The sequence below is a fragment of the Streptomyces sp. NPDC059906 genome (assembly GCF_042730645.1).
Lineage (GTDB): Bacteria > Actinomycetota > Actinomycetes > Streptomycetales > Streptomycetaceae > Streptomyces > Streptomyces rubrogriseus.
This window is the reverse complement of record NZ_JBHWKU010000007.1, coordinates 1-109,269: the sequence shown is the minus strand read 5'-3', so window position 1 is coordinate 109,269 and position 109,269 is coordinate 1. Positions and strand designations below refer to the sequence as shown.

General features: G+C 70.2%; 116 protein-coding genes, 1 rRNA gene and 4 pseudogenes. 52 read left to right on the top strand and 69 right to left on the bottom strand.

All coding sequences use genetic code 11. The features are described from left to right. Positions 1-85 precede the first annotated feature (85 nt). Positions 86-850, bottom strand: a complete 765-nt coding sequence (locus tag ACFV9J_RS13935) for a dienelactone hydrolase family protein (RefSeq protein ID WP_385353797.1) — start codon at positions 848-850, stop codon at positions 86-88. Between the two features lie 201 nt (positions 851-1,051). Continuing rightward, positions 1,052-1,243: a DUF6381 family protein gene (locus ACFV9J_RS13930; protein ID WP_385353795.1), complete on the bottom strand. Its 192-nt coding sequence runs from the start codon at positions 1,241-1,243 to the stop codon at positions 1,052-1,054. A gap of 145 nt (positions 1,244-1,388) precedes the next feature. Between ACFV9J_RS13930 and ACFV9J_RS13925 the strand changes: the two genes are divergently transcribed. Then, entirely contained in the window at positions 1,389-2,243 is an 855-nt protein-coding gene (locus ACFV9J_RS13925; protein ID WP_385353793.1) for an MOSC domain-containing protein, read from the top strand. A gap of 105 nt (positions 2,244-2,348) precedes the next feature. Here the strand turns inward: ACFV9J_RS13925 and ACFV9J_RS13920 are convergent, their stop codons facing one another. Next, positions 2,349-3,500, bottom strand: coding sequence for an FAD-dependent monooxygenase (locus tag ACFV9J_RS13920; RefSeq protein WP_385353791.1), 1,152 nt, complete (start codon positions 3,498-3,500; stop codon positions 2,349-2,351). A gap of 172 nt (positions 3,501-3,672) precedes the next feature. Here ACFV9J_RS13920 and ACFV9J_RS13915 point away from each other — a divergent pair, with 172 nt between their 5' ends. Beyond that, on the top strand, positions 3,673-4,008 hold the full coding sequence (locus ACFV9J_RS13915; RefSeq protein WP_385353789.1) for an ArsR/SmtB family transcription factor: 336 nt from the start codon (positions 3,673-3,675) through the stop codon (positions 4,006-4,008). A 179-nt stretch (positions 4,009-4,187) separates the two neighbouring features. After that, positions 4,188-4,540 (top strand): annotated as a pseudogene (locus ACFV9J_RS13910) (transposase family protein); the annotation flags it as partial. 821 nt (positions 4,541-5,361) lie between these two features. Here ACFV9J_RS13910 and ACFV9J_RS13905 read toward each other — a convergent pair. Further along, positions 5,362-6,963 carry a restriction endonuclease gene (locus ACFV9J_RS13905; RefSeq protein WP_385353787.1) on the bottom strand — a complete coding sequence of 534 codons (1,602 nt, stop codon included), beginning with the start codon at positions 6,961-6,963 and terminating at the stop codon, positions 5,362-5,364. Positions 6,964-7,137: 174 nt separating this feature from the next. Between ACFV9J_RS13905 and ACFV9J_RS13900 the strand changes: the two genes are divergently transcribed. Further along, complete coding sequence (locus ACFV9J_RS13900) at positions 7,138-7,512, top strand: hypothetical protein (protein ID WP_385353785.1); 375 nt, start codon at positions 7,138-7,140, stop codon at positions 7,510-7,512. Between the two features lie 31 nt (positions 7,513-7,543). Here the strand turns inward: ACFV9J_RS13900 and ACFV9J_RS13895 are convergent. Then, positions 7,544-7,890 (bottom strand): annotated as a pseudogene (locus ACFV9J_RS13895) (IS5/IS1182 family transposase); the annotation flags it as partial. A gap of 41 nt (positions 7,891-7,931) precedes the next feature. Next, positions 7,932-8,690: a GntR family transcriptional regulator gene (locus ACFV9J_RS13890; RefSeq protein ID WP_385353783.1), complete on the bottom strand. Its 759-nt coding sequence runs from the start codon at positions 8,688-8,690 to the stop codon at positions 7,932-7,934. Between the two features lie 320 nt (positions 8,691-9,010). On the opposite strand from ACFV9J_RS13890, the gene ACFV9J_RS13885 reads away from it, so the two are divergent. From ACFV9J_RS13885 to ACFV9J_RS13870, 4 genes and pseudogenes are all read left to right on the top strand, one after another. Further along, positions 9,011-9,454: an ATP-binding protein gene (locus ACFV9J_RS13885; protein WP_385353781.1), complete on the top strand. Its 444-nt coding sequence runs from the start codon at positions 9,011-9,013 to the stop codon at positions 9,452-9,454. 263 nt (positions 9,455-9,717) lie between these two features. Beyond that, positions 9,718-10,220: pseudogene (locus tag ACFV9J_RS13880) on the top strand (HAD domain-containing protein). Between the two features lie 720 nt (positions 10,221-10,940). Beyond that, the gene (locus ACFV9J_RS13875) at positions 10,941-11,333 is read left to right on the top strand and encodes a HEPN domain-containing protein (protein WP_385353779.1); all 393 of its coding nucleotides are present in this window, start codon (positions 10,941-10,943) and stop codon (positions 11,331-11,333) included. Next, positions 11,333-12,994 carry an ATP-binding protein gene (locus ACFV9J_RS13870; RefSeq protein ID WP_385353777.1) on the top strand — a complete coding sequence of 554 codons (1,662 nt, stop codon included), beginning with the start codon at positions 11,333-11,335 and terminating at the stop codon, positions 12,992-12,994. Before ACFV9J_RS13875 ends, ACFV9J_RS13870 begins: the two co-directional genes overlap by 1 nt. A 265-nt stretch (positions 12,995-13,259) precedes the next feature. Here the strand turns inward: ACFV9J_RS13870 and ACFV9J_RS13865 are convergent, their stop codons facing one another. Further along, complete coding sequence (locus ACFV9J_RS13865; protein WP_385353775.1) at positions 13,260-14,354, bottom strand: DUF1152 domain-containing protein; 1,095 nt, start codon at positions 14,352-14,354, stop codon at positions 13,260-13,262. Between the two features lie 80 nt (positions 14,355-14,434). On the opposite strand from ACFV9J_RS13865, the gene ACFV9J_RS13860 reads away from it, so the two are divergent. The 4 genes and pseudogenes from ACFV9J_RS13860 (at position 14,435) to ACFV9J_RS13845 (ending at position 17,739) form a co-directional block, all read left to right on the top strand. Further along, positions 14,435-15,175, top strand: coding sequence for a GntR family transcriptional regulator (locus tag ACFV9J_RS13860; protein ID WP_385353773.1), 741 nt, complete (start codon positions 14,435-14,437; stop codon positions 15,173-15,175). 277 nt (positions 15,176-15,452) lie between these two features. Further along, a complete protein-coding gene (locus tag ACFV9J_RS13855; RefSeq protein WP_382809445.1) occupies positions 15,453-15,890 on the top strand; it encodes an ATP-binding protein in 438 nt (145 codons plus the stop codon). A 166-nt stretch (positions 15,891-16,056) separates the two neighbouring features. Further along, a pseudogene (locus ACFV9J_RS13850) lies at positions 16,057-17,188 on the top strand (tyrosine-type recombinase/integrase); the annotation flags it as partial. 56 nt (positions 17,189-17,244) lie between these two features. Beyond that, complete coding sequence (locus ACFV9J_RS13845; protein ID WP_385353770.1) at positions 17,245-17,739, top strand: DUF5959 family protein; 495 nt, start codon at positions 17,245-17,247, stop codon at positions 17,737-17,739. Positions 17,740-17,839: 100 nt separating this feature from the next. On the opposite strand, the gene ACFV9J_RS13840 is transcribed toward ACFV9J_RS13845, so the two are convergent. Then, positions 17,840-18,601: a phosphoglyceromutase gene (locus tag ACFV9J_RS13840; protein ID WP_385353768.1), complete on the bottom strand. Its 762-nt coding sequence runs from the start codon at positions 18,599-18,601 to the stop codon at positions 17,840-17,842. A 171-nt stretch (positions 18,602-18,772) separates the two neighbouring features. Here ACFV9J_RS13840 and ACFV9J_RS13835 point away from each other — a divergent pair, with 171 nt between their 5' ends. Continuing rightward, a complete protein-coding gene (locus ACFV9J_RS13835; protein ID WP_385353765.1) occupies positions 18,773-20,062 on the top strand; it encodes an MDR family MFS transporter in 1,290 nt (429 codons plus the stop codon). Positions 20,063-20,096: 34 nt separating this feature from the next. Here ACFV9J_RS13835 and ACFV9J_RS13830 read toward each other — a convergent pair whose 3' ends face one another. Then, entirely contained in the window at positions 20,097-20,567 is a 471-nt protein-coding gene (locus tag ACFV9J_RS13830) for a DUF2000 family protein (RefSeq protein ID WP_385353763.1), read from the bottom strand. Between the two features lie 49 nt (positions 20,568-20,616). Between ACFV9J_RS13830 and ACFV9J_RS13825 the strand changes: the two genes are divergently transcribed. After that, a complete protein-coding gene (locus ACFV9J_RS13825; protein ID WP_385353761.1) occupies positions 20,617-21,438 on the top strand; it encodes an AraC family transcriptional regulator in 822 nt (273 codons plus the stop codon). Between the two features lie 21 nt (positions 21,439-21,459). On the opposite strand, the gene ACFV9J_RS13820 is transcribed toward ACFV9J_RS13825, so the two are convergent. Further along, the gene (locus ACFV9J_RS13820) at positions 21,460-21,987 is read right to left on the bottom strand and encodes a YbjN domain-containing protein (RefSeq protein ID WP_385353759.1); all 528 of its coding nucleotides are present in this window, start codon (positions 21,985-21,987) and stop codon (positions 21,460-21,462) included. Beyond that, a complete protein-coding gene (gene mshA / locus ACFV9J_RS13815) occupies positions 21,980-23,353 on the bottom strand; it encodes a D-inositol-3-phosphate glycosyltransferase (protein WP_385353757.1) in 1,374 nt (457 codons plus the stop codon). The genes ACFV9J_RS13820 and mshA overlap by 8 nt, the downstream gene beginning before the upstream one ends. Positions 23,354-23,560: 207 nt before the next feature. Here mshA and ACFV9J_RS13810 point away from each other — a divergent pair, with 207 nt between their 5' ends. From ACFV9J_RS13810 to ACFV9J_RS13800, 3 genes are all read left to right on the top strand, one after another. Continuing rightward, positions 23,561-24,376, top strand: coding sequence for a class I SAM-dependent methyltransferase (locus tag ACFV9J_RS13810; RefSeq protein ID WP_385353755.1), 816 nt, complete (start codon positions 23,561-23,563; stop codon positions 24,374-24,376). Between the two features lie 222 nt (positions 24,377-24,598). Beyond that, positions 24,599-25,708, top strand: a complete 1,110-nt coding sequence (locus ACFV9J_RS13805; protein ID WP_385353753.1) for an NlpC/P60 family protein — start codon at positions 24,599-24,601, stop codon at positions 25,706-25,708. Between the two features lie 270 nt (positions 25,709-25,978). Then, positions 25,979-27,505, top strand: a complete 1,527-nt coding sequence (locus ACFV9J_RS13800; protein WP_385353751.1) for a SpoIIE family protein phosphatase — start codon at positions 25,979-25,981, stop codon at positions 27,503-27,505. A 140-nt stretch (positions 27,506-27,645) separates the two neighbouring features. On the opposite strand, the gene ACFV9J_RS13795 is transcribed toward ACFV9J_RS13800, so the two are convergent. From ACFV9J_RS13795 to ACFV9J_RS13755, 9 genes are all read right to left on the bottom strand, one after another. After that, complete coding sequence (locus ACFV9J_RS13795) at positions 27,646-27,981, bottom strand: DUF2516 family protein (RefSeq protein ID WP_030868443.1); 336 nt, start codon at positions 27,979-27,981, stop codon at positions 27,646-27,648. Between the two features lie 113 nt (positions 27,982-28,094). After that, on the bottom strand, positions 28,095-28,736 hold the full coding sequence (locus ACFV9J_RS13790) for a hypothetical protein (RefSeq protein WP_385353749.1): 642 nt from the start codon (positions 28,734-28,736) through the stop codon (positions 28,095-28,097). A gap of 22 nt (positions 28,737-28,758) precedes the next feature. Next, on the bottom strand, positions 28,759-29,184 hold the full coding sequence (locus ACFV9J_RS13785; RefSeq protein WP_385353747.1) for a helix-turn-helix domain-containing protein: 426 nt from the start codon (positions 29,182-29,184) through the stop codon (positions 28,759-28,761). Between the two features lie 83 nt (positions 29,185-29,267). Further along, positions 29,268-30,059: an N-acyl homoserine lactonase family protein gene (locus tag ACFV9J_RS13780; RefSeq protein WP_385353745.1), complete on the bottom strand. Its 792-nt coding sequence runs from the start codon at positions 30,057-30,059 to the stop codon at positions 29,268-29,270. Between the two features lie 55 nt (positions 30,060-30,114). Continuing rightward, the gene (locus ACFV9J_RS13775; RefSeq protein ID WP_385353743.1) at positions 30,115-32,157 is read right to left on the bottom strand and encodes a HelD family protein; all 2,043 of its coding nucleotides are present in this window, start codon (positions 32,155-32,157) and stop codon (positions 30,115-30,117) included. Positions 32,158-32,198: 41 nt separating this feature from the next. Beyond that, positions 32,199-32,813, bottom strand: coding sequence for a TetR family transcriptional regulator (locus ACFV9J_RS13770; protein WP_385353741.1), 615 nt, complete (start codon positions 32,811-32,813; stop codon positions 32,199-32,201). Positions 32,814-32,830: 17 nt separating this feature from the next. After that, entirely contained in the window at positions 32,831-33,940 is a 1,110-nt protein-coding gene (locus tag ACFV9J_RS13765; RefSeq protein WP_385353739.1) for a phosphotransferase, read from the bottom strand. A gap of 157 nt (positions 33,941-34,097) precedes the next feature. Then, positions 34,098-34,874: an HAD family hydrolase gene (locus ACFV9J_RS13760; RefSeq protein WP_385353737.1), complete on the bottom strand. Its 777-nt coding sequence runs from the start codon at positions 34,872-34,874 to the stop codon at positions 34,098-34,100. Continuing rightward, positions 34,874-35,749, bottom strand: a complete 876-nt coding sequence (locus ACFV9J_RS13755; protein WP_356864757.1) for a winged helix-turn-helix domain-containing protein — start codon at positions 35,747-35,749, stop codon at positions 34,874-34,876. The genes ACFV9J_RS13760 and ACFV9J_RS13755 overlap by 1 nt, the downstream gene beginning before the upstream one ends. Before the next feature lie 140 nt (positions 35,750-35,889). Between ACFV9J_RS13755 and ACFV9J_RS13750 the strand changes: the two genes are divergently transcribed. After that, positions 35,890-36,078: a hypothetical protein gene (locus ACFV9J_RS13750; protein ID WP_104635634.1), complete on the top strand. Its 189-nt coding sequence runs from the start codon at positions 35,890-35,892 to the stop codon at positions 36,076-36,078. A gap of 9 nt (positions 36,079-36,087) precedes the next feature. Here the strand turns inward: ACFV9J_RS13750 and ACFV9J_RS13745 are convergent, their stop codons facing one another. Then, a complete protein-coding gene (locus tag ACFV9J_RS13745) occupies positions 36,088-36,999 on the bottom strand; it encodes a FadR/GntR family transcriptional regulator (RefSeq protein ID WP_385353734.1) in 912 nt (303 codons plus the stop codon). Between the two features lie 153 nt (positions 37,000-37,152). Here ACFV9J_RS13745 and ACFV9J_RS13740 point away from each other — a divergent pair, with 153 nt between their 5' ends. After that, complete coding sequence (locus tag ACFV9J_RS13740; RefSeq protein WP_003974784.1) at positions 37,153-37,338, top strand: hypothetical protein; 186 nt, start codon at positions 37,153-37,155, stop codon at positions 37,336-37,338. A gap of 196 nt (positions 37,339-37,534) precedes the next feature. Here ACFV9J_RS13740 and ACFV9J_RS13735 read toward each other — a convergent pair whose 3' ends face one another. From ACFV9J_RS13735 to ACFV9J_RS13725, 3 genes are all read right to left on the bottom strand, one after another. After that, entirely contained in the window at positions 37,535-38,791 is a 1,257-nt protein-coding gene (locus ACFV9J_RS13735) for a GNAT family N-acetyltransferase (protein ID WP_385353732.1), read from the bottom strand. A 59-nt stretch (positions 38,792-38,850) separates the two neighbouring features. Continuing rightward, positions 38,851-39,816, bottom strand: coding sequence for an asparaginase (locus ACFV9J_RS13730; protein ID WP_385353730.1), 966 nt, complete (start codon positions 39,814-39,816; stop codon positions 38,851-38,853). Positions 39,817-39,994: 178 nt separating this feature from the next. Then, positions 39,995-40,660: an aerial mycelium formation protein gene (locus ACFV9J_RS13725; RefSeq protein WP_385353728.1), complete on the bottom strand. Its 666-nt coding sequence runs from the start codon at positions 40,658-40,660 to the stop codon at positions 39,995-39,997. Between the two features lie 178 nt (positions 40,661-40,838). On the opposite strand from ACFV9J_RS13725, the gene dtd reads away from it, so the two are divergent. Next, on the top strand, positions 40,839-41,264 hold the full coding sequence (dtd, locus tag ACFV9J_RS13720) for a D-aminoacyl-tRNA deacylase (RefSeq protein WP_385353726.1): 426 nt from the start codon (positions 40,839-40,841) through the stop codon (positions 41,262-41,264). A gap of 26 nt (positions 41,265-41,290) precedes the next feature. On the opposite strand, the gene ACFV9J_RS13715 is transcribed toward dtd, so the two are convergent. Both ACFV9J_RS13715 and ACFV9J_RS13710 read right to left on the bottom strand, forming a co-directional pair. Continuing rightward, entirely contained in the window at positions 41,291-42,256 is a 966-nt protein-coding gene (locus ACFV9J_RS13715; RefSeq protein ID WP_385353724.1) for a YgfZ/GcvT domain-containing protein, read from the bottom strand. Between the two features lie 20 nt (positions 42,257-42,276). Beyond that, positions 42,277-42,714: a Fur family transcriptional regulator gene (locus ACFV9J_RS13710; RefSeq protein ID WP_385353722.1), complete on the bottom strand. Its 438-nt coding sequence runs from the start codon at positions 42,712-42,714 to the stop codon at positions 42,277-42,279. Positions 42,715-42,830: 116 nt separating this feature from the next. On the opposite strand from ACFV9J_RS13710, the gene ACFV9J_RS13705 reads away from it, so the two are divergent. Then, positions 42,831-43,181, top strand: a complete 351-nt coding sequence (locus ACFV9J_RS13705) for a DUF6247 family protein (protein ID WP_361012532.1) — start codon at positions 42,831-42,833, stop codon at positions 43,179-43,181. Then, entirely contained in the window at positions 43,178-43,441 is a 264-nt protein-coding gene (locus tag ACFV9J_RS13700; protein WP_385353719.1) for a hypothetical protein, read from the top strand. Before ACFV9J_RS13705 ends, ACFV9J_RS13700 begins: the two co-directional genes overlap by 4 nt. Before the next feature lie 18 nt (positions 43,442-43,459). Here the strand turns inward: ACFV9J_RS13700 and ACFV9J_RS13695 are convergent, their stop codons facing one another. The 3 genes from ACFV9J_RS13695 to ACFV9J_RS13685 all read right to left on the bottom strand — a co-directional run bounded on the left by ACFV9J_RS13695 (position 43,460) and on the right by ACFV9J_RS13685 (position 45,813). After that, positions 43,460-44,035, bottom strand: coding sequence for an FABP family protein (locus ACFV9J_RS13695; RefSeq protein WP_385353717.1), 576 nt, complete (start codon positions 44,033-44,035; stop codon positions 43,460-43,462). A gap of 168 nt (positions 44,036-44,203) precedes the next feature. Continuing rightward, positions 44,204-44,416, bottom strand: coding sequence for a DUF397 domain-containing protein (locus ACFV9J_RS13690; RefSeq protein ID WP_385353715.1), 213 nt, complete (start codon positions 44,414-44,416; stop codon positions 44,204-44,206). A gap of 95 nt (positions 44,417-44,511) precedes the next feature. Next, entirely contained in the window at positions 44,512-45,813 is a 1,302-nt protein-coding gene (locus ACFV9J_RS13685) for an RNA-guided endonuclease InsQ/TnpB family protein (RefSeq protein WP_385353713.1), read from the bottom strand. Positions 45,814-45,844: 31 nt separating this feature from the next. On the opposite strand from ACFV9J_RS13685, the gene ACFV9J_RS13680 reads away from it, so the two are divergent. Together ACFV9J_RS13680 and ACFV9J_RS13675 are read left to right on the top strand one after the other, a co-directional pair. Further along, entirely contained in the window at positions 45,845-46,123 is a 279-nt protein-coding gene (locus tag ACFV9J_RS13680; protein ID WP_385353711.1) for a hypothetical protein, read from the top strand. 28 nt (positions 46,124-46,151) lie between these two features. After that, positions 46,152-46,514: a DsrE family protein gene (locus tag ACFV9J_RS13675; protein WP_003974797.1), complete on the top strand. Its 363-nt coding sequence runs from the start codon at positions 46,152-46,154 to the stop codon at positions 46,512-46,514. A 10-nt stretch (positions 46,515-46,524) separates the two neighbouring features. On the opposite strand, the gene ACFV9J_RS13670 is transcribed toward ACFV9J_RS13675, so the two are convergent. From ACFV9J_RS13670 to ACFV9J_RS13650, 5 genes are all read right to left on the bottom strand, one after another. After that, the gene (locus tag ACFV9J_RS13670; protein WP_385353709.1) at positions 46,525-47,370 is read right to left on the bottom strand and encodes a hypothetical protein; all 846 of its coding nucleotides are present in this window, start codon (positions 47,368-47,370) and stop codon (positions 46,525-46,527) included. After that, positions 47,367-48,122 (bottom strand): hypothetical protein, encoded by a 756-nt coding sequence (locus ACFV9J_RS13665; RefSeq protein WP_385353707.1) that lies wholly within the window; start codon positions 48,120-48,122, stop codon positions 47,367-47,369. Before ACFV9J_RS13665 ends, ACFV9J_RS13670 begins: the two co-directional genes overlap by 4 nt. Continuing rightward, a complete protein-coding gene (locus ACFV9J_RS13660; RefSeq protein ID WP_385353705.1) occupies positions 48,119-48,928 on the bottom strand; it encodes a hypothetical protein in 810 nt (269 codons plus the stop codon). The genes ACFV9J_RS13665 and ACFV9J_RS13660 overlap by 4 nt, the downstream gene beginning before the upstream one ends. A gap of 112 nt (positions 48,929-49,040) precedes the next feature. Further along, positions 49,041-49,805: a glucose 1-dehydrogenase gene (locus ACFV9J_RS13655; RefSeq protein WP_385353703.1), complete on the bottom strand. Its 765-nt coding sequence runs from the start codon at positions 49,803-49,805 to the stop codon at positions 49,041-49,043. Positions 49,806-49,846: 41 nt separating this feature from the next. Further along, entirely contained in the window at positions 49,847-50,641 is a 795-nt protein-coding gene (locus tag ACFV9J_RS13650) for an SDR family NAD(P)-dependent oxidoreductase (RefSeq protein ID WP_385354092.1), read from the bottom strand. A gap of 102 nt (positions 50,642-50,743) precedes the next feature. Between ACFV9J_RS13650 and ACFV9J_RS13645 the strand changes: the two genes are divergently transcribed. Then, positions 50,744-51,376, top strand: a complete 633-nt coding sequence (locus tag ACFV9J_RS13645; protein ID WP_385353701.1) for a TetR family transcriptional regulator — start codon at positions 50,744-50,746, stop codon at positions 51,374-51,376. 12 nt (positions 51,377-51,388) lie between these two features. Here the strand turns inward: ACFV9J_RS13645 and ACFV9J_RS13640 are convergent, their stop codons facing one another. From ACFV9J_RS13640 to ACFV9J_RS13610, 7 genes are all read right to left on the bottom strand, one after another. Continuing rightward, complete coding sequence (locus ACFV9J_RS13640; protein WP_385353699.1) at positions 51,389-51,646, bottom strand: DUF3099 domain-containing protein; 258 nt, start codon at positions 51,644-51,646, stop codon at positions 51,389-51,391. 100 nt (positions 51,647-51,746) lie between these two features. Beyond that, a complete protein-coding gene (locus ACFV9J_RS13635; RefSeq protein ID WP_115743318.1) occupies positions 51,747-52,034 on the bottom strand; it encodes a DUF1416 domain-containing protein in 288 nt (95 codons plus the stop codon). Positions 52,035-52,067: 33 nt separating this feature from the next. Continuing rightward, positions 52,068-52,913 (bottom strand): sulfurtransferase, encoded by an 846-nt coding sequence (locus ACFV9J_RS13630; RefSeq protein WP_385353697.1) that lies wholly within the window; start codon positions 52,911-52,913, stop codon positions 52,068-52,070. Positions 52,914-53,358: 445 nt separating this feature from the next. Beyond that, positions 53,359-54,096, bottom strand: a complete 738-nt coding sequence (locus tag ACFV9J_RS13625) for a DUF2993 domain-containing protein (protein WP_385353695.1) — start codon at positions 54,094-54,096, stop codon at positions 53,359-53,361. A 155-nt stretch (positions 54,097-54,251) separates the two neighbouring features. After that, the gene (locus tag ACFV9J_RS13620; RefSeq protein ID WP_385353693.1) at positions 54,252-55,547 is read right to left on the bottom strand and encodes a hypothetical protein; all 1,296 of its coding nucleotides are present in this window, start codon (positions 55,545-55,547) and stop codon (positions 54,252-54,254) included. Between the two features lie 3 nt (positions 55,548-55,550). Continuing rightward, complete coding sequence (locus tag ACFV9J_RS13615) at positions 55,551-55,805, bottom strand: MoaD/ThiS family protein (RefSeq protein ID WP_003974810.1); 255 nt, start codon at positions 55,803-55,805, stop codon at positions 55,551-55,553. Positions 55,806-55,841: 36 nt separating this feature from the next. Next, positions 55,842-56,702, bottom strand: a complete 861-nt coding sequence (locus ACFV9J_RS13610; protein WP_385353690.1) for an alpha/beta hydrolase — start codon at positions 56,700-56,702, stop codon at positions 55,842-55,844. Positions 56,703-56,952: 250 nt separating this feature from the next. Here ACFV9J_RS13610 and ACFV9J_RS13605 point away from each other — a divergent pair, with 250 nt between their 5' ends. The 5 genes from ACFV9J_RS13605 to ACFV9J_RS13585 all read left to right on the top strand — a co-directional run bounded on the left by ACFV9J_RS13605 (position 56,953) and on the right by ACFV9J_RS13585 (position 62,329). Further along, positions 56,953-57,774, top strand: coding sequence for a response regulator transcription factor (locus ACFV9J_RS13605; protein WP_385353688.1), 822 nt, complete (start codon positions 56,953-56,955; stop codon positions 57,772-57,774). 42 nt (positions 57,775-57,816) lie between these two features. Then, entirely contained in the window at positions 57,817-58,839 is a 1,023-nt protein-coding gene (locus tag ACFV9J_RS13600) for a LacI family DNA-binding transcriptional regulator (protein WP_123625091.1), read from the top strand. A 101-nt stretch (positions 58,840-58,940) separates the two neighbouring features. Next, a complete protein-coding gene (locus ACFV9J_RS13595; RefSeq protein WP_385353685.1) occupies positions 58,941-59,990 on the top strand; it encodes a S1C family serine protease in 1,050 nt (349 codons plus the stop codon). A gap of 150 nt (positions 59,991-60,140) precedes the next feature. Further along, complete coding sequence (locus ACFV9J_RS13590) at positions 60,141-60,887, top strand: response regulator transcription factor (protein ID WP_385353683.1); 747 nt, start codon at positions 60,141-60,143, stop codon at positions 60,885-60,887. Continuing rightward, positions 60,884-62,329 carry a sensor histidine kinase gene (locus tag ACFV9J_RS13585; RefSeq protein WP_385353681.1) on the top strand — a complete coding sequence of 482 codons (1,446 nt, stop codon included), beginning with the start codon at positions 60,884-60,886 and terminating at the stop codon, positions 62,327-62,329. Before ACFV9J_RS13590 ends, ACFV9J_RS13585 begins: the two co-directional genes overlap by 4 nt. On the opposite strand, the gene ACFV9J_RS13580 is transcribed toward ACFV9J_RS13585, so the two are convergent. Further along, positions 62,304-62,705, bottom strand: a complete 402-nt coding sequence (locus tag ACFV9J_RS13580) for a RidA family protein (protein WP_382887131.1) — start codon at positions 62,703-62,705, stop codon at positions 62,304-62,306. The two genes, ACFV9J_RS13585 and ACFV9J_RS13580, sit on opposite strands and share 26 nt — an antisense overlap. Before the next feature lie 105 nt (positions 62,706-62,810). On the opposite strand from ACFV9J_RS13580, the gene ACFV9J_RS13575 reads away from it, so the two are divergent. Then, on the top strand, positions 62,811-63,194 hold the full coding sequence (locus ACFV9J_RS13575; RefSeq protein WP_385353679.1) for a winged helix-turn-helix transcriptional regulator: 384 nt from the start codon (positions 62,811-62,813) through the stop codon (positions 63,192-63,194). 6 nt (positions 63,195-63,200) lie between these two features. Here the strand turns inward: ACFV9J_RS13575 and ACFV9J_RS13570 are convergent, their stop codons facing one another. The 5 genes from ACFV9J_RS13570 to ACFV9J_RS13550 all read right to left on the bottom strand — a co-directional run bounded on the left by ACFV9J_RS13570 (position 63,201) and on the right by ACFV9J_RS13550 (position 65,883). Next, positions 63,201-63,599, bottom strand: a complete 399-nt coding sequence (locus ACFV9J_RS13570; protein ID WP_385353677.1) for a hypothetical protein — start codon at positions 63,597-63,599, stop codon at positions 63,201-63,203. Continuing rightward, positions 63,596-63,883: a hypothetical protein gene (locus ACFV9J_RS13565; RefSeq protein WP_385353675.1), complete on the bottom strand. Its 288-nt coding sequence runs from the start codon at positions 63,881-63,883 to the stop codon at positions 63,596-63,598. The genes ACFV9J_RS13570 and ACFV9J_RS13565 overlap by 4 nt, the downstream gene beginning before the upstream one ends. A gap of 88 nt (positions 63,884-63,971) precedes the next feature. Next, positions 63,972-64,745, bottom strand: coding sequence for a 2-phosphosulfolactate phosphatase (locus tag ACFV9J_RS13560; protein WP_385353672.1), 774 nt, complete (start codon positions 64,743-64,745; stop codon positions 63,972-63,974). A gap of 110 nt (positions 64,746-64,855) precedes the next feature. Then, the gene (locus ACFV9J_RS13555; protein WP_385353670.1) at positions 64,856-65,053 is read right to left on the bottom strand and encodes a DUF397 domain-containing protein; all 198 of its coding nucleotides are present in this window, start codon (positions 65,051-65,053) and stop codon (positions 64,856-64,858) included. Beyond that, a complete protein-coding gene (locus ACFV9J_RS13550) occupies positions 65,050-65,883 on the bottom strand; it encodes a helix-turn-helix domain-containing protein (RefSeq protein ID WP_385353668.1) in 834 nt (277 codons plus the stop codon). The genes ACFV9J_RS13555 and ACFV9J_RS13550 overlap by 4 nt, the downstream gene beginning before the upstream one ends. A 176-nt stretch (positions 65,884-66,059) precedes the next feature. Between ACFV9J_RS13550 and ACFV9J_RS13545 the strand changes: the two genes are divergently transcribed. After that, positions 66,060-66,272 carry a hypothetical protein gene (locus ACFV9J_RS13545; protein WP_385353666.1) on the top strand — a complete coding sequence of 71 codons (213 nt, stop codon included), beginning with the start codon at positions 66,060-66,062 and terminating at the stop codon, positions 66,270-66,272. Positions 66,273-66,442: 170 nt separating this feature from the next. Here ACFV9J_RS13545 and ACFV9J_RS13540 read toward each other — a convergent pair whose 3' ends face one another. Further along, a complete protein-coding gene (locus ACFV9J_RS13540; protein WP_385353664.1) occupies positions 66,443-68,317 on the bottom strand; it encodes a bifunctional metallophosphatase/5'-nucleotidase in 1,875 nt (624 codons plus the stop codon). A 208-nt stretch (positions 68,318-68,525) separates the two neighbouring features. On the opposite strand from ACFV9J_RS13540, the gene mshD reads away from it, so the two are divergent. Then, on the top strand, positions 68,526-69,455 hold the full coding sequence (gene mshD / locus ACFV9J_RS13535) for a mycothiol synthase (protein ID WP_385353662.1): 930 nt from the start codon (positions 68,526-68,528) through the stop codon (positions 69,453-69,455). Positions 69,456-69,498: 43 nt separating this feature from the next. On the opposite strand, the gene ACFV9J_RS13530 is transcribed toward mshD, so the two are convergent. From ACFV9J_RS13530 to ACFV9J_RS13510, 5 genes are read right to left on the bottom strand one after another with little or no spacing between them, the layout of a single operon-like run. Beyond that, the gene (locus tag ACFV9J_RS13530) at positions 69,499-70,155 is read right to left on the bottom strand and encodes an ABC transporter (protein WP_385353660.1); all 657 of its coding nucleotides are present in this window, start codon (positions 70,153-70,155) and stop codon (positions 69,499-69,501) included. Next, complete coding sequence (locus ACFV9J_RS13525) at positions 70,143-71,666, bottom strand: ABC transporter permease (RefSeq protein WP_385353658.1); 1,524 nt, start codon at positions 71,664-71,666, stop codon at positions 70,143-70,145. Before ACFV9J_RS13525 ends, ACFV9J_RS13530 begins: the two co-directional genes overlap by 13 nt. Beyond that, a complete protein-coding gene (locus ACFV9J_RS13520) occupies positions 71,663-72,523 on the bottom strand; it encodes an ABC transporter ATP-binding protein (protein WP_385353656.1) in 861 nt (286 codons plus the stop codon). The genes ACFV9J_RS13525 and ACFV9J_RS13520 overlap by 4 nt, the downstream gene beginning before the upstream one ends. 43 nt (positions 72,524-72,566) lie before the next feature. Next, positions 72,567-73,430: a zf-HC2 domain-containing protein gene (locus tag ACFV9J_RS13515; protein ID WP_385353654.1), complete on the bottom strand. Its 864-nt coding sequence runs from the start codon at positions 73,428-73,430 to the stop codon at positions 72,567-72,569. Next, positions 73,427-73,969 carry an RNA polymerase sigma factor gene (locus ACFV9J_RS13510; RefSeq protein ID WP_011029464.1) on the bottom strand — a complete coding sequence of 181 codons (543 nt, stop codon included), beginning with the start codon at positions 73,967-73,969 and terminating at the stop codon, positions 73,427-73,429. Before ACFV9J_RS13510 ends, ACFV9J_RS13515 begins: the two co-directional genes overlap by 4 nt. A 679-nt stretch (positions 73,970-74,648) precedes the next feature. Between ACFV9J_RS13510 and ACFV9J_RS13505 the strand changes: the two genes are divergently transcribed. The 7 genes from ACFV9J_RS13505 to pstB all read left to right on the top strand — a co-directional run bounded on the left by ACFV9J_RS13505 (position 74,649) and on the right by pstB (position 83,144). After that, entirely contained in the window at positions 74,649-76,907 is a 2,259-nt protein-coding gene (locus ACFV9J_RS13505; protein WP_385353651.1) for an RNA degradosome polyphosphate kinase, read from the top strand. Beyond that, positions 76,888-78,228, top strand: a complete 1,341-nt coding sequence (locus ACFV9J_RS13500; RefSeq protein WP_385353649.1) for a CHAD domain-containing protein — start codon at positions 76,888-76,890, stop codon at positions 78,226-78,228. The genes ACFV9J_RS13505 and ACFV9J_RS13500 overlap by 20 nt, the downstream gene beginning before the upstream one ends. A 60-nt stretch (positions 78,229-78,288) precedes the next feature. After that, positions 78,289-78,744, top strand: a complete 456-nt coding sequence (locus ACFV9J_RS13495; protein WP_385353647.1) for an NUDIX hydrolase — start codon at positions 78,289-78,291, stop codon at positions 78,742-78,744. A 198-nt stretch (positions 78,745-78,942) separates the two neighbouring features. Beyond that, complete coding sequence (pstS, locus tag ACFV9J_RS13490) at positions 78,943-80,070, top strand: phosphate ABC transporter substrate-binding protein PstS (RefSeq protein WP_385353645.1); 1,128 nt, start codon at positions 78,943-78,945, stop codon at positions 80,068-80,070. A gap of 170 nt (positions 80,071-80,240) precedes the next feature. Then, positions 80,241-81,251, top strand: coding sequence for a phosphate ABC transporter permease subunit PstC (gene pstC / locus ACFV9J_RS13485; RefSeq protein ID WP_385353643.1), 1,011 nt, complete (start codon positions 80,241-80,243; stop codon positions 81,249-81,251). Then, positions 81,248-82,312 (top strand): phosphate ABC transporter permease PstA, encoded by a 1,065-nt coding sequence (gene pstA / locus ACFV9J_RS13480; protein ID WP_385353641.1) that lies wholly within the window; start codon positions 81,248-81,250, stop codon positions 82,310-82,312. The genes pstC and pstA overlap by 4 nt, the downstream gene beginning before the upstream one ends. A 55-nt stretch (positions 82,313-82,367) precedes the next feature. Beyond that, the gene (gene pstB / locus ACFV9J_RS13475; RefSeq protein ID WP_328658193.1) at positions 82,368-83,144 is read left to right on the top strand and encodes a phosphate ABC transporter ATP-binding protein PstB; all 777 of its coding nucleotides are present in this window, start codon (positions 82,368-82,370) and stop codon (positions 83,142-83,144) included. A 128-nt stretch (positions 83,145-83,272) separates the two neighbouring features. On the opposite strand, the gene pitH is transcribed toward pstB, so the two are convergent. Together pitH and ACFV9J_RS13465 are read right to left on the bottom strand one after the other, a co-directional pair. Then, complete coding sequence (gene pitH, locus ACFV9J_RS13470) at positions 83,273-84,271, bottom strand: low-affinity phosphate transporter PitH (RefSeq protein WP_333753205.1); 999 nt, start codon at positions 84,269-84,271, stop codon at positions 83,273-83,275. A gap of 7 nt (positions 84,272-84,278) precedes the next feature. After that, positions 84,279-84,899, bottom strand: coding sequence for a DUF47 domain-containing protein (locus ACFV9J_RS13465; protein ID WP_003974832.1), 621 nt, complete (start codon positions 84,897-84,899; stop codon positions 84,279-84,281). Positions 84,900-85,106: 207 nt separating this feature from the next. Between ACFV9J_RS13465 and ACFV9J_RS13460 the strand changes: the two genes are divergently transcribed. After that, complete coding sequence (locus tag ACFV9J_RS13460; RefSeq protein ID WP_385353637.1) at positions 85,107-85,496, top strand: metal-sensitive transcriptional regulator; 390 nt, start codon at positions 85,107-85,109, stop codon at positions 85,494-85,496. Here the strand turns inward: ACFV9J_RS13460 and ACFV9J_RS13455 are convergent. Beyond that, complete coding sequence (locus ACFV9J_RS13455; protein WP_007451049.1) at positions 85,482-85,646, bottom strand: hypothetical protein; 165 nt, start codon at positions 85,644-85,646, stop codon at positions 85,482-85,484. The two genes, ACFV9J_RS13460 and ACFV9J_RS13455, sit on opposite strands and share 15 nt — an antisense overlap. 77 nt (positions 85,647-85,723) lie before the next feature. Beyond that, entirely contained in the window at positions 85,724-86,623 is a 900-nt protein-coding gene (locus tag ACFV9J_RS13450) for a hypothetical protein (protein ID WP_385354090.1), read from the bottom strand. Between the two features lie 614 nt (positions 86,624-87,237). Between ACFV9J_RS13450 and ACFV9J_RS13445 the strand changes: the two genes are divergently transcribed. Then, entirely contained in the window at positions 87,238-88,851 is a 1,614-nt protein-coding gene (locus ACFV9J_RS13445) for an FAD-binding oxidoreductase (RefSeq protein WP_385353635.1), read from the top strand. A gap of 3 nt (positions 88,852-88,854) precedes the next feature. Here the strand turns inward: ACFV9J_RS13445 and ACFV9J_RS13440 are convergent, their stop codons facing one another. From ACFV9J_RS13440 to ACFV9J_RS13395, 10 genes are all read right to left on the bottom strand, one after another. Further along, complete coding sequence (locus tag ACFV9J_RS13440) at positions 88,855-89,571, bottom strand: phosphatase PAP2 family protein (protein WP_385353633.1); 717 nt, start codon at positions 89,569-89,571, stop codon at positions 88,855-88,857. Positions 89,572-89,777: 206 nt separating this feature from the next. Beyond that, on the bottom strand, positions 89,778-90,800 hold the full coding sequence (gene tgdA, locus ACFV9J_RS13435) for a transglycosylase TgdA (protein ID WP_385353631.1): 1,023 nt from the start codon (positions 90,798-90,800) through the stop codon (positions 89,778-89,780). Positions 90,801-91,471: 671 nt separating this feature from the next. After that, positions 91,472-91,930 carry a hypothetical protein gene (locus ACFV9J_RS13430; RefSeq protein ID WP_385353629.1) on the bottom strand — a complete coding sequence of 153 codons (459 nt, stop codon included), beginning with the start codon at positions 91,928-91,930 and terminating at the stop codon, positions 91,472-91,474. A 92-nt stretch (positions 91,931-92,022) separates the two neighbouring features. After that, positions 92,023-92,277, bottom strand: a complete 255-nt coding sequence (locus ACFV9J_RS13425) for a hypothetical protein (protein ID WP_385353627.1) — start codon at positions 92,275-92,277, stop codon at positions 92,023-92,025. Positions 92,278-92,502: 225 nt separating this feature from the next. Then, the gene (locus ACFV9J_RS13420; protein ID WP_385354088.1) at positions 92,503-92,997 is read right to left on the bottom strand and encodes a hypothetical protein; all 495 of its coding nucleotides are present in this window, start codon (positions 92,995-92,997) and stop codon (positions 92,503-92,505) included. Positions 92,998-93,183: 186 nt separating this feature from the next. After that, entirely contained in the window at positions 93,184-93,729 is a 546-nt protein-coding gene (locus tag ACFV9J_RS13415) for a hypothetical protein (RefSeq protein WP_385353625.1), read from the bottom strand. Continuing rightward, the gene (locus ACFV9J_RS13410; protein ID WP_385353623.1) at positions 93,726-95,573 is read right to left on the bottom strand and encodes an alpha/beta hydrolase; all 1,848 of its coding nucleotides are present in this window, start codon (positions 95,571-95,573) and stop codon (positions 93,726-93,728) included. Before ACFV9J_RS13410 ends, ACFV9J_RS13415 begins: the two co-directional genes overlap by 4 nt. Positions 95,574-95,579: 6 nt before the next feature. Then, positions 95,580-96,047 (bottom strand): hypothetical protein, encoded by a 468-nt coding sequence (locus ACFV9J_RS13405; protein ID WP_385353621.1) that lies wholly within the window; start codon positions 96,045-96,047, stop codon positions 95,580-95,582. 194 nt (positions 96,048-96,241) lie between these two features. After that, the gene (locus ACFV9J_RS13400; protein WP_385353619.1) at positions 96,242-96,907 is read right to left on the bottom strand and encodes a Uma2 family endonuclease; all 666 of its coding nucleotides are present in this window, start codon (positions 96,905-96,907) and stop codon (positions 96,242-96,244) included. Positions 96,908-97,035: 128 nt separating this feature from the next. Continuing rightward, the gene (locus ACFV9J_RS13395; protein ID WP_385353617.1) at positions 97,036-97,482 is read right to left on the bottom strand and encodes an ATP-binding protein; all 447 of its coding nucleotides are present in this window, start codon (positions 97,480-97,482) and stop codon (positions 97,036-97,038) included. Between the two features lie 197 nt (positions 97,483-97,679). Between ACFV9J_RS13395 and ACFV9J_RS13390 the strand changes: the two genes are divergently transcribed. From ACFV9J_RS13390 to ACFV9J_RS13355, 8 genes are all read left to right on the top strand, one after another. After that, positions 97,680-98,525 carry a helix-turn-helix domain-containing protein gene (locus ACFV9J_RS13390; RefSeq protein ID WP_385353615.1) on the top strand — a complete coding sequence of 282 codons (846 nt, stop codon included), beginning with the start codon at positions 97,680-97,682 and terminating at the stop codon, positions 98,523-98,525. A gap of 11 nt (positions 98,526-98,536) precedes the next feature. Next, positions 98,537-98,884: a DUF397 domain-containing protein gene (locus ACFV9J_RS13385; RefSeq protein ID WP_385353613.1), complete on the top strand. Its 348-nt coding sequence runs from the start codon at positions 98,537-98,539 to the stop codon at positions 98,882-98,884. Positions 98,885-99,296: 412 nt separating this feature from the next. Beyond that, entirely contained in the window at positions 99,297-99,605 is a 309-nt protein-coding gene (locus ACFV9J_RS13380) for a membrane protein (protein WP_003974839.1), read from the top strand. Positions 99,606-99,772: 167 nt separating this feature from the next. After that, the gene (locus ACFV9J_RS13375) at positions 99,773-100,573 is read left to right on the top strand and encodes a hypothetical protein (protein ID WP_385353610.1); all 801 of its coding nucleotides are present in this window, start codon (positions 99,773-99,775) and stop codon (positions 100,571-100,573) included. Beyond that, positions 100,563-101,894 (top strand): hypothetical protein, encoded by a 1,332-nt coding sequence (locus ACFV9J_RS13370; RefSeq protein ID WP_385353608.1) that lies wholly within the window; start codon positions 100,563-100,565, stop codon positions 101,892-101,894. Before ACFV9J_RS13375 ends, ACFV9J_RS13370 begins: the two co-directional genes overlap by 11 nt. After that, positions 101,891-103,450 carry an SCO6880 family protein gene (locus ACFV9J_RS13365; protein ID WP_385353606.1) on the top strand — a complete coding sequence of 520 codons (1,560 nt, stop codon included), beginning with the start codon at positions 101,891-101,893 and terminating at the stop codon, positions 103,448-103,450. Before ACFV9J_RS13370 ends, ACFV9J_RS13365 begins: the two co-directional genes overlap by 4 nt. A gap of 12 nt (positions 103,451-103,462) precedes the next feature. Then, positions 103,463-104,878: an ATP-binding protein gene (locus tag ACFV9J_RS13360; protein WP_007388842.1), complete on the top strand. Its 1,416-nt coding sequence runs from the start codon at positions 103,463-103,465 to the stop codon at positions 104,876-104,878. Positions 104,879-104,927: 49 nt separating this feature from the next. Continuing rightward, the gene (locus ACFV9J_RS13355; RefSeq protein ID WP_385353603.1) at positions 104,928-106,463 is read left to right on the top strand and encodes a type IV secretory system conjugative DNA transfer family protein; all 1,536 of its coding nucleotides are present in this window, start codon (positions 104,928-104,930) and stop codon (positions 106,461-106,463) included. Between the two features lie 57 nt (positions 106,464-106,520). Here ACFV9J_RS13355 and ACFV9J_RS13350 read toward each other — a convergent pair whose 3' ends face one another. Beyond that, positions 106,521-107,081: a GNAT family N-acetyltransferase gene (locus ACFV9J_RS13350; protein WP_385353601.1), complete on the bottom strand. Its 561-nt coding sequence runs from the start codon at positions 107,079-107,081 to the stop codon at positions 106,521-106,523. A 94-nt stretch (positions 107,082-107,175) separates the two neighbouring features. Here ACFV9J_RS13350 and ACFV9J_RS13345 point away from each other — a divergent pair, with 94 nt between their 5' ends. Both ACFV9J_RS13345 and ACFV9J_RS13340 read left to right on the top strand, forming a co-directional pair. Next, positions 107,176-108,450, top strand: a complete 1,275-nt coding sequence (locus ACFV9J_RS13345; protein WP_385353599.1) for a sensor histidine kinase — start codon at positions 107,176-107,178, stop codon at positions 108,448-108,450. Next, the gene (locus ACFV9J_RS13340; RefSeq protein WP_385353597.1) at positions 108,447-109,115 is read left to right on the top strand and encodes a response regulator; all 669 of its coding nucleotides are present in this window, start codon (positions 108,447-108,449) and stop codon (positions 109,113-109,115) included. Before ACFV9J_RS13345 ends, ACFV9J_RS13340 begins: the two co-directional genes overlap by 4 nt. A 62-nt stretch (positions 109,116-109,177) precedes the next feature. Here the strand turns inward: ACFV9J_RS13340 and rrf are convergent. Beyond that, positions 109,178-109,269 (bottom strand): 5S ribosomal RNA (gene rrf, locus ACFV9J_RS13335); the annotation flags it as partial.

The window sequence follows — 109,269 nt, the reverse complement described above, 5'->3', positions numbered from 1 at the left end:
GACGCCGGCTACGTCGCACAACGCCGGCCCGCAGGGCCGGGCCGCGTACCAGGGGCCGAACCTGCCGGCACCGACCGCACAGCCGTCAACGACGCGAGCGACCGAGATCCCCACCACGATCCAGGGTGCGGCCGAGAAGAGGCAGCAGGCGATCCCAGTGAAGCCGCAGCGCGGCGGCGTCGAAGGCGTCGGTGTCGGACATGGTGAAGCCGTGGACGGTGCCGGGGTAGATTTCCGAGGTGTAGCCGACACCCGCCGCGCCCAGGGCCTGGTTCAGCTCGACGAGGGCCTCCGGCGTCAAGTCGCTCTCGGCGTGCCCGAAGTGGACCTCGGCGGTGAGCCTGGTGAGGCTGTCGGCCCCGTCGGCTCCCACGGGCGCGTGGAACGCGGCGAGGGCGGCCACCTGGTCCGGGTGCGCCACCGCGGTGCGCGTCGCAAGGAGGCCGCCGATGCAGTAGCCGGTCACCGCGACCGGTCCGGAACCGACCTCGGGCTGGGCGGCGAGGAACGTGAGATAGGCGTCGGCATCACGCAGGACCCGTTCCGCCGTATGCGCCTCGATCAAGGGCATCAGCTGGGCGAGGACCGCGCCCCGGGCCTCTTCTCCGATGTACTCGGGCAGCTCGATGACCGGCGCCGGGCCGTGCCGGTAGAAGAAGTTGGGCACGAGTACGTAGTACCCGTGCCCGGCCAGTTCCCGGGCCATCTCCCGCAGCGCGGGCCGGATCCCGAAGCCGTCCGCGTACATCAGCACCCCCGGGTGCCGCTCCCCACCGCCTGGGAAGGCGGCGAACGCGTCGGCCTGTCCGTCCGCGGTCGGAATCTGCTGCGACTTGGACCTGATGGGCATGAATTCTCCTGTCGTGGTTGATGTGTCGAGCTTGTGATCAACACGACGGAGGCGGAGCTCTCGCGGCAGCGCGGGATCCTCGGTCGGACAGCGGGCCCGCATCGGCCCGTACGGCACTCAGAAGAGCACCGGGTCACCAATCCGTGCGTGGCGCGAAGCCGTCCCGGTAGTCATGACTCCGCACAGTAGCCCACGGCTTCCTCACTCCGAGGGATAGATGTCCCCGCCCCGCTCCATGCTTTCCTCTTCGCTCTGGCTCTGCAGCCTTCGGGCCTTCTCCTGGAGCCTCTTCCGCTCGTCAGGGTCGCCGGCCCGTTCCGAGGCGGCCTTCAGCTCCTGTGCCTTGTCGCGCATCTGCTGGAGCCGGGCGCGAGCTTCTCCGCCTGCACTCATGTGATCCGTCCTCGCATCGTGAGCGGCAGTTGCGCCTACCAGCGAATCACACGCAGATACGCTCCGCATCCGGGGCATTACCCGTGCTGCTGCCGTCCGGCAACGACGCACGTTCTACTGTGGTCGCGGACCAAGGGGGCGACGCATGGCCAACGTCGTGGATCTGATCTGCTATCCCGTCAAGGGATGTGCGGGCACGTCGATGAGCGACGCGCTCCTGACGCCGGCGGGCCTCGCCCACGACCGCAGCTTCATGGTCATCAGCGAGGACGGAGTCTTCCGCACGCAACGCCGGCATCCCCGCCTCGCCCTGATCCGGCCCGCCGTCAGCACCGACGGCACTCGCCTCACGCTCGACGCGGCCGACGGTGCCGACGACACGGGTCGCTTCGGCAGGCTGCGCCTCGACGTGACGACCTCCGCACCGCGCCGCGACGTCGATCTGTTCGGCACCGCTTTCCAGGGGATCGACCAGGGTGACGAAGCCTCCGCCTGGCTGTCGGAGTTCCTCGGCACCCCCAGCCGCCTGGTCCGCGTACCGCCGGAGCACGACCGCATCACCGACGGCCTGACGCCTGGCCCGTCCGGCTACGCCGACAGCAGTGCGGTGCACCTCCTGACCCGCGCCTCCCTCGCCCTCCTCAACCAGCGGCTGGCCGAACGCGGCGCCCCGGCCCTGCCGATGAACCGCTTCCGCCCGAACATCGTCGTCGACAGCGACTCGGCAGCCGTACCGCACGCCGAGGATCGCGCCCGCCGCATCTCCATCGGCGGTGCCGAGTTGGGCTATGCCAAGCTCGCGGTGCGCTGTGCCGTCACCCTGGTCGAGCAGGAGGCCGGAGCAAGGCGGGGTCCGGAACCACTGCGCACACTCGCGAGCTACCGGCGGGCGGCAAGCGGGGGCGTGGTGTTCGGCGCGAAGTTCTCCGTGATCACGCCGGGGAAGCTGTCGGTCGGCGACGAGGTTGCCATCCAGGAGTGGGGCGAGGCCGAACGGTAGGAACTCCCAACGAAGTGATCTTCGAGGTGGTTTGCCGGCTGAGAGCTGCCGTGGAGCTGCGCGCCGGCCGGGGGCCGGTCGGTGGCCGGTCGGTGCGGACCCGGTCTACCGGTTCGCGGCTTCGCGAGAGGTGGTCCGGGTGGTCCGGGTCGTGCGACCGACCGCGCGGCCCACCGCGTTGCGCACCGCGAGGCCCGGCCGGGTGCGGGGCACCATGAGCCCGGAGAGCAGACCGACGCGTCGCTGCCGCGGGCCTACCTCACGGCGGAGCCGCGACTCGTAGGCGGCGAAGGCGCGGGCGTGGTCACCGGGATGGGCGGCGAGCTCTTCCGCGAGAGCGTACGCGCCCGCCATCGCCATGCTGGACCCGTCACCCAGCAGGGCCGTCGCCGCCGCCGCGTCCCCGAGCAGTACGACCCGTCCGCGGGACCACGAGGGCACCCGGACGGTGGTCAGGGGGTCGAAGAACGGAGCCGGGTGGTCGAGGAACGCCGCCACGAGTTCCGGTGCCCGCCACCGCACATCGGCGTAGGCGTCGGCCACGGTCTGCTTGTGCAGGGCGATGTTCTTGCGGTCGTGGGGCGCCGCCTGCGCAGCCCGGAAGGTGAAGATCGCGAGCGGGGTGGTCCGCGAGGGGTGGAGGACCAGCATCCGGTTCGGCACGGTCAGCATCGTCATCTCGCTCGGGTCCTCGACGGCGTCGGGTTCCAGCGGGACGGTCGCGCCGTACAGGCCCAGGTCGCTCGCGAACTGCCGCTCGGGGCCGAATACCAGGCGCCGTACGGTGGAGTGCATCCCGTCGGCACCGACGACCAGGTCGAAGCGCCGTGGCGCGGACCGCCGGAAGGTGACGTCCACCCCGCCTTCATCCTGGTCGAGAGCGGTGACCGTGTCGTCGAACAGGAACTCGGCCTCGGTCTGCGCCGACCGGTGGAGCACCTCGGACAGGTCGGCTCGGGTCACCTCGACCGTCGGCGCCTTGTCCGAGGTGAGCGGGAGTTGCAGGATTCGCCTGCCGCCGGGGTCGAGCAGGGTCAGCGACCGATTGCGGGTGGCGAGCTCGCGGAGCTGCGGGAGGACGCCCATGCGGTCGGCGACCGGGATCGCGGGCCCCTTCACGACGATCGCGCTACCACCGGAGCGCAGCTGGCGGGCGTGTTCGACGACCGTCGGCCGGTAGCCATTCCGGGAGAGCCAGTACGCGAGTGCGGGCCCTGCGATCCCGGCACCGACTATCAGCACCTCGGGCTTCTTCATGACGATGACCTCTCGGAGTGTCGATGACCAGGCCCCCGGCGAGTGCCGGGGGCCTGGTCTCAGGGCGCGGCGGCACGGGGCGGCGCAACCGGACCCAGGTACGATCAATTTCGTACCTCAGGGAAGCATGGCCTTCAGGTATGATGCAAGTCGTACCTGAAGGGGGTGCCGCGTGGCTGGGAGGAACCTGGTCGGCCCGGAGGTCGATGCGCTCGATCTGGGTGCGGTGTTTCGCGCCCTCGCCGACGAGCACCGTCGTTCCGTGATGACGGAGTTGGCCACCGACGGCAGCGACAGCGAGCGGGGCTGCAACTCGTTCGATCTTCCGATCTCGAAGCAGACCCAGACCCACCACTTCCGGGTCCTGCGCGAGGCAGGTCTCATCGACGAGATCGACTACGGCAACCGCAAGGGCGTCAGACTACGACGCGCGGACATCGAGAAGAGATTCCCCGGGCTCCTCGCGCTCCTGGGAGCAGGGCCCCCGGCCGATACCGCTCCTCGCTGAACACCGAAGAGGAGTCCGGTCCGACCCCGAGTCGCAAGCTCGACCACTCCTGCGCGCTCCCTCACGCCACCACCCACTGAGGTTTCCTCAACCCGCGTACGGAGCGGGGCCACTGGGGTGAGGGCAAGCTCCGGGCGTAGAGAAGCTCCTGGTAGACGGGCGCGTGTCGAGTCCAAGCCATCCTGGCCGCTCTGGCTCCAACCCTCGCCGAGGCGGTGAGGACAGCCTTCGGCAAGGCGTTCGTGATCCCGGACGCCACGCTGCTGCCGACCGACCCTTCTACGCCGGGAAACACAAGAAGCACGGCATGAACGTGCAGGTGATCGCCGACCCGGCGGGACGGTTGCTGTGGGCGCCGCCCGCGCTGCCGGGATCCGTCCACGACAGCAAGGCCGCGCGAACCCACGGCGTTATCGGTGCCCTGGCAGGGGCTGGGGTGGATTGCTGGGCCGACAAGGGCTACCGGGGCGCCGGCGGCGCCGTGCGAGTTCCCTACTGGGGGCGCTGGAAGACTCTCTCCCCGGGCAGTGAGCCGTCAACCGTCACTCGGGACACGACGCATGTCACGTTCTTGCTTGGCCCGGATGCGCTCGGCGATAGCAAACTCTGTTGCCCTGTCTGCCGCCTAACGGATTCGATCGCAGTCATGACCGATGGCGCCGCAGTCGACGTTGCCGACGAGCAGATCGTCAGCAATCAAATCATCCTGGGTATCCAGATGCTCCGAGACCATCTGAACTGCTCTCTCCATGAGGCCCTGGACGTCTTTGCCGCCAGATACGAGGTACTGAGGGCAGAGCGCCCGGGCGACTTCGTCTGCGGCCGTGACGAGTACGGGGTCGGCTTCTACTCGTGAGGCCGAGCCTGCCGCCGACAGGCTGATGATCACGAGCGTGACGTTGGAGAACCAGTAGGAATTTGCATCCTGCCTCTGCTGGCACACGCTTCCGGCCCTGAGGAAGGCTCGGTGCCTTGGCTCTCAGGAGATCCGTCGGGCCATGAGTGCTGGGATCGCGGCGATCATCTCCGTAGTGAGGGCCGACCAGTCGACCTCTGCGGCAGCGGGCGGAAGACGTCTGGTACCGGCTGATCGCCAACGGGGCGGCCGGGGCCCGAAGAGTGGCCGGGGAGAGCAAAAAGCCCCTGCCCAGCGGAGAACCCGCAGGCAAGGGGCTGATCGCGGGCACCTACTTCTTCTTGCCCCGGGTCTTGCCGGAGATCTTGGCGACCTGCATTTTCCCTGCTCAGGAGTGGTGGGCTCGTGCGCCTGGTGGTGGTCGTTGGTCGTCATTGGCCACTGTCGAACGGCCTCGGACGGCCCAGACACTCGGTCTGAGTGGGCAGTCCGAGGCTTCAGCGCGGGGGGCGCCTCTTCGGGGGGACCGGGCCCGGGATCACATCCTTGCCAAGGTGTTCCTTGATCAGGTACTTGAGTTCCGGCCCTTCGATGAGCTGGAGCCGGCCATGTTGGCGGGCAAAGTCGTGGCTGGCCCTGCCGAACCACGATGTGGTGATCAGAACTCCCTTGGCAGCACGCTTGTGCTCAACCACTCCGGCGAGCGCCTGGACGGACTCCACACCCACGAGCTTGCTGTAGCGCTTCGCCTGAATGATGCATTCACCATTGAAGACGGGGTCCTTGCTGACGGCCACTGCGTCGACGCCCTCGTCTTTGGACGCCTGGGTGTTCCAGGCCTCCATGCCGATCGCCTCGAACAGTTGGCGAATCAGATGCTCGAATTCGGTGGGCGTCAGCTTCACCAGTACGGGCCTGCTGTCCAGGCCGGCGACAACATCCATGCTGTCCATGAGCCGGTACTTCGACAGGTCGAACTCGACGATGGGGCGGATCGGTTCGAGATCGTAGGGGTTAGGCGACACCAGGGCGTTAAGGCCCCTGAGGCACTGCGCCGGATCGACCTGACTGAGACGGAGCTTCCCGAACTGCTCCCTGCTGGCGCTGAGCGTCACCAGACAGGGTGAGACCTCCTGACCGGTGGTCCGGTCGATGGTTTTCACATGGCCGTTCAGGATCACGCCATTGACGACCCGGTCCGGATCGCTCGTCAGGACTTCGTGCACTGTCCTCAGAGCGACTTGAGCCAGGACGGAGGCGTAGACCTCCTTGCGCTCCTTCTCCGGACGAGGCAGCACGATCGTCTCGTCCCGGTTCTTCACGTACCGGTAGCCCCGCGCACTAGGAACGATCGCCTCAGGCGGCAAGTGGATCTCAACGAGTACGTCACCAGTGGCAGGGCGAAAGGCGACCCGATGCTCGTGAGGGAAGCCCAGTGGATACTCGGACGCATCCAGAACAGCCCCCAGATGAGCCTCGACCGCCGCGGGCTCCCCGGCCCTGTACGCCTCGCGCTCCTCCTCCAACTTCCGGTTGAAGGCAGCCACCTCATCAAGGGCCTGCGCTTCGGCCTGGCGATGCTCGGCACGCTTCCGCTCCAGCGTTGCCAGCCGCTTCTCCTCGGCCCGCCTGTGGCGCTCCTGCGCCTCGCCGAACCGCCCACGTGCCTCGGCAACCTCAGCTTCATGGCGCTTCCTGCCAAGACCCAGGACAGCAGCCAGACCGCCGGGTTCTGGTGGGGCGAACTCCTCCCAGCGCGGTGAAGGCTCCGGACGAGACCAAGGACGCTCGTCTAACTTTGTTGACGTGTGAGTCCTCCGCCGGCGCTCGAAGGTCGTCGGCGGATCGTCCACCAAGGCGTCGCGCAGCAACTGCCCAAGCCGCTCGACCTCGTGCTCGACGCCGATCGTGCGCACCTGCGCCTGATCGGCCTGCTGCTCCTGATACGCAGCCTTCCGCTCACGTTCCTGCCGCTTGATGGCAATCTCAGCGGCCTTGCGTTCTCGTTCCGCTTGTCGTGCCCGTTGCTCCTGGGCTCGTCGTAAAGCTTGCTCTTGCCGCGGATAGTCGTTGCCTCGACTGCTGCCCCGTTGCGCCACCTGTTTGCCCCTCCCCTGGCCTACTCCGCCACAGGGCTGCATTCCCCTTCCACATCGCAGAATCACCCAGCCACACTGTCGAGGTGTCGTCGGCCAGAGGAACCTAGGCCGTGTCCGATGGGTCGCGTGAGCTGAGCAGAATGTGGCCTAGTGTTCGCTGGCCGGAGGGGCCCCATGTCGCGCGATATAGCCGAAGTAGAGGCGGGGATAAAGGGGATCAGGTTTCGTGCCTGGCACGGAGAGCACTACGTGACCCTGGCTGAGCTACTGGTTCGCCTCGGCAGCTTCGTCCTGGACCTGACCTGGCGCGTCGAGTTCGACGAGATCGTCGACCCTCGCTGTGCCGAGATGGAGAGAAGGTCCGCTGACATGGGGATGGACACGTTGACGCTGTTGTCGTTGAGGACCCCCTTCCTGCAGCTGATCGACGCCGAAGCACGTGGGTTCGCCGGGGATGAACTGATGGTGGTTCTGGCCGAGTTCGACCGCTCCTCGTGGGATGTCAGGGCTGTCGACGAGCGCGTACTCGGCGACCTGCGCCACCACTAGCCGGACGCCGAGGCACTCTGAACGGGACGTCTCACTGCGGACGGAGCCATGGCCGGATGGCAGCCACGGTGACCGTCCCGTGGAAGACATACGCCTGCTTGTCGAAGCGTGTCGCGACGGCTCGGAAGTTCTTGAGCCGGTTGATGGTCCGCTCGACTTAATTGCGGCGACGATAGAGCGTCGTGTCGAAACCCGGGGTGCATATCCCCACTGCCCGCGCGTGATCACGAACCGGAGTGGGCGGCGCCCGCCCTCTCCAGCAAGGTGGATCTTGCTTGTGAGGCCACCTCGCGAGCTTCCCAGTGCTTCGTCGGGGCGGTCGCGCGCCGGGCTCTTGCGCCGTCCCGGGTCTTCGTGGCGGGTGGAGGCGCCAGCCGCGGTCGTAACTCAGTCCGTGGCGTGGGGCGAGGCCGCCCGGCTTACGCGTCGAAGTCGTACTCCAGGATGTACGAGGCGGCGTCCAGCGTCATTTCGTTGATCTCGACGGGGCGGCCCTCGTCCGTGAACGCGGTGCGGCAGATGAGGATGACCGGGGTGCCCGCGGAGATGGCCAGCTGGGTCGCCTCGTTCTGCGACGGCATGCGGGAGCGGATCTCTTCGCGGAAGTGCACCGGGCCGAAGCCGAGTTCGGCGAGCCGCGCGTATGTCCCGCCCGGTCCGGTGTCTTCCCGGGTGATCGCGGACCCAGTGACCAGTGGCGTGGGCAGGTAGCTCGTCGCGAGCAGGACGGGCTTGCCGTCCAGGACGAAGCGTCGACGCCGCACGCACACCGTCTCCTCGTCGGCCAGGTTCAGGACCGCACCCACGCCGTCGGGTGCGGCTTCCTCGGACACCGTGACCTGGTCCACCTCAAGTGAGCGGTTCTCGATGTCGGTCGACCAGATGGACCGGCCGTTGCCCCACTGCTGGTGAGCCAGACGCTGGACTCCCCGACGCCGAAGCGGGCGGAACTCGCGGACGAACACACCGGCGCCCTTGCGGGCCTCGGCGACGCCTTCGTCCCTGAGGACGCTCAAGGCCTGGCGGGCCGTCATACGGGCCACGCCATGCGTGGCCATGAGGTCGTTCTCCCCCGGGAGTCGATCACCGGGACCGTACTCGCCCGACCGGATCGCCTCGCGCAGCGTGTCCGCGATCCGCTGGTACTTGGGCCGTCGGTCGCCTCCGGCGTTGGCCATCCCGTAGGCCTCCTCTCCTTCTCTAGACACCTTAGGCCACAGGTTGAGGACTCGCTCGCTGCGAGTAGCGCCGGGCCGTCCAAGAGCGGTGCCAGGAAGAGGACTTGACGTCTCTAGAGATGTTGGCCACAGTATCTGTCTAGAGATGTCGTCATGACTTTCTGAATGAGGGGTGCTGTATGCCGTCGTACGGGATCAGTCCTTCGGCTGCCGTGGTGCCAGTCGTGAAGGAGAAGGAGTCGATTCAGAAGCTCGTCGGTACGGACAGAGGGAAGCGGCATCACCCCCCTTGCGGCCTGAGCGGCGGGGAGTGAGTGGCGGTGGTCTACGCGATCGACCGCTGTCCGTCTGAGGAGTCGCCGCGCCTCGGCGCGATGACGCTGCACCCCGTCGCCGAATCCGTGCCCCGGGCCCGGCGCTGGTTCCGGAAGTTCCTCACTCCCTACCAGCCGATCTGCTCGGTCGACGACTGTGTCCTACTGCTCTCGGAGCTGGTGACCAACGCCGTCGTGCACGGCAAGTCGGACGCGCCCTGGCTCGTCCGGGTGGAGTGGTTCCGCCGGGGGACTTCGCTCCGGGTGGAGGTGCACAATGCAGGACTCCCGGAGAGCGTGCGGCTGAGGTGTCCCGACGCCGACGACGCGCACGGGCGTGGGCTCCTGCTCGTCGACTCCGTCGCCGACTCATGGCACTCCGGTCCCAGCCGCTTCGGCGGAACGGTGGTCGCCTTCACGATGACCGATGCCTGGCCACCGTCGTCCTGATGCGGCGAACGCACCAGTAAGCCCCCGCCCCCGCGATGCAGCCGCAGGGACGAGGGCTTTCTGACCTGGGCCTACTTCTTCTTGCCCTGGGTCTTGCCGGGGATCTTGGCGAGCTGGGTTTTTGCTGGTCAGGGGCCGTGGGCTCGTGTGCCTGGTGGTCGCCGTTCGTCATCATTGGCCACTGTCGAGCGGCCTCGGACGGCCCAGAGACGGCCCAGCGATGGGGGAGCCGTTCTCCTACTACACCGGGCTATCGTGCCGTCGTGACAAGCGCGACGGAGTGTCCCCTCCTTTTCCTCGATGTCGACGGTCCACTGATCCCGTTCGGGTCGTCGTCCGGTCGCCCCCAGGACAATGCCGCGGGCGCCTCGGGAAACCCGCTGTTGACGCGACTCGACCCTGGGCTCGGATCTCGCCTCACAGCCCTGGGATGCCATCTCGTGTGGGCCACGACCTGGATGGAGGAGGCGAACGAGGTCATCTCCCCATGCATCGGACGCCCAGGCTGCCCTTGGTGGAGTGGCCGGCCTCCCACGCCGACAAGGGCCCGCGTGGCCTGCACTGGAAGACCCGACACCTCGTCGAGTGGGCCAATGGCCGACCGTTCATCTGGGTCGACGACGAGATCAGTGCCATGGATCGTCTGTGGGTCGATGCCAGCCATTCCGGGCCGGCATTGCTTCATCGCGTCGACCCGGCCAAGGGCCTCACGGACGCCGACTTCACCGCGCTCGCCGACTGGCTCCGATACGTCATGCCGAGATGAGCACCGCTTTACGAGAGCGGCTGGGTGACCTGCGGGCTGAGCTGCGGATTCGTCGGCCGAGGCAGCGGGCGGCTACTCGACCGCGGGGCACCGGCGTTGACCGTGGCTGACCCCTGCATCTGGCACGGCAGTGGCACGAACCTCAGCCGACGACAGTGAGCCACGATGGCGGGTGCGCCGACCGGCCAGGCGCGCGTGTGTCTCGCTGCACCCCCACCGCCCTTAGCCATGCCATTGGGATGTTTCGTCGACCAGAGCAAGCGGCCACGGCCAGCCCGTGACGACGGTCGGAGCCCTCAGCTTTGGAAGTCGCGAACCTTTGTGGTCAGTCAGGGGTTCACTGTTACTGCCCACCGTTCCTCGCTGCACCTGGTAGGTGCGGTGGGCATACATGGAGGCCGCCCCTCTGCGCGCCGGACACAGCCCAGCTGCGCGGACTGGCGGCGATTTTCTGTTCCCGGCGCTAGTCGACAGGATTCGGAGTTTTGTATTCCGCTTTAGTGAGTCCAGTTGGAAAGCCGACAGCTTCGGGGGCGGGTAGCGCGCAGGGGCTCCATGGGATAGCCTGCAACGTTCACTTCCAAGAGGGGGGATCAGCAGCACATGCCAGTAGTCACGCCTGCCGATCTACTGTTGCTCCACATTTCAACTAGCAAAAGCGCTGCCATTTCCGCCATCCCCACGGGGAGGGGGAGATACCCTTTCCCAATCTCACAGCTGATGCAACAGGTCGTGGTGGACAGGTTACTGCTGGCAGGTGAACATTTGAGGGCGGGAGATCGACTCCTTTTCGACGCCCAATACAGATCAGCGATTAGTCGCCATTACTATGCAATGTATCATGCCGCAAGGGCGGTCGTGTTTGCCGAGAACAAGGGAGACGATTATGAACGGCATAACGTACTTCCTAGAAATCTTCCGCCGACTCTGCCGGATTCCGCAACTCGTGAAAGCGAGTTGACGGATGCTCGCCTACTGCGCAATCAGGCAGATTATGACGCGTACCCACTCAATGAGATCGAGTGGGAAGATGATGCACGAACGCTCGCTGTAACCGCAGCGAACTTTCTTCAGGCTTGTGAGTCTTTCGCCTCAACGAATGGGTACATCTGATGTCAAGCGTCAACCATGAGTCCTTGATTTCCGGCGTCCTCGAAGAGGCCGGTATTTCAATCATCCGAGTCGATGAGAGGTCTTTCCCTGGAGAAAGGTGGTTCGTCGTATGGGTCGATGAAGATTCTCTGGTAACCGCACAGAGCCTTGCGGGCTCAATCGAGCAGGCGTTGAATAGTGTATCCGAGGTGGCCAATCAGTCTCTGGTTGTGACTTTTAGGCCTCATCGAGCAGAAGAAAAAAAGACGGGCGAGGTGAACAGTAAAGGCCCCCTTTCGGGGCCGAAAATGGATCAACTCATTCAGTTGCTAGAGGCAAGGTCCCGTACCTCTGATGCACTTCCGAGTCTGAAGTACATGGAGGATCCTAGGGCCAGCCTCGCGGCTGTCGGTGCATCAAGGCACCACCTCGTGTACGGTCGACGGGGTGTCGGGAAAACAGCTCTTCTTCTGGAGGCGAAGCGAAGCGCAGAGAAAGACGGTCACGTTACCGCTTGGATTAACGCGCATACGCTGCGGCGCCTAGACGTTGCTAGCGCCTTCCTTGGAATTGCTGAGGTCACTCTCAACTCCTTGATTCAACATGCTGGATCGTCGCAAGGCGATTCTTATGTGCGACTCAAGGAAAGTAGCGTTCGACTGTCGCAATTGCGGGCAGAAAGGCCCGTGTCCGACGCGGTTCTCGGTGAGATGGTTGCCGAGTTGAATCGGTCTCTCCGCTCCGTTCTGCGGGAGGGGCTTGTTCGCCTCTATCTGTACATTGATGATTTCTATCTATTTCCGCAAGCTGCGCAACCTCACTTGTTGGACTGCGTCGCTGGAATGCTGCGCGACTGTGATGGATGGATCAAGGTAGCTAGCATCGAGCGCTTGACCCGGCCATTTGAGCCATCGTCGAGAATTGGCATTGAGGTTCCCCATGATGCTTCCAAAATCGATCTCGATGTTACACTCGAAGATCCGGGATCTACGCAGCGCTTTCTTGAGTCGGTGTTGGCTAACTACACCGCCACTGCGGGACTGGCCAAGCCATCCAGCATTGCGCAGAATGCTGCGCTCGGCAGGCTGGTTCTCGCTTCAGGCGGCGTGCCGCGTGACTATCTGAACCTGTTCGCTTCTTCCATCGTGGCTGCACGGTCACGACCGAAGGCGCGTGAAATTGGAAGGGAAGATGTCGCGGATGCCGCTGGACGTGCCGCCAGGAGTAAGAAGAGGGACCTGGAACAGGACGTTTCCATGGACAGTGCGGTTAGCTTGACGGCTGCCTTGGATACCTTGGCTGAAGAAGTGCGCGGAGCCGGATACACCTACTTTAGGGTGGACGTTGCGCAGAAGTCTCATCAATTCTATGAACTGCTGGGTCAGCTTGTGGATTTGCGCTTCGCGCATTTGATTCAATCCACGCTTTCCGATCAGCACAGGCCGGGAGTCAAGTATGAGGTGTATATTCTGGACCTCAGTGAGTACGCCGACGTGCGGCTGAAGCGGGGCCTCGCTATTCTTGACCTGAAGGACGGGAAGTGGAACTTCAGGGTGAGTGGGACAGCGGGAACTCAGAAGCAATTGCCCGGCACGCTTCTGCGTGACGAATTCCGGCGGGCCCCAGTGGTCGACTTGGAACGGCTTGCCGAGAAAGCGGCTGAACGAGCCGGGGGTTCCTGAGTTCCGCAGGTCGGCGTAGCGGCTCTGGCTGATGGCTTGCCCTGTCTGGGGCCGAGCATGATCAGGGGGCCCTACGCTGGATGCCAACTTGGGCAGGCTTCGGACCTGCCCCCACTCTGGCATCAGGCGCCTGATCGCCAGGAGTGCGGCCCGGGCGCCGGCCGGGCTGGAGCGGGACGAAGGCAGGAGCGCAGGCCCGGCCGGGGGCCGGGCCGCGCGCGGGGAGCGGAGCGAGCCCCCTTGAACCCGTGAAGAAGGTTGTAACTCAGGCTTCGTCTGCGATGCGCCACAGAGGCGCCTCGTACTGCTCCGGGCGACTGGCAATGAGGAGCTGCCGCAGCTCGTCGCGCTGTCCGCCTTTGAGGCCCAGGGCCTCGGTGATGCGTCGGAACGTCGTGTGGGTGACTCCGCGGGTACGTACTTCGGCCTCGAACTGGTCTAGTTGCCGACGGATCGTGGCCGGGTCCAGATTCTTCGGCTGCTGCTCGTCGAGCCAGAGGGCCTTGTTGCGCTCGTAGTCGATCTCGGAGTACCCGCACACTTCGCGGCTGTACGCCTCGGCCTCGTCCAGGTTGGTAGTGGACATGATCGCTCGGGCCAACCGGTTGCGGCTCAGAGCGTCGTCCATATCGACCTCATGCACTGCCCGGCTCTCGTCCGTGAGCCGTACAGGGATTCCCCCGTCTCGGATTTCGCATGTGCCGCGCACGCCTCGGGCCGTCGCCGCGAGCAGGCCCGTTGCTTCGGACGGGTGCCACTCAAGGACGGTGCTAACGGCGGTCGTGTCTTCCGCGGTGAGGGTGTGGACAACGGGGCCCAGCACGCTGGTCATAGCCTGCGGCGGGAGTTCGCCGTCCAGGCCCGGTCCTGCTACGAGGAGCCGCACAGGTTCGTTCAACTGGCAGCAAGCCGCCAGCGTCAGAGCGTCGGCCAGCGGGCTCTTCAGTGTCGGCTCGTCGCCCTGCGCGAGGATGTCTCCACCCACGTCCAGGAGATCGATTGATGTGGGCTGTACGTGGTCGACGAGTGATTTGAGTTGCCGGGTAAGGCCCGCGACCCCCTGGTGTGGGGCAAGCAGTGCGAAGGTAGGCGGGAGCTCCGCTGCCAGTCTGGGGAGGGTGGAGCCTGCGGGTGCGATCGGGCGGGCCTGCGCCGGCACTGACCAGACGTCTGGCGTGAGGCGTTCCAGGCCGGTGAAGTCGGCGGGGCGCCGCGGGCCCGGTAGGGGGTCGATCAGCAGGCGGTCCCAGGCGTAGGTGAGGATCACCGCCTGGTCCTCGTCGCCGTAGAGGGCGGCGTGAAGCATGGCGGCGGCGACTGCGTCGCCCCCTCCTCCTGCTGCGACGATCAACCGCGTCATGCGATCAGCCTACGGGTTCCCAGATTGGCCACTCAGCCTATAGTGGCCAAAGGCTATAGCCACTTGGACAAGGAGGGGACATGCCTCAGATCGAGGAGGCTCAACCCAAGTACCTTCAGATCGCTCACTTCATCCGTGACCAGATCCTTCGGGGTGACCTGCGGCCTGGGGACGAGGTGCCCTCTGAGCGGCAGCTCGCTGCGGACTGGAAGGTGTCCCGGCCTACGGCTGCGCGGTCGCTTGAGGCGCTGAGCCATCAGGGCCTGGTCGAGAAGCGGCAGGGCTCCGGCACGTACGTGCGCAGTCTCGAAGTGAATCGCCGTGCGAGGGAGTTGTACGGGCGGGCTCGGCAGACCGGGAAGATCTATACGCCCGGCGAGTATGCCGTGATCACGTCGGCCGGCTGGCTGGATGCCCCGGACCACGTTGCTGAGGCCCTGGGCTTGGTGAAGGATCGGCGGGCCGTGCACCGCCGGCGTGTCACGAACAACCAGGACGGCCCGATCACCCAGTCCACCTCGTGGTTCGCACCGGACGTCGGCCAGCGGGCGCCCAAGCTCACCGATCCTGGACGCATCCAGGAAGGGACGCTCATGTACGTCGAGCGCATGACGGGACGTCAAGGCAGCTACGCCGAGGACCGGATGTGCGCTCGGTCGGCCACGGAGGAGGAGGCTGCCGACCTGGGGCTGGAGCCCGAGTCCGCCGTCCTCATCGTTCACCACGTCGTCTTCGACCTTCAGGACCGGCCTCTGGAGTTCGCGGAAGCCACGTATCCGCCGCACCGCTGGGCGTTCGAGCAGGGATACCCGCTCACCTGACGGTGCGCCAGTTCCGTCGTATCGCTTGCGCTCTGCAAGTGGCCAATGCCACTATCCACAAAGTGGCTAAGGCCACTTGGATATGAAGGGGCACGACGTGACGAGTCGGCGGCCGAAGCAGGACGCGCGATTAGCTTGCCGGGGGTGTCGGGGGCGTGGATGGAAGCGCGTCGGTTCCCGAGCGGCGCTGACGCTCTCCGTGGCTGACGACCGCAACCGTGCCACGTCGAAGCGGCGCTGCCTCGACTGCGACGGCAGCGGCAAGGAGTGAGCACGCATGGCTTACACGATCGACCGACACCCCTGTGAGGACTCGCCGCGGCTTGGGGCGATGACCTTGCACCCGGAGCCTGAGTCCGTCTCCCGTGCGCGGCGCTGGTTCCGTAAGTTCATCGCTCCATACAACCCAGCCTGCTCGATCGACGACTGCGCACTGATGATCTCCGAACTGGTCACGAACGCCATCCGCTACGGCGCGTCGGAGGATCCGTGGGTGGTGCGGGTCGAGTGGTTCCGCCAGGGGGCCTCGCTCCGCGTCGAGGTTCACAACCCCGGCTTCCCGGCGAGCGTACGGCTGCGGCATCCGGACGCGAACGATGCCCACGGCCGAGGACTGCTCCTCGTCGACTCCATCGCGGATTCCTGGCACTCCGGCCCCAGTCACCTCGGCGGCACGGTCGTCTCGTTCGTGGTCGCTGATGCCTGGCCGGCGTGATGGGATAGCTCACCTCTTCTTCTGCCGGTGTGAGTGTCGCTAGGCCGGTTGACCAGTTGACTTGGCCAATCTCGACAGGCGGCGTTCATGGCGTATGAAGTGGAGCCACCGAAGTACCTGCGCCTTGCGCAGACGCTCCAGCGCCGCATCGAGGACGGCACTTATGCGCCACGGGTTCGGGTGCCGAGCGAGAACCAGCTCGTGCCCCGACCGTCAGAAGCGGCTCGCTGATCAGTGGCTGGCGCACGTCGAGGCGGACATGGCGCGCGGGCAGTACATCGACCCGCGCGCCGCCCGGATCACGTTCCAGCAGTACGCCGAGCGCTGGGTCGCCACGCAGGGCGCCGACCCGAACACCCAAGCCTCGATGGAATCGCAGCTACGGCTGCATGCCTTTCCCCACCTCAGCTCGCGCCCGCTCGGCTCCTTCCAGCCGGCGCACATCCGGGACTGGGTGCGGCAGTTGCAGGAGAACGGCATCCGCGGGTCGTACGCCCGGACGATCTACTCCAACGTGCGGGCGGCGCTCAGTGCGGCCGTGGACGACGGTCACCTTCCCCGCAACCCGTGTGCAGCTCGGTCCGTCCGTCCGCCGACCGTCGACAACAAGCGCATCGTGCCCTGGACGCCTGAGCGGGTCTGCGCCGTCCGGGCCGCCATGCCCGAGCGCTACCAAGCCATGGTCGACCTGGGCGGCGGCTGCGGGCTCAGCCAGGGCGAGATCTTGGGTGTGGCCGTCGACGCGATCGACTTCGAGTCGGACACCGCTCCACGTGGTCCAGCAACTGAAGCTGAGTCGCAGCAAGGCCGTGTTCGCGCCGCCGAAGGGCGGCAAGCTGCGGGACGTGCCGCTCCCCCGCCCGGTCGCTGATGCGCTCCGGGCCCATATGAAGCGCTTCCCGCCGGTCGAGATCACCTTGCCGTGGAAGGTGGCCGACGGGCCCCCGGTGACCAAGCGGCTCGTCTTCACCGAGCCGCGCGGCGGGCACGTCTGGCGGACGTCGCTCAACGAGGAGGCGTGGAAACCGGCGCTCGCTGCGGCCGGCGTCATCCCGGTACCCGAGCGGGGTCGGCCGTACGCGGAGTCACGCGAGAACGGCATGCACGCGCTGCGCCACTTCTACGCCTCGGTGCTCCTGGACGCGGGCGAGAACATCAAGGCCCTCGCCGAGTACCTGGGCCACTCGGACCCGGGCCTGACGCTCCGTGTGTACGCGCACCTCATGCCTTCCAGCCGAGAGCGGACCAGCAGAGCCGTGTCCGCCGTCTATTCGAGGCTTCTGCACCCCGAACCGTGAGATCCGCGGGCGGTCCGGCAGGATGCTCGGACTTGGTTACTTCGGGGAGGGAATCCATGGAGTCGACGGATGGCGTCATCAACCTGATTCACCTGGCCGACACACCCGGCACCAGCGGCCACAGTGTCTCCGTACGCGTCTTGGGTCGCTTTCAACCCGGAATCCTGACCGGCCACGACCTCCTCGACTGCGAGATCGTCATCGTGGCGGAATCCGTCAACGCCACTTTCTCTGTGACCCTCCTCCCTGAAGATCTGGAGGATTGGGAGGACGCCTTGGCAGCCCTGGGGGCCGGTCGGTTCGCAATGTGGCTCGAATCCGGGCGGACTCCTTCCATGAAGTTCAAGCCCGACGAGAGCGGCGGACTCTGGGTATCCGTGCATGACGAGCCGGCGTCAGGGGTCACTGTCACCGTCCCGCTGTTCGTGCTCTCGTCGGCATGGGTCGACGAGCAGCGGGACCTACTGACCCGGGTACGCGAGGCCTACCCGAGAGAGGTCGTCGAGACGTCGCCCGGCGCCTACGAGTGGCGGCGTGGCACCCGCTCCTGACGGAACCGCCGAGCAAGGGACGGCCCAGAGACGGCCCACGGACAACACAAAGCCCCCTACCAGCGAAGAAACCGCAGGCAGGGGGCTTGTTCGTGCGGGCTTACTTCTTCTTGCCCTGGTTCTTCACGGCCTCGATCGCGGCCGCGGCCGCGTCCGGGTCGAGGTACGTGCCGTGCGGGTTCAGGGGCTTGAACTCGGCGTTCAGTTCGTAGGACAGCGGGATGCCCGTCGGGATGTTCAGGCCCGCGATGTCCGCGTCGGAGACGCCGTCGAGGTGCTTGACGAGGGCGCGGAGGGAGTTGCCGTGGGCGGCGACCAGGACCGTGCGGCCGGTGAGGAGGTCGGGGACGATCGCGTCGAACCAGTACGGGAGCATCCGGCCGACGACGTCCTTGAGGCACTCCGTCTGCGGGCGCAGCTCCGGCGGGAGCATCGCGTAACGCGGGTCGGAGAACTGGGAGTACTCGGCGTCGCGGTCCAGCGCGGGCGGCGGGGTGTCGTAGGAGCGGCGCCACAGCATGAACTGCTCCTCGCCGAACTCCGCGAGGGTCTGCGCCTTGTCCTTGCCCTGGAGGGCGCCGTAGTGGCGCTCGTTCAGGCGCCAGTGGCGGTGGACCGGGATCCAGTGGCGGTCGGCGGCCTCCAGCGCCAGCTGGGCCGTGCGGATCGCGCGCTTCTGGACGGACGTGTGGACCACGTCGGGCAGCAGGCCGGCGTCCTTGAGCAGCTCGCCGCCGCGCGTCGCCTCCTTCTCGCCCTTCGGGGTGAGGTTGACGTCCACCCAGCCGGTGAACAGGTTCTTCTCGTTCCACTCGCTCTCGCCGTGGCGGAGGAGGATCAGCTTGTACGGTGCGTCGGCCATGCTCCCGAGCGTAATCCAAGGCCCTGATCCCCCGCGCGTGCGCCCGGTGGGCGGACGGTTGACGGGAAGTGTTAATTGAATGGCTTCCCAGAGTGAGGCGTTTGTAAGTTGTGCTCACTGCAGTAGCCGCTTACAGCCGCTTACAGCGATCTCAATCACCTCGGGGGACCCATGCCAGTCGCCGGACTCAGACGTGCCGCACGCGAGACCGTCTCCGGGCTCCCCCGCGAGTTCTGGTGGCTGTGGACCAGCACCCTGGTCAACCGCCTCGGGGCCTTCGTCGCCACCTTCATGGCGCTGTACCTGACCATCGACCGCGGCTACTCCGCCTCGTACGCCGGTCTGGTCGCCGCCCTGCACGGGCTCGGCGGGGTGGTGTCCTCGCTGGGCGCCGGGGTGATGACCGACCGGCTGGGGCGGCGGCCCACGCTGCTGGTCGCGCAGACCTCCACCGCGCTGTCGGTCGCGCTGCTCGGCTTCATGCGGGACCCGGTGGCCATCGCCGCCGTCGCCTTCCTGGTCGGCATGGCGAGCAACGCCTCCCGGCCGGCCGTGCAGGCGATGATGGCGGACATCGTGCGGCCCGAGGACCGTATCCGGGCGTTCTCGCTCAACTACTGGGCGATCAACCTCGGCTTCGCGATCTCCTCCATGGCGGCCGGGTTCATCGCCGAGTACAGCTATCTCGCCGGGTTCATGATCGAGGCCGGTATGACGCTGGTGTGCGCCGTGCTCGTCTTCGTGAAGCTGCCCGAGTCGCGGCCCAAGGAGCACGCCGACGACACGTCCGGCGGCGGGGACGCGGTGCCCGTCTCGCTCGGGACCGTGCTGCGCGACGGGCGGTACATGGGGGTCGTCGGGCTGTCCTTCCTCATCGCGCTGATCTTTCAGCAGGCCTACGTCGGGCTGCCCGTCGCCATGGGCGAGGCCGGGTTCACGCCCGCCGACTTCGGCATGGCGATCGCCGTCAACGGTGTGCTGATCGTCGTGCTTCAGATTCCCGTCACGCGGTTCATCCAGCACCGTGATCCGCGGCTGCTGCTCATCGGCTCGGCGTTGCTGGCCGGGTACGGGTTCGGGCTCACCGCCTTCGCCGGGTCGGTCGCGGTGTTCGCCCTCACCGTGTGCGTGTGGACGCTGGCCGAGGTCGTCAACGCGCCGACGCAGACCGGTCTCGTCGTCCGGCTGTCGCCCCTGCACGGGCGCGGGCGGTACCAGGGGATGTACTCCATGTCCTGGGCGGTCGCCGCCCTCGTCGCCCCGCTGATGTCCGGGTTCGTCATCGACCACTGGGGCGCCGAGTGGCTGTGGGGCATCTGCGCCGTCGTCGGCACGGTGGCGGCGGCCGGGTACTGGGGGCTCATGCGGAACCTGCCGGACGACGCCGACGAGGCACCGGTTGCCCAGGAGTCGTCCGTCGCCCCCGCAGCCCGGGTCGACGTGGACGCCGGCGCCGTCTGATCCGACGGCGGCGCCGTATGGTCCCGCCGCCCGCTCACGGGTGCATCCGCGCCCCCTTCAGCACCTTGTCCACCGCGTTCTTCGGGCCGTACACCGCGAGACCCACCAGGTCCAGGTCCGCCGACGCCACCGCCCGTACCGCCGCGCGGTTGTCGCGGTCGTTGCCCGTGGTGAAGAGGTCGGACGTGAAGAGGGCGCGGGGCAGGGCGCGGGACAGTACGCGCGCGTGGGCGGCCGTCAGCGTCTCCTTCGTGCCCTCGAAGACCAGCACCGGCTGGCGGAACATCGGCAGGTAGCCGACGGCGTCCGCGTCCTCGTAGGGCTCCCCGATCACCTCGGGGAACTGCCTGCCCAGGCCGCTGACCAGGAACGCCGTGACGTTGAGGCGCTGCCAGGTCTCCAGGTCCTCGCGCAGCAGTACGGCGATCTTGGTGTCGAAGCGGACGGGGGCCTCGGCCTCGGGAGCGCCGGGGACTGCTTCGGGGGCTGCTTCGTGCGTGCTCATACGGTGAGACTGCCGACCCGCACCCCGCCCGGTCTTGTACGTTTTTTGCATGGGCGGCCAGCGCAAGGACGAGCGGAAGGACCAGCGGAACGTCTCCGCCTGGCGGCCCCGCGTCCCCGGCGTCGTCGAGGTCTTCCACGCCCACTACACCGAGTACGCCTATCCGATGCACGTCCACGACGCCTGGACGCTGCTCATCGTCGACGACGGCGCCGTACGGTACGACCTGGACCGGCACGAGCACGGCACCCCGCACGACACGGTGTCGCTGCTGCCGCCGCACGTGCCGCACAACGGCTCCCCGGCGACCCCGGACGGCTTCCGCAAGCGCGTCCTGTACCTGGACGCCTCCCGGCTCGGCGACGAGCTGATCGGACCGGCGGTGGACGCGCCCGACCTGCGCGACCCGGTGCTGCGGCGGCGGGTCGGGCAGCTGCACGCGGCGCTCGCGCTGCCCGGGGACGAGCTGGAGGCGGAGAGCCGGCTGACCCTGATCGGCGACCGCCTGCGCGACCATCTGCGGCCCGGGACCGGCGCGTCCGGCGCCGGCCGGGACCCCGTGCTCGCCCGGCGGCTGCGGGAGCTGCTCGACGAGCGGGTCGTCGCGGGGATCGGGCTGGCGGAGGCGGCCGCGCTCGTGCCCGCGCATCCGGCGCACCTCGTACGGGCGTTCAGCGGCGCGTACGGCATCGCACCGCACCAGTACCTGATGTCCCGGCGGGTCGACCGGGCCCGGCGGCTGCTGCTGGCCGGACAGGCCCCGGCGGACGTGGCGGGCGCCACCGGGTTCTACGACCAGGCCCATCTGACCCGGCACTTCAAGCGGTTGGTGGGGGTCACGCCGGGGCGGTACCGCACCAGCGGGCGGTGACCTCCGGCAGCCCCGGCCGCATCACTCCCCGGCGTCCTGCCCGGTGTTCTCCGCGCGCTCGATCAGGTGCTGGAACGCCTCCAGGTTCCGCGTCGACTCGCCGCGCGCGGTGCGCCACTCGTACTCCTTGCGGATGGCGGAGGCGAAGCCCAGCTCCAGCAGGGTGTTGAAGGCGCCGTCGGCGGCCTCCAGGACCTGGCCGAGGAGGCGGTCGATCTCGTCGGGGGTGACGGCGGCCAGGGGGAGTTTCGCGGTGACGTAGACGTCGCCGAGGCGGTCGACGGCGTAACCGATGCCGTAGAGCTTGAGGTTGCGTTCCAGCAGCCAGCGGTGGACGGCCGGTTCGTTCTCGTCGGGGTGTCGGACGACGAAGGCGTTGAGGGAGAGGGAGTGCCGGCCGAGGAGGAGGGAGACCGTCGTCGACAGCTTGCGGGTGCCGGGGAGCTTGACGACGTAGGTGCCGGGCTCGGGGCTCTCCCACTCCAGCTCGGCGTCCTTCAGCGCCTCCTCAAGGACCTGCGCTGCCTTCTGCTGTGGTGCCTCAGCCATGGTGCGAGCGTACGCGACGGCGGTGCGACTGGATCGCGGCCGTGTAGACGTCGGCGGTGGTGGCGGCGGCGCTGTCCCAGCCGAAGGACTGGGCGTGCCGGGCGGCGGCGTCGCCCATGCGGGGCGTCAGCTCGGGGTTGTCGGCGAAATCGCGCAGCACGCGCGCGTAGGCGGCGGGATCGTGGCCGTCGACGAGGCGCCCGGTGTGTCCGTCGCGCACCGCGACCGGGAGGCCGCCCACCGCCGCGGCCAGCACCGGCGTACCGGCCGCCTGGGCCTCTATGGCGACGAGCCCGAAGGACTCGCTGTAGGACGGCATGACCAGCACGGACGCGGCCCGGAACCAGTCGGCGAGCTGTTCCTGGCCGACGGGCGGGCGGAAGCGTACGACGTCGGCGATGCCGAGCCGCGCGGCGAGTTTCTGCAGGCCCTCCGGCTTGGCGAGGCCGCTGCCGCTGGGGCCGCCGACGACGGGGACGACGATGCGGGAGCGCAGCTCGGGGCGTTCGTCGAGGAGGGCGGCGACGGCGCGCAGCAGGATGTCCGGCGCCTTCAGGGGCTGTATGCGGCCCGCGAAGAGCGGGATCAGCGCGTCCTGGGGCAGGCCGAGGCGGGCGCGGGCGGCGGCGCGGGCGTTGCCGTGCTGTCCCGGGCCGGGCACGCGGCCCTTGGGGAAGGGGCGGAAGCGCTCCAGGTTCACGCCGGGATGGACCACGGCGACCTTGTCGGGGTCGGCCGCGTAGTGGCGGACGAGTTCGTCGGCCTCCTCGGCGGTGTTGGCGATCAGCCGGTCGGAGGCGGCGACGATCTGGGTCTCGCCGATGACGCGGGCGGCCGGTTCGGGGGTGTCGCCGTCGGCCAGGTTGGCGTTCTTGACCTTGGCCATGGTGTGCATGGCGTGCACCAGGGGCGCGCCCCAGCGCTGGGCGGCGAGCCAGCCGACGTGGCCGGAGAGCCAGTAGTGGGAGTGCACGAGGTCGTAGTGGCCGGGGCGGTGACCGGCCCAGGCCTGCATCACGCCGTGCGTGAAGGCGCAGAGCTGGGCGGGCAGCTCCTCCTTGGCCAGCCCCTCGTACGGGCCCGCGTCGACGTGCCGGACGAGGACGCCGGGGGCCAGTTCGACGGCGGGCGGGAGGGCGGCGGTGGTCGCCCGGGTGAAGATCTCGACCTCGATGTTGATCGCGGCGAGGCGCTGCGCCAGCTCCACGATGTAGACGTTCATGCCTCCGGCGTCGCCGGTGCCGGGCTGGTGGAGCGGTGAGGTGTGCACGGAGAGCATGGCGACGCGGCGGGGCTTTCGGTTCAGCCTCAGCCGCGGGGAGGCCGCCGGTGAGCGACGCCCGAGCCTGCTGACGTACTGGCTCACGAGCCGTTCCTCCTCGCTGCGGGCATGCCGGTCGGAGAACCTGGTTTGCCCTCCAAGGGTTGGGAACACCGGACGGGCGGTGCTCCATTCCGGTTTTCCGACCTTTGCCGAATCATTACCGCCGATCGCTCAACCGTTCGATGCCCCTGCGGGTCCCCCACTCGATGCCCCTTCGGGTCCCCCACCCGGCCGCATACCCTCGTAGGCATGCCACCCCGCGCCACCGCCACCCGACCCGTGGGCACGGTCACGCGCGGGACGACGAATCCCAACCGGCTGCGCCGCATGGACCGCTGGATCGCGGCCGCGCACGGTGCCGAACTGCGCCGCGCCGCCGACCCGGTCGCCGTCGACCTCGGCTACGGCGCGGCGCCCTGGACCGCCGTCGAACTGCTGCACCGCCTGCGCACGGTCGCGCCGCACGCGCGCGTGGTGGGCGTCGAGATCGACCCGGCCCGGGTGGCGGCGGCCCAGCCGTACGCGCGCGCGGGGCTCGATTTCCGGCACGGCGGTTTCGAGGTCCCCGTCTCCGCGCCCCCGCTGCTGATCCGCGCGGCGAACGTGTTGCGCCAGTACGACGAGGGCGAGGTCGCCGCCGTCTGGCGTCGGCTGTGCGCGCGGCTCGCACCGACGTCGGAGCACTCGCGCGGGGGGCTGCTGGTCGAGGGGACGTGCGACGAGATCGGGCGCCGGCACGTGTGGGTGGCGCTCGGGCCCGAGGGGCCGCGCACGGTCACCTTCGCGACCCGGCTCGGCTCCCTGGACCGCCCCTCCGACCTGGCCGAACGGCTGCCGAAGGCGCTCATCCACCGCAATGTCCCCGGCGAGCCCGTGCACGCCTTCCTGCGCGACTTCGACCGCGCCTGGGCCGCCGCCGCGCCCTACGCCTCCTACGGCGCCCGGCAGCGCTGGATGCGGGCGGTGCGGGACCTGACGGCCGACTGGCCGGTGACGGACGGACCGGTGCGGTGGCGGCAGGGTGAAGTGACGGTGCGGTGGGAGGCGTTGGCGCCCCGCGCGTGAGCCCACGGCGCGGACGGGGGGAGGGAGTGGGGCCGAGCGGGGGGGGGCCGCCGACCGGGAACGATCTCCGCGCGGCGTTCGTCACACCCCGAGGGAAGCAAACGAGGGAGCAACCGAGGGGAAGCGGGAGGAAAGCACGGCCTCTGTCGCTTTTCGCGCCGGCATGGCACGATCCCCCCAACGGGCTATGTTACTGACGGTTAATCAGGTTGGGGGCGAGGTATGCGTACGGGGAAGCGTGGCCTGACGACGGCTGCCGTGACCGTGGTCTGCGCGATCACGGTGCTGGCCGCACCGGGCACGGCGTTCGCGGACCCGGGCCCCTCGGCCTCATCGTCCCCGTCGCCCTCACCCGCACCCGGCAAGGGCAAGGACCTGGAAGCCGTACGCAAGAAGCTCGACAAGCTCTACCGCGCGGCGGCCTCGGCCACGGAGGAGTACAACGCCGCCGAGGAGAAGGCCGAGAAGCAGAACGCCGAGATCGTCGAGCTGGCCAAGAAGATTGTCCAGGGCCAGGAGAAGCTGGACGGGCTGAAGGACCGCGCGGGAGCCGCCGCCCGCTCCCAGTACCGCACCGGCGGCCTGCCCGACGGGGCGAAGCTCATCCTGAGCGACGACCCCGAGGACTTCCTCGACGGCACCGGCCGGGTGATCCAGGGCCAGCGCGCCACCAAGGGCCTGCTCGGCGAGCTGACCCGCGCCCAGCGGGACCTGGAGGCCTACGCGGCGGACGCCTCCGCCCGCTTCAAGGAGCTGGAGGCGAACCGCAAGGCCAAGGCCACCGCCCAGAAGAAGATCGAGAAGCAGATCGCGGCGGCCGAGAAGCTGGAGTCCGAGCTGGCGAAGGAGGAGAAGGAGCGCCTCGCCCGGCTGGAGCGGGAGGCGCAGGCCAAGGCGCAGACCGCCTGGCTCGACTCCGGCATCCTGAAGGACCTGGACACCGCGGCGACCGAGCGGGGCCGCGAGGCGGTCGAGTACGCCACCGCCCAGATCGGCAAGCCGTACCAGTGGGGCGCCGAGGGCCCGAAGTCCTACGACTGCTCCGGCCTGACCTCGCAGGCCTGGGTGTCGGCCGGACAGGCGATCCCGCGCACCTCGCAGCAGCAGTGGAAGCAGCTCAGGCACGTCGACGTCGAGGACATGCGCCCCGGCGACCTGATCATCTACTTCGACGACGCCAGCCACGTCGGCATGTACGTCGGCGACGGCTCCATGGTGCACGCCCCGCGCCCGGGTCGCTCGATCACCGTCGCGGGCGCGGGCTCGATGCCGATCCTCGGCGTGGTCCGCCCGGACACGGCCCCGGAGCAGGCGTCCACCCCCAAGGAGTGACGCGGGCCACGCGAGGGGGGCCCGGGGCGTGAGACGGGCCACGTGACCCAGTCCACGCCCGGCGCCCGCCCCGCGTGACCTTCGTCATCCCCGCCCCCGGGCCGACGTGTCCAAGTGCGGGGGAAAACGCGGCATATGACAGTGGCCGATGGCCGCCCGACGTGTTCTGGACCATTCCGCAGCGGTGCGGTCACCCGCTATGGTCCCCGTCGGTGGGTCGAGGTCCCTCGCCCCGCCATGCCCTCGGGGGGAGGGAAGGAAACCAAGACGATGCCCGTACCCGTACCGCGGCAGAGGGCGATCCCGGCCGTGGAGTGTGGTCAGGCGCCCGCCGCGTCCCCGGACAGCGGCCCTTCCAAGGAACAGGCCCCGCCCGGGACGCACCAGGCCGAGAACGCCGCCACCCGGCGAGAGAACACCCCAGAGAACCCCACGGAGAAGCGCGAGAAGCCCACGGACACCAGCACGGAGACCAGCCCCGGCACGAGCCCCGGCACCGGCACCGGCATCAGCCCCGGCACCGGCCGGACGCCGACGCCCGGCGTCCGGACCGAGGGCGCGGCTCCCACGAACCTGACGGTGCTGCTGATCGAGGACGATCCGGCCGGCTCGCCGATCGTGCCGGACCTGCTCGACCAGTCCGGCAAGCCGATCCGCGTCCGCACCGCGCGCAACCTCACCGAGGCCGGGCGGCTGCTGACCGACGACGTCCACTGCATCCTGCTGGACCTCGCCCTGTCGGCCCCCGCCCCGGCCCGCACGAACGCCGACGGCGGTGGTGGCGGTAGCCACGGCAACGGCAACGGCGGCGACGCGGAGGGCGACGACGAGCTGGCGGTGCTGCGGCACGTCCTGGAGCTGGCGCCCCGGCACGCCGTGCTCGCCCTCACCTCCTCCAGCGACGCCGAGCGCGGCGCCGAGGCGGTGGCGGTCGGCGCGCAGGACTACCTGTTCCGCGACGAGCTGGACGGCCGCCTGCTGAGCCGGGCGATCCGCTACGCCGTCGAGCGCAAGCGGTCCGACTCTGCGGAGCGGCGGCTGGCCGAGGGCAGGCTGCGGGCGCAGGAGAACCGCCGTCTGGAGCGCGGCCTGCTGCCGACCCCGCTGCTGGCGGGCTCCCCGCTGCGCTTCGCCGCCCGCTACCGCCCGGGCCGCTCGCGCGCGCTGCTGGGCGGCGACTTCTACGACGTCGTGCGTACCCCGGACGGCACCGTGCACGCCATGATCGGTGACGTCTGCGGGCACGGCCCGGACGAGGCCGCGCTCGGCGTGGAGCTGCGGATCGCCTGGCGGGCGCTGACGCTGGCGGGGCTGTGCGGCGACGAACTGCTCGGCACGCTCCAGCAGGTGCTGGAGCACGAACGCTCGGACGACGAGATCTTCGCGACGCTGTGCGCCGTGGACATCTCCCCGGACGGCCGCCGCGCGGGCCTGTCCCTGGCCGGGCACCCCTCCCCGCTGCTCAGCCGCCCGGGCATGCCCGCACGGCTGCTGCCCTACGACAACAACGGCCCCGCGCTGGGGCTGCTGCCGAGCGCCCGCTGGCCGCGGATGCAGGTGGAGCTGGGCGCCGAGTGGAGCCTGATGCTGTACACCGACGGCCTGATCGAGGGCCACGTCGGCGGGGGCCGGGAGCGGCTCGGCCAGGACGGCATGGTGGAGCTGGTGCGCCGCCAGCGTGCCGAGGGTCTGACCGGCGAGGAGCTGCTGCGGGCGACCGTCAACGAGGTCCGCGAACTCAACGGCGGCGAGCTGGCCGACGACCTGGCCGTGGTCCTGCTGGACCGGACGGCCTGAGCCGCCCGGTCCCGGTCCCGGTACCGGTACCGGTACCGGGACCGATGACCCCCGCGCGGGTCTTCCCGCCGGTGCCCGCCGCCGTCGTACGGAGTCGGCGTCCGCCGTCGTACGGGGTCGGCGTCCGCGGTCGTACGGGTTCAGCGTCCGCCGTTGTACGGGCCGTACGGGCCGTCGCTGCTGGAGCCGCGGCGGCTGCTGCGGCCGCCGCCGGACAGACCGCGCAGCGCGGGCCGTACGTCGACCATGTACACGATCGTCGCGATGAGGCCGATGATCGGCAGGAACGACAGGATGTTGAAGATCAGGTTCACCACGAAGGCGAGCCCGAGGATGATCAGCCAGAAGGGCTTGGTCTTCTTGTCGGCCGCGCGGTAGGCGTCCTCGCGGCGCGTGGCGGCGTCGATCAAAGCGAAGCCGCTGAAAAGGATCAGGGCGATGCTCAGCAGCCACATGAAGCCTGCGAACCCCTGCATCAGCACAACGTCCACCACCAGAATCGGATCGTCATTACGCGGTCACCGTACCCGCAGAACGAGCCGGACACCCCAAGGGTGCCCGGCCCGCTCTCCGCTCGTCGCGCCCTGCCCTACTTGGCGGGCGGCGTCGTCTTCTTGGCGGTGGCGTTCTTCTTGGCCGGGGCCTTGCGCGGGGCGGGCGTCTTCTTCGCCGCCGCGGACTTGTCCTCGGTGACCCGGACCGGCTCGGACTTGGCCGTCGCGGGCTTGGGCGTCGCGGGCCTGGCCGGGGCGGGCTTGGCCGGCTCGACGGCGACCGCGAGGTCCTCCACGTCCTCGGCGAGGTCCTCGATGCCGTCGGCGGCCTGGCCGCGCCAGGTGCGCACCGCGTGCTCGCCGCGCTCGGCGACCTTCTCGTAGGTCTCCCGGGCCTTGACGGCGTACTCGGCGGCGACGCCGACGGAGCGCAGCGCGAGGTCCTGGGCACTCTCGCCGAGCTTCTTGAAGTCGGTGTCGAGGTTGCCGAACAGCTCGTTGGCCTTGGCCTGGAGGCTGCCCTGGGTCTCCTTGACGCGGGCCGTCGCCTTCTCCTGGACGGCCTTCGGGTCGGTGTTGCGTACGGCGTCGATCCGCGCCGGGGCCTCCGCGCGCAGCTGCTCCACCAGCACCGGCACCTTCTTGGCCTGCTGGAAGGCGAGGTCGGCGGTGCCCGCGGCGAAGTAGAGCGGGGTGGGGTCGCTGAGGGTCTTGCGCAGGTCGTCGGTGATGGCCATGGTGATGGTCCTCCGGAATTGCTTACGAGTGAGGGTTTTGTGTCGTTCCAGCCCCGTCGACGGCGATGTCGGCGTCGGCGCCCGGCTCCGTGTCGGTCGCGAACCCGTTCTCCTTGCGGAAGGACTCGTAGACCTGGAGCAGCACCTGCTTCTGGCGCTCGTTCAGCGAGGGGTCGGCGAGGATGACCGCACGCGTCTCCACGTCCTCCCGGTCCCGCTCCGCGTCGAGGATCCCCGCGCGGACGTACAGCGTCTCGGCGGAGATCCGCAGCGCCTTGGCGACCTGCTGGAGCACCTCCGCGCTCGGCTTGCGCAGCCCGCGCTCGATCTGGCTCAGGTACGGGTTGGACACGCCCGCCGCGTCGGCGAGCTGCCGGAGCGAGAGCTGCGCGTTGCGCCGCTGCTCGCGCAGGTACTCACCGAGATTGCCGACGTTGAGCGATGCCATGCCTCCACCATGCAGCACCTTGCTAACTATTGCAAGCACCCTGCTTGCAAGAGTGTCTCCACGCCCGGGTGCGAGGCGCGGGCTCAGTCCCAGAAGGTCCCGTCGTGCGGGAGGGCGGCGAAGTGTTCCGGGTCGTGGGAGAGGAACGTCCGGACACCGGCGCGGCCCAGCGCGCGGATCCGGCCGTAGGTGAGCAGCTTCTCCTGGACGTTCCAGTCGCTGGTCATGGGCACGTTCTGGTCGAGCCCCTCCTGGAGGTGGGCGGCGTCCCCCAGGAAGGCGATCCGTTCGTGGTGGTCGAGGTCGAGGACGACTCCCTGGTGGCCGGGGGTGTGGCCGGGGGTGCGGATCACGTTCACCGTGCCGTCCAGGAAGAGGTCGGTGTCGCCGCGGAGTTCGAGGAAGTCGTAGTCCCGCGTGTCCCGGTAGTCGTTGAAGGCGTATCCGCGGGCGGTCCACCGGTCGGGCCACCAGGCGTGGCGCAGTTCGTCGTGCTGGACCACGTGCCTGGCCCGGGGGAAGTAGCTCATCCCGCCGGCGTGGTCGAGATGCAGGTGGGAGTAGATCACGTGCGTCACGTCGTCCGGACGGTGGCCGAGGCGTTCCAGTTGGGCGTCGACGGCGTGCTGCCGCGTGAACGCCTGGGCACCGTAGGCCGCGCGGAGCCCGGCGCCCCAGTAGGCCTCCGCGGCCTCGGGGTCCGCGACATGGTGGTTGACGCCGGTGTCGAACAGGATCAGCCCGTGTGCGGCGTGCTCGATCACGGCCACCGTCGAGGGCACGGTGACGGTGCCGGTCGCCCCGTGCATGAGGTCCGCCTTCGGCATCGTGAAGGGTCCCGCGTCCACCGTGGTCACCCGCAGTCTCGCAGCCATGGGCCACACCATCCCGCACCTGCCCCGGGTGGGGGCGCCGCGACCCGCCGGGTCCTCAGAACGGCAGCGGGCGTTCGTGCACCACGTCCAGCCGGGACACCGCGCGGGTGAGCACCACGTAGAGCCGGTGCAGGCCCCGCCCGCCGGGGCCCTCCGCCGCCGCGATCGCCGCCGGTTCGACGGCGACGACGTGGTCGTACTCCAGGCCCTTGACCACGCTCGCCGGTACGACGGCCACCCGGGAGCCCAGCGCCTCGGGCCCGGCCGCCGCGATGCCGGCCGCGTCGAGGGCGGCCCGCAGCCCGGGCACGTCCGGGTCGGCGGCGACGACGCCCACCGAGCCGTCCCGGGTGAGCGCGTGCCGTACGGCGTCCACGACCGCCTCCGGCACGGCGCCGGGGGCGGCCTCGCGCAGCGTCAGCTCGCCGTCGCCGCGCAGCGAACGGGCCGGGGGCACGTCCACGCCGAGGCGCTCCAGCAGCCGGTTGGCGAGGCCCACCACCTCTTTCGGCACCCGGAATCCGCTGGTCAGCGGCACCACGGCCGCGTCCGGACGGCCCAGGTGGGCGAGGACGGTCCGCCAGGAGCGCGCGGCCCACGGCGTGGTCCCCTGGGCGAGGTCGCCGAGGACGGTGAGCGAACCGAAGGCGGACCTGCGGGCGATGGCCCGGCACTCCATCGGGGACAGGTCCTGGGCCTCGTCGACGACGATGTGGCCGTAGCCCTCGGGGTGTTCGAGGAGTCCGGCGACCTCGTCGAGGAGGAGCAGGTCGGCGGCGGACCAGCGTGCCGACCTCCACGACCGCGGTGCCCGCCCCGTCCACAGCAGGGCCTGCTGCTCCGCGTCGTCCAGCAGGCCGTCGGCGGCGCGGGCCAGCACTCCCAGGTCGCCGAGCAGCGGCGCGACGACCTCTTCGGGGCGCACCCGGGGCCATGCGGCGTCGAGGGCGGCGCCGACCGGCCGGGACCGTTCGAGGCGGCGCAGCCAGGCGTTGCTCCGCGGCCCGGCGCGCCGTTCGGCCCGCTCCTGGACGTACCGCACGAGCCGGGCCCTGACCCGCTCGCGTCCGACGCCGTACGGCGGCTCCTCCTCCCGGACCTCCGCGACGATGCGGGCCAGCGCCTCGGCCGGGACCCGCCAGCGGTAGGAGCCGTCCGGCACGGCGAGGTCGCCCGCGGCGTCCGGGTCCACGCGCGCGTACAGGGCGCGGCGCAGCACCTCGGCGGTCCGGGCGTCGTGCTTGAGGGCGGCGGCCGGTGCGTCGTCGGTGCGGGTGACCGGGTGCCGGGCGATCTCCCGGTCCAGCGTGGACTGCCGTACGCCGCTCTCGCCGAGGGCGGGGAGCACCTCGGCGATGTAGGAGAGGAAGGTCGGGTTCGGGCCGAGGATCAGCAGCCCGCCGCGCCGGATGCGCTGCGGGTGGGTGTAGAGGAGGTACGCGGCCCGGTGCAGTCCGACGGCGGTCTTGCCGGTGCCCGGGGCACCCTGGACGCAGACGGTGGTGCCGAGAGCGGCGCGCACCAGGTCGTCCTGCTCGGGCTGGATGGTGGCGGCGATGTCCCGCATGGGTCCGACGCGGGGCCGTTCGATCTCCCGCGCCACGATGGCGCTCGCCCGGGACTCGCCCCGGCCGAGGTGCTCGTCCTCCATGCCGGTGAGGTCGGCGGCGTCGCCGCGGCTGCCGGGTGCCCATCCGAAGCGACGGCGGACGGCCACGCCGCGCGGGTCGCCCGCGGTGGCCTGGTAGAAGGCGCGGGAGACCGGGGCGCGCCAGTCGACGACGAGGGGCGGGGCGGCCGGGTGCTCGGTGATCCGCAGCCGCCCGATGTGCAGCGCCCGCCCGGTCTCCTCCCCGTCGGCGAAGTCGAGCCGTCCGAAGAACAGCGGGCCCGGGGGCAGTTCGCGCATCTCCTTGGCCCGGCTGCGCAGCCGGTACCCGAGGGCCTCGGCGTCGGCGCCGGAGGCGGAGACGTCCTCGCCGGTGACGACGTGCTCCTGGGCGCCCTCGACCATCGCGGTGAGGACGGTCCGGCAGTGTTCGTGGTGGGCGCGTTCGCGGTCGAGGGCGCGCTGGAGGGCGGTGTCGGTCGACGTCATTCCGGCAAGCGTAGAGGAATGACGTTACCGAGTCACATTTTTTACTTCGTTACGTATCGTGGCAGTCCGGCGGCCAGCCCCGTGAACGCCCGCTCCGCCGCCGCCACCGCGTCGCCCCGGACGTCCTCCACCCGCTCCCCGGCGGCGATCCGGCGCCAGTTGTCCAGCGCGAGGACCCGCTGCACGGCGATGATCTGCCCGGCCGCCAGCCTCGCGTCCAGGTCGCCGCCGAGCACTTCGGCGAGCGCGGCCTCGGACCGCTCCAGCTGGGTGTGCATCCGGGCGACCAGGGCGGGGGTGCCGTAGAGCAGCCGGTGGAAGGCGAGTACTGCGGGGTGGTCGTTGAGCCCGGTCACCGGGTCGCACCGCTCAAGGCCCGCCAGGAAGTGCCGGCGCAGCGCGTCGACCGGCGCGGGCAGCCCCTCTGCGGCCACCCGGGCCGCCTCGTCCTCGTGGTCGGCGATGCGGTGCAGGACCAGGTCCTCCTTGGCCGGGAAGTACCGGAAGAGCGTCGGCTTGGAGACCTCGGCCGCGGCCGCCACCTCCGCGACGGACACCGCGTCGAAGCCCTTCTCCAGGAAGAGTTCGACGGCGATGTCCGACAGGGTCCGGAACATCCGCTGCTTCTTGCGCTCGCGCAGACCGGGGGCGTTCATGCAGGCGAGCCTAGGGCCTACGGGGTGGCCGGCAGGGCCCCCTCCTCGTCCGGGTGCGCGCGGCCCCACCGCACGAGTGCGGTACCGATCTCGGCGGGGCCGGGCACCGACTCCAGTCCGAGGGGCAGGGCCGCGCCGGTCAGGACGGCGTGCAGCCTGGCGGCGGCGCCTCCGACCCCGGGGCCGGCCGACCGCGCCCGGCGCCCCAGCGAGACGGCTTCGCGGACGACGTCGGTGAAGACCGACTGGGCCCTCTTGTAGCCGACGACCCGGTCCAGGTCCTCGCGCCAGCCGCGGGTGCCGCCGGGGCGTACGGCCTCGACCGTGCGGCTCCACTGCTCCGCCACCCGGGGGCCCTGCCGGGACGGGTAGCGCATCAGGTGCAGATGAGTGGCGAGGTCGTAGAGCGGATCGCCGACCATCGCCAGTTCCCAGTCGATGGTCCACAGCCGCCGGTCCGCGTCGACGATGATGTTCTCGCGGTGCAGGTCGGCGTGGAGCAGGCAGAACGGGCGCTCCCGGAGCCCGGCGACGTGCTTGCGCAGCCGCCCGAACGCGTCGTCGTCCAGCCCCAGGGTCGCGTAGAGGGAGCCGAACCGCGGCAGGTTCTCCGCGTAGACGCGCTGCTCGGTGAAGCGGACGAGCCGTTCCATGAAACCGTCGGTGTCGCCGTCCGCCGGCCGGTCCTCAAAGCTGCACCGGCGCTCCACCGGCAGCGTCCGCGCCGTGACGGCCGCCATCTCGCCGAAGAGCCGCACGATCTGCCGCGTGAACCCCTCGGGCACCGCCCGGCCGGCCCCGTGCAGGGATCCGAGGGTCCGGCCCTCGACGAACCGCTGCAGGGGCAGCCCGCCGACCTCGAAGACGTCCGGCACGCCGGTGATCCGGCCCTGCAGGGCGCGCAGCAGCTGCTCCTCCGACACGAAGCACCGGCGGTCGAACCAGAGCAGGCCGCCGCGCGGCTCGCGGCACTTCCAGCGGGCCCCGTCCGCGGCACCCGTGGCGCCGGGCAGCGGAACCACGTACGTCTCGTGGTGGTAACCGCGCAGGGGGCCCTCGACCGCGCTCGCGTCACCGCTCACCTCGACGGCACGGAGCCGGGCGGGGGAGGCCGATTGAGGCGACATCTACCGTTTTTCTTTCGCCTTGGACCCTTGCGGAGGTGCAGGAGTGGGAAAACGGTACTCCTGTTGTCCCCCTCATCCCCGCGGAACCCCGGCGAACGCCGCCGTGCCGTCCCTCCGCCCGGCGAACGGATGGGCACGTGTACGACGCCGGGGCGGGTCAGGCCCGCACGAGTCCCGGGCCCGGCGCCTCCCACAGCAGTCTGAGGACCGGCTCCAGGGAGTCGACGACCGTGTCCGCGCCCGCCTGTTTGAGGAGCTTGGTCTTGCGTTCGTTGTGGCCGTAGCCGAGGAAGGGCACGCCGGCCCGGCGGGCGGCGGTCACGTCGGAGGCGGAGTCGCCGACCATCAGGGCCCGTGCGGGGGCGGCGCCCATCGCGCTCAGGGCGCGGTTGAGGCAGTGGGGGTCGGGTTTGAGCAGGTGCGGGTCCCCGGTGCGGCCGTAGATGTGGGGGGCGAAGCAGCCCAGCAGGTCCCGGGTCTCCAGGTACTCGCTCACCACGCGGGGCGAGTTGTTGGTGGTGACCGCGAGGCCCACGCCGAGGGCGGACCAGGTGCGGATCAGGGCGTCCGCGTACGCGGTCGGCCACGCGGTGGGCACGGCGCGCCGTTCCTCCCGGGTCAGCCGCTCCTCGAACTCGGCGGCCAGGTCGCTCTGCCGGTGTCTGCGGTCGACCGCGGCCAGCAGGGCGTGCGGGTCCGGGTGGACCTGCTCCTCCCGGGTGAGCAGGTCCTTGAGGCCCAGCCGCTCCAGCCAGTCCACCAGTTCGGCCGCCACCAGGTCGGCCGAGTAGCCCGCGAACAGTCTGCAGATGGGGCCGTCGAAGTCCCACAGGACGACGCGGGCACCCATGACCAGGTCCCGCAGGGCCTCGGACTGCTCGTCCGGGCCGGCCCGCTCGCCCACCGGTTCCGTCTGATCCGTATCGGAAGTCACTAGGAGAGTGTCATGTCCGTGGTGATGGTTTCCCAGAGGGCGTCGAACCACTTCTGTGATTCCTCCACGAACACCGCGTCGCGGTGACCGGTCCGCTTCAGGAACGAGAACAGCAGCGACTGGGAGCCGAGCGCGTCGTACATCTGGAGCGTCCGGCTCTCGTACTCCTCCTCGCGCCGGGTCAGCATGTAGTAGCCGAGGAGGGCCTCCTCGCCGTTGAGCAGGTACAGCTTCATCGGCGGCGTGAACGGCAGGGCCCGGAAGGCGATCCGCACGTCGACGCGGTGGGTGGAGCGCACGGCGTGCAGGTTGTGCTGGAGGACGCGGGCCTGGGCGTTGCGCATCTGCAGCCAGCGCTGGTGGACCGGGTCGTCCTCCTCGTCCTCGACCAGGACGGGGAAGGCGAGTTCGATGTCGCGGGAGGGCATCAGCACGCGGAAGTCGATCGACTCCGGGTGGATACGGCCCTCGTGGATCAGACGGAGCGGCTCGCTGAGCGCCAGCATCAGCGTCTCCGAGGTGTGGCAGACGACGTCGACCTGGACGTGCGGTGCCGCGAACGCCTCCGCCAGGCGCGGCCCGAGCGCCACCATCGTCGGCTGCGGCTCGGCCCGCGGTGTGGCGGGCTCGGCGATGCGGGGCGGGCTGCCCTTGCTGACGTTGGTGAGCAGGCCGTCCTCCTGGAGTGCGCGCAGCGCCTGGCGGACGGTGCCGCGCTCCACGCCGAACTCCTCGGCCAGCTCGGCCTGGGTGGGCAGGCGGTCGCCCGCTCTGAGGTCTCCCCCGCGGATCCGCTCCCGCAGGACGTCGGCGATCTCCTGGGCCGAGAGCCTTCTGCTGCCGTTCACGGACACGTTCTCCTGAGTCACGACCAAACGCTACAACTTCGACCTACCTATAGGGAGTTGTTTGAAACTTGTTTATAGGTAGCAGCCAAGTGGGGACAACCTAGGGAGAGTTGGTTGCCAACTTATCTCAGTTGGCGAAAGTCTATCTTCCCGAAGGGGGGAAGGCCATGCCCGTCCTCGCCCTGGTCTCCGCGGTCTTCGTCATCGCCTTCGAGCAGATCGTCCAGTGGAAGTACGGTGCCACCGGCATCGTCGGCCTGCTCCTGCTCACCATAGGCATCAAGGCCAAGAGCCCCTCCGTCAGCTCCGCCGGAGCGGTGCTGCTGGCCCTCCTGGTCGCGGGTCCCGCGCTGTGACGGGGACGGTCAGCCGGTGAGCACCAGCTCCGAGCTGATCGTCCCCCACAGCGCGTCGAACCACAGCTGGGACTGTTTCACGAACACGCCGTCGCGCAGGCCGCCGCCCTGTTCGAAGGCGAACAGCGTCGAGCGGATGCCCTCCGCGTCGTACATCTCCAGCTGCTCGTGGTCGATCTCCTGCTCGCGCCGGCCGAGGGTGTAGTACGCGAACAGGGCCTCGCTGCCGTTGAGCACGTACAGCTTCACTGGCGGGGTGAAGGGCAGCGCGCGGAAGGAGACGCGCACGTCGATGCCGTGTGTGGCGCGCAGGCTCAGCAGGTTGTGCCGGAGCACCTGCCCCTGGGCGTTGCGCATCGCCAGCCACCGCTCGTGCACCGGGCCGCCCGCCGCGCCGCCGGAGACCGCCACCGGGAAGGCGAGGTCGATGTCGCCGCTCGGCAGCAGGACCCGGACGTCGACCTTGGCCGGTTTCAGTCGCCCCGCGTGGATCTGGCTCAGCGGTTCGCCGAGGGCGAGGGTGAGGGAGACGGAGGTCAGGCAGAGCGCGTCGATCTCGACGTGCTCGGCGGCGAAGGCGGCGGCGACCCGGGAGGCGAGGGCCACGGTGGTGGGCATCGGCCGCGCTTCGGGACCGGCCTGGGGGCCGTACAGGTCGGGCGCGACGGTCGCCGGGCTCCCCTTGGACACATTGGTGAGCAGACGTTCCGACTGCAGGATGCGCAGGGCCTGGCGGACGGCGCCCCGCTCCACGCCGAACTCCTCGGCCAACTGAGCCTGCGTGGGCATGCGCTGGCCCGGCCGCAGCCGACCGGACCTGATCCGGGCGCGCAGCTCGTCGGCCACCTCTCGATGTGTTGTCTGTGGCCGCTGCGGTCTCTCCCGCCCGTTGACGGGGGCGTGTTCCGGCTCCACGACCAAACCCTACAACTTCTCGCCATCTTCCGGCAGTTCGCGGAAAGGTGGTTATGAGACGCTTCCAAGCGGAGATAAGTACAGTGAAGTTGGCAGCCAACTTGAGCAACGTGGTCGAGCCTCACGGGGGTTGGCCACCACGGTGACAGGGGGTCCACCATGCCGCTCATCGCCATCGTCGTCGCGGCTCTGGCCATCGGGTTCGAGCAGCTCGTGCAGTGGAAGTACGGGCCGATGGGCATCATCGCGTTCGTCGCGCTGTCCATCGGCATCAAGGCGAAGAACACCATGATCGGCGGTGTGGGTGCGGTGATCCTCGTGATGCTGCTCGCCCAGTCCGGCTGAACCGACGTACTGACGGCCGGGCCCCCTTCCGGAGGGGAGCCGGGAGCCCGGCCGATCAGTAGGCACCACGCACAACACACACAACAGGCACAACACGAACAACACGAACAACAACCACAACCACAACTGAAGAGCACGTCGAAGAACCCGCGCTACGGATGCGCACGTCCACCGTCACCGGAGGAAGGGAGTCACCTCAGAACATGTCCGGGCACCAAGGCCGCCTGGACGTACGCAGCAGGGCGTCGACCACACGGGCGGCGCCCGCTCGTTCTTCCCGCACCCGGCCGAGGGCGGCCAGCCGCACCGCCGAGGCGTCGCCCAGCCACAGCGCGGCCAGCTCGCCCACGTCCAGCACGAGGTCGGCGCTCTCGGTGCTCGGCGCGCAGGACGCCCCGTCCGGCCCCGCCTCCAGCCGCCACCGCCCGCCGGTGAGCCCTCCCCGGTCCACGACCTCAAGGACCACCGATCCCTGCCCGTCGTACGTCCGCGCCTCCAGCGCCCGCGCGACGTCCAGGATCCGCACCCACAGCCAGTCGGCCTGCGTGGTGATGCGGGCCGCGCGCGGGTCCGGCAGGAGATCCGGGAGCAGGTCGTCCGGGGAGCGCCAGCCGCTCTTCACGGTCTGGACCCAGTCGATCGAGCACAGGTAGTGCCACAGCGCGCGCTCGGCGGCCGGGGTCACGGCGAGCAGCCACTCGACGGTCGCCGTGTTCAGCGGCTGCTTGGCGTCGCCCCAGCGGTCGTCGGTCCGGTACGAGGCCAGACCCTCGACCCCGCCGTCCGCCGAGCGGTACATGGCGTAGTAGGGCTCGGTCCACGGCGTGCCGTTCATGTTCACGACGCCGGTCCGGGCCTGCCACCACAGCTCGGTCCGGCTGACCGCGCCCGGCTGGTCCCGGCGCAGCCACTCGTGCAGCCCGGGCCCGAGCCCCCGCACGTCCTCGCCGTCCACGAGGTCGATCCGGCCGCCGTCCTCCGGGGCCGCCCAGCGCCGGTCGAGGCCGGCCCGGGGCACGTCGACCGTCCACTCGGTCAGGGTGGTGGCGGGGCCGAAGCCGTACCGGCCGTAGATCGGGTACTCCGCCGCGATCAGCGTCGCGACGACGTCCCCGCGCTCCTTCGCCGCGGCCAGGTCCTGCGCCATCATCCGGGTGAGCAGGCCGCGGCGGCGGTGGGTCGCGGTGACGGTGACGTTGGAGATCGCGTCGGCCCGGACCAGGCCGCCCCCGACGGCCGTCAGCTCCTGGTCGAAGGACCGGAAGGTCGCCACGCACCGGTCGCCGTCGAAGGCGCCGAGCGACCGGCCGGGCACGAACTCGTTGCGGCGGGCCTCCAGCTGCTCCTCGGCCACGGCGGGCGACTGGAGGAACCCGGTGTTCATGGCCCGGTTCCAGTCGGGGAACTCGGCCTCGGTGATGGGACGTACGTCTATCTCGGTGCGGCGGCTCATACGCTCACCGTAGGTCGGCGCCCACGTCGGCGTCGCGGGGATTATCGGAGCCGGGGACGTCAGAAGGACGCCCGGATCTCCCCCACCTCGTGCCCGCCGCCCAGCAGCGGCGCGCGCCCGATGCGCCCGACGACCGGCGCGTCCACGCCCAGCAGGGTCAGGGCGCGGGCCAGCACCGGGCCCAGGGCCCGGCTCGCGCCGTCCTCGATCTTGAAGGCGAGGGCGCGGCCGTCCGGCAGGGCCACCGCCTGCACGGCCTCGGCGCCCATCTTGGAGAGGCTGCCGGGCACCTCGCGCATCAGCCAGGTGTCGGCACGCCGGCTGCCGGCGACGTACTCGGGGTGCGCGCGCATCGCGTCGGCGACCCGGCGCTCGGCCGAACCGGGCTCGGCGGCGACGAAGGAGCGGAAGGCACGGGCCAGCCCGACCAGGCTGATCGCCATCAGCGGCGCCCCGCACCCGTCGGTGCCGACGGCGGCGACCGGCTCGCCCGCCGCGTCCTCCACAACCCTGTGGATGACGCGCTGGAGCGGGTGCCCGGGGTCGAGATAGGTCTCCAGCGGCCAGCCCTGCTGCGCGCAGACCGCCAGCATCGCGGTGTGCTTGCCGGAGCAGTTCATGGTGACGCGGTCGGGCTCGGCGCCGGACGCCAGGTACGTCTCCCGCTCCTCGGCGTCCAGCGGCAGGTCGGGCGGGCACTGGAGCAGCGCCGGGTCCAGGCCGTACTCGTCCAGCATCTTGCGGACCAGATCACGGTGAAACGGTTCTCCGGAGTGGCTCGCGGCGGCCAGCGCCAGCCGCTCCCCCGCGAGGTCGAGGCCCGCCCGCAGCACGCCCGCCGCCTGCATCGGCTTGTTCGAGGAGCGCGGGAAGACCGGCGCCGTCACCTCGCCCAGCGCCAGCTCCACCGCCCCGTCGGCGCCCAGGACCACCAGGCTGCCCCGGTGCCGCCCCTCGACGAAGCCGGACCGGACGACCTCGGCGAGGACGGGCGGCACGACGGGCGAGAGGGCGGACGTGGGCATGGCCTGGTCCGCATGCGACGGCTGCGACGGGTGTGACGGCTGCGACGGCTGCGACGGCTGCATCGGCTGCGACGGCTGGGGCGCGGGCATCGGCGGTGGCCTTCCGGAACGGACGACCCCCGCGGCGACGGCCCGGGATCACCGGGCTCGAAAGGCGGCGCGGATGGCCGCCCCCGTGTCACACGAGCAGGTCGTCGACTTGTGCTTCCCCCTCACGGTACCGGCGTGCGATCTCCGCGCTGCAGCCGTCCGCCGTGCGCTGGAGCCGCTGCCGACTGCGGGAGACCTGCTGCTCGTAGCGGACGAGCCGCCCCATTCCGGCGGTCAGCTCGACGTCGGTGCGGGCCGTCAGGTCGGACAGCTCCACCTCGCCCATCATCTCCGCGGCCAGCCGCCGGCACTCCTCGCTGCGCGGGGTGGCCAGCGTCACGTGCCGGGCGGAGGAGCGCTGCCGGGCCGGCGCGTCGGCGAGGATCTCGGAGAGCCGCTCCACCACCGACCCGGTCGCCGCGGTGGTGACCACGGACGACGACGGGGCCGGCCCGCGCCCCGCCAGCTCCGCCCGCAGGATGTCGATACGGCCCTGCAGCAGCCGCCGTACGTAACTGAGGTCGGCCTCCTCGCGCTGGGCGTCCCGGCGCAGCGTGCGCAGCTCCGGCAGGCTCAGCGCGGTCAGCTCCCCCTCCGGGGGATCCCCCGGCAGCTCGGGGCTGTCCGTGCGCTGCACGGGCGCCCGGGGCGCCTCCAGACCACCCAGGCCGGCCGGACCGCTAGGACCGCCCCGGCCACTCGGACATGTCAACGCGGCAGTCCCGAACGACCGCCCCGTACTCGGTGTGCTCATGCGCCTCAACCGTCCCCTCGCCCGGCGTCTGGGAGCATCGTGCCACCCCAAGTGGCCGCTATGTGACCGAGTGCCCCCGATCGGACCCGATCGGCCCCAGATGGGGGGTTCGCAGCGAAAAGAAACCCCCTACGGCCCCGCCCCTCCCCACCCTAGGGGCGCACGGCATCATTGCAGGATGCGTGCAGTGGTGCAGAGGGTGGACGGCGCGAGCGTCGTGGTGGACGGCGAGACCGTGGGGGCGATCGACGGCGAGGGCCTGTGTGTCCTGGTCGGCGTCACCCACGACGACACCAGGGAGAAGGCGGCGCAACTGGCCCGCAAGCTCTGGTCGGTGCGGATCCTGCACGACGAGAAGTCGTGCAGCGACCTCGACGCACCGCTGCTGGTGATCAGCCAGTTCACTCTTTATGGCGACGCCCGCAAGGGCCGCCGCCCCACCTGGAACGCCGCCGCCCCCGGTGACGTCGCCGAACCGCTGGTCGACGAGGTCGTCGCGCACCTGCGCGCGCTGGGCGCGACCGTGGCGACGGGCCGCTTCGGCGCGCAGATGCGGGTGTCCCTGACGAACGACGGCCCGTTCACGGTCCTCGTCGAGGTCTGAGCCCCGCCCTTCAGGGCATCAGGGCATCAGGGCTCGACGACGGTCTCCTGTGCGGCCGCGGTCTCCTCGGCCATCAGCCGGGCGTCCACCGGTACGTTCCGCTTGACCAGGGCGAGGGCGACCGGGCCCAGCTCGTGGTGGCGTACGGACGTGGTGACGAAACCGATCTTCCGGCCGTCGGGCCCGTCGTCCGCGAGGCGGATCTCCGCCCCGTTCGGCGGCAGGTGGACCTCGCTGCCGTCCAGGTGCAGGAAGACCAGCCGGCGCGGCGGCTTGCCGAGGTTGTGCACCCGGGCGACGGTCTCCTGGCCGCGGTAGCAGCCCTTCTGCAGGTGCACGGCCGTACCGATCCAGCCCAGCTCGTGCGGGATGGTCCGGTGGTCGGTCTCGAAGCCGAGGCGCGGACGGTGCTGCTCGACCCGCAGCGCCTCGTGGGCGAGGATCCCGGCGGCGGGCCCGGCCTCGGCGGCGAACGCCTCCAGCCGGTCGCGGGGCAGGAAGAGATCACGGCCGTACGGCGTCTCGCGGACGACGGCGGAGTCGGGAGCCTGGGCGATCGAACCGGCCGGCAGGTGCACGACGGCGGTGTCGGCGGTGCGGTCGGCGACCTCGACCCGGTAGAAGAACTTCATCGACTCCAGGTAGGCGATCAGCGCCTCCTGGCTGCCGGGCTCGACGTGGGCCCAGACGGTCGTGCCGTCGTCGACGAGGTACAGGGCGTGTTCGATGTGGCCGTTCGCGGAGAGGATCAGCGCCTCGGTGGCCTGGCCGGTCGGCAGGTCGCTGACGTGCTGGGTGAGCAGCAGGTGCAGCCAGCTCAGCCGGTCGTCGCCCGTGACGGTGAGGACACCGCGGTGGGAGAGGTCGACGAAGCCGGTGCCGTCGGCGAGGGCACGCTGCTCGCGGAACAGGTCGCCGTAGTGGGCGGCGACGCCTTCGTCCACGCCCTCGGCGGGAACGGCGCCGGGCAGGGACAGCAGGGGGCTCTTCATACGCCCAGCCTACGACTCGCTTACGAGTCGGTAGTTGAACCCTTCAGGGAGCAGTCCTGACACCGGCCGAAGATCGCGAAGTGCTTCATGTCGGTGTCGAAGCCGAACTGCTCGCGCAGCTTGGCGGTGAAGTCGGCGGCGACCGACAGATCGGCCTCGATCACGTTCGTGCAGTCCCGGCAGACCAGGTGGATGTGGTGATGCCGGTCGGCCAGGTGGTAGGTGGGCGCACCGTGCCCGAGGTGGGCGTGGCTGACCAGGCCCAGCTCCTCCAGCAGCTCCAGCGTGCGGTACACGGTGGAGATGTTGATCCCCGACGCCGTCTTCCGCACCTGGCCGAGGATGTCGTCCGGGGTCGCGTGTTCGAGCGTGTCCACGGCTTCGAGCACCAGCTGCCGCTGCGGGGTCAGCCGGTAGCCACGCTGCCTGAGGTCGCTCTTCCAGTCGGTGCTCACCACACCACGAGTCTAGGCCCGGCGTCCCTCCTCGCGGTGTGACGCCCAAGAAGCTCCACGGACGATCGCCGCGGTCGGTACCGTCGACACCAGCACCGGCCCTCGATCCGGAGGACTCCATGACCGCTCAACGCCCGGAATCACTCACCGAGCCCCTCATCCCCATGCCCGCCCTCACGCCCGAGGCACTGCGTAGCGCGGTCGCGAGTCTGACGCCGAGCCGGGTGCCCGCCTTCGTTCAGGACCTCGTCGAGGCGACGACCAGCGCGCAGCAGACGCAGTCGCTCGCGCCTCTGCGTACGTTCGTCCACACCTGGGGGGTGTTCGTGGCGATCCAGCGCCGACCGTCCCGCGCGGCCCGCCTCCGCCACCTGGAAGACGTGGTGAGCGCGGGCGCGGAGGACCCGACGAACGCCATCGCCGAGATCCGGAAGATCCACGCCGAGGCGGAGGCGGAAGCGGGCCTGTGAGCGACTGGAAGTGGGAGTACAACCCGAGCGAGGAGTACCTCACGGCGGGGCTGCCCGTGGGCGTCGTGGCCGAAGTGGAGCGCATCGCCACGGAGATCGCCGCCCTCGGGCCTGATGCCGAGGTCGTGGGGAGTCGGCCGGAGGGGAAGCCCGGCGGGTTACGGAACTTCCCCGTCTTCGGCGGACGCGGTTTCATCCAGTTCCTGGCGGTGCCCCGGCACGAGTGCGTCTACATCTGCACCATCGTCTGGAACGGGTGACCAGGCGAACGCGGGCGACTACTTGAAGAAAGCAATTCCGTCGTCCGGCATGTCGTCCGGGAGGGCCTTGGCCCAGCGCTCGACGTCCTCCGGGGTGACGACCTTCTTCAGGTGCGCCGACATGTAGGGGCGCAGCTCGACCTCGGGGGTCTGCTTCTCTCCCACCCACATCAGGTCGCTCTTGACGTAGCCGTACAGCCGCTTGCCGCCGGTGTAGGGCTGAGACGCCGCGGTGCGGGCCACCGCGTCCGTGACCAGGTCGATCTGGGGCTTCTGGTCGGCCAGCTCGCCGTACCAGATCTCGATGACGCCGTCGTCGCGGGTCATCGTGACCTCGACCCTGCGGTTGGCGTCGATGCGCCAGAAGCCGTGCTCGGACTCCAGCGGGCGGACCTTGTTGCCGTCGTTGTCCAGCACCCAGGTGTGCGACTGGTACTCCAGGAAGTCCCGGCCGTCGTGGGTGAAGGAGACCTCCTGGCCGAAGTTGCACTTCTCGGCGCCGGGGAAGTCGTGCACGCCCGCGCCGGCCCAGTCGCCCAGCAGGAAGACGAGGGGGACGAGGTCCTTGTGCAGGTCGGACGGGATCTCGATCATGAGCGGTACTTCCTGGCGTCGGTGATCAGCGCTGGCCCTGGTACAGCTTCTTCACGGTCAGACCGGCGAAGGCGAGAACGCCGACGCAGACCAGGACCAGCAGGGCTTCGAAGAAGATCTCCACGGGGTGCTCCTTGAGCGGGGGGCATAAACAGGGCCGACCTCAGCTTACGCGGCCCGCCCCGGCTCTTCTCGCCGGACTCCACCCACGAACGCGGCCCACGCGGGCGCCGTGAACAGGAGCGCACCGCGAGCAGGGTCCTTGGTGTCGCGCACGGGCACGAAGGGGAGGCCGGGGGCGACCTCGACGCACTCGCCGCCGTCCTGGTTGCTGTAGCTGCTCTTGCGCCAGGTGACCGTGGTCAGAACGATGGCTCGCATGGCGCTTCCTCCAGCATCCGCTCGGTGAACTCCCGAGATTCCCTCGGGGGAGCTGCGGGACCCGCCGCTGTGGAATTTTTGACATCCTCCCCCTCCTAAAAGAGAGGGATTCCAACCCAAGTGGGTTGAGGTTCACGAGCGCTCGGACGGCTGTTGGCCGTTGTCGCCCCTCCGGTACCGGCTGGGCGCCGGGGGCGAGGGATCCCGCCCTGTCCTACCGCGACATTGACTGCTGCGTTGGTGTCCGCGTTGCAGGTGAAGCCGCAGGATACGCACTCGAAGTCGGCTTGGCTCTTGCGTGACTTCTTCTCGATCCATCCGCAGGCGCTGCACCGCAGGGAGGTGTAGGGCGCGGGAACGTCCTCGACCCGGCCGGGGGCCTTCTGCCCGGTGCGCTGCCGCAGCAGGCCCCAGCCCTGCGCCAGGATGGCCCGGTTCAACCCTGCTTTCTGCCGGACCTGCCTGCCCGGCTGCTCCACAGTTCCTTTCGCGGAGCGGGTCATGTTCTTGATGTTCAGTTTCTCGAAGCGCACCAGGCCGTAGGTGCGGGCGAGCATGGTGCTGGTCTTCTCGCACCAGTCCTTGCGCCGGTTGGCCTCCCTGGCCTTGAGCTTGGCGGCCTTCGCGTACTCGGCAATTCTCTCCGGACTGCCTTTGCCCGCCCTGGCGGCACGTCGTTCGTGCTTGCGGATCCGGGCTCGTTCCCTGACGGTGAGCTGGGGGCACTTCAGCTTCCGCCCGTCCGAGAGGGCGGCGGTGATGCTCACGCCCCGGTCGATGCCGATAACCTCCTCTGTGCCCGGCACCTCGACCGGCTCCGGGATGACGGCGAACGCCACATGCCACTGGCCGTTCCTCAGCGTGACCCGGAACGTCTTCGCGTCGGGCAGGACTGCACCCTTGCCCCTGACGCTGAGGCGGAAGCGGACCCAGCCGCAGCCGGGCACCTTCACCTGCGCCCACCGCCGGTTCAGCCTCTGCACGACCACACAGCGGCCCATGACCTGCCTGCCGGTCTTCGCGTTCAGCTTGGGCGTGCCGTCCTCATGGTGCTCGGGAACACGGTCGGTACCGATGACGCGAAAGCCCTCATTCCGGTACTTCCTGCGCCAGGTCGGCTCACCGAACCCCGAGGTGAAGCGGGCGCTCTTGGCCTTCGCGAAGTCCCTGAGCGCCTGCTGCTGCACATCCGCGTTTCCCGCCGCCAACCACTCACTCTCCCGTCGGGCCTCGGTGAGCTGACGGCACTGCTCCGCGAAACCAGGCGCGGACCCGCGCCACCTACGCCAGTGCGCATGCTGCTCCACGGCCAGGTTCCAGACGTACCGGGCGTGCGCGCAGTGCGTGAGCATCTGCTCAGCCTGCGCAACCGTCGGATACATCCGGAAACGTGACATGGCAGCACTGTAACGGGCCAAATACGCCAGCATGATGGGATTCAATGAAACGTACAACGCCGGACGGCGCGGACCGCCCTACGAGGAGCGCCGGCGGGCGCAGCGGCTCGCCCCGCGGCGGGACCGTACTCTCCTCTCACCCGGTTTCGCGATGCCGCCGTGCCACCTGGACCACCCGCCGAGCCCCGTGGCGCCGAGCCGTGCCTCCCAACCACGGCGGTACGCCCGGCTGGACGGTGCCACCGTCAGCGGCCTGCTCACTGTCCTGTGCGTCGCGACGCTGCTGGTGACGATCACCTTCGCGGTCTGACGCCGCCCGCGAGGGCTACCCTTCCGGCATGGCGAAGAAGCTCGTGATCAAGGTGACGGCGGGGGCGGACGCGCCCGAGCGGTGTTCTCAGGCGTTCACGGTGGCTGCGGTGGCCGTGGCCAGCGGGGTCGACGTGTCGCTGTGGCTGACCGGTGAGTCCGCGTGGTTCGCGGTGCCGGGGCGCGCGGCCGAGTTCGAGCTGCCGCACGCCGCGCCGCTGCCCGACCTGCTGGACTCGCTCCTGGCGGGCGGCCGGGTGACGCTGTGCACCCAGTGCGCGGCCCGGCGCGACCTCACCGAGAAGGACGTCATCGAGGGCGTGCGCATCGCCGGCGCGCAGGTCTTCGTGCAGGAGGCACTGGCCGACGACACGCAGGCCCTCGTCTACTGAGCGGTCCGCGCTAGCCGAGGAGCCTGCTTTGCAGGGCGACCGTCTGCTGGAAGGGCACGGCGGCCGCCCCGCCCTCGCGGGTCTGCAGGACGACGGCCAGCACGTCCCCGGCGCCGAGGTACGCCTGCCTCACCTGCTCGGCGCCGTACGGCTCGGGCTCGATGTAGACCGAGTAGTACAGGTCGTCACTCACGGCCTCCGTCGGGAACTCCTCGTCGGGAAAGCTCAGATCCGTACCGCGCACGGCGTAGGCGGGCTCGCTGTACGACGCGAGGTGGCTGTTGCGCAGTTCGTCCACCACGGCCGCGGTGTCGAAGTGCAGCAGGTAGATCCGCGTGTGAGTGCCGTCGGCCGTGGTCCAGCCGCGAGCGGCGATGTGGCGCAGTCCGTAGTCGACGAACAGCTGCCGGAGCTCCTCCTGTTCGGAGGTGTCCCCGTACTCCTTGAGGAACCCGTCCGTCGCCAGCCAGCCGTCCTTGCCTCGCAGGCTCTTGTCCGGCTCGGCGCCCTCGGGCGCGGGCAGCACGAGCTCTCGCAGGTCCGCGTAGTGGGTGCCGGCCGGATTGGTTTCCGCGAACGGTCGGGGGCTGCCCGTCGGCAGCGCCGGGGCCGTCAGCTCGGGGTACGTCCAGCGCCCGTCCGTCCGGGTCGCCAAGCCCGGTACGTCCGTCCGGTCCATGCCCGTGACGCCGTACGCCGTGGCCGACCCGACCGCGGCGAAGACGGCGACGGCCGCGGACCAGCGCAGCACGCCGCGCAGGATGCGACGGTCCTTCCTCACCGCGGGAGGCACCGCAGCGGCGGCGGGCTGCTCGGCCTGTGCGGTGTGTGCGGTGTGTGCGGTCTGCTCGGTCACACCGCCACCCCGGTCTCGCCGAGGCGGTCGAGCTGCTCGGTCAGCAGCGCGGCGACGCCCTCGGCACCGAACGGCCGCACGCCTTCGGCGGTGGCGGAGACGAGGACGTCTCCCTGGGAGGCGGTACAGAACATGACGTCGAGTTCCTCATCCGATTCGCCCGGAAGGCGGTAGCAGCGGGCGTCCTTGTGGCCCTTGATGCTCGGTCCCGCCTCGAAGACTTCCAGGGATTCGAAGGCTTCGTTCCGGTCGCTCGCGCCGGAACGGGCCGCGCCCCGGTCCATCCGGGTCAGCACGATGCTGAGCGTGGCCGCACCGGTCTGCTCACCGTCGTGGAAGCCGCCCGTCGTGGCGTAGCTGCGCATCGCCACGCCCGTGATGTGCAGGCGGTCGATCTCCTTCTCCAGCTCCTTGCGCTGCGAGCGGGGCAGGTCGCTCAGCGACTCCTTGGTCAGAGCGGCCGCATGAGCACCGGTCAGCGCGGCGTCCGCCCCGAACTCCCCGAGGTCGGGGCCCCGCGTCCACCCGTCGGACCGGTACGGCACCAGGGCTCCGGACAGTCCGGTCGCCGGTGTCTCCTGCTCGCCGCCGGTCGAGGCACCGGGCGGTGTCCAGTCGGGGGCGCCGGAGGCCCGATCGGCGTCCTTGACCGTGTCGACGGTGTAGCCGACCGCTCCCACGACGACGGCCATCAGCAAACCGCCCGCGGCGACGGCAGTCCACCGCCCGCGCCGCGTCCGCTGCCCGCTCACAACCGCTCCATCTGCCGACGGGCCAGGTCCATGATCTGGTCCTTGCCGATCCGCTCCGTGTCGGCCATCCAGATCTCCATCTCGATGTCGCCCCGCCAGGCATGTGCCTCGGCGGAGTACAGCGGCGGAGACCCGTCCACGGACTCCGGACGGTTGTGCACGAACGCCTCGCCGTCACCGGTGCCGGGAATGGGCCACCTGTCGGTGTCGTCCTCCCGTCCCCATCCGGCCCAGTGCCGCCCGGTGTCGCTGCCCTCCAGCGCGGACAGGACTTCCTCCTGGTGGAACTGAATGAGCCGGATCTCCACGGTGCGGGTGGCGCCGGTCCTCCAGCGGGTGACGGCCGCCCGGCGGAAGTCGTCATGGACGTACTCCGAGAACTGCTCGCTCGGGCTCCCGAAGGTTCCGGCGTAGTTCGCGAGGTCCATCCACCCGTCGACGCCGTCCAGCCACTCGATCTCCCGCGCCCCGCGCGGCTTCTTCAACATCAGCTCGCGCAGGTCGCCGTCGGTACGCACCCGGCGGTCCTGGTCGGCGGGCAGCGGCTTCGGCGCCTTCCCCGTGCCGTGCGCGAGCGCGGCCTGCGACAGCGGCGGCAGCTTCGTCGGCTCCCGGCCCGCCTGCACGAGAACCCCGGTGCAGGCGCCGGCGACCAGCCCCAGCACGGCGGCGGCGGCGATGAGCAGGGTCGTACGCCCGCGCCGTCGGCTTCCTCCGGCCCTTTCGTCGGGCGCGGCTTCACCGTCGGCCACGGCCTCTTCGCCGGGCGCGGCCGGTGCCGCGGGTCTCGCCGGTTCCTCTTCCATGACGTCCCCCCACAGAACGTGAAGCGCGCGTTCCGTATGCGCGCACACAGGAGACCCGCAGCCGGGGTTCGGGGTTGCGGCGCCGTTGATCACGATTCGGCCGCGACGGGGCCTACTGCCCCATGACGTACGCCACGGTCGGACCGGTGGTCCAGCCGCCGTCCACCGCGAGTTCGGCGCCGGTGACGTAGGACGCGGCGTCCGAGAGCAGGAAGACGACCGCGCCGGCGATCTCGTCGGCGTCGCCGACCCGGCCCATGGGCGTGTTCGGGTACTTGCCCTCGCCGCGCTCGATGCCGACGGCCGCGGTCATCGGCGTGTACGTCATCCCGGGGTGCACGGAGTTCACGCGGACGCGGGCGGTGCCCCACTCCACGGCGCCGATCTTCGTGAGCCCGCGTACGCCCCACTTGGAGGCGCCGTAGCCGGCCGTGAGGGCGAGGCCCATCAGGCCGGCCGCGGACGAGATGTTGACGATCGATCCGCCGCCGGCCTCCTTCAGCGCGGGGACCACGGTCTTCATGCCGATGAAGACGCCGGTGAGGTTGACGTCGAGGACCTTGCGGAAGTGCTCGACGGACTCCGACTCCAGCGGCGTACCGGTCGAGATGCCGGCGTTGTTCACCAGGCCGTGCAGGGCGCCGAACTCGGTGACGGCGAAGTCGGCGACCCGGTGCCAGTCCTCCTCGGAGGTCACGTCGTGGTGCAGGAAGCGGGCGCGGGCGCCGAGTTCGCGGGCGGTGGCCTCACCCTCGTCGTCCAGTACGTCGGTGATCAGGACGTGCGCCCCGGCGGCGACCGCCTGCCTCGCGGCTTGTGCGCCGAGACCTCGGGCGCCGCCGGTGACGATGACGTTCTTGCCGGTCAGGTCGTGCATGGTGGGTGCTTTCCTTTCTGGGGTTCTGGGGGCGGGCGCCCTCAGAAGTGGGTGCCGCCGTCGACGCGGACCTCGGTGCCCGTGATGAACCGGCCGTCCTGCGAGGCCAGCATCGCGACGACCGACGCCACCGTCTCCGGACCGGCGAAGCCCTGGCCGAGTGCGGGGGAGAGCTTCGCGAACAGGGCCATGTCGGCGTCCTCGGGCAGCCCGGGACCGACGCTCTGCCCGCTGGCCCCGCTGCCGTCCGTCATGCCGGAGGAGATGGAGCCGGGCTGGACGGCGGTGAAGCGGATGCCGCGTCCCGCGTACTCGGCGGCCAGGGCGTGGGTCATGGACTGCACGCCGCCCTTGCTCGCCGCGTAGGCCGCCATGTACGGGTGTGCGAACACGGCCGAGGTCGAGCTGAAGTTGACCACCGCCGGGTCCCTGCCCTCCAGGAGCGCCGGGATCGCCTCGCGGATCACCAGGAAGGTGCCGACGAGGTTCACCGTCAGGACCCGGGTGAAGTCCGCGAGGCTGGTCTGCCCGGTGTGCGAGGAACGCAGGATGCCGGCCGCGTTGACCAGGACGTCGAGGCCGCCCAGCGCGTCCGTCGCGGCCCGGACCCCCTCGCGCACCGAGGTCTCGTCGGCGATGTCGACGACGAGCGTGGTGAGCCGGTCCGCGTGGGCCCCGGCCTTCTCCACGGTGTCCTTCAGGCCCGGCTCGCTGACGTCCGCCGCGACGACGGTGCCGCCCTCCGCGAGCAGCCGCAGCACGGTGGCCTGGCCTATGCCCGAGCCGCCGCCGGTGACCAGGGCGCGACGGCCTTCGTAACGATGCGAGTAGTTCATGTGGTTCATGTGGTTCATGTCCGTCACCGTACGCCTAGGTGGCACGTTTTGCCATGACGTCACGGCGTGCCGCCGGGTGGTCGCAGGCCGTACGCTTCTCGGGTGAGCACCGAGCCACCGCCCCCGACGCTGACCGAACGCCGCAAGGCGGCGACCCAGCTCGACATCGCGCACGCAGCGGCAGAGCTCTTCGCCACCCGGGGCCCGGAGGCCACGACGGCGGAGGAGATCGCCCGGCGGGCGGGGGTCGCGCTGCGGACCTTCTACCGGTACTTCCGCTCCAAGCAGGACGCCGTCGGCCCGCTGCTCACGGTCGGCGCCGACCGCTGGCGGGCGCTGCTGGCCGAGGCGCCGCCGGGCAGCGCGCTCGGTCCCGCCCTGCGCGGCGCGGTCGAGCAGGCGCTGGCGACGCCGGATCCGCAGGCCGTCGAGGCGCTGCTGCGCACGCGTGGTCTGCTGCGCGCCGCCGCGGACGATCCCGCGCTGCGGGCGGTCTGGTACCGCGTCAACCAGGAGTCGGAGGAGCTGCTCATTCCGGTGATCGCCCGGCTCACGGACGGCCGCCGGGACCCGCTGGAGGTGCGTCTGGTCGCCGCCGCGGCCACCGACGCCATCCGGATCGCCCTGGAGACCTGGTCCGGCACCGAGGCCGCGACCGAGGGCCCCGACTCCCCCGCCGACCTGGCGGTGCGCTGTCTGCGCAGCCTCCTCGGCGCCGGGGACGACACCCCTTAGTGGCCCTTCGCCTCAGTGGCGCTTCTTGCCGTCCAGCTCGTCCCACCACTCGTCGGACTGGGCGTCGCCCGACGGGTCGTCCCACCAGCGGTCGTCCGGACCGCGCCGGTTGGCGGCCATCGCGGCCACCGGGGGGATGAGCATCGTGAACACGCACAGGCCGACGGCCGCCGGGACGGACCAGAGGCGCACGACTCCCCAGGCCAAGACGAAGAGCACGATGCAGGTGCCCATCATGGCGAAGTAGACGTGCCGCCGCCGCGCGTACATACCTCCAGCGTAGGTCCGGACCCCCGGTCCGGACACGCCGAAGGGGCCGCACCCCAGGCGTCCAACCCGGTGGGTGCGGCCCCTTGGGCCGTTGCTGCCGTCAGACGGCGATCGCGACCTCCGCGAGGCCGCCCTGCTGGGCGACGACCGTGCGGTCGGCGGTGCCGCCCGGGACGAGCGCGCGCAGGGTCCAGGTGCCCTCGGCCGCGTAGAAGCGGAACTGGCCCGTCGCGGAGGTCGGGACCTCCGCCGTGAACTCGCCGGTGGCGTCCAGCAGACGGACGTAGCCCGTCACCGGCTCGCCGTCGCGGGTCACCTGACCCTGGATGGTGGTCTCACCGGGCTTGATCGTCGAGGCGTCGGGGCCGCCGGCCTTCGCTCCGCACATGTCGTACTCCTGAGGGGTTGAGAGGGGGCGGGCTTACTTGTTGGCGCCGAGCTCGATCGGCACGCCGACCAGGGAGCCGTACTCGGTCCAGGAGCCGTCGTAGTTCTTGACGTTCTCCACGCCCAGCAGCTCGTGCAGGACGAACCAGGTCAGGGCCGAGCGCTCACCGATGCGGCAGTAGGCGATGGTGTCCTTCGCCAGGTCGACCTGCTCGTCGGTGTAGAGCTGCTTCAGCTCGTCGTCCGACTTGAAGGTGCCGTCGTCGTTGGCGTTCTTCGACCACGGGATGTTGCGGGCGGACGGGACGTGGCCCGGACGCTGCGACTGCTCCTGCGGCAGGTGGGCCGGGGCGAGCAGCTTGCCGGAGAACTCGTCGGGCGAGCGGACGTCGACCAGGTTCTGCGCGCCGATCGCCTTGACGACGTCGTCGCGGAAGGCGCGGATCGCGGTGTTCTGCGGCTTGGCCTGGTAGTCGGTGGCGGCGCGCTGGGGCACCTCGTCGCCGGGGACCAGCTCGCGGGCGTCCAGCTCCCACTTCTTGCGGCCGCCGTCGAGGAGCTTGACGTTCTCGTGGCCGTAGAGCTTGAAGTACCAGTAGGCGTACGACGCGAACCAGTTGTTGTTGCCGCCGTAGAGGACCACCAGCGTGTCGTTGGCGATGCCCTTGGCCGACAGGAGCTTCTCGAAGCCCTCCTGGTCGACGAAGTCGCGGCGGACCGGGTCCTGGAGGTCCTGGGTCCAGTCGATCCGGATCGCGTTCTTGATGTGGTTCTTCTCGTAGGCGGACGTGTCCTCGTCCACCTCGACGATCGCGATGTCGGTGTCGTCCAGGTGGTCCTGCAGCCAGTCGGCGTCGACCAGGACGTCGCTGCGGCTCATGTTTTCTCCTCCGGGGCAGTTGCGGCGGGGCGTGCGGTGAGAGGGGGTGCGGGTGCGCGCTCGGGCCGTACGGCGGCGCGCGGGTGCCCCGGGCAGCCCGGGGCGGGGCGAGGGATGAGGGGGACACGGACGGCGACGTCGCCGTCCGCCTCAGAAGGTGCGACAGAGCATGGCGGCAACGCGGCACAGGTCCACTGCCCGCCGCTTCGTGAGGTCCGCCTGTCGCTTCATGAGTCCCGATCGTAGGGATTGAGGGCGGGCCGTGTCACCGACGTGTCGCATGATGAGACGCGATCGTCCGAAGTGTGGGATCAGGAGGCCCGTCGGCTTGCCCCGGAGAGCCGCCGGGGCTGACGCCGGCGTCGCCGCATCTGCGGTACGGACAGGGCCGTCTCGCCTGTCGGACACGGGCGTCGCCAGGGCCCCCGCGGCACCGGCCTTCGTCCTACCCGGCCAGCTTGACGTTCGAACCCTTCACCGTGATCTCGACGCCGTCCTTCGCCGCCTCGACCTTGTCCAGCTCGATGCCGCCCGGCAGCTCGTCGATGGTCTGCTGGAAGTCCGTGATGGCCCGGATCCGGGACTCGGCGAGCTGCTTGCCGCCGATCTCCGGCAGGCCGTCGGCGACGACCTCGACGTCGTTGTCCTTGACCTTGACCGAGCTGAGCACCTCGACCGGCTCGGGCACCTCGACCCCGAGCACCGTGGCCCGCAGCGACACCTTGATCTTTCCGTTGCCGCCGTCGGAGAGGCCGATGACCCTGGCGTCGATGCCGGGCGCGATCTCCGTGGGCTCGGACTTGGTGGCCTTCATCAGCTCGTCGTAGCCGACGGTCGCGGTACCGGTGGCGGTGGCCGCGGTGGCGGAGCTGTAGTCGCCGGAGAACTCGACGCCCTTCATGTGCGCGCGCAGCTCCGCGATGCGGATCTTCTCGCCGCCGTTGCCGGTGGACGCCTCGTAGTCGTCGATGCCGACCTCCACGTCGTCCAGGGAGCCGCCGGCGACCTGGGTGAGGAAGGGGAAGCCGTTGATGGAGACGTCCGGCGTCGAGGCGAGGTTCTCGGTGCTGCGCAGCTTGTCCGCGGCCTCGTCCTCGGCGAAGTTGACGGCGACACGGTCGGCGATCACGAAGAGGCCGCCCAGGATCACGACGACGATCAACAGTATTCGCAGTGCTCGCATGCGGTGTTTCCCCAACCCTGGACGTTCGACGGCGGCGGACCCGACGACCGGCGGCCGTCCAGCGCGAGCGTAACGCGGGCCGGTGGCACCCCCCGGGTTTTGTCGAACAGCTGTGACAGGGGGTGCCGCCACCCGTGACAGGGGCGCCGCCGGGCTCAGGCCAGGGCCCGGCCCAGCAGGTACACGGCCGGGGCCGCCGCCGCCAGGGGCAGGGCCACGCCCGCCGTGAAGTGGACGAAGCGGGAGGGGTAGTCGTAGGCCGCCACCCGCAGGCCGATCAGCGCGCAGACCGCCGCACCCGCGCCGAGCAGCGCGCCCGACGCCCCGAAGTCCGTCATCGAGCCGGCCGCGATCCCCGCCCCGGCCGCCGCGAGCAGCGCGACGACCACGGACGCCGGGGTCGGCAGCGGCAGCGCGCGGGCCACGGCCGCCACGGCCACCGCGATGCCGCCGACCGTCACCGCGTCCGCGTCGGCGGCGAGGTACCCGCCCGCGACGACGGCCAGGGCCGCCGCGGCGATCGACGCCATCAGGCCGTACATCCGCTCGTCGGGGTCGGCGTGCGAACGCAGTTGCAGGACGAGGGAGAGCAGCACCCACACCCCGAGCGTGCCGAGGATCGCCGCCGGGGAGCGGTCCGACACCAGCAGCGCCGCGTCGGCGGCGAGCGCGCCCGCGAAGCCCAGCGCGATGCCCTGCCGGGCCGGCCACATGCCGTTCAGCCGGAACCAGCCCGCCGCGGTGACCGCCTGGAGGACGACGAGCGGGACGAGGAGGGCGTACGTGCCGAGCGCCGCCGCGCCGGACAGCAGCAGCCCGAGCAGCGCGGTGAGGCCGGCCGGCTGCATGCCCGGGTCGATGATCGGCGAACGCCCCTCGGCCCGGGCCCGCTGCGCGTCCGTGATCCGCGTGTTCCCGGCGACGGTCGCGGGTCCGTAACCCGGATCGCCGGAGGCGGACGCGGCGGGGGCGGGAGCGGGGGTGGGGGTGGGCGCGGGGCTCGGCGCGGCCGTGACGTGCGCGTACGGCTCGGGCGACGGCTGCGGCTGCGGCTGCGGCTGCGGCTGCGGCGCGTACTGCTGAGGCTGGGGTTGCGGCTGCCCGTACCCCTGCGACGCGTACGGCTGGGGATGGGGCTGGGGCTGTGGCTGGGCGAGTGGCGGCAGGTATGCCGTCTCCTCCGCGGAGACGGGCGGCTGCACCTGCGTCTCCCAGGTCTGGCCCTGCCACTGCTGCGTGTACTGGCCGGCGTTCGGGTCCGGCTGCTGCTCCCGGTACCCCTGGTGCGACTGGTACGGCTGCTGCCCGGGCCACGCCTGGGCGTCGTACCCCTCGTACTGCTGGTTCCGGCCGTACGGCTGATTAGGGTCGTACGGCGGATTCGGGTCGTACGGCTGATGCGGGTCGTACGGCTGATGCGGGTCGTACGGCTGATGCGGCTGGTCGGTCATCGCTCACCCTCCTGCGAACGGCGGGAGCACCTCGACCGTGCCGCCCTCGGCCAGCCGTACCGTCTCATGCCCGCGGGTGCCCACGGGGTCGCCGTCGACGAGGAACGAGCAGCGCAGCAGCACGCGGGTGAGTTCGCCGGGGTGGCGCTCGCGGACCGCGCCGAGCGCGTCGGCGAGCGTCGCCGCGTCGTAGGGCTCCTCGGCCACCCCCGCCGCGGCCTTCGCGGCGGCCCAGTAGCGCACCGTGACCTTTGCCATCTCGTTCCTTCGTCGTCGCCGATGAACAACGTCAGGCTAGCCCGCCCGGGCCACCGCCCAGTCGCCGATGCGGTCGAGGAGCGCCTCGCCGGAGGCGTTCTCGGCGTGGCCCATGCCGGGCTCCAGCCAGAGTTCGCCGTGGTCACCGGCGGCCTCGGCCAGCATCCGGGGGTGGTCGAGGGGGAAGTAGCCGTCCCGGTCGCCGTGCACGACGAGCAGCGGCGTCGGCGCGATCCGTGCCACCGCCTCCACGGGCGACAGCGGCACCGGGTCCCAGTCCCGGTGGTGGATCCGGGTGCGCAGGCCGTAGCGGCCCACCAGGCGCCCGGCGGGGCGCATGACCAGCCAGTGCAGCCGGCGCATGGGCGCCGTGCCCCGGTAGTACCAGCGGGCGGGGGAACTGACCGACACGACGGCGTCCGTGCCCGCCCCGGCGTCGTCGGCGTACAGCGCGGCGTGCCGCAGGACCACCGAGCCGCCCATGGAGAAGCCGACGGTCACCACGCGCGCGTGCCCGAAGCCCCGCGCCCACGCCACCGCCGCGGCCAGGTCGAGCACCTCGCGGTCGCCGACGGTGGACCGCCCGCCGGACGCGCCGTGGCCCCGGAAGGAGAACGTGACCACGGCACCGTGCCGCGCGAACGCCGCCGCGATCCGCCGCACGTGCGGCCGGTCGGCGTCGCCCGTGAAGCCGTGCGCGACGACGAATACCAGGTCAGATGGGTCGCGGCCGCGCGGTCCCGGCTCGTACACGGCGTCGATGGGGACACCGTCGGCCGTACGGAGGAAGGTGCGCGCGGGCGTGCGGCGCGGCGCTCCCCGGGGCGTCTCGGGATGCGGACGATTGGCTGGACCACGGGTGGAACGCGCCACATGACCCGGCGGTCGGTTGCTCATGTCGGCTATTCTGCTGGGAAGAGGACTCGGGCAACGTAGCCCCCGGGTCCTTTTGTGCTTTCGGGAGCGATGCCTGGCGGGCGCCGGGCGTTCACCTCCCGGACGCCACCAGTAAGAAGCAGTGCCGCAAACTCCCCCACTGCCTTAAGGGCGTGGGAGGTACCCCCATCGCAGGGACCCAGGAGGAACCAGACGATATGGGCGAGCGAACCGGGCACGACCACAAACCGTCCCAGGCAGGTGGGGCGCGATGAGTTCTCTGCTGCTCCTGACCAACGCCCTCCAGCCGTCGACGGAGGTGCTTCCCGCCCTCGGCCTGCTGCTGCACAACGTACGCGTCGCCCCCGCCGAGGGCCCCGCCCTCGTCGACACCCCCGGCGCCGACGTCATCCTCGTCGACGGCCGCCGCGACCTCCCCCAGATCCGCAGCCTGTGCCAGCTGCTGCGCTCCACGGGCCTCAGCTGTCCGCTGGTCCTCATCGTCACCGAAGGCGGGCTGGCCGCCGTCACCGCCGACTGGGGCATCGACGACGTACTCCTGGACACCGCCGGTCCGGCGGAGGTCGAGGCGCGGCTGCGGCTGGCCACGGGCCGCCAGCAGCTCGGCGGCGACGACTCCCCCATGGAGATCCGCAACGGCGACCTGTCGGTGGACGAGGCGACGTACTCCGCGAAGCTGAAGGGGCGGGTCCTGGACCTGACCTTCAAGGAGTTCGAGCTGCTGAAGTACCTCGCCCAGCACCCGGGGCGCGTGTTCACCCGCGCGCAGCTGCTCCAGGAGGTGTGGGGCTACGACTACTTCGGCGGCACCCGCACGGTCGACGTGCACGTACGGCGGCTGCGCGCCAAGCTCGGCCCCGAGCACGAGTCGCTGATCGGCACCGTCCGCAACGTCGGCTATCGCTTCGTGACGCCGGAGAAGCCCGAGAAGGGCGAGAAGGCCGAAAGGGCCGGGAAAGCCGAGAACGCCGAGAAGGCGGAGAACGCCGGGAAGGCGGAGCAGGCCGAAGCGCCCGGAAAGGCGGCCGCCGGGGCGGACGAGGCGGCGGGCGCAAGGTCATCCAAGGTGTGATACGCCCTGCCCGGAGCGGGTCCATCCGCGTAGACTCCGCGCGTGGCCAAGGTGACTCGGGATGATGTGGCGCGACTGGCGGGGACTTCCACCGCCGTCGTCAGCTACGTCATCAACAACGGACCCCGGCCGGTCGCCCCGGCCACGCGCGAGCGTGTCCTCGCCGCGATCAAGGAACTGGGGTACCGCCCGGACCGGGTCGCCCAGGCGATGGCGTCGCGGCGCACGGACCTCATAGGCCTGATCGTGCCGGACGCGCGCCAGCCGTTCTTCGCGGAGATGGCGCACGCGGTCGAGTGGGCCGCCTCCGAGCGCGGGAAAATGGTGCTCGTCGGCAACAGCGACTACGTCGGCGAGCGCGAGGTCCACTACCTGCGCGCCTTCCTCGGCATGCGCGTCTCCGGCCTGATCCTGGTCAGCCACGCGCTGAACGACAACGCCGCCGCCGAGATCGACGCCTGGGACGCCCGGGTGGTCCTGCTGCACGAGCGCCCCGAGGCCATCGACGACGTCGCCGTCGTCACCGACGACCTGGGCGGCGCCCAGCTCGCCGTACGCCATCTGCTGGAGCACGGGTACCCGTACGTCGCCTGCATGGGCGGCACCGCCGAGACGCCGTCCGTCGGCGACCCGGTCTCCGACCACGTCGAGGGCTGGAAGCGCGCGATGAAGGAGGCCGGGCTCTCCACCGAGGGCCGGCTCTTCGAGGCGCCGTACAACCGCTACGACGCGTACCGCGTGGGTCTGGAGCTGCTCTCCGGGCCGCAGCGGCCGCCCGCGATCTTCTGCTCCACCGACGACCAGGCGATCGGCCTGCTGCGCGCGGCCCGCGAGCTGCGCATCGACGTCCCCGGCGAGCTGGCGGTGGCCGGGTTCGACGACATCAAGGAGGCGGATCTCGCCGACCCACCGCTGACGACGGTCGCCTCGGACCGGTCGGCGATGGCACGGGCCGCCGTCGACCTGGTCCTGGACGACGGCCTGCGGGTGGCGGGCTCCCGCCGCGAGCGGCTGAAGGTCTTCCCGTCGCAGCTGGTCGTACGGCAGTCCTGCGGCTGCGCGTAGCCACGCCGCCGGGCCGCCTTTATATCGGGCATACGAGGTTCTGCCGGGCTTCTCAGGCAGCACTCAGGCCGCTCTCATCCGCGGGCGGGAAGCTCATGGACATGACCGAGAGCCTCCGCCACAACGGCGAGTACGAGCACGCGAACCCGTACCAGGGACCCCACCAGCACGCCTCCTCTCCCGTCAACCCGGAGTGGCCGCCCCCGCCGGCCCAGCCGCCCGGGAGCCACCCCACGCAGCCCCTGCCCGAGCCGCAGCCCGAGCCGCCGCACGGCAGGCGCCCGGCCCGGCGGCGCGGCCCCGCCGCCCTGCTGGTGGCCGTGGCGATCGTCGCGGCGGCCGTCGGCGGCGGCACGGCGTACGGCATCCAGGAGCTGACCGGCAGCGACACCGTCGCCGCCGGCTCGACCAGCACCAACGTGGTGCCCTCCAGCCAGAAGGGCACGGTCTCCGGCGTCGCGAAGGCGGTCAGCCCGAGCATCGTCGAGATCAACGCCACCTCGAACGCCGGCTCCTCCACCGGTTCCGGCGTGATCATCACCGACGACGGCGAGATCATCACCAACAACCACGTCGTCGCCGGTGCCTCCTCCGTCAAGGTGACGACGAACGACGGCAAGCAGTACACCGCCGACGTCGTCGGCACCGACAGCAAGAAGGACCTCGCGCTGATCAAGCTGGAGAACGCCTCCGGCCTGAAGGCCGCCACCCTCGGCGACTCCGACGGCATCGGGGTCGGCGACCAGGTCGTCGCCATCGGGTCCCCGGAGGGCCTGACCGGCACCGTGACCAGCGGCATCGTCTCCGCCCTCGACCGGGACGTGACCGTCTCGACGGACGAGGGCCAGCAGCAGCAACAGCAGCGGCAGGGCGGCCAGTGGCCGTTCGAGTTCGGCGGGCAGCAGTTCAACGGCGACACCGGCTCGTCCACGACGACGTACAAGGCGATCCAGACCGACGCGTCCCTCAACCCGGGCAACTCCGGCGGCGCGCTGATCGACATGAACGGCAACATCATCGGCATCAACTCCGCGATGTACTCGGCGACCGAGTCCTCCGCGAGCGCGGGCAGCGTGGGCCTCGGCTTCGCCATCCCGATCAACACGGTCAAGGCCGACCTGCCGGAGCTGCGGGCGGGCGCGAGCAACTGACGAGCAACTGACGAGCACCTGACGAGCACCTGAGCGGGCGCGAGCAGCTGACGAGCACCTGAGCGGGCGCGAAGACGTGCGACGCTGAAGGCGTTGACACCACGGTTGACTCCCGTACCCGCATCCGACCGCATCCGAGGACCCGAGCCCATGAGCCCCGCAGACGCCGACCGCGACCGCGACCGCGAGATCCAGCGCATCCTGATCGTCGACGACGAGCCGGCGGTCCGCGAAGCCCTTCAGCGCAGCCTCGCCTTCGAGGGGTACGACACCGAGGTCGCGGTCGACGGCGCCGACGCGCTGGAGAAGGCGGCGGCGTACCGGCCCGACCTCGTCGTCCTGGACATCCAGATGCCCCGCATGGACGGCCTGACCGCCGCCCGCCGCATCCGCGGCGCGGGCGACCTGACGCCCATCCTGATGCTGACGGCCCGCGACACGGTCGGCGACCGGGTGACCGGCCTGGACGCGGGGGCGGACGACTACCTGGTCAAGCCGTTCGAGCTGGACGAGCTGTTCGCCCGCATCCGCGCGCTGCTGCGCCGCAGCTCCTACGCGGCGGCCGTGGAGGCCACCGCCGAGGACGACGACACCCTCACCTTCGCCGACCTGACCATGGACCTGGCGACCCGGGAGGTCACCCGGGCCGGACGCCCGGTGGAGCTGACCCGCACCGAGTTCACCCTGCTGGAGATGTTCATGGCGCACCCGCGCCAGGTCCTCACCCGGGAGCAGATCCTGAAGGCCGTCTGGGGCTTCGACTTCGAGCCGTCGTCGAACTCCCTCGACGTGTACGTCATGTACCTGCGCCGCAAGACCGAGGCGGGCGGCGAGCCGCGCCTCGTGCACACCGTCCGCGGCGTCGGCTACGTCCTGCGGCAGGGCGGCGCCGAGTGACAGGCCTGGTCCGCCGGGTCCGCGCCCTGCCGATCCGGGCGCGGCTGTCGCTGCTGGTGGCGGCGGCGGTGGCGTTCGCGGTGGCGGCGGCGGCGGTCGCCTGCTGGTTCGTGGTCAAGAGCGTGCTGGTCAGCTCGCTGGACGAGGCCCTCAAGGCGAACCGCATGACCAAGCAGCAGGTGAGCCAGTACGTCAACCTGCGCAGCGGCGAGTGCGCCCACGATCCCGTCACGCACGAGCAGAACCCCTTCGGCTCGTCCGTGCAGCTCGTGGACGGCAAGGGCGGGAGCTGTCTCATCATCGGCACGCAGGAGGTGCCGCTCAGCGACGCCGACCACGCCGTGGCCGAGGGCAGGACCACCGACGCGCTGCACGACGCCACGGGGGACGACGGTGCCCAGTACCGGGTCTACACCTACAGCGTGCTGCCCGAGCTGGGTGTGGCCGTCTCCGCCGCCCGACCGCTGGGCGAGGTGAACCGCTCCCTCAACGACCTCGCCCTGGTGCTCGTGATCGTCGCGGGCGCGGGTGTCGTCGGAGCCGGCGCCGCCGGGCTGTGGGTGGCGCGCACCGGCCTGCGCCCCGTCGACGATCTGACCCGGGCCGTCGAACACGTCGCCCGCACCGAGGACCTCACGGTGCGCATCCCGGTCGCGGACGACAGCGACGACGAGATCGCCCGCCTGTCCCGGTCCTTCAACAGCATGACCTCGTCCCTGGCCAGCTCCCGCGACCTCCAGCAGCAGCTCATCGCCGACGCGGGCCACGAACTGCGCACCCCGCTCACCTCGCTGCGCACCAACATCGAGCTGCTCACCCGCAGCGAGGAGACCGGCCGCCCGATCCCGGAGGCCGACCGCAAGGCGCTGCTCGCCTCGGTCAAGGCCCAGATGACGGAACTGGCGGCGCTCATCGGCGACCTCCAGGAACTCTCCCGCCCCGACACCGGCCAGCACGAGGGCCGCACCCGCATCCTCGCCTGGCACGACGTCGTCGAGTCGGCGCTGCGCCGCGCCCGGCTGCGCGGCCCGGAGCTGGCGATCGACGCGGACGTCCGCCCCTGGTACGTACGGGCCGAACCGGCCGCGCTGGAACGCGCGGTGGTCAACATCCTGGACAACGCGGTGAAGTTCAGCCCGGACGGCGGCACGATCGCCGTACGCCTCGCCGCCGGCGTCCTCACCGTCCGCGACCACGGCCCCGGCATCCCCGCCGACGAACTCCCCCACGTCTTCGACCGCTTCTGGCGCTCCCCGAGCGCCCGCGCGCTGCCCGGCTCGGGCCTGGGCCTGTCCATCGTGGCGCGGACGGTGCAGCAGGCGGGCGGCACGGTGGACCTGACCCGCGCCGACGGCGGCGGCACCACCGCCACGATCCGGCTGCCGGGGGCGCCGGTACCGCCGCCGGAGCAAGACCTCAGGCAGGCAGCCGAAGATCGATGACGAAGCCGATCTCGACGACCTGACCGGGCAGGGTCAGCTCGGTCACGCCCAGGACCGTGCTGGCCGGGCGGTGCTCGCCGAAGTACGCCAGATTGCCCCGCGCCACCGCGGCGGCGTGCTGCCGCAGGTCCACCACGTACTGGGTCTGCGACACGATCTGGTCGCGGGTGGCTCCGTAGTGCTCCAGGACCCGGTCCATGTTGGCGTGGGTGCGCCGGAGCTGGGCGGCGAAGTCACCTCCGTCCGGGAACTCACCCGCTTCGTCGAACGCGAGCTGCCCGGAGACGTGGACCAGCTCGCCCGACCTGATCGCCTGGGAGTAGCCGAAGTCGTCCTCGGCCGGCACGTCGAACCGGAAGACATCGTGGGTGGTCATGGTGCTCGCCTCTCAGTCAGGTCCACTCTCTTGTGGTTACTCGGGAACCGTAGGAGAGTGATGGCTGAACTGGAAGAACGCACTTTTCGGTGACTGGGGTACCTAATGGTGACCAAGCAACTGCTCAACGGCCTGCCCGAGGACGCGGACCTGCGGCGCGCGGACTCCCTGGCCCGGGAGATCTTCTCGGACGTCGCCAACAAGTGGGCGCTCCTGATCATCGAGGCGCTCGGCGAGCGCACCCTGCGCTTCAGCGAGGTGCGCGGCGAGGTCGAGGGCATCAGCCACAAGATGCTCACCCAGAACCTGCGGATGCTGGAGCGCAACGGCCTGGTCGACCGCACGGTGCATCCGACCGTGCCGCCGAAGGTCGAGTACACCCTCACCGGGCCGGGCCGCGCCCTGCGCGCCACGGTCGACGCGATCTGCGACTGGACCCAGCACCACCTCGCCCACATCGAGGGAGCCCGGGAGCGTTTCGACGCCTGACGGACGTCAGTAGTAGCCGAGCATGCCGGGCGAGTCGATGTCGACGGTGACGACGCCGGGTGGATACGCATCCTCCCGGTCCGTGAGGAGGATGGACATGCCGGTGAACTCGGCGCGCGGCAATGCGCAGTACAGCGCGTGACAGGTGTCCGCTCCTCCGTAACCGTCGCGGATCATCGTCCCGACGGTGACCGAGCCGGCCGTGTCCAGGTCGTCGACGACCACCGACGAGAAGGCCAGAACGCGTCCGCCCGCCCCCGCTTCCTCCGATTCCGCCTGCACGAGGCACAGGGCGGGAATGCGCAACAGGTCACCCGGCGTACGGGCCATGTTTCCGGCGAGCAGGTTCAGCGTCTTGTGACCGTCCGCGAGCGCACGGGTCGCACCGGTGTCCAGGATGATCACGCGGCGGCACCCCGGGCCATACGGATCTTCTCGGCGGCGATCCGGTAGATGTTGCCGAGAACGTCGGGAGCCCGGTCGAACTCCTCGTCGCTGATGTCGACGCCCACAACGTCGCGGACGACTCGGCGGTCGGCCGCCACCTGCTCCGCGATCTGCTCCGCCGTCGGCTGCTCCGAGGCCAGCTGCTCGACGAGCTGCCCGAGGGTCATGCCGCGTTCCTTGGCCACCTGCGCGAGGTGGTCGCGGGCCCGGCGCGACACCTGAATGGTCGTGTTCTCTGCCATGGACCCACCATAGCCACATTACGGCCAGGAGACTGCCGTCCACCGCCTCCTTCACCCGAAGGTGTCTCCGGCGCTCACCCCGCTTGACTCAGCCTGTCGTGCCGTGCGGCCCCGCACGGGTGAAGGCCCGGTCGATGAGGACTGGCACGGTCTTGCTGTCGCCAACCTTGCTTGCGATCGCGACATCGTCGGCAAATCCTCCCTGGGCCAGTTCGAGACCTGACGAACAGGTGGCAACGGCGCGTCCGACGTCGGGGTTCCGCTCGAAGCAAGTCCGTGCGGCAGCGGCCTCGGGAGACAGCGGACCGACGCCTTGTGCCTGCAGTTCAGCAATGATCGCCCCAGCGCCGAGCAAATCCTCCAACGCGGGTCGCAGACTGCCGTCCGGCCAGCGCTCTCCTGCGGCAATTACGGCAACCGGGTGTGCAGGAGTTCCGTATCCGTGAAGAGCCAGCCATCGGCCCAGCGCTGTCGCGTTGCGCAAACATCCGGCGACCACTGTCGATCCGTCCGCTGCCGCGGCGATGGCGGAGCCGTTGGGGGACGGCAGCACCAGCCGCGGGGTGAACGGGGCTCGGCGCAAGGCGGCTGGTGACAAGGACCACGGTGAGGTCGTCGTGGCGGCTCGGCGACCGACGGCCAGTTCGGCGGCCATCTGCCCGGCGAAGGCAGACGCTGTCTCATCACGCCAGGGATAGGGGAAGACGCAGGTCCCCGACTCGACGGCGACCGTCACTGATGTCGTGAACGACAGGACGTCGACCACCACGAGACAGGAGACCCCGGGGGCGAGACGCTGTGCACCGGTGGGGCCCCACTCGAAGCGGACGCCGTGTCCTGGCTGCATGTACCAATCGCTCATGCGAGCGAGTCTGCCAGGGAAGACATCGCGGGAGTCGAGGGATCCGAGAGTCGACCGGCTCGGCGGTGTTCCAGCCGACGGGAGGGCCACCGGTCAGTACCGAAGAGCGGTTACGCCTTTATCCCCGCCACGAACGCCCCCCACGAAGCGGTGACGAAGGCCAGCACCCGCCCGTCCGGCATCTTGCTGTCCCGCACCGGCACGAGGCCGGGGCAGCCGTCGGCGACCTCGACGCAGTTGGTGCCGCCTCCGTCACTGTAGGAGGACTTGCGCCACGTCGCGGTGGTGAGGTCAGGGATTCGGATCATGATCTGCGCTCCTCCAGAAGGCCCTTGATGAACGCCATCGACTCCACCGGAGTCAGAGCCGCGTCCCTGACGAGATCGTAGGACAAGCGAAACGACAGGACTTTGTCCGGATCGTCGATCAACTCACCGAAGCCGTTGCCTTCCACATAGGCAACAGGGTCGCCGACTCGCTGCCACAAGAGCCACAGGTGGCTGTCCATGAGGTCATGCACACCGGCCGAGTAGGGCAGCACCTGAAGCGCGACGCACGGCAGTTCCGCCGCGTCCAACAGGTGCGACAGCTGCCCCTCCCACACCTTCAGGTCAGGAACGGGCCGCCGCAGTGCCCCCTCGTCCAGGATTACCCGGATACTGGGCGCCGGTCGGCGGTGCAGCACTTCTCGCCGCCCCAGGCGTAGGGCCACTTGTTCCTCGACTGCCTCGCCGTTGCCTGCCGTTGTCTGGGCACCGGGCAACCCCGACAACACTGTCCGGGCGTAGTCCTCGGTTTGCAGCAACCCTGGGACTCGGAGCTGGAACAGCCACATGAGCCGGGCCGTCGCCTCCAGTTCCATGAACGCCTTGTACTTGTCTTTGATGACCTCCTGACGCGCGTCCCGCCAGAGACGGACCAGCAGGTCACCCGTGCCGTGAGACCTGTCCAGGTCCTCCATGACCGCACGCTTGGAGAGCCGTTCTCCCTTCTCCAAGCGGAACAGGTAGCTCTTGTCGTACGAGGTCTCCTCGGCCAGCTGTCCGAGTGATCTGCCCGCCTTCTCCCGCAGTATGCGAAGCGTCTGCCCAAGCTCTGTGCGCCTCGACTCCCGTTCACCGCCCGGGCTTTCGCCCACGTCACCCCCTCCCGTTGCCTGCCGTGCAGACAACGCCGGTCCCCTTTCGCAGAGTACGCCGAGGAAGTGACGCTACGCACACGAAAAGACGCCCGTCGCCACCCCACGCCCCTCGCGTTCTGCCGTGGTATCTCCGCCCCCCGGGTCACGCCCCGGCCGGAGAAGAGGAGCCGACCATGGCCCACGGGGTGGATCCGAACTCCTGCGAACACACCCCCGAGGCGATTCGGACGACCCTGCACCGGCGCCCCGACTGGTTGCAGGCGTTCGAACAGGAGTGGCTGAGCGCGGCCGCCGACTTCGCCTGCGCCACGCCGGGCTACCCCGACGAGGTCGAGCAGACCGTCAGGCGCATGACGGAGGACGACACGTGTCCAATCGCCACGTAGTCGTCAACGTCATTGACCTCGTGGCCCTCTGACATCGACACAGTGCCTCCTCCGCAACGAGGAAATCACCGGCCACCTGTTGGCCACGCTCGGGAGCAACAAAGGGGCCCGGCACATCCGTGGCCTCGCGGCCGTCGGATGCCGGGCCCCTTCCTGGAGCCGGCCGTCGCCTACTCCACGACCGTGATCCGGTCCGCCGCCGGGGGCGTGATCGGGTCGGTCGCCGAGGAGTTGGCCGTCAGGTACTGCTCGAAGGCCGCCAGGTCGTCCGCGCCGACGCGTTCGTTCGTGCCCTCGCCCAGGGTCGTGAAGCCGTCGCCGCCGCCCGCGAGGAAACTGTTGGACGCGACGCGGTAGGTGGCCGTGGGATCGATCGCGGCACCGTTGAGCCGGATGGAGTCCGTGACGACGCGGTCCGCGGCCGACTTGGTCAGGTCCAGGGTGTAGGTGAGGCCGGAGGAGACCTGGAGGATCTTCGGGGCCGCCTCGTTCGGGCCGCTCACCTGCTCCTTGAGGACCTGGATCAGCTGCGCGCCCGTGTAGTCCTTGAGGTTCACCGTGTTGGCGAAGGGCTGGACCGTGAAGCCCTCGGCGTAGGTGACGACGCCGTCGCCCTCGGCGCCGGAGGCCGTGTAGGTGATCGGGGCGCGGATGCCGCCCGGGTTCATCAGCGCCAGGTCGGTCTCCGGGTCCTGCGCCTTGCCGTACGCGAACTGCGCGTCGGCGATCAGGTCGCCCAGCGGGGACTCGGTGCCGTCGCGGTCGATGTCGGCGGAGACGTAGCCGATGGGGCGGTTGCCGATCGGGGCGGCCAGGGCGCTCCACTTGCCGATCAGCCGGGTCATGTCGGGCGCCTTGGGGACGTCCCGCGTCACCACGTGGTTGGCCGACTTCACCGAGGTACGGGCGATGTCACCGGTGCGGCGGTCGTAGGTCAGCGTGGTGTCCGTGTAGAGGCGGCCGAAGGACGAGGCCGAGGTGACCATGCGGGGGTTGCCCGCGGGGTCGGGGATCGTGCAGACGTACGCGTTGTGGGTGTGGCCGGTGACCAGCGCGTCGACCTGCGGGGTGATGTTCTTGGCGATGTCGACGATCGGGCCGGAGATGCCGTCGCCCGCGCCCGGGGAGTCGCAGTCGTAGTTGTAGGAGGACGAGGCGGGGAAACCGCCCTCGTGGATGAGGGCGACGATCGACTTCACGCCCTGGCGCCGCAACACCTTGGCGTACTTGTTGATCGTCTCGACCTCGTCCTTGAACTTCAGGCCCTTCACGCCCTCCGCCGAGACGATGTCCGGAGTGCCCTCCAGGGTCACGCCGATGAAACCGACCTTGACGCCCCGCTGCTTCCACACCCAGTAGGGCTTGAGGAGGGGCTTCCCGGTCTTCTCGTCCAGGACGTTCGCCGCCAGATACGGGTAGTCGGCGCCCTTGAACTCCTTGTCCGTGTAGCAGCCCTCGGTGGGGTGGCAGCCGCCGTTCTGGAGACGGGCCAGCTCCTTGGCGCCCTCGTCGAACTCGTGGTTGCCGACGCTCGTCACGTCCAGGTCGAGCTTGTTCAGCGCCTCGACGGTCGGCTCGTCGTGGAAGAGGCCGGACAGCAGCGGGGAGGCGCCGACCATGTCGCCGCCCGCGGCGGTGATGGAGTACCGGTTGCCCTTGCGGGCCTCGCGCAGATGGGTGGCCAGGTACTCCACGCCGCCCGCGTCGATCGTCTTCGTCGTGCCGTCCGGCTGGACCTCGGTGACCCGGCCGGAGGAACCGGCGGGCGGCTCCAGATTGCCGTGCAGGTCGTTGAAGGAGAGCAGCTGGACGTCCTGATAACGCCCATGGCCGTGTCCATGACCGTGACCGTGACCGCCATGACCGTGACCGCCATGACCTTGCCCGTGACCGCCGTGGCCGCGGTCGTGCCCGCCCGCGCTCGCCGAGGCCGGCAGCGCCGCCGCGGCGAGCGCCCCGGCGGTGACGACGGTGGCGGCGGCGACCAGGAGACGGCTCGTACGGCGTCTGCGACGCGGCTGGTGCGGCTGTGCTGTGGCTGGCATGCGCCCCCCTGTGGGTGTGCGTGGCGCGAGCCGCTGAGGAGACGGCTCGTCGGCGCAGCAGCCTAGAGTCAACGCGCGTAGCGCGACAGGGGCCTCCGGGTTACAGCCTGATTTAACTTCGCCCTCTTCCTCGCCCTCTTCCCCGCCCCCTCCGTCGTCCTCGTCCACTGCCGCCGCTTTGCCCCGCCCGCCCCTTACCCTCGTACGCATGACCAGCGACGACACCGTGCGGCCCGGCCGCCCCCGCTCGATCGAGACCCTCGCCGAACTCACGCCGGAGCAGACCGACGCCGTCCTCGCCCTGCTCACCGAGGCGGCCCGGAACGACGGTCAGCACGCCGTGTCCGAGCAGGGCCGGCTGCAACTGCGCGGCCCCGCCCGGGAGGGCGTCGTACACCTCCTGCTCACCCTGGACGGCGGTGAACTCGTCGGCTACGCCCAGCTGGAGGGCACCGACCCGGTCGAGCCGCCGGCCGCCGAGCTGGTCGTCCACCCCTCGTACCGGGGCCAGGGACACGGACGGGCCCTGGGCTCCGCGCTGCTCGCCGCCTCCGGCAAGCGGCTGCGGATCTGGGCGCACGGCGGGCACTCCGCCGCCCGGCACCTCGCGCAGGTGCTGGGGCTCTCCCTCTTCCGCGAACTGCGCCAGCTGCGCCGCCCGTTGACCGGCCTGGACCTGCCGGAGCCGCGGCTGCCCGAAGGCGTGAGCGTGCGCACCTTCGTGCCCGGCCGGGACGACGCGGCCTGGCTCGCCGTGAACGCGGCCGCCTTCGCCCACCACCCCGAACAGGGCTCGCTCACCCAGCGCGACCTCGACGACCGCAAGGCCGAGCCGTGGTTCGACCCGGCGGGGTTCTTCCTCGCCGAGCGGGACGGCGAACTGATCGGCTTCCACTGGACCAAGGTGCACGCCGAGGAGGGGCTCGGCGAGGTGTACGTCCTCGGCATCCGCCCCGACACCCAGGGCGGCGGCCTGGGCAAGGCCCTGACCACCATCGGCCTGCGGCACCTGGAGGGGCAGGGCCTGCCCACCGCGATGCTGTACGTCGACGCCGACAACAAGGCGGCGGTGGCCGTCTACGAGCGCCTCGGCTTCACCACCCACGAGACGGACCTGATGTACCGCACGGAGACCTGAGCCGCCGGGGCCGCTCCGGCGAGACGACCCGGTGAAGCGTCCGTCACCGACCGGCCTCGCGGCCCAACGGCTCCGGCCCGCAAACCGCCCCCACCAGGGCCACCGCCGCCGCCAGCACCGCCCACCGGTCGTGCCCGACGGACCAACGCGGGTCGCTGGCCTGGACGAACAGCGCCCAGCCCTCCGGCGCGAGCAGGGGCGCGAGGACGGCCGTGAGCAGCAGGGACGCGGCGACGTAGGGCCCCGGACGCGCCTCGTCCGACAGCCGTACGGCCAGGGCGGCGATCGCGAGGGCGAGGGCGCCCACCGCCAGCGCCTCCAGGGTGATCCCACCGGCCGGGGGGCGGGACGCCGAGGGGGTCAGGAGCAGTACGGCCGTCCACCACAGCGCGGCGAGCGGCGCGACCAGGGCCACCCGCAGCGCCTGCCGGACCGGTCTCGGGGTCGGCACGGGCGTGGTGAGGTGGCGGGCCGGGTCGTCCAGCAGGAAGGCCAGGCCGACCGCGCCGATCAGGGCGGTGCCCCGCAGCAGCAACAGCGACTGCCAGGGGGCCGGTTCGGCGCCGGTAACGAGAGGGGCGCCGGCGACCAGCAGGCCGAGGGTCCCCGCCGCGGCCAGGGCCCGCCAGGGCAGCGTGCGCCACAGAGGTCCGGCCAGGTCCACCGTGAGCGCGCCCCGGGCCGCCGTCATTCCTCGCACGAGTCCGCCTTCTTCGGTCCGGGCACCCCGAGCAGTTCGGCGACGCGGGCGGTCGTGACACCCGGTTCGGTCAGTTCGGCCCAGTGCTCCTTCACCCGCGCACCGGTCCCGGCGGGCGGGTTCTCCAGCAGGCGGCGCACGACATCCGTCTGGCCCTCCGTCATGGACAGCGGATCGGTGGGCGACAGGACGATCGCGGAGCCCGTCACGCTGTCGTCGAGGCGGACCCGGCGCAGGGCGTCCATCGGATCGTCCTGCCAGCTCAGGGAGAGCCACATGACGGTGACCATCCGCCCGTCGCACAGCTCGCTGCCGGCCGCCTCGGTGCCCGCGACGAGGACGGCGGCGACCGCACTGGAAAACCCGGGGACCCGGTTGCCGCCCCAGGCGGTGCCCACGGTCACCCGATCGGTGTCGGTCAGCGCGGGGATCGCGGCGTCGACCCCCGGCCCGTACCGGGCGTCGAGCCGCTGCCGTACGACGAGCGGCCGGTCGTGGGCGGAGCCGCCGGCCACGGCCTGGACGCGGTCCACGACCCCGGCCCAGGCGCCGGTGCGCGGCGCCCACTCGGGGAAGGCGCAGTACGTCGAACCGCCCTGCTCGGCACAGGTCAGGTCGGGGTTCACCGAGGCGCGCTCGCGGGCCGCGGTCAGTTCCGGCGACGGCGACGCGCCCCCGGCCTGGAGGATGCCGCCGGTCACCGCCGCCGCGAGGCTCAGGACCAGTCCCGCACGGACGGCCGCGGTGCGCCCTCCGGCGACGGCCACCGCCAGAAAGGCGACGCACAGGGCCGCGCCCGCCAGGTACAGGGCGTGCCAGGCGGCCGGGCGCCCGAGCAGGTCGGAGGGCAGGCTGTCGGGGCCGATCCCGGGGACGGCCGGTGCCAGCCAGGACAGTCCGCTCACCTCGCTCGGCCCGCTCCCCAGGACAAACACGAACAGCAGCACGACCACCACCAGCAGCGGCGCGGCGAAGGCCGACATCGTCAGGCGGCCGAGCAGCACCCCGAGCGCCCCGAATCCCAGCACCGTCAGCGGCCCCACCGCCAGTTCGGCCGGCGAACCGTGCCCGATCGCACCCGGCTTGAGCGCCTCCCAGCCGAACTGGCCGGCCACGCAAACGGCGGTGAGCAGGACGGCCGGTACGACGGACAGCGCGTGAGCGGCCGTACGGCGCCAGGGCTGCAGGACCAGGACCGAGAAGTGGTGCTCGGTTCCGTGGCGTTCGGAGCGCACGACCGCGCGTGCGGCGCCCAGCAGGACGGCGAGACCGACGAGCATCGGCACGGACTGGGTGGCGCGGTCGGCGACCTGGAGGGCGGGGTTGCCGTCCCAGGACTCCCGCGTACGCCAGACGATCCACGCGGCGTACCCCAGGAAGGCGACGACGACGGGGACGCTCAGCAGCAGCCTGCGGGCCTCGAACCGGGCGAGGGCGAGCACGGCCCGCACCCCGCGGTCCTTGAGCGGCGCCTGTACGGGCGCGGACTCCTCCACCAGCACGGCGCTCATGCCGCCACCTCCGTGCCCGCGTCGTCGAGGACGAGCAGGTAGCCGTCCTCCAGGGTGGGTTCGGCCGGTTCGGCGCCCGGGGGCGGGTCGCCGACGTTCCGGAAGGAACCGGTCCCGGTGCGCCAGCCGGCCTTGGCTCCGGGGTCCTTCTCCGTGCTGCTCCACACCCGCCCGGCGGCCCGCGCGGTCAGCTCGGCCGGAGTCCCGTCGAAGCGCACCGCCCCGGCCGCCATCACGATCACCCGGTGGCAGAGCATCGCCACGTCCTCGGTCTGGTGGGTGGACAACAGCACGGTCCGACCCTCCCCGGCCCCGGCGATCAGCTCCCGGAACCGCATCCGCTGCTCGGGGTCGAGACCGACGGTCGGCTCGTCCAGCACCAGGAACCCCGGGTCGCCCACCAGCGCGGCGGCCAGCGCGACCCGCTGCCGCATACCTCCGGACAGCTTCTTTATCCGGCGCCCGCGCACGTCCCCCAGGTCGACCTCGTCCAGTACCCGCCGCACCTCGCGGTGCCGCTCCCGGCGGTCCGCCAGCTCCTTCAGGATCGCCACGTAGTCGACGAACTCGAAGGCGGTGAAGTCCGGGTGGAAACCGGGCGTCTGCGGCAGATAGCCGAGCCGCCGCCGCACCTCCTGCCGGCCGCGCGAACTCCCGGGGTCGTGCCCGAGGACGGTGAAGGCCCCCCGGTCCGCGGTCACCGCGGTGGCGAGCACCCGCAGCAGCGTGGTCTTCCCGGCGCCGTTGGGCCCGAGCAGCCCGGTGACGCCCGGGGTCAGCCGCAGCGAGACGTCGTCGAGGGCACGGGTGCGCCCGTAGTGCAGGCTCAGGCCGGAGGCGGAAACGGTGGGGGTCATTCGGCACTCCCATACGTGAAGGGGGTCGAGAAAAAGGAGGGGCTCACGCGACACCGCGCCCCGAGAAGTCGAACCGGTCGCGGAGCAGGAACAGCAGCCCCGCGCCCAGTACCGCCACCAGCCCGGACACGCCCTGCCCGGCCGCGGTGAACGGCGCCAGCGGGCCGTCCGTGGACGCGCGGGCCGCGTCCGCGGCCAGCAGCACCGCCGCCCAGGCGCACACGAGCACGGACGGCGCGAGCACGGGGCCCAGCCTGGGCGTCAGCGCGAGCCCGGTCGCGGTGAGGGCGAGGCCGGGCAGCAGCCAGGCCAGGGCGGCCGGCCCGTACCCCGGCAGCGCGAGGCTGGCCAGTCCGCCCACCCCGAGCGCCACCACGAGCACGGCGACGGTACGGATCATCAGCAGCCGGAAGCCGTGCATCGGCGAGACGACGGCCATCTCGTGCGTGGGATCCAGCGCGGGCCCGTAGGCGAGCGCCACCGAGACCAGCGGCAGCAGCGGGGCGCAGACCAGGAACAGGGTGGGCCGGCCGGCGGCACTGGCCGAGACCGCCACGAGGAAGGTCACGAGCAGCACGGCGGCGAGCGCGCCGAACCAGGACCGGCGCAGTATGGGGGTGGCGGCGAGCAGTCGCGCGGTACCGTCGCCCGCCCCGCACCGCACCAGCAGCCGTTCGAACCACCCCGGCCGGGGCGCGTCCAGCTCGGCGTCGAGCCGTTCCCAGCCCGCGTCCAGCGCGGCGGCGTCGCTCACCTCGGCGAGGACGCCCCGGCAGGTGGCGCAGGAGGTCAGATGGGCGTCGGCGGACCAGAGGGCGGGCGCCGCCAGCTCTCCCCGGGCGTAGGCCCGCAGGTCGTCCTCGTCCACATGCCAGGCGTCCCGGGGACGGTTTTCCTCGATTCTCATGCCAGCGCCTCCCGCAACTGCCGGCGGGCCCGCATCGCCCGCGTCTTGACCGTGCCCGGCGGGATGCCGAGCAGGACGGCCGCCTCACGGGTGGTCAGCCCGTCGACGACGGTGGCCTGGAGCACCGCGCGCAGCTCCGGCGAGAGCCGTACGAGCGCACCGGCGAGGTCCCCGTGCTCGACGCCGGCGAGGACGCGCTCCTCCGCCGAGACCTCGTCCCGGTGCCGCAGCCGCGCCAGCGCCTGCCGCAGCCGTCCGCGCGCGCCCTCGCCGCGCAGCGCGTCGATCAGCCGCCGCGACCCGATCCGCCACAGCCATCCCGCCACGTCCCCTTCCTCCCGGTAGCGCGCGCTGCCGCGCCACACCGCGAGGAAGGTCTCCTGCACGACGTCGTCGACCACGGCGGCATCGGCGCAGCGGCTGCGCATGCGGGCGGTCAGCCAGGGTGCGTACCGGCGGTACAGCTCCTCGAAGGCACGGCGGTCGGCATCGGCCGCGACGGCCCGCAGCAGCTCCCCGTCGCTTCTCGTTTCGCTCACATCTCCTCATCGCACGAGCCCTGCCGATCGGTTCACACGATCTCCCGGCCGGGGCCTTTGCGAGGGTAGGGGGTGTGGTGAGCCGGGGTTCCTTGGTCACCCGGGGTGGGTGTGGGCGCGGGGTGGGTCACGGGGCCCGGCGCTGCCGGGGTGCCGCTGCGCCCACCCGTGCCGCCCCAGCGGCACGACTGCCCGCAGCTGCGGAGCGCAGCCGCCGCAGGAGCCGCGCGCGGCGGGAAGGGGCAGCGCAGCATAGGCGGGCCGCAGGCGCGTACGGCGAGGAGGGGCAGCGCGGCGTGGGCGGGCCGCAGGCGCGTGCGGCGAGGAGGGGTCGTGTCGGGGGGTGTTCGCCCGCAGCGGTTGGCGCGTCAACGCCCTGAGCCCCCGTAGCCAACCGATTCCGCGCCGTTCCGAGGACGAACACCCCCCGGCGCGGCCCCGACCCACCACCGAACACAAGGCGCTACGCGCACCCCCACCCACCCCGCACAGGCGCCGCAGGCACCCCCAGCCACCACCCTCCAGAGGCACCCCGCTATCCCTCACGTCATGTCCCCGTAACCATCGATTCAGACAGCCTTGCGAGGCTCACCGAATGAAGCCGACCGAGCCACAGCCTTCCGGGCCCTGGGAGCCCTCCGACGCGCCTGAGTCGCGCGCGGCGCGGAAGAATGGGTTCATGAGGCAGCCGAACACGCAGGCCGAGGTCCAGCACACGCAGCACACGCAGCACACGCAGCCCTCCGTGGGTTCCATCGCGGCGCACCGCCCGGACACCGTGGCCGCCACGGTGTCCGGCCTGGAGCCGGACATCGACGCCGACCTCGACGCGTACGAGGAGTCGGAGGAGTCCCAGGACGGCGGCGCCCGCCTCCCGCAGGGCCGCTTCCTGGACCGCGAACGCAGTTGGCTCGCGTTCAACGAACGCGTACTCGAACTCGCCGAGGACCCGAACACCCCCCTCCTGGAGCGGGCCAACTTCCTCGCGATCTTCGCCAGCAACCTGGACGAGTTCTTCATGGTCCGCGTCGCCGGCCTCAAGCGCCGCATCGCGACCGGCGTGGCCACCCGCTCCGCCTCCGGCCTCCAGCCCCGCGAGGTGCTGGACATGATCTGGGCCCGCTCCCGCGAGCTGATGGCCCGGCACGCCGCCTGCTTCCACGAGGACGTCGCCCCGGCCCTCGCCGAGGAGGGCATCCACCTGGTCCGCTGGAGCGAGCTGGCCGAGAAGGAGCAGGCCCGCCTGTTCACCCTCTTCCGGCACCGGATCTTCCCGGTCCTCACCCCCCTCGCGGTCGACCCGGCCCACCCCTTCCCGTACATCTCGGGCCTCTCCCTCAACCTCGCGGTCGTCGTCCGCAACCCCGTCACCGGCCACCGCCACTTCGCCCGCGTCAAGGTCCCCCCGCTGCTCTCCCGCTTCCTGGAGGCCTCCCCGGGCCGCTACGTCCCGGTCGAGGACGTCATCGCCGCCCACCTGGAGGAGCTGTTCCCGGGCATGGAGGTGCTGGAGCACCACACCTTCCGCCTCACCCGCAACGAGGACCTGGAGGTCGAGGAGGACGACGCGGAGAACCTGCTCCAGGCCCTGGAGAAGGAGCTGATGCGGCGCCGCCTGGGCCCGCCCGTCCGCCTGGAGGTCGAGGAGTCCGTCGACCGCGAGGTCCTGGACCTCCTCGTGCGCGAGCTGAAGATCGGCGAGGCGGAGGTCTACCCGCTCCCCGGCCCCCTGGACCTCACCGGCCTCTTCCGCATCCACAGCATCGACCGGCCCGAGCTGAAGTACCCGAAGTTCGTCGCCGGCACCCACCGCGACCTGGCCGAGGTCGAGTCCGCGTCCGCGCCGGACATCTTCGCCGCCCTGCGCACCAAGGACGTCCTGCTCCACCACCCGTACGACTCCTTCTCCACCTCCGTGCAGGCGTTCCTGGAGCAGGCCGCCGCCGACCCGGACGTCCTGGCGATCAAGCAGACGCTGTACCGGACGTCCGGCGACTCCCCCATAGTCGACGCGCTCATCGAGGCGGCCGAGTCCGGCAAGCAGGTCCTCGTCCTGGTGGAGATCAAGGCCCGCTTCGACGAGTCCGCCAACATCAAGTGGGCCCGCAAGCTGGAGGAGTCCGGCTGCCACGTCGTCTACGGCCTGGTGGGCCTGAAGACCCACTGCAAGCTCTCCCTGGTCGTACGGCAGGAGGGCGAGACCCTGCGCCGCTACAGCCACGTCGGCACCGGCAACTACCACCCGAAGACGGCCCGCCTCTACGAGGACCTGGGCCTGCTCACCTCGGACCCGCAGGTCGGCGCGGACCTCTCCGACCTGTTCAACCGCCTCTCCGGCTACTCACGGCGCGAGACCTACCGCCGCCTCCTCGTCGCGCCCAAGTCGCTGCGCGACGGCCTCGTCTCCCGCATCCACAAGGAGATCCAGCACCACCGCGCCGGCCGCCCGGCCCACGTCCGCATCAAGGTCAACTCGATGGTCGACGAGGCCGTGGTCGACGCCTGCTACCGCGCCTCCCAGGCCGGTGTGCCGGTCGACGTGTGGGTGCGCGGCATCTGCGCGCTGCGCCCGGGCGTGCCGGGCCTGTCGGAGAACATCCGGGTCCGCTCCGTCCTCGGCCGCTTCCTGGAGCACTCGCGGGTCTTCGCCTTCGGCAACGGCGGTGAGCCCGAGGTGTGGCTCGGCAGCGCCGACATGATGCACCGCAACCTCGACCGCCGGATAGAGGCCCTGGTCCGGGTGACCGACCCGGCCCACCGGGCGGCTCTGAACCGGCTCCTCGAGAACGGCATGTCCGACGGCACCGCCTCCTGGCACCTCGGCCCGGACGGCGAGTGGACCCGGCACGCGACCGACGCGGACGGCCAGCCCCTGCGCAACATCCAGGAGATGCTCATAGACGCCCGGAGGCGCCGGCGTGGCACAGCGACACCTTGACCCGACGGACATTCCGACGGACATTCCACCGGAAACCACCACGCACCCCCAGGCGACCACCGGACCACCGCACCCCGCCTCGACCGACGCGCACGCGCACGGGGGCACGCAGGGGAACGCCACCGCGGCCCCGCACGCCGACGCGGGCACCGACGCCCTGGCGGGCTACCTGCGCGCCCAGGCCACCGAGTTCCTGCGCGCACTGCGCCGCCACCGCGAGTCGGGACCGGGCACGGGCAGCGGAACGGGTACGGGCACGGCGGCGGGCGCCAACGGCGCCCTCGGCGAACCGGACCGGGCGGCCCAGCCCCCGGACGACGTGGACGCGGCCCGCGCCCTGCGCCGCGCCGCCCGCCGCATCAGCGGCACCCTGCACACCTTCCAGCCGCTGCTGGACGCCGGCTGGGCGGAGGAGATGCGCCCCGAGCTGGCCTGGCTGTCCGGCACGCTGGCGCTGGAGCACGCGTACGCGTCCCGTCTGGAGCGCCTGCTCCAGGCCCTGCACCGGCTCTCCGGGTCGACGGCGTTCCCGGCCCCGCGTCCGGTGGGCCGGGCCACAACCGCCACCACCACCACGGCCGTACCGCCCGCCGTACCGCCCGCCGCACCCCCCACCCACCCGGCGTCCGCGAACCGCGGCAACCTCACGGTGGGCGCGGCCAAGGCGGGCGCGCTGCTCGACCGGCAGCTGACCCTGGCCCGCACCCGGGCGCACTCCACCGCCCTCCAGGCCCTGGGCAGCAGCCGCTTCCACGCCGTCGCCGACAAGGTCGCCTTACTGGCCAGCGAAGTCCCCCTGAGCAGCGCCGGACGCAGGGCCGCTTCCGCCGCCGCCCCCGCCGCCCCCGGCACCGCGCCCGTCGACCTCCGCCCGCTGGCCACCGCCGCGCAGGAGCGCCTCACGGACGCCGTGGCCGCCCTCCCCCTGGTCACCGCGGGCAGTCCGTACAACGCCGAGGCGCTGGTCCACGGGCTCTCCCCGGACCCCGCCCCGCACCCCCAGGACACCCCGTGGCACCAGGTCCGCCTGCTGCTGCGCCTGCACCGCTACGCCCTGGAGGCGCTGGCCGGCGCGGACACCGGGACCGGCGACGCCGACTCGGTGGACGTACGCCTTCTCGCGGCCGGCGAGGCCCTCGACCGCCACCGCGACGCCTCCGAGGCCGCCGCGGCCGCCGCCCAGGCCGCGCGTACCCCGCGCATCGCCCCGGCCACGGCGTACGCGCTCGGCGTGCTCCACGCCGACCAGCGGCATGAGGTGGAGGCCGCGCGGTACGCGTTCCAGCACAGCTGGCGCAAGGAACCGATCAGGCTGCCGTAGGAACCGCAGGAACCGCAGGAACCTGGGAACGGCCGCAGGACAACGGGAGGCGTGCGCACCGTGAGCCCCGCAGACGACGGCACCACGGTCCGGGCGGCCGGCTGCGTCCTGTGGCGCCCCGCGCCGCAGGCGGCCCCCCACGACCGGGAGCTGTGCCTCGTGCACCGCCCGAAGTACGCCGACTGGTCGCATCCGAAAGGCAAGCTCAAGCCGGGCGAGGACCCGCTCGCGGGCGCCCTGCGCGAGGTCGCGGAGGAGACGGGCTACGCCGCCGTGCCGGGCGCCGAGCTGACCACCGTGCGCTACCTCGCGAACGGCCGCCCCAAGGAGGTCCGCTACTGGGCCGCCGCGGCCACCACCGGCGCCTTCGCCCCCTCCGACGAGGTCGACCGCATCCTGTGGCTGGCCCCCGAGGCGGCCCGCGCCCGCCTCACCCGGCCCCGGGACCGGGCCCTGGTCGACGAGCTGCTCGCCACGCGCCTTCCCGGAGCGCCCGGCGCACGCGGCGAGGTCTGAGAGCCTTCACTCCCTCTCCGGAACCGACCCGTGTCCTTGACGTAAGCGTTCCGTGACCTCACCGCACCGTCCACAGGGGTTCACCCCGCGTTCATTTACGTCCTTCGGCGCCTTCATCTGATCTGCCTAATTTCGGCCTTACCACTCCTCGCACGCCGCCGAATTCAGGACGGCGGCTCCTGGAAGGAACTCCCTCAAGTGAAGCTTCAGCGCATGAACCGGCGGGCCCTCGCTCTCGGTGCTCTCGCCGTCTCCGGCGCCCTGGCCCTCACGGCGTGCGGCTCCGACGACACCGGCGGCAACAGCGGCAGCGACTCCAGCTCCGCCGCCGCCAACAGCAACATCAAGTGCGACGACGCCAAGGGCCAGCTCCAGGCCTCCGGCTCGTCCGCCCAGAAGAACGCCATCGACGCCTGGGTCAAGCAGTACGTCGCCGCCTGCAACGGCGTGCAGATCAACTACAACCCGACCGGTTCCGGCGCCGGCATCACCGCCTTCACGCAGGGCCAGACCGCGTTCGCCGGTTCGGACTCCGCGCTGAAGCCGGACGAGGTCGAGGCCTCGAAGAAGGTCTGCAAGGACGGCCAGGCCATCGACCTGCCGATGGTCGGCGGCCCGATCGCGGTCGGCTTCAACGTCACCGGCGTCGACTCGCTCGTCCTGGACGCGCCGACCATGGCGAAGATCTTCGACAGCAAGATCACCAACTGGAACGACGAGGCGATCAAGAAGCTCAACCCCGACGCCAAGCTGCCCGACCTGAAGATCCAGGCCTTCCACCGCTCGGACGAGTCCGGCACCACGGACAACTTCACCAAGTACCTGAAGGCCGCCGCGCCGGCCGACTGGAAGTACGAGGGCGGCAAGTCCTGGGAGGCCAAGGGCGGCCAGTCCGCGCAGGGCTCCTCCGGCCTGGCCGGCCAGGTGAAGCAGACCCCCGGCGCCATCTCGTACTTCGAGCTGTCCTACGCCAAGGACGGCATCAAGACCGTCGACGTCAAGACCGCGGCCGCCGAGCCGGTCAAGGCCACCGTCGAGAACGCCACCGCCGCCATCGGCGCGGCCAAGGTCGTCGGCACCGGCAAGGACCTGGCGCTGGAGCTGGACTACACCCCGGACGCCGCGGGCGCCTACCCGCTGGTCCTGGTGACGTACGAGATCGTCTGCGACAAGGGCAACAAGGCGGACACCCTGCCCGCCACCAAGTCCTTCCTGAACTACATGGCCTCGGAGGACGGCCAGGGCCTGCTGGCCGACGCCGGCTACGCCCCGATGCCCACCGAGATCATCACCAAGGTCCGCGAGACCGTCTCGGGCCTGAGCTGACCCGAGTGCGGTCCGGTCTCCACGCGGAGCCGACGGCGTCCCCTCCCGGGACCGACAGCGCCCCCCGCCGAAGACCGGACCGCACCGTCCGGTGCACCGCCGCCAGGAGCCCCCGACCGGGGCTCCGCCCGAGCCGCCGACCACGGCGGCTCCGCAGACCGGAGAACCCGATGGACATAACAACGGACACCCAGAAGCCGGCCCCTTCCCGCCCACCCCAGCCGCCCGCCGCCAAGGACACGCGCGCCGGCCGCGGCGTCGCCCGCCCCGGCGACCGGATCTTCGTCGGGCTCTCCCGCGGGTCCGGCATCCTCGTGCTGGTCATCATGGCCGCCATCGCGGCCTTCCTCACCTACCGCGCCGTCCTCGCCATCGGCGAGGACGAGGCGAACTTCTTCACCAGCTTCGAATGGAACCCGACCGGCAGCCCGCCGGAGTTCGGCATCGCGGTCCTGGCCTACGGCACCGTCGTGTCGTCGATCATCGCCATGGCCATCGCCGTCCCGGTCTCGGTCGGCATCGCGCTGTTCATCACGCACTACGCCCCGCGCAAGCTCGGCGGCCTGATCGGCTACGTGATCGACCTGCTCGCCGCCGTGCCCTCGATCGTCTACGGCCTGTGGGGCGCGCTCGTCCTGGTGCCGCACCTGAACGGCCTCTACGGCTGGCTCGACGCGTACCTCGGCTGGACCGGGATCTTCGAGTGGAACGGCGGCGCGGGACGCTCGCTGCTCACCGTGGGCATCCTGCTGGCGATCATGATCCTGCCGATCATCACCAACGTCAGCCGTGAGGTCTTCCGGCAGGTCCCGCGCATGCACGAGGAGGCCGCCCTGGCCCTCGGCGCCACGCGCTGGGAGGTCATCCGGATGTCGGTGCTGCCCTTCGGCCGCTCCGGCGTCATCTCCGCCTCGATGCTCGGCCTCGGGCGCGCGCTCGGCGAGACGATGGCCGTGGCCATGGTGCTCTCCCCGACCTTCGACATCACCCCGAGCCTGCTCGACCCGGGCGGCGGCACCTTCGCCCAGAACATCGCCAGCAAGTTCAACGAGGCCACCCAGATGGGCCGCGACGCCCTGATCGCCTCCGGTCTGGTCCTGTTCGTCATCACCCTGCTGGTCAACGGCGGCGCCCGCATGATCATCGCCCGCCGCAAGGAGTACTCGGGGGCCAACGCATGAGCCACGCAACCCTGACCCCCGCCCCCAAGAACCGCAGCTCCCTGCGCGCCGCCACCCTGCCCAAGTGGTTCCCCTGGGCGGTCGCGGCCGGCTCGGTCCTCCTCGGCCTCGGCATCAGCGCCGCCGCCGGCCTGAACAGCAGCATCCAGTGGGCCCTGATCGCCGCGGTCCTCTTCGTCGCCGGGTCGTACGGCATCTCGGCGCGCGTCGAGGGCGGCCGGCAGGCCAAGGACCGGGTCGCGACCAGCATGGTCTGGGTCGCCTTCCTGCTGGCCCTGATCCCGCTGCTCTCCCTGATCTGGGAGACCGTGAAGCAGGGCGTGAAGGTCCTCGACGGCTACTTCCTGACCCACTCGATGGGCGTGGTCGGCGACAGCGAGCCCGGCGGCGGCATCTACCACGCCATCCTCGGCACCCTGGAGCAGGTCGGCCTCGCCACGCTGTTCTCCGTGCCGGTCGGCGTGCTCACCGCGATCTACCTGGTCGAGTACGGCCGCGGCCGGCTCGCCAAGGCCGTCACCTTCTTCGTGGACGTCATGACGGGCATCCCGTCGATCGTCGCGGGCCTGTTCGTGCTCAGCCTGTGGGTGCTGATCCTGGACATGGGACCGTCCGGCGTCGCGGGCTCCTTCGCCCTGTGCATCCTGATGATCCCGGTGGTCGTCCGCTCCACCGAGGAGATGCTGAAGCTCGTCCCGAACGAGCTGCGCGAGGCGTCCCTCGCCCTGGGCGTGCCGAAGTGGCGCACGATCCTCAAGGTGGTCCTGCCGACCTCGGTCGGCGGCATCGTCACCGGCGTCATGCTGGCCGTCGCCCGCATCACCGGCGAGACGGCCCCCGTGCTGCTGCTGGTCTGGGGCACCGACTTCATCAACGCGAATCCCTTCCAGGACCCGCAGGAGTCGCTGCCGATGTACATCTACCTGCAGTACGGCGCGGGCTCCGACGCGGCCTACGACCGTGCCTGGGCGGCGGCCCTGACGCTGATCGCCTTCATCATGATCCTCAACCTCGCGGCCCGCGGCATCGCCCGCTGGAAGGCCCCGAAGACCGGTCGCTGACGCGACCCCGCAGAAGCACCGTCCGCGACCGGACCCGAAAGAAGCAGTGATACCCATGGCCAAGCGCATAGATGTCAGCGGCCTCAACGCCTACTACAGCTCCTTCCTGGCCATCGAGGACATCTCGATGACCGTCGAACCCCGCTCCGTGACGGCCTTCATCGGCCCCTCCGGCTGCGGCAAGTCCACCTTCCTGCGCACGCTCAACCGCATGCACGAGGTCACCCCGGGCGGCCGCGTCGACGGCAAGGTGATGCTCGACGACGAGAACCTCTACGGCGCGGGCATCGACCCGGTGGCCGTGCGCCGCGAGGTCGGCATGGTCTTCCAGCGCCCGAACCCCTTCCCGACGATGTCGGTGTACGACAACGTGGCGGCGGGCCTGCGCCTGAACGGCAAGTACAAGAAGTCCCAGCTGGACGACGTCGTCGAGAAGTCGCTGCGCGGCGCCAACCTCTGGAACGAGGTCAAGGACCGCCTGAACAAGCCGGGCTCCGGCCTCTCCGGCGGCCAGCAGCAGCGCCTGTGCATCGCGCGGGCGATCGCGGTCGAGCCGAACGTGCTCCTGATGGACGAGCCCTGCTCCGCCCTGGACCCGATCTCCACCCTGGCGATCGAGGACCTGATCGGCGAGCTGAAGGAGCGCTTCACGATCGTCATCGTGACGCACAACATGCAGCAGGCGGCGCGCGTCTCGGACCGTACGGCGTTCTTCAACCTGGCGGCGGTCGGCCAGCCCGGCAAGCTGATCGAGATCGACGAGACGGAGCGGATCTTCTCCAACCCGTCGGTCCAGGCCACGGAGGACTACATCTCCGGCCGCTTCGGCTAGACCGGCCCCGCCCCACCGAAACCCCTCGCGGTGCTGCATGGCGGTGCCACCGCGAGGAGCACAAGGGCCCGCCCCCGAAACCGGGGGCGGGCCCATCGCCGTACTGCGGCGCCTGCCGCGGAAACGCGCTACAGAACCGCCAGGTTCACGATCCAGAACGACACCGCGGCCACCACCGCGGCGGCGGGCATCGTGATGAACCACCCCATGATGATGTTCTTCGCGACCCCCCACCGCACGGCGTTGACCCGCTTCGTCGCCCCCACGCCCATGATCGCGGAGGTGATCACGTGCGTCGTGGAGATCGGCGCGTGGAAGATGAAGGCCGACCCGAACATGATCGAGGCGCCCGTCGTCTCCGCGGCGAACCCCTGCGGCGGGTCCAGCTCGATGATCTTCCGGCCCAGCGTCCGCATGATCCGCCAGCCACCGGCGTACGTCCCCGCGGACAGCATCAGCGCGCAGGCGAGCTTCACCCACACCGGGATCGGGTCGCCGTAGTCCTCGACGTCGGCGATGACCAGTGCCATCACCACGATGCCCATCGTCTTCTGCGCGTCCTGCAGGCCGTGCCCCAGCGCCATGCCCGCCGCCGACACGGTCTGCGCGATGCGGAAGCCGCGCTTCGCCTTGTGCGGATTGGCCCGCCGGAAGATCCACATGATCGCGGTCATCACCAGGTAACCGGCGAGCAGGCCGATCACCGGCGACACGAACATGGGGATGACGATCTTGTCGACGACCCCGTGCCAGTACACGGTCGTGCTCCCGGCCAGCGCCGCGCCGACCATGCCGCCGAACAGCGCGTGCGAGGAGGACGAGGGAAGCCCGAAGTACCAGGTGATGAGGTTCCAGACGATGGCGCCCACGAGCGCCGCGAAGAGGATGCCCATCCCCTTCGAACCCTCGGGGGTCTCGATGACCCCCTCACTGACGGTCTTGGCGACCCCGGATCCCATGAACGCGCCGGCCAGGTTCATCACCGCGGCCATGGCGAGCGCCGCCCGCGGCGTCAGCGCGCGCGTCGACACGGAGGTGGCGATCGCGTTGGCCGAATCGTGGAAACCGTTGGTGTAGGTAAAGAAGAGCGCGACCCCGATGGTCACGACCAGAGCAAAGGTGTCCATGAAGGGGTCAGGACTCCTTGACGGCGATGGTCTCCACCGTGTTCGCCACGTGCTCGAACGCGTCGGCCGCTTCCTCCAGCACGTCCACGATCTGCTTCAGCTTCAGCACCTCGATGGCCTCGTACTTGCCGTTGAAGAGGTGCGCGAGCAGCTTGCGGTGGATCTGGTCGGCCTGGTTCTCCAGGCGGTTGACCTCGATCCAGTACTCGGTGAGGTTGTCCATGGTGCGCAGGTTCGGCATGGCCTCGGCGGTCAGCTCGGCGGCCCGCGCCAGCACCTCGATCTGCTGCTCGACGCCCTTGGGCAGTTCCTCGACGTTGTAGAGGACGACCAGGTCGACGGCCTCCTCCATGAAGTCCATGATGTCGTCGAGGGAGGAGGCGAGGTTGTAGATGTCCTCGCGGTCGAAGGGCGTGATGAACGAGGAGTTCAGCTGGTGGAAGATCGCGTGCGTGGCGTCGTCACCCGCGTGTTCGGCGGCCCGCATACGCTCTGCGATCTCGGCCCGGGCGGATGCGTCCGCCCCGAGCAGTTCCATCAGGAGCTTGGAGCCCGTGACGATGTTGTCCGCGGAGGCGGCGAACATGTCGTAGAAGCTCGTCTCCCTGGGGGTCAGACGAAAGCGCACGTGGGGTCCTCGGGGTGCATGGGTTTCGGTCAGGCTGATGCTAGGCGCATCATCCGGCCACTGCTAACGGGCCGTCCCCCAGTGTCGCCCATCAGGCAGAGTGATGAGCAGGGGGGCGACACCGGGCGTTCCGGCAAAGGCCCCCTACCCGGGAAAGTTCGTTACCATATACCCACCAGGGGTATATGTCCGCTATTGGAGGACGCGATGACGACCACCGAGGCCGGCGCGGGTGCGCCCTCCCCCGCCGTGGACGAGGCGGCACACCAGGCCGAGACGGACGGCACGGACATCGTGACCGACCACGACCGCGGCATCCACGGCTACCACAAACAGAAGGACGAGCACCTCAAACGCCTGCGCCGCATCGAGGGCCAGATCCGCGGCCTGCAGCGGATGGTCGACGAGGACGTCTACTGCATCGACATACTGACCCAGGTCTCCGCCTCCACGAAGGCCCTGCAGTCCTTCGCGCTGCAACTGCTGGAGGAGCACCTGCGCCACTGCGTCGCCGACGCGGCCCTCAAGGGCGGCACCGAGATCGACGCGAAGGTGGAAGAGGCGACGAAGGCCATCGGCAGGCTACTGCGCACGTGAGCGCTCCTCGGCGACGCGCAGCACCTCGTCGATGCTCTCCAGGCTGAGCCGCTCCCGGGCGGCCGACGCCGCGATGATCAGCTCGCCGCACAGCTCGATCTCGGCGAGGGCCACGTGGTCCTGAACCGCCGTACCGCCGACCGGAGCCACACGCGTCACCTCGTCTCTGCCGTCACCGACTTCCTAGAGTAGGGAGCGGCCTACGCACCGCGCATGGCACGGAAGGGCTAGTTCTTGCCGTCCACGCCCCGCTCGCCGGGCTCGGCGGCGATCCTGCCGGCGTAGATGTCCTCGTCCTCGGGCAACCGTACGCGCACGGCGGCGCCGAAGTCGTAGAGCAGCGTCGTCGAGGCGACGTCCACGGTGCCGGTGCCGTCCTCCTGCCCGTTGGCGAAGCTGAAGCGGTGCCGGACCTTGCGGATGCGGCCCTCGTCGTCGAGGTAGGCGTCGAACGGCACCTCGGCGGTGGCGAACCCCTCGGCCGCCGCGGCCAGCGCCTTCCTGTTGCCCTCCGAGGCACCGCGCGCCGCCCGCGCCAGATCGGCGGTCCCCCGGTAGTGCCGCACCGCGGTACCGGCGACCTCCGTGCGCTCCACGAACGTCGCCGTCCGCGTCCCCCGCAGCACCTCGGCGGCGGCGAACGGATCCGTCGCCCCGCCGGTCACCAGGTTCCCGTCGGACAGCGAGTCGGTCTCCACCCGCACCCACTTGTCGTCGGGGACACCGGCGCCCCGGTTCTTCATGAACAGGGCACCCGGAGCGAGCAGCTCGGTGATCGGCCGGTGCTCACTCGTCCCCGCCGGGTCCTGGGGCAGCCGCACCTTCAACTGCCCGAGCCGCTCCTCGAAGTCGTACACGCCCTCGCCCCGGATGGTCACCCGCGTCCCGCCGCTGGCCATCTGCATCGCGGTACGCGCCTTGGCGCTCCCGGCGGCCACCAGCCGGTCGGCGGCCCGGTGCAGCACGGCGACCGGATCGCCGCCGCCCGCTCCCTGGACGGAGGCCCCCTGCCCGGAACCGGAACACCCGGCAACGGCCAGACAGACGCAGACCGCACCGCCGGCGAGGGCGAGGCCGCCGCCCGCCCGCCCACTCCGCAGCTCCCGCTCCCGCTCCCGCCCGACCATCGCCACCTGCCATCCCAAGCCGTACGCCCGTTCCGGACCCCCTGCCGTCCCGCTTAACGAGGGGCAGGCAACCCCGGTAACGTTGTGGGCGTGGCGCAGCAGGACGGTCTCGAAGCCCCCGGGGACGCCCCGGAACACCTCACGACAACGGTCGAACAAGGCCCCTTCTGCCTGGCCCGCTGCACCTGCGGCTGGCGAGGCCCGGCCCGAAGAGCCAGAAGCCAGGCCCGCACAGACGCCGAAACCCACACCCTCACGTAGCCCCCTGGTAGCTGCGGGCCATCGTGCCCGCCCCCGTAGCTGCGGGCAGTCGCACCCCGGCCCCCCATAACTGCGGGCAGTCGTGCCCCTCCCCCCCCATAGCTGCGGGCAGTCGCACCCCGACCCCCATAGCTGCGGGCAGTCGTGCCCCTCCGCCCCCCCCATAGCTGCGGGCAGTCGTGCCGCTGGGGCGGCACGGGTGGGCGCAGGCGGCACCCGCCCAGCGCCGGCCAGCGCCCCCACCCCCGCGACGCCCCCAACGCCGTACACCTGTACACCCACCGCACCCCGGGAACCCACACCCCCACACCCCCCGTCTCCCTCCACGACCCCCCACGGGACGCGGAGGCGACATGCACCGACGCACATTCCTCACCACCACCACAGCCACCGCCCTGGCGGCAACGACAGCCGCCTGCACGGGCAAGGACCGACCCCCCGACACCGACGCCAAAGGCCCCGCACCCGGAACACGCACCGCACTCACCTCCGCCGGCAGCACCACCCGCACCCCCACCTCCACCCCCACTTCCACCCCCACCTCCACCGCCAAGGCCCCCGCCACCTGGACCGCCCTCGCCAAGTCCCTGGACGGCCCCCTGGTCCGCCCCGGCGACCCCACCTGGAAAACGGCCCACCAGCTCTACAACACCCGCTTCGACACCCTGAAACCCACCGCCGTCGCCTACGCCGCCCACCCCGACGACATCCGCACCGCCCTCTCCTACGCCCGCGCCCACCACCTCCCCGTCGCGATCCGCAACGGCGGCCACTCCTACGCCGGCTGGTCCTCCGGCGACGGCCGCCTGATCATCGACGTCTCCAAACTCAACCGCGTCCGCGCCGCCGCCGGCGAGGCGGTCGTCGGCGCCGGCGCCAAACTGATCGACGTCTACCGCGCCCTCGCCGCGAAGGGCGTGACCGTCCCGGCCGGCTCCTGCCCCACCGTCGGCATCTCCGGCCTCACCCTCGGCGGCGGCCACGGCGTCGTCTCCCGTGCCTACGGCCTGACCTGCGACAGCCTCACCCGGGCCACCCTGATCACCGCGGACGGCAAGGAGATCACCGCCGACGCGACAGGCGAGCACAAGGACCTCTTCTGGGCCCTGCGCGGCGCGGGCAACGGCAACTTCGGCATCGTCACGGAGTTCCGCTTCCGCACCCACCCCGCACCCCGCGCGGTGTCCGCGTACCTCTCCTGGCCCTGGCGACAGGCTGCCGCGGTCGTCCGCGCCTGGCAGGAGTGGGGCCCGGACCAGCCCGACGAGATCTGGTCCTCCCTCCACCTGGCCGCCGCCCCCGGCCGCACCCCCACCGTCTCGGTCGCCGCCTTCTCCCTCGGCACCCACGGCGAACTCCAGAACGCCGTGGACCGGCTCGCCGACCGCGTCGGCGCCTCCGCGAGCCACGTCTCCCTCAAGCGCCGTACGTACCAGGAGTCGATGGAGATGTACGCGGGCTGCTCGTCCTTCCCGACCGACGCCCGCTGCCATCTCCCGGGCTCCGCCCCCGGCCACTCACCGCAGGGCTCGCTCGGCCGCGAGACGTACGCGGCCCGCTCGGACTTCTTCGACCGCTCGCTCCCGCCGGCCGGCGTCAAGGCCCTGCTCTCCCGGCTCACCCCGGTGCACGGCGGCGCCGGCAGCGTCGCGTTCACGGCGCTCGGCGGAGCGGTGAACCGCGTCTCACCTACGGCCACCGCGTTCGTGCACCGGCGCTCCCGGATGCTGGCCCAGTACATCGCGTCGTGGCGCCCGGGTACGAGCGGCAGGGCGGCCCGGTCCTGGCTGGATTCCGCCCATGCCGCGATGCGCCCGTACGCCTCGGGGGCGGCCTACCAGAACTACCCGGACCCGGCCCTGAAGGACTGGCGGCGGGCCTACTACTCAGACGCGGCCCCGCGCCTGGCGCGTCTGAAGCACCAGTACGACCCGGACCGCGTCTTCACCTTCCCCCAGGCGCTGTGAGCGTCAGGCGGCGAGGTCCCGCTCGCCCGACGCCTCGGAGGCGCTCTCCTTGCGCGCCCCGGGGATCACGGCACCGCGTCCGGCGGCACCGGACCGGCCTCGCGCGCTGACCAGCCACCCCACCCGGGGCGAGCGCTCGACGGCCCGGGTCAGCGGCGTCAGCAGGGCCATGGCCACCGGCGACAGCAGCAGCGCGACCGCCGTACCGAGGGCGAAGCCGCCCACGACGTCGGTCGGGTAGTGGACACCCATGTAGACCCGGGCGAAGCCGCCGAACAGCGCGAGCACGATCGCGGCGATCCCGAACTTCCGGTTGGCGACGAACAGTCCGACCGCCAGGGCCATGCAGAGCGTGGCGTGGTCGCTCACGAACGAGAAGTCGTTCTTCCCCTCCACGAGCACTTCGAGACCGTCATGGGACTTGAAGGGACGGGGCCGCTCCACGAAACCCCGTATCGGCACGTTGACCAGCACCGCGACGCCTGCCGCGAGCGGCGCCCACACCAGGGCCGCCACGTTGGGGGCCGCGTCCTCGCCGCCCCGACGCCGCACACCCCACCAGCACCACAGCACCAGCAGCACGATCGCGAAGAGCAGTCCGTACTCACCGACGAACTCCATGACCCGGTCGAACCAGTGCGGCGCGTCCTTGGCCAGGCCGTTGATGTCGTAGAGCAGCTCGACGTCGGGGTTCGACCCGGATTCGGCGAGTCCAGCCATGGTGCTGCGGCCCCTTCGTCATGTCCTCCGGCGCGCCGAGCGCACGCCTCTTCTGCCACCCCCGTGGTCAGCCGTACGTCAACAGGAACGCACGGTCCCCGTTGATACGTTCCACACTCCACTGAATGATCACGCAGACGTTATCGAAGAGAAACACGTCGTCGCAGCTCAGGGCAGGGTTTCACGCTGGGTTCACACCCTCCCATTCACACCGTGGTGGGCAGCGCTTTCGCGCCATCCTCGGTCACCCGGGTGGCCCCGAAGTAGTCGGGGGTGTCGATCGGATCGAACCGAATGACCGCGCCCGTCCGCGGCGCGTCGATCATGTACCCGCCACCCACGTAGATCCCCACGTGCCGGATGGCCCGCGAGTTGGTGAGGTCGTCCGAGAAGAACACCAGGTCCCCCGGCAGCAGTTCGTCCCGCCCCGGATGGGGCCCCGCGTTGTACTGGTCGTTGGCGACCCGCGGCAGCTTGATCCCCACACTCTCGTACGCCGCCTTGGTCAGCCCCGAACAGTCGAACCGCCCGCCCTGCTCGGGCGTCCCGTTCCCACCCCACAGATACGGCGTCCCGAGCTTCTTCTGCGCGTAGGCGATGGCGCCGGCGGCCTGCTCGGACGGATCGACCCGGGTGGTGGGCGCGGCGAAGCTCTTCTCCAGCGTGGTGATGGTCTTGACGTAGTTCCTGGTTTCCTCGTACGGGGGCACGCCCTGATACCTGATCACCGCGTCGGGACCCGCGTTGTAGGAGGCCAGCATGTTCTCGGTCGGATCGCCCGGCACGCTCTTCACGTAGGAGGCGAGGGAGCAGTCGTACGAAGCGGCCGACGGGATCGCGTCCTCGGGATCCCACACGTCCCGGTCGCCGTCCCCGTCGCCGTCGACACCGTGGACGGCCCACGTGCCGGGAATGAACTGCGCTATCCCCTGCGCCGTCGCCGCGCTTCGGGCCTTCGGGTCGAACCCGCTCTCCTGGTACAACTGGGCGGCGAGCAGCGCGGGGTTGATGGCCGGGCAGAGATTGCCCCACTTCTGCACGATCGGCTGGTACACCGCGGGCACGCTCCCCTTGGCGAGCTTCTTGGCCCCGCCGCCCGCTCCGCCGCCGGCCAGGTTCCCGGCGACAAGGTAGACACCCACGACGAGCAGCATCACGAAGCCCATCCCCAGGGCAACCGCGACACCGGCACCGACCCACATCTTGCGCATGGTCCAACCATCCCCCATGCGCACGCTGTTCAGTGACGTTTACCAGCCATGTCGCGCCGAGTCAGCCGGTCGCGGGGCGCGCCGGGGGGAGCGGGGGGTACGGCGGATACGGGGGCGGCGGAGGCGTCCGCGGCCCGGTTGCGACCGTGCCGGGCGGCGGCGGGGGCTCGGCAGGAGACCTGGTCGGCTGCCGCGGCCTTGTCTGCGCCGGAGCCGGGGGCGGAGGCGGCGGCCCCGGTGGCGCTGGCGGGGGCACCGCGATCCCCGGCGACAGGTGCACTCCGGCGCGCATACCGGCGATCGTCGCCTCCCGGCGGCGGCACGCGTCCGGAGCGTCGTCACGTTCGTACACACGCTGGAAGCTGAGGCCCGGGAGTCGCTGGACGTCAAGCAGCCGATAGCCGAGCGTGTAGGCGATCTCGTCGGCCCGGCGGCCTTGCGCCGCGGTCAGGCGTCCGGGCGGCAGCACGACACGGGCGCGGCCGTCGAAGTGCGCGCGAATGGCGTCGTCCTCCACCTGCCGTCTCCCTCCCAGCACGTGACCGCGCATCAGCCTGATGGCCACCGATACACCCGTCTTCGGGGCAGTCAGCCCCTCGCCATGGACTTTCAGGATCGACTCGTCAGCGCTCCTCCCGCCCCTCGGACGCGTCGTGGCCTCGTTCTTCCCGTCACGTCCCGAGCTGAGATCAGGCGGGAATAGGATCATTGGAGGACCAGAACTTCGACCGGATGTTCGGAGCCGGAACCTCTTGCTGTGAGTAGTCCGGACTGCCGGGCTTGCCAGCCGGATCGGACACTTCGGATTTCTCCACACACGGCGTAGTAACACTGAAGTGGGTCTGACCACGAGCACCGACAAGTACCTGCAACTGGAACTCGTTCTTGGTTTTGAAGTTGGCGGCAAGCCCGTTCGCACTGACGTCGACCAGTTCGTAGCCCTGGCTCTTCCAATATCGCTCTACCACACCAAGAAATGCTGCACGTCGCTCCCCCGAAATAATTGTCATAACCGTCCGGTCGCGATCCACGTAGCAATCGGCTGGCACAGTATAGGTAGGCGTCCATTGAACGGCGGGCTTGATAGCAGCGAACGTCCTGTCGAGGATGTCGTCAGCACGATCGGCTGCCTCTTGCATGTTCATCATGACCTCCTGCTCACTGCGAGAGGAATCAGACCTGGATCGCCCACATCCAGCAAGTAACAAGGCAGTCACCACAGTGGCCAGAACTCTTCTTGTCATCGGGGCTTCTCCCTCGAAACAAGCCCAGGTTCACCGGTCACGATGGCGGCAATGTTCCTCGCAGACACCTGATCCTTCCCTTGTTCCGGGTTGAAGTAGTTCGAATGCGCATCAAGCGTCATATCTGAATTCCAGACGTCTGGAAGCGAGACGAGAGTGGGGCCGGACAACGTCTTAAACCTGTTCGCGCCGAACTCCCCGCTCGCAGGGTCCTTGCCGAACCAGAGATCATTATCGTCAGAATCGCTCACACTACCACCAGCACCGGAACCGATGAGCGCACCAGGTAGGCCACCGGCAATTAACCCGATGCCAGCACCTACGAGCGCGATCCAACCACCAGAATGGCCAGACTGAGAATAAACCCTTTTGCGTCATACTTCAGCTCGAAGGATTCCGCACTCTGTCACCCATTCGGACGCCCCTTGGTGTCGCTTAAAATCCGGATGGCTGGGCGGAAGACTTGGTCCTGGTTCTCAGCCTGATGACGGCGAAGGGGGAGGCTCACTGGATGACCAGAAGGCGTCTTCCACGTTGGGCCTCGGAATTGCTTCCCCGTAGTAGCTGTGACCGTACGCCCTCGCCTTCAGCGGGTCGACACTCGATTCTTTGACACAAGAGGTTTGAACGTCCAGGAAGAACTGGCCCTCTCCGCCGACGATCAAGCTCATTCGGAGCAGGCCGTCACTGCTCTCGGCGTAGACCTCGGGGAAATCAGTATTCGGGTTGACGTCGGTGATCTTATGCCCGTTCTTCTTCCAGTGGCGCTCGATTATGCCAAGCAGGGCCCCCCTCCTCTCCTTCGAAACCCTCGTCATGACAACCGCGCGGCGTGTGACGTCTCCCATTCCGGTCGAGTCGCCACCGCAACTGCCGTGGTCCGAAGCATCATGAGTCCACTCGACGGGAGGCTTCACCGCCGAGAGAGTCTCGTAGAGCAGTGCGTCGGCCTTGTCTGCCGCCTCCTGCATGCTCACGTTCATGCCCCTTCGCGCACTTTCTGAATCCACATTCTCTCCGCCGCAGCTCGCGACAGCGAGAAGTGTGAGCGCGATTCCGACCACTCGAATTGGAAGCACTTTCATCGCGACTCTTCTGTCGTGACCAGATCTGCTCTCCCAGCGGACGATTTTGGCGATACTGTTGGCAGCAGACCCTCAGAGGGCAGCGTCACTCGACCAGAATGTCGACTTCACATTCGGCGCGGGCAGGTTCTGTTTCGAGTAGTCGGGGCCGCTCGGTTTGCTGGTCGGCTGAGCAACTTCGGACTTCTCCACACACGGCGTGGTGACGCTGAGGTGAGCTTGACCGTTTGGCCCGATCAGGACTTCGATCTGGAATCCGTCCTGCGTCTTGAAGTGGGCGACAAGCCCGTTCTGACTCGTCGCAACGAGGCTGTACCCCTTACTCTTCCAATGGCGTTCCAGTACACCAAGGAAGCTGCCGCGCCGTTCGGTGGAGATGATAGTCATTACGGCGCGATCGCGATCCACATAGCAGTCACCCGGCATCGAGTACCGATGAGTCCATTGCACGGGAGGCTTGATGGCCGTAAAGGTCTCGTCCAGAATCTTGTCCGCCCTGTCTGCAGCGTCTTGCAGGTTCATCTTCGATTGACCTTCTTTGCTCGAGGATGAGGAACCTGTCGTGCCGCATCCAGAAAGAAGCAGCGCCAACAAGACCACTGCAACCCTCTTCTTCATCGCGGCGTCTCCCTTATGACGTATTCCGGATACCCTGCGACAATGGCAGCGATATTTTGCGCGGAGACCTTGTCCTTCCCATCTTCTGGAGTGAAGTAATTGCTATGAGCTTCAATATCAAACTTCGAATCCAACACATCAGGAAAGGAAGGCTGAATCAGCTCTGGTCCCGGCATAGTCTCAAACCTGTTGGCACCGAACGCCTTACTTGCCGGATCCTTTCCAAACCAGATGTCGTCGTCACCCTGGTCGGCAACCTCTCCTCCTATATACGCTCCAGCCAGCCCTCCCCCAAAGAATCCCACAGTTCCCGCCAGAGCTTCATTTTTCGAAGGGAGCTTGGTGACGATGTCATTCTCCGCCGCCCCCACCCAGACGTGATTCTTTCCCACACCAAGTTCCTCCGCCGCGTCAACGCCAACGCCGGGACTTCCGACAAGAATTACGTCGTCAGCGCCTGGGATTCCTCCTGCCTCCTGCGTGGCGGCCCCTACCAGTCGGGAACCATAGGAGTGCCCGATAGCAGTCACATGAGTGTCAGAGTTCTCATTGGTTGCCGAAATTCCATCCATGAAGCTGTTGTAGGCAGGGGCGCCGCGTTCAGCGTCGGCGACGGTCATTACATCAATCGATTGAGGGGCATCGTAGCCGAGCCATACGATCGCGGATGAGGAAGCATCGAATTTCTGAGCACCCATAGCCGTATAGTAGGCGCGTTTCACCGTACCATCGGCAAACTCGGAGTCGAGCTTGGTACCCAAGCCTGGCACATAAGCTGCCACATTCTTTGAGGTGTCGGGATTCCCATAGGCTACGATCGCCCTCCCGCTTCCCTCGAGCCCAACGCCGAGAAGATACATCGGCGGAACGCTGGTCTTCTCCAGCTTCTCCTGGATCTTCTCCAGGCCGCCCAGCTTGGCTTGAGACGCCTCGTCATGCCGACCCTCGAGTGAGGCGATGAGCAGGGGCAGACTTTCGCGATTTGCCTCATCTCGTACCAGGGAAGGAATGCCATCCAGATTTCCGATTAGTTCGGGGAACGCAATCCTGTATTCCTCGCGTTGTTCGTCGGTGAGGCTGTCCCACCACTCTTTCCGGTCTGCGGGAGACTTGTCCAACGGGACGGTGTCTCGAAGGTATTCACTCGCGGCCGAGCTGACAGCACCGACGTCGGCCGCCACGTCCGCCCACGTCTTCGAGCTGACGCCCAGCCCCGGCGCCGCCTTGAGCCTCCCCAACGCCTCGCTGTAGCGCTTGTCGATCTCCGTTGCTTCGCGCAGGGCGTGGGCGATGCGGTCGGCGATGTCCTGAGCCTTGGCGTGGTGCGGGTTGCCGTGGTGGATGTCGATGCCGCTGGTTCCCGCGTCGGGTGAGTACAACCCGTTGGCGCCAGGGCTGTGCAGGGCCCTGTTGCCGGGGCCCAGCATGCCGTTGTTGCCGACGGCCGTACCGCCAGGAACCTCGCCTCCGGTCGCCTTGTTCTCACCGCCGGCGGGAAACGTGACGTCCCCAGCCGCGCTGACCGGGTATCCCAATGCCGCCGCCTCGTCCAAGGCCTCGATCAACCGGCGGCGAGGGGAGGCGATCTCGGAGGAGAAGCCGTTGAGCGACCCGCTGACCAGGCCACACTCGACCTGGGTGTAGTGAAGGTTCTCCGAGAGCTTCTTCAGCTGCTTCTGTGCCGCGTCAGCGGCCTTTCCCTCATTGGCCTCGTCCATGGCTTTGGTGATCTGCTTGCCGACGCGTTCCCCGGCCGCGTCGGCCACATCGCTCACCGCGCGGTACCCGTCCGCGGCTTCCGCGTACTCGGCCGGCTTGATCGCCTTGAGAGTGCTGAGGTCCATACCGGATCACCGACCGCTGTCGTGAGCGGCAGACGCTGCCTTGGAACCGACACTCAGTGCGGCGATCTCAGCCTTGATCGCCTCGTCGGTCCTCAGCTGGTCGTTTCCCGTCTTCTCCAGCACACCGGCGAGCCCGTCGCACCACTCGTCGATGTCCTTCACCCGACGGGCCCACGAGTCGAACACCCCCTGCTGCGCCGCGGCGGTCAGAATCGCGGAGCCCTTGTCGAGACCGGTCTGGGCCTCCTCCAGCTTCGTCAACGCCTTACCCAAGTTGGTCCGCAGCTCGCCAAGGCCCTCCCCGGCCCTGGACCACGCGGCCTTGTCCGACCTCAGCCTGCCCGACGGAGGCCCATAGGTGGCACCCGCACCCGTACCGCCCCGGTCCCCCGGCAACTGATTGAGCTGCATGTGTGCAGACTGTCGCTCAGCCGCCGCCGCAGCCTTGAGCTGCTCCCACTCCTCCCACGCCATGCGTGACCCCTCCCCGTCATCATCATGGGCACCGGCGGCGGACTGGAACGTGTGGCCGTCACGCTGCGGTGATCAGTAGGGACGGTAGCGACCGATCACCAATTGCCCCATCCGTATCGGACATCACGGCGAATGAGTATCCGTACTCAGACGAGAACCGGCCACTGTCCGCAACAGGCGTTCACCTGCGGCTCCTATGCACCAGAAGGCCATCGCTGGGGAGCATGAGTGCCTGTTGCACGCCCGTCAGTTCGGCGCCCGCAACCCACGGTCCCCGTGCAGGGGCCGCCGGTGCCGAACTCGACGTCCAGTGGCACGGGGAGGCGCACAACCTCTCCGAACTTCCCGGGCGACACCTCCTGGTAGACGCCGTTGTCGGGTCGGCTGTGCAGAGCCCACGTGCCGTTTCTGGGATCGATGACGAGGAGCAGCGGAACGCGGCCGACCGCGTACCAGTCGGCCTTGTCCCTGATGCCACGCGCCCTCTCCGATGCGGAGACGACCTCGACGGCCTGCGCCGCGTCCTGCGGGTCGGCCAGCCAGCTGTCGTCCTCCTCCCACTCGGTGGGCAGTACGACGAGGTCGGGCGTCACATAGTCGTCCGGGTCTCCGGGAAGAGCGATGGAGGACACCTCGTAGGCATCCAGTCCACCGGGAAGACCAGCCGCCTCCAACTGCCTGCGCAAGCGTCTGATCGCTCCCGCGTGCTTCCCACGCGGGGTCGGGGACATCACGATCTTTCCTCCCACGATCTGCGCCCGCAGACCCGTCAGTTCCTCGAGCCTCTCGGCGACCTCACGCAGATTGCCGCCCCCGGGACGGGCGCGGTGCCCGGCACCCGCGCCCGGCTTCTCGGCCATCGCTCGCTGCCTTCGTCCTGCCGCTCCATCGGCGCCGTCTCTGACGCGAGCCATGTCGGTGGGAGGCCCGACATCGTGCTCGGCAGTGCATCCACCGTACGTCTTGAGCCGCTGCCCGGCCCCGACCCTCACGGCCGGTCCTCCCGTCGGCACTCGGCCCACAGCAGCTTGCCGCCCTTCGACGCGCCGAGTTCGCGCAGCACGGAGACGCCGACGGCGTCGGCGCAGGCCCGCACCAGGTGCAGTCCCCGGCCGCCCTCGGCGTCGCCCGGCGGTACGTCGCCGTCGCCGGGCCTGCCCTCCCGGAACCCGGACGGCACCCGCCAGTCGCCGTCCCAGACACCCACCCGCAGCCGCCCGGGCTCGCGCGACAGGATGCGCAGGGCGTACGGGCCTGTGGTGTGCAGGTGGGCGTTTGCGAGCAGCTCGGCGGCCAGCAGTTCGGCGGTCGGGGGCAGCTCACCGAGGCCGTGCGCGGCCAGGGTGGCACGCAGGGTTGTGCGGGCGATCCCCGGTGCGCGTGGATCGTGCGGGAGGTGGAGGGTATAGCCCCAGGACGGGTTTACGGTAGCCATGGAAGTCTCCGATCCGTGCGAGTAGTTGGCTGATGGTCGGGGTGCTCAGTGGCATGCCGGTCCGTCGACCGGTGCGCTTCTGGGCGGGGCGCCAGTTGTAAGGTAGCCACCATCAGATAAGCCCTTAGCTGAATTCCGGAAACTGGCTTAGCTTCCACTCGTGTGGGTGACCAAAGCGCCAAGGAGGCGGCGAGCCCGTGAGAGCGAACCCGACCGGGCGTCAGCTACGACTCGGCGCTGAGCTGCGGAAACTGCGTGAACGCGCAGGCCTGACGTCCACACAGGCCAGTCAACTGCTCGGCGTGAAGCAGAACCAGATCAGCAATACCGAAGCCGGCCGCATGGGTGTGAGCGCGGAGCGCATCCGCGCCCTCGCCTGTCACTACGAATGCCCCGACCGCCCCCTCGTCGACGCCCTCTGCACCATGACGACGGAACGTAAGCGCGGTTGGTGGGAGCAGTATCGGGAGATCCTCCCCGGTGCGCTGCTCGACCTGGCCGAGGTCGAACACCATGCGGTACGCCTCCGCACGGCCATTACCGCGCACATTCCCGGCCTGCTGCAGACAACGGATCACGCCCGCGAGCTCTTTCGCCATGTCGTACCGGACCTCGCACCGCCGGACATCGAGCACCGAGTGTCGTTCCGGATCAAGCGGCAGACCGTCATCTATCGCGACGCACCGACTCCCTATCTCGCCCTCATTCACGAAGCCGCTCTGCTGATGCAGTTCGGAGGCCCGTCGATCGCGCGTCGCCAGCTCCAGCACCTCGTCGACATGAGTGAGCGAGACAACGTCACCATCAGGGTGATCCCGTTCTCCGCCGGAGGCTTCCCGGGCTCCGGCCAGTCGATCTTCTACTCCACCGGTCCGGTTCAGCAGTTGGACACCGTCCACCTGGACCAGTCCCACGGCCCCGTGTTTCTGGACGCCGCAGCCCAGCTCGACAAGTACCGAATCCTGCTGGACCGCACCGAAGCCAAAGCGCTCCCACCGACCAACTCACGGGACCTCATCCACCGCGCCATCCAACACCTGTGAAGGGAACGAGCATGGTCGAGTACGCGTGGCAGAAGTCGTCGTTCTGCGGCGAGGGCGACTCCTGCGTCCATGTCGCCGCAACCCCCGGCGCCGTCCATCTGACCGAAAGCAGCGACCCCACCCGCTCCATACTCACCGTCGCCCCCACCGCCTTCGGCGCCCTGCTCACCGCGCTGAAGTCGGACAGCCGACCGCCGGTCATGGAGGTCACCGTCGCCACGTCCCACGGCGGCACCGTCCGCGTTCATGCCACCGGTGTGCCGGAAGCCGCCGTCACGACCGATCGCCACAAGTGGGAGACCTTCGTGCGCGGCGTGCGCGCGAACCAGTTCGATCACTTCGCCCACTTCGCCTCCTAGGCGCCGTCAACCACGACACCGTCCGCCGCCCCTCACGCTGGGGCGGCGTTTGTGGTCTGCACCGCATTCGTGCATGACCGGGAGAGGGAACGGAGGGGCCGGGGAAACAGGGTTCTACGCCAACCACTGACACCGCATCAGGGCCTAACGACCGAACCACTCCACAGGTTTCGCCTACACATCGTTGCCAGCCACACCCCGTCGTGATACACAGAGTGACGATACGACCACCAACGGCTGTCCCGGAGCCGACTGACCAGTCGGCGCGAGGCGGTGGCAAGCTATTCGTACGAAACCCGCCAATCAATGACGCCAAGTCGACATGCGACGGTGTCATTGTCGGCGACAATGAGGCTTGACCTCTGCATGCCCGCAGAGGGCGCGGAACTACCCAACAGGGGCGGTGACTTACATGCTCTTTGCGGCCGACGAGGGAGACATCAACACCATCATCGGGGGGATCGCTCCGGACTGGGGCCCCTTCGGTGCGCTGGGGACCGAGGCGAAGACGATGGTCCAGGTCGTCATGGCCGTCGCCATTCTGCTCTGCCTCGGCATCGCCATCTGGGGCGCCGCCAAGCAGCGCATCGGTGCCACGGCCCTGAGGGACACCTTCAGCGCCGAGCAGGGCAAGGGCCTCATCATCGCCGGGCTGACGGGCGTGTTCATCATCGGCTCGCTCGGCACCCTCTTCACCATCGTGTACGGGATGGCCGTGTAGCCCCGGCACGCAACCGTTCCTCCCCCTCCATCCCACCCGCCCGTCGTGCCAACCGGCTGAGGTTGCGTTTCCCTGATGTCGAGTCATAACACCGCGCCCGAGCGGGACCCAGCACGGCTACCGTCGTACGTACACGGCCGACCCGACGTCGAGGGGGCGTACGCGGCATGAGTCTCGGAGACGATCACCAGTCGTCCGGCGATTACGGCGGCGCCGGTCAGACGCGGCTCCGGCTGCCCGAGGACGAGGGCGGCCCCCGACGCGGCGGCCGCTCCTCCTCACGCAGCCTTGTCACCGTGGTCGGCGTCGTCGTCCTCCTCATCGCCGCGATCGCCTTCGCGAACCGTGGAGGAAGCGATTCCGCGTCCGGGGAGGACGGGTCCGGGGACAAGCCGAAGACCTCGGCGACGGCACCTTCGGGAACACGTCCGGTGCAGTCGGGCTTCGCCCATGACGCACAGGGGGCACAGAGCGCGGCGGCGAACTACGCGGTGACTCTCGTATCGGCCGACATCTTCAAGCCGGCCCGGCGGGACGAGATCGTGCGGCAGGTCTTCGTGGCTGACAAACAGGCCGCTCTCGCCGAGAAGTTCGACAAGGCCTACAGCCAGGAGTTCCTGAGCACCATCGGCCTGGACAAGAACGGCAACGCCACAGGTGGCAACACCTACGTCTCGCGCACCATGCCGATCGGAACCAAGACCACGCAGTACTCCGACACGACCGCGACCGTGGATGTCTGGTGCACGGGCGTGTTCGGCACAGCGGGTGAAAAGACCACCACCCCCGTCAGCAGCGACTGGTTCACCATGACCCTGCAGCTGCGCTGGGTGGACAGCGACTGGAAGGTCGAATCCTTCTCCCAGAGGGACGGCCCGGCACCGGTGCCGGGCGACAACAAGGCTTCCAGCTCCGACGAGTTGTCCAAGGCCGTCCAGGAGTACGGAGGGTTTACGTATGCCCGCTAACCAGCGTCGCGTACTCAAGGCCGCCGGTGTCTTGACCGCCGCACAGACCCTGCTCGTACTGCTCGCCACGCGTGCCGCCGCCGCTCCGACGCCGACGCCGACCCCGTCGGACGACAACTGCGACCTGATCGTGGGCCCCGCCAAGGACTACTGCGAGCGAGGCGAAGGCGGCGGTTCCGGGGGTGGTGGCGGAGCGCCCGACACGCTCCCCTCCACCCTCGACCCCCTCTCCTCGCTCGCCAAGGGCTGTGCCGACGCCGCCGCCTGGACCGTCGACACGCTCAGTGACGCCGTGAAGAACACCGCCGACGTCGACTTCACGAACGACACGTTCCTCAAGCAGTACGCCGTCGTCTTCGCGGCGTCCGCGTTCCTGACCCTGATCCTCTGGCTGCTCGCGGTGGCCAAGCGTGCCGTCCGCGGCGTCCCGCTCACCACCGCGCTCTCCGAGGCCGTCGGGTTCCTCTGGCTCACCGTCCTGGCGTCGGCCTTCACGCCGCTGATCCTGTACACGGTCGTGTCGGCCACCGACGCCGTCACCGACGTCCTGGCCAAGGGCACCGGGGACCAGACGGACACGTTCTTCGGCACCTTCTCCCAGGCGCTGAAACAGGGCAACGACATCGGCGGCGGCCCGATCATGCTGATCCTGGTGTCCTTCGTGTCGATCATCGCCGCGGGCGTCCTCTACCTGGAGCTGTACCTGCGCGCAGTCCTGCTCTACGTCGGCGCCCTGCTCGGCGTCGTCGTCTACGCCGGCCTGGTCGACAAGAACCTGTGGGGCCACGTCCGCCGCTGGGCCGGCATCATGATCGCCGTGATCATGGTGAAGCCGGTGATCGTCATCGTGCTGGGTCTCGCCGGCGCGCTGACCACGGCGGACGGGCCGGACTCCGTGGCCGCGATCGTGTCCGGCCTCGCCATCATCCTGCTCGCGATCTTCGCCTCGGCGATGATCTACCGCTTCGTCCCCGGCTTCGGCGACGAGATCGCCAACGGCCGCAACAACCGCATCATGCAGGGTGCCGAGGGCAAGGCCGCGGCCGTGATCAGCTCCCCGGCGAACCTGGTCGCGCAGGGCATCAGAACCCACAGCGGCCGCGGCGGCGGTGACGGCGGCGGGCAGTCCTCGTCCTCCGCGGCCGCCCGCCCCTCGAACCCCGCCTCCGGCGGAGTCGCCGCGCACAGCTCGCGCCCCTCGAACGGCGGCGGCGGAAATGTCCCCTCCGCCGCACCCGCACCGCGCTCCGGCAGCCCGGTGAACACACCGCACGCAAGCAACACCCGCAACAGCAAGAGCACAGGAGGTGACGGGCGTTGACGACCGAGTCCCACGTGTCCCATACGGTCACGCCCCGCCGTACGTATCTGATCGGCCGCGCCCGGCCGAACGCGATCGTCGGCCGCAACCGCGAGACCGGTGAGATCGCGCTGATCGTCGTGGGCGCGTTCCTCGGCATGATGTGCGGGCTCCTCGTCCCCGTCCTGACCCTGCGCATCGTGCTGCTCGCCGGCTTCCCGATGCTCGCCCTGGCGGCGGTCTACGTGCCGTACAACCACCGCACGTTCTACCGGTGGTTCGAGATCAACCGCAGCTACAAGCGCACCCTCCGCAGGGGCACCACGTACCGCTCCGGCGCCATCGAGGCCGGTACCAGGATCGACGGCCGCGAGATCGAGGTCGGCCCGCCGCCCGGCATCGGCCGCATCTCCTGGCTGGCGGCGCCCTTCGGGCCCGACGAGATCGCCGTACTGCTGCACGCCGACCGCAAGACCGTGACGGCCGCCATCGAGATCGAGGGGCCCGGCGTCGGCCTGCGCGACTCCGAGGACCAGGAAGCCCTCGTCGACCGCTTCGGCACCCTGCTCAAGCACGTGGCCAACGGCGACGGCTTCGTCACCCGCATCCAGATGCTCGCCCGCACCCTCCCGGCCGACCCCGACGCGCACGCCAAGGACGTCAGCCAGCGCGGCGACGCCAAGGCACCGCCGTGGCTGCAGCAGTCGTACGACCAGCTCCAGTCGATGGTGTCCACCAGCAGCGAGCAGCACCGCGCCTATCTGATCGCCTGCATGCACTACAACCGCGAGCTGGCCGCCGAGGCCCACACCATGGCCCGCGCCGCCCGCCCGCACACCGGCCGCAAGCTGGACCGGGACGCCGGACTCGCCGTCGTGATGGCGCGCGAGCTGACCGACATCTGCTCCCGCCTCCAGGAAGCCGACATCCGCGTACGCCAGCCGCTGGGCCAGGGCCGGCTCGCCTCCCTGGTCCACGCCATGTACGACCCGGACCACCCCATCGACCACATCCAGGCGATGACCAAGCGCAACGCCTGGCCGGCCGAGCTGGACGCCATGGAGCCCACCTACCTCCAGGCCAAGACCCGCGAGTCCGCCACCCGCGCGCCCTGGTGCCACGCCACCGCCTGGATCAAGGAGTGGCCGATGACCCCGGTGGGCGTCAACTTCCTGGCTCCCCTCCTCGTCCACACCCCGGACGTGATCCGCACCGTCGCCGTCACGATGGACCTCGAACCCACCGAGGTCGCCATCGAGCGCATGCTGACCGAGAAGACGAACGACGACGCCGAGGCGTCCCGCGCCGCCAAGATGAACCGGACCGTGGACCCCCGCGACATCGCCGCCCACGGCCGTCTCGACCAGCGCGGCGAGGACCTCGCCAGCGGCGCGGCCGGCGTCAACCTGGTCGGTTACATCACCGTCTCCTCCCGCACCCCCGAGGCGCTGGCCCGCGACAAGCGGACGATAAGGGCGTCGGCCGGAAAGTCGTACCTGAAACTGGAGTGGTGCGACCGTGAGCACCATCGCGCCTTCGTGAACACTCTTCCGTTCGCCACCGGCATCCGAAGGTAGGGGCTGAGCCTGATGCGGGACCCGCTGACCGTCCTCACCGACGCCTTCACGTCCTTCCTCTTCGGGAAGGTGGAGACGACCCGCCTGCCCGTCCGCACGTCCACCGGCCAGGCCCAGGCGGTCTACCTGCCGACGGCCGCCCCCGGCCTCGGCGACTCCGGCGTGATCATCGGCCGCGAGGTCTACTCCGGCAAGGGCTACATCTACGACCCCTTCCAGCTCTACGGCCAGCAGCTCCCCGCCCCGCACTGGCTGGTGCTCGGGGAGTCGGGCAATGGCAAGTCGGCCCTTGAGAAGACGTACGTCCTGCGCCAGCTGCGCTTTCGCGACCGCCAGGTCGTCGTCCTGGACGCCCAGGGCGAGGACGGCGTCGGCGAGTGGAACCTCATCGCCGAGGAGCTGGGCATAACCCCCATCCGCCTCGACCCGATGGCCGCCCTGGACCACGGCATCCGCCTCAACCCCCTCGACCCGGCGATCACCACCACGGGCCAGCTGGCGCTGCTCCGGACGATCATCGAGGTCGCCATGGGCCACGGCCTGGACGAGCGCTCCGGCTTCGCCCTCAAGGTCGCGCACGCCTACGTCAACGAGACCATCGTCGAACGCCAGCCGGTCCTCACCGACATCGTCGAGCGGCTCCGCCACCCCGAGCCGGAGTCCGCCGAGGCGATGAACGTCGCCATAGACGACGTACGGGCCTGGGGCCTGGACGTGGCCCTCGTCCTCGACCGCCTCGTCGACGGCGACCTGCGCGGCATGTTCGACGGCCCGACGACGGTCGGCATCGACCTCGACGCCCCGCTCATCGTCTTCGACCTGTCCCACATCGACCGCAACTCCATCGCCATGCCGATCCTCATGGCCATCGTGGGCGTCTGGTTGGAGCACACCTGGATCCGCCCCGACCGGAAGAAGCGCATCTTCCTGGTCGAGGAGGCCTGGCACATCATCAACAGCCCCTTCGTGGCGCAGCTGTTCCAGCGGCTCCTGAAGTTCGGGCGCCGGCTCGGCCTGTCCTTCGTGGCGGTGGTCCACCACCTGTCCGACGTCGTCGACGGGGCGGCGGCCAGAGAGGCGGCGGCCATCCTCAAGATGGCCTCCACCCGCACCATCTACGCCCAGAAGGCCGACGAGGCACGCGCCACCGGCCGCGTCCTCGGCCTGCCCCGCTGGGCGGTGGAGATCATCCCCTCCCTCACCCCCGGCATCGCGGTCTGGGACGTCAACGGCAACGTCCAGGTGGTCAAACACCTGATCACCGAGACCGAACGCCCCCTGGTCTTCACCGACCGCGCGATGACCGAGTCCTCCACCGACCACCTGACCGACGACGCCCTGCGCGCCGCGGAGCTGGAGGCGGAGGAGCGGGCGGCGGCGTTCATGGAGCAGCACATCGGCGACTCGTCGGAATCGACGGTGGCGTAGGACACCGAACAGGGGCCCCACGCAGGAGAGACGGAGAGGCACCGGACGCATGAGACCGGACGACCGCCGCGATCAGCGGCCGGCCCAGGGCGGCATCCCCGACGGCCTGCTGATCGGCATACTGGCCTTCCTCCTCGGCATGACCCTGCTGGTGTGGACGGCGACCGGCCTGTCCGCCCTGTTCGCCCACGGCACCTGGCCCGGCGGCGTCAGCTTCACCGGCACGCCGCAGGCCATGCGCCGACTGATCGCCGAGCCGCACGACATCCCGGGCGCGTGGCCGGACGCCCCGGAGGGGGCGCTGTCCGGGTACGGGCTGTTCTGGGGGCTGTTCATCGGCCAGCTGATGGTGCTGGTGGTGCTGACGGTGTTCGTGATGGGCACGTTGGCACGGTGGCGAGCGGTACGGAAGCGACGACGCGAGGGGCCGCCATCAGTGCCGGCACCGGTGGCACAGGAGACGCCGGTCCAGGAGACGCCGGTCCCGGAGACCCCGCGCCAGGAGACCCCGCGCCAGGACGTGCCGGTGCACGAGGTACCCACTCCGAGGGCGCCGCAGCAGGCCCCCGTGACTCCACACACTCCGGCCGAGGAGACCGGCCACCCCTCAGCTTCCCCGTTCAAGGGCAAACGGGTAGGTGAGTGGGAAACCCACCGCGCCGAAGGCGCGGTGCGCTACGGCCCGAGGGAAAGCCGCCACGAGAGGGCAACCGAGGCCCTGCGGGACGCGGACGGCGCCGCCCTCGTCATCACCTCCAACCCCGCCCTGTGGTCGGAGACCAAGGACGCCCGCGCCAAACTCGGCCCCACCCACCTCTACGACCCGAACCACCTCTGCGACACCCCCGCCCGCGTCCACTGGTCCCCCACCGCGGGCTGCGAGGACAGACAGACGGCCACCGCCAGAGCGGCCGCCCTGCTCACCCCCGTCCGCCCCACCGCCCGCCTCGACCAGGCGATCGGCGACACCGCCGAACTGCTGCTGCGCAGCTACCTCCACGCCGCCGCCGTCGACGGCCGCACCATCCGCCACGTCCACCGCTGGTCCCAGGGTCTCCAGGTCCAGGACGCCGTCCGCATCCTGCGTACCCACCCCAAGGCCGCCCCCGGCTCCGCGGGCGAACTCGAAGGGTCCCTCACCGCCCACCCCGAGCGCCGGGACATGGCCCAGCAGCTGACCGCCCGGGCCCTGGCCGCGCTCTCCACGGTCAATATCCGCGAGGCGTGCACTCCCAACCGAACTGATGCCCTCGCCTTGGATTCCTTCGTCCACGAACAGGGAACCCTTTACGTGGTGGGTGAATCCATTGAGGACCCCCGTACGAGCCCGGGCGCGATGCCGCTGCTGACGGCGCTCGTCTCCAGCGTGGTCGAGCGCGGCCGGCGCATGGCCGAACGGTCATCCTCCGGTCGCCTCGACCCACCAATGACGCTCGTCCTGGACGACGTCGCGGCCGTCGCCCCGCTGCCCCAGCTCCCGGACCTGCTCGCCAACGGCACGGACGTGGGCCTGCCGACCCTGGCCCTGCTCCGCTCCCGCGAACAGGGCCGCGCCCGCTGGCCCCACGACGAACTGCCCGTCTGACGAACCGCCCGTCCGACGAAGCACCCGTCCGACGGAGGGCCGACGGCGCGAGACGGGTCAGCGCTCGAGCACGTACTCCAACTCATGGTCCCCGGGCCCGCCCTCCAACGGCACCGTCCGCCCGCTCGGCGCGAACCCCGCCTTCCGGTAGGCCCCCTGTGCCCGCCCGTTGTCGGGATGCACGATGAGCCGCATCCGCTCGACGCCGTTCGCCCACGCCCACTCGAGACCGGCGTCGAACAGCGCCTTGGTCAGCCCGCTCCCCCGCCACTCGGGCCGTACGAACACCCCGACCACATGTCCCTGCCGCCGCTCCACCGGGAAACCGGCCCAGTCCGTCGTCCCGGCCTCCTCCACGAACACGGTCAGCGTGCCGAGCCACAGCCCGCCGGGCCCCACGGCAATGAGCTGCTGCGCCCCGGAGGCCCCCTCCGCGCCACGGGCCGCCCGCTCCTGCCAGAAGGAGTCCGGCCGCGCGGCGGCTTCCTCGTACGTTTCCAGGTACGCGAGATCCGCGACCGGGTCCCGCAGCGCCCGCAGCCGCAGCTCCTTCACCGCGGGCCACTCGTCGGCGCGTATGGAACGGATCACGTAGTCACCGGGGACCGAGGCACTCATGCCGGCCACCGTAATACCCGGGTACTACGCCCCTCATCTCATATACGGCCCCCGGATGGACGCCCGTCGCGCTCGTACCCCCGACCATGGTCGGATGGAGCCCGTGAAGCCGGTGCCGGAAGACCGAGCCGCCGAACCCCTCACCGAGTACGTCCAGCGCGTCAACCGGCGGATCCGCGCCTTCGACCACCGCCATCCGCTCCTGTGGGACCTCACACTCACCGGCTTCTGGGTCCTGGCCGCCCTGATCGACGGGACCGGCGACGGCTGGCGCAGCGTAGCCCACGACCCCGGCGTCCCCGTCGGCCTCGTCCTCGTGCTCAGCCTCGCCCTCTCCGTCCCCGTCCTCTGGCGCCGCAGCCACCCGCGGGGCGCCCTCCTCCTCACGCTGCCCGCGGCGCTGGTGAGCGCATGGTCGGGCGCCGCCCTCCAGGCCGCCCTGCTCCAACTCCTCCTCGTCCACCACATCGCGCTGCGCCTGCCGCTGCGCAACCTCTGGTGGGCGGTGGCCGTGGTGACCGCGCCGACCTGCGTCTCGGTCGTCCGCTACGGGGACAGCGCGGCCTCCTGGAACCAGCAGCTCGGCTCGCAGCTCGTCGCCATCGGCGTGGCCGCCCTCATCGGCATCACCGTGCGCACCCGGCGCGGCTACACCGAAGCCCTGGAGGACCGCGCCCGCCGCCTGGAGACCGAACGCGACCAGGAGGTCCGGCTCGCCGCCGCCGCCGAACGCGCACGCATAGCCAGGGAGATGCACGACATCATCGGCCACAACCTCTCCGTCATCACCGGCCTCGCCGACGGCGGCCGCTACGCCGCCGCCAAGTCCCCGGACCGCGCCGCCCAGGCCCTCGACGCCATCGGCACCACCAGCCGCCAGGCGCTCGGCGAACTCCGCCGCCTCCTGGACGTCCTGCGCGACGACGACCAGGACGGCACCGGCCCGGAGCCCGAACTGGCCCCGCAGCCCGCCCTCACGGACCTCGACCGCCTCCTCGACGGCGTACGCCGGGCAGGTCTCCCCGTCCGCACGACCGTCAAAGGGGAGCCCGCCCTCCCCGAGGGCCGTCAGCTCACCCTCTACCGCGTCATCCAGGAAGCCCTCACCAACACCCTCAAACACGCCGGCCCCGACGCCATCGCCCACATCGAGCTGTCCTACGGGGCGAACGGCGCCGCCACCCTCACCGTCACCGACACCGGCCGGACGGCCCAGCTCCCCTCCCCCACCCTCTCCGGCGGCCGCGGCCTGCCGGGGATGCGTGAACGGACCTCCCTGTACGGAGGCACACTTGAGGCCGGCCCGCGCCCGGCCCCCGAGCAGGGCTGGCGCGTCCATCTGCACCTACCGGAGGAATCCCCGCAGTGACCACCGTCCTCATCGCCGACGACCAGCCCCTCCAGCGCTTCGGCTTCCGCATGCTCCTGGAGAGCCAGGACGACATGACGGTCGTGGGCGAGGCGGCCAACGGCGCCGAAGCGGCCCGGATGGCGGCCGAACTCCACCCCGACGTCGTCCTCATGGACGTCCGCATGCCCGGCCTGGACGGCATCGAGGCGACCCGCCGCATCGTCGCGGGCGGCGGCCGCAGCCGCGTCCTCATCCTCACCACCTTCGACCTGGACGAGTACGCCTACTCGGGCCTGCGCGCCGGCGCCTCCGGCTTCCTGGTCAAGGACGCCCAGCCGGAGGAACTCCTCTCCGGCATCCGCGCGGTGGCCACAGGCGACGCGGTGGTCGCCCCGAGCCTCACCCGCCGCCTGCTCGACGCCTACGTCCACCACCTCCCGGCCGCCAGTGCACCGGACCACGCGCCCGGATCCCCCGATCCGCGCCTGACCGCACTCACCGAACGCGAAACCGAAATCCTGCGCGTCATGGGCCAGGGCTGGACCAACACGGAGATAGCCGAGCGTCTCCACCTCGCCGAGTCCACGGTGAAAACACACGTGGGCCGCATCCTGGCGAAGACTGGCTCAAGGGACCGCGTCCAGGCGGTCATCCTGGCCTATGAAACAAAACTGGTGGGCTAGACCGGGGGTAGAACGCAGAAAACCCCGCACCGTTCCCGGTGCGGGGTCTTCTCGCAATAATTGTTCGGCGGCGTCCTACTCTCCCACAGGGTCCCCCCTGCAGTACCATCGGCGCTGTAAGGCTTAGCTTCCGGGTTCGAAATGTAACCGGGCG

Coding starts and splice junctions, on each gene's coding strand:
- ACFV9J_RS13520 (WP_385353656.1), bottom strand. CDS start 72,523: ATGACCCCCACCGTTTCCGCCTCCGGCCTGAGCCTGCACTACGGGCGC.
- ACFV9J_RS13855 (WP_382809445.1), top strand. CDS start 15,453: ATGGCTTACACGATCGACCGACACCCCTGTGAGGACTCGCCGCGGCTT.
- ACFV9J_RS13345 (WP_385353599.1), top strand. CDS start 107,176: ATGGAGCCCGTGAAGCCGGTGCCGGAAGACCGAGCCGCCGAACCCCTC.
- ACFV9J_RS13355 (WP_385353603.1), top strand. CDS start 104,928: ATGAGACCGGACGACCGCCGCGATCAGCGGCCGGCCCAGGGCGGCATC.
- ACFV9J_RS13925 (WP_385353793.1), top strand. CDS start 1,389: ATGGCCAACGTCGTGGATCTGATCTGCTATCCCGTCAAGGGATGTGCG.
- ACFV9J_RS13750 (WP_104635634.1), top strand. CDS start 35,890: ATGCCCGTCCTCGCCCTGGTCTCCGCGGTCTTCGTCATCGCCTTCGAG.
- ACFV9J_RS13590 (WP_385353683.1), top strand. CDS start 60,141: ATGAGCCCCGCAGACGCCGACCGCGACCGCGACCGCGAGATCCAGCGC.
- ACFV9J_RS13780 (WP_385353745.1), bottom strand. CDS start 30,059: ATGGCTGCGAGACTGCGGGTGACCACGGTGGACGCGGGACCCTTCACG.
- ACFV9J_RS13835 (WP_385353765.1), top strand. CDS start 18,773: ATGCCAGTCGCCGGACTCAGACGTGCCGCACGCGAGACCGTCTCCGGG.
- ACFV9J_RS13730 (WP_385353730.1), bottom strand. CDS start 39,816: ATGCCCACGTCCGCCCTCTCGCCCGTCGTGCCGCCCGTCCTCGCCGAG.
- ACFV9J_RS13930 (WP_385353795.1), bottom strand. CDS start 1,243: ATGAGTGCAGGCGGAGAAGCTCGCGCCCGGCTCCAGCAGATGCGCGAC.
- dtd (WP_385353726.1), top strand. CDS start 40,839: ATGCGTGCAGTGGTGCAGAGGGTGGACGGCGCGAGCGTCGTGGTGGAC.
- ACFV9J_RS13695 (WP_385353717.1), bottom strand. CDS start 44,035: ATGATCGAGATCCCGTCCGACCTGCACAAGGACCTCGTCCCCCTCGTC.
- ACFV9J_RS13875 (WP_385353779.1), top strand. CDS start 10,941: ATGCAACAGGTCGTGGTGGACAGGTTACTGCTGGCAGGTGAACATTTG.
- ACFV9J_RS13610 (WP_385353690.1), bottom strand. CDS start 56,702: ATGAGCAACCGACCGCCGGGTCATGTGGCGCGTTCCACCCGTGGTCCA.
- ACFV9J_RS13640 (WP_385353699.1), bottom strand. CDS start 51,646: ATGTACGCGCGGCGGCGGCACGTCTACTTCGCCATGATGGGCACCTGC.
- ACFV9J_RS13420 (WP_385354088.1), bottom strand. CDS start 92,997: ATGCAGGAGGCGGCAGACAAGGCCGACGCACTGCTCTACGAGACTCTC.
- ACFV9J_RS13785 (WP_385353747.1), bottom strand. CDS start 29,184: ATGGCATCGCTCAACGTCGGCAATCTCGGTGAGTACCTGCGCGAGCAG.
- ACFV9J_RS13415 (WP_385353625.1), bottom strand. CDS start 93,729: ATGAAGAAGAGGGTTGCAGTGGTCTTGTTGGCGCTGCTTCTTTCTGGA.
- ACFV9J_RS13445 (WP_385353635.1), top strand. CDS start 87,238: ATGCACCGACGCACATTCCTCACCACCACCACAGCCACCGCCCTGGCG.
- ACFV9J_RS13505 (WP_385353651.1), top strand. CDS start 74,649: ATGAGGCAGCCGAACACGCAGGCCGAGGTCCAGCACACGCAGCACACG.
- ACFV9J_RS13845 (WP_385353770.1), top strand. CDS start 17,245: ATGGAGTCGACGGATGGCGTCATCAACCTGATTCACCTGGCCGACACA.
- ACFV9J_RS13375 (WP_385353610.1), top strand. CDS start 99,773: ATGAGTCTCGGAGACGATCACCAGTCGTCCGGCGATTACGGCGGCGCC.
- ACFV9J_RS13690 (WP_385353715.1), bottom strand. CDS start 44,416: ATGCGAGCCATCGTTCTGACCACGGTCACCTGGCGCAAGAGCAGCTAC.
- ACFV9J_RS13650 (WP_385354092.1), bottom strand. CDS start 50,641: ATGAACTACTCGCATCGTTACGAAGGCCGTCGCGCCCTGGTCACCGGC.
- ACFV9J_RS13715 (WP_385353724.1), bottom strand. CDS start 42,256: ATGAAGAGCCCCCTGCTGTCCCTGCCCGGCGCCGTTCCCGCCGAGGGC.
- ACFV9J_RS13725 (WP_385353728.1), bottom strand. CDS start 40,660: ATGAGCACACCGAGTACGGGGCGGTCGTTCGGGACTGCCGCGTTGACA.
- ACFV9J_RS13740 (WP_003974784.1), top strand. CDS start 37,153: ATGCCGCTCATCGCCATCGTCGTCGCGGCTCTGGCCATCGGGTTCGAG.
- ACFV9J_RS13515 (WP_385353654.1), bottom strand. CDS start 73,430: ATGAGAATCGAGGAAAACCGTCCCCGGGACGCCTGGCATGTGGACGAG.
- ACFV9J_RS13450 (WP_385354090.1), bottom strand. CDS start 86,623: ATGGTCGGGCGGGAGCGGGAGCGGGAGCTGCGGAGTGGGCGGGCGGGC.
- ACFV9J_RS13405 (WP_385353621.1), bottom strand. CDS start 96,047: ATGGCGTGGGAGGAGTGGGAGCAGCTCAAGGCTGCGGCGGCGGCTGAG.
- ACFV9J_RS13775 (WP_385353743.1), bottom strand. CDS start 32,157: ATGACGTCGACCGACACCGCCCTCCAGCGCGCCCTCGACCGCGAACGC.
- ACFV9J_RS13580 (WP_382887131.1), bottom strand. CDS start 62,705: ATGACCACCCACGATGTCTTCCGGTTCGACGTGCCGGCCGAGGACGAC.
- ACFV9J_RS13360 (WP_007388842.1), top strand. CDS start 103,463: ATGCGGGACCCGCTGACCGTCCTCACCGACGCCTTCACGTCCTTCCTC.
- ACFV9J_RS13865 (WP_385353775.1), bottom strand. CDS start 14,354: ATGACGCGGTTGATCGTCGCAGCAGGAGGAGGGGGCGACGCAGTCGCC.
- ACFV9J_RS13625 (WP_385353695.1), bottom strand. CDS start 54,096: ATGCGAGCACTGCGAATACTGTTGATCGTCGTCGTGATCCTGGGCGGC.
- ACFV9J_RS13635 (WP_115743318.1), bottom strand. CDS start 52,034: ATGTGCGGAGCGAAGGCCGGCGGCCCCGACGCCTCGACGATCAAGCCC.
- ACFV9J_RS13555 (WP_385353670.1), bottom strand. CDS start 65,053: ATGATCCGAATCCCTGACCTCACCACCGCGACGTGGCGCAAGTCCTCC.
- ACFV9J_RS13900 (WP_385353785.1), top strand. CDS start 7,138: ATGTCGCGCGATATAGCCGAAGTAGAGGCGGGGATAAAGGGGATCAGG.
- ACFV9J_RS13830 (WP_385353763.1), bottom strand. CDS start 20,567: ATGAGCACGCACGAAGCAGCCCCCGAAGCAGTCCCCGGCGCTCCCGAG.
- ACFV9J_RS13800 (WP_385353751.1), top strand. CDS start 25,979: ATGCCCGTACCCGTACCGCGGCAGAGGGCGATCCCGGCCGTGGAGTGT.
- ACFV9J_RS13525 (WP_385353658.1), bottom strand. CDS start 71,666: ATGAGCGCCGTGCTGGTGGAGGAGTCCGCGCCCGTACAGGCGCCGCTC.
- ACFV9J_RS13440 (WP_385353633.1), bottom strand. CDS start 89,571: ATGGCTGGACTCGCCGAATCCGGGTCGAACCCCGACGTCGAGCTGCTC.
- ACFV9J_RS13820 (WP_385353759.1), bottom strand. CDS start 21,987: ATGGCTGAGGCACCACAGCAGAAGGCAGCGCAGGTCCTTGAGGAGGCG.
- ACFV9J_RS13705 (WP_361012532.1), top strand. CDS start 42,831: ATGACCGCTCAACGCCCGGAATCACTCACCGAGCCCCTCATCCCCATG.
- ACFV9J_RS13810 (WP_385353755.1), top strand. CDS start 23,561: ATGCCACCCCGCGCCACCGCCACCCGACCCGTGGGCACGGTCACGCGC.
- ACFV9J_RS13890 (WP_385353783.1), bottom strand. CDS start 8,690: ATGGCCAACGCCGGAGGCGACCGACGGCCCAAGTACCAGCGGATCGCG.
- ACFV9J_RS13400 (WP_385353619.1), bottom strand. CDS start 96,907: ATGGCCGAGAAGCCGGGCGCGGGTGCCGGGCACCGCGCCCGTCCCGGG.
- pstC (WP_385353643.1), top strand. CDS start 80,241: ATGGACATAACAACGGACACCCAGAAGCCGGCCCCTTCCCGCCCACCC.
- pitH (WP_333753205.1), bottom strand. CDS start 84,271: ATGGACACCTTTGCTCTGGTCGTGACCATCGGGGTCGCGCTCTTCTTT.
- tgdA (WP_385353631.1), bottom strand. CDS start 90,800: ATGGGGGATGGTTGGACCATGCGCAAGATGTGGGTCGGTGCCGGTGTC.
- ACFV9J_RS13920 (WP_385353791.1), bottom strand. CDS start 3,500: ATGAAGAAGCCCGAGGTGCTGATAGTCGGTGCCGGGATCGCAGGGCCC.
- ACFV9J_RS13735 (WP_385353732.1), bottom strand. CDS start 38,791: ATGAGCCGCCGCACCGAGATAGACGTACGTCCCATCACCGAGGCCGAG.
- pstB (WP_328658193.1), top strand. CDS start 82,368: ATGGCCAAGCGCATAGATGTCAGCGGCCTCAACGCCTACTACAGCTCC.
- ACFV9J_RS13860 (WP_385353773.1), top strand. CDS start 14,435: ATGCCTCAGATCGAGGAGGCTCAACCCAAGTACCTTCAGATCGCTCAC.
- ACFV9J_RS13540 (WP_385353664.1), bottom strand. CDS start 68,317: ATGCCAGCCACAGCACAGCCGCACCAGCCGCGTCGCAGACGCCGTACG.
- ACFV9J_RS13770 (WP_385353741.1), bottom strand. CDS start 32,813: ATGAACGCCCCCGGTCTGCGCGAGCGCAAGAAGCAGCGGATGTTCCGG.
- ACFV9J_RS13655 (WP_385353703.1), bottom strand. CDS start 49,805: ATGCACGACCTGACCGGCAAGAACGTCATCGTCACCGGCGGCGCCCGA.
- ACFV9J_RS13680 (WP_385353711.1), top strand. CDS start 45,845: ATGATGGGATTCAATGAAACGTACAACGCCGGACGGCGCGGACCGCCC.
- ACFV9J_RS13870 (WP_385353777.1), top strand. CDS start 11,333: ATGTCAAGCGTCAACCATGAGTCCTTGATTTCCGGCGTCCTCGAAGAG.
- ACFV9J_RS13840 (WP_385353768.1), bottom strand. CDS start 18,601: ATGGCCGACGCACCGTACAAGCTGATCCTCCTCCGCCACGGCGAGAGC.
- ACFV9J_RS13370 (WP_385353608.1), top strand. CDS start 100,563: ATGCCCGCTAACCAGCGTCGCGTACTCAAGGCCGCCGGTGTCTTGACC.
- ACFV9J_RS13660 (WP_385353705.1), bottom strand. CDS start 48,928: ATGGAAGAGGAACCGGCGAGACCCGCGGCACCGGCCGCGCCCGGCGAA.
- pstA (WP_385353641.1), top strand. CDS start 81,248: ATGAGCCACGCAACCCTGACCCCCGCCCCCAAGAACCGCAGCTCCCTG.
- ACFV9J_RS13575 (WP_385353679.1), top strand. CDS start 62,811: ATGGTGACCAAGCAACTGCTCAACGGCCTGCCCGAGGACGCGGACCTG.
- ACFV9J_RS13430 (WP_385353629.1), bottom strand. CDS start 91,930: ATGATGAACATGCAAGAGGCAGCCGATCGTGCTGACGACATCCTCGAC.
- ACFV9J_RS13385 (WP_385353613.1), top strand. CDS start 98,537: ATGGTCGAGTACGCGTGGCAGAAGTCGTCGTTCTGCGGCGAGGGCGAC.
- ACFV9J_RS13795 (WP_030868443.1), bottom strand. CDS start 27,981: ATGCAGGGGTTCGCAGGCTTCATGTGGCTGCTGAGCATCGCCCTGATC.
- ACFV9J_RS13675 (WP_003974797.1), top strand. CDS start 46,152: ATGGCGAAGAAGCTCGTGATCAAGGTGACGGCGGGGGCGGACGCGCCC.
- ACFV9J_RS13605 (WP_385353688.1), top strand. CDS start 56,953: ATGAGTTCTCTGCTGCTCCTGACCAACGCCCTCCAGCCGTCGACGGAG.
- ACFV9J_RS13560 (WP_385353672.1), bottom strand. CDS start 64,745: ATGAGCGATTGGTACATGCAGCCAGGACACGGCGTCCGCTTCGAGTGG.
- ACFV9J_RS13935 (WP_385353797.1), bottom strand. CDS start 850: ATGCCCATCAGGTCCAAGTCGCAGCAGATTCCGACCGCGGACGGACAG.
- ACFV9J_RS13615 (WP_003974810.1), bottom strand. CDS start 55,805: ATGGCAAAGGTCACGGTGCGCTACTGGGCCGCCGCGAAGGCCGCGGCG.
- ACFV9J_RS13620 (WP_385353693.1), bottom strand. CDS start 55,547: ATGACCGACCAGCCGCATCAGCCGTACGACCCGCATCAGCCGTACGAC.
- ACFV9J_RS13595 (WP_385353685.1), top strand. CDS start 58,941: ATGACCGAGAGCCTCCGCCACAACGGCGAGTACGAGCACGCGAACCCG.
- ACFV9J_RS13565 (WP_385353675.1), bottom strand. CDS start 63,883: ATGGCAGAGAACACGACCATTCAGGTGTCGCGCCGGGCCCGCGACCAC.
- ACFV9J_RS13545 (WP_385353666.1), top strand. CDS start 66,060: ATGGCCCACGGGGTGGATCCGAACTCCTGCGAACACACCCCCGAGGCG.
- ACFV9J_RS13630 (WP_385353697.1), bottom strand. CDS start 52,913: ATGAGCCGCAGCGACGTCCTGGTCGACGCCGACTGGCTGCAGGACCAC.
- ACFV9J_RS13765 (WP_385353739.1), bottom strand. CDS start 33,940: ATGTCGCCTCAATCGGCCTCCCCCGCCCGGCTCCGTGCCGTCGAGGTG.
- ACFV9J_RS13380 (WP_003974839.1), top strand. CDS start 99,297: ATGCTCTTTGCGGCCGACGAGGGAGACATCAACACCATCATCGGGGGG.
- ACFV9J_RS13460 (WP_385353637.1), top strand. CDS start 85,107: ATGACGACCACCGAGGCCGGCGCGGGTGCGCCCTCCCCCGCCGTGGAC.
- ACFV9J_RS13825 (WP_385353761.1), top strand. CDS start 20,617: ATGGGCGGCCAGCGCAAGGACGAGCGGAAGGACCAGCGGAACGTCTCC.
- ACFV9J_RS13790 (WP_385353749.1), bottom strand. CDS start 28,736: ATGGCCATCACCGACGACCTGCGCAAGACCCTCAGCGACCCCACCCCG.
- ACFV9J_RS13410 (WP_385353623.1), bottom strand. CDS start 95,573: ATGGACCTCAGCACTCTCAAGGCGATCAAGCCGGCCGAGTACGCGGAA.
- ACFV9J_RS13395 (WP_385353617.1), bottom strand. CDS start 97,482: ATGGCTACCGTAAACCCGTCCTGGGGCTATACCCTCCACCTCCCGCAC.
- ACFV9J_RS13805 (WP_385353753.1), top strand. CDS start 24,599: ATGCGTACGGGGAAGCGTGGCCTGACGACGGCTGCCGTGACCGTGGTC.
- ACFV9J_RS13350 (WP_385353601.1), bottom strand. CDS start 107,081: ATGAGTGCCTCGGTCCCCGGTGACTACGTGATCCGTTCCATACGCGCC.
- mshD (WP_385353662.1), top strand. CDS start 68,526: ATGACCAGCGACGACACCGTGCGGCCCGGCCGCCCCCGCTCGATCGAG.
- ACFV9J_RS13685 (WP_385353713.1), bottom strand. CDS start 45,813: ATGTCACGTTTCCGGATGTATCCGACGGTTGCGCAGGCTGAGCAGATG.